Genomic DNA, 115,343 nt, shown 5'->3' on the forward strand with positions numbered 1-115,343 from the left:
ACCGCAAGCGTTATCAACAGGAAGTTCAAAGCCCAAAGGCCTGAGAAACGCGTAATTGCTTCACCGGGATCCGGCCCTAAGTCTCGGGATACGATCCGATAAATCAAATACGCTAGCGGCCCTAGAGACAGTATAAATATTCCCCACCAGCGGGTAATGCCCCACTTATCCGCCGCCATATTAGTAATTCTTCCTTAGGTCCAAGCCCGTATAAAGACTCGCAACCTCATCCGCATAGCCGTTGAACATTAGGGTATCTATGCGTTTAGGACCAAAGAGGCCCCCAGGTAAACGCCGCTCACTCTTCTGACTCCAGCGGGGATGATCAACACTGGGATTTACGTTGGCGTAAAAGCCATATTCATTGGGAGCTAAAGCATTCCACGTTGTATACGGTTCATCCCTCATGAACCTGATCCCAACTATCGACTTAATACTTTTAAAGCCGTATTTCCATGGCGTCACCAAGCGTATCGGGGCGCCGTTTTGATTGGGGAGGATTTTGCCGTAAAGACCAACTGCCGCCAGAGTAAGAGGATGCATAGCCTCGTCAATTCTCAATCCTTCTCTATAAGGCCACTCAATGCTGCTGAATAGTGAGCGCTGCCCCGGCATTTGCTCTGGCCTGACCACCGTCTCAAAAGCGACATACTTCGCATTAGAGTTAGGCTCAAACTTTTTCAGAATAGTCGCCATGGGTATTCCCACCCAAGGAATCACCATAGACCATGCCTCGACACAGCGCAGACGATACACACGCTCTTCCAGCTGACTTTCTTTGACAAGGTCTTCAAGTTGATAGCTTCCAGGCTTTTCGCATTCGCCATCTACTTTGATAGACCATGGCTGAATATCCAACTTCTCCGCATACCTGGATGGATCAGTTTTGTCAGTACCAAACTCATAAAAGTTGTTGTAACGAAGAATGTCTTCGTAGGGAGTTTGCTCTTCAGTAGTATTGAAAGGCCCAGCTTTAATATTTTGAAACTGGGGGGCCACCAACTGTTCCCATGCTTGTCTTGAAGGAGTAACCGCCGCACTCGCAGAACTCGTGCAACCAATGAGTGACCCAGCAGCGGAGCTTGATACCGCCGCAACCGCCACGCCCCTCATAAAACTACGGCGTGACAGGTAGACTTTTTCGTCGGTTATCTCTGATGAGGGAATGTCTGAAGAGGTTTTGATGAGCATTGAAGCGGTCCTTCCAACAAGGTGTAACAACTAAATCATTAATTCACACCAAGGTTAGACCGCAGGGATCAGAAAAAATTCAACTGGCCTGCCGTTTCTTTTTTCTCCAGCGCTGCAGCGCCTGGAATGGACCTGAAACGGTGTACAGCAAAAAACCGCCCAACAGCACTTGCGCAGGGGCCGTGGCAATGACCGCGTAGATCAATACAACAATCAGTATGGCGACAAAAGGCACTCGTCCCTTGAGGTCGAATTCCTTAAAGCTATAAAAGAGAATGTTGCTGACCATCAGCACGCCCGCGCCAGCGACAATCAGCACTGCGCCGTATGACAGCCAAATGGAATGCTCCAGTGTGTGCAGCGTCCAAACCGTTCCTGCAACGACTGCCGCAGCAGAGGGGCTAGGCAGACCAACAAAATACTTTTTATCCACTGACCCTATTTGGGTATTAAATCTGGCCAATCGCAATGCTGCGCCGGCCACATATATAAAAGCAGCGACCCAGCCGATCTTTCCAAGGTCAGACAATGTCCAAGTGAAGGCCACCAGCGCAGGGGCCACCCCAAAAGCCACCATATCAGCCAAACTGTCGTATTCGGCGCCGAACGCGCTTTGCGTGTTAGTCAGGCGCGCCACTCGCCCGTCCAAGCCATCGAGAATCATACAAATGAATATCGCAATAGCGGCATTCTCAAAGTTTCCATGCATTGCGGCGACAATAGCGTAAAAGCCTGAAAACAAGGATCCTGTAGTAAAAAGATTGGGCAACAGGTATACCCCTCTCCGCCGCACCTTGGCCCCACCAACAACTTCTTCTTCAACGACTTCAGCACCAGCAACCGTTTCATCTTTTTTGCGGGAAGCATCAGCCTTGATGTCAGCAAGCTCGACTTCTTTTTTAGAGTTTGAAGAGGTCATATATCACTCAATAATTTCCAATAGAGCAAACAACTATACATGAGAGCAGGATTAGACAACCAGCCCCAAAAAAAACGCGGCATACGCCGCGTTTTCAGGTCTGTGGCATTATCGCCGATTAGTTTTTGGACTTATCTACGATTTTATTCGATGCGATCCAAGGCATCATGCTACGCAGCTTTTCGCCCACTTGCTCGATAGGATGAGCTGCGTTATTACGACGATAAGCGGTCATTGATGGGTAGTTATGAGCGCCTTCAGCGATGAACATTTTGGCGTATTCGCCATCCTGGATGCGTTTCAGCGCATTGCGCATAGCCGCTCTGGACTGATCATTGATAACCTCAGGACCAGTGACATACTCACCATATTCCGCGTTGTTGGAAATGGAGTAGTTCATGTTGGCGATACCGCCTTCGTACATCAGGTCAACAATAAGCTTCAACTCATGCAGACACTCGAAGTACGCCATCTCTGGCGCATAACCTGCTTCCACCAGCGTTTCGAAACCAGCTTTCACCAACTCTACAGCGCCACCGCACAGCACAGCTTGCTCACCAAACAGGTCAGTTTCGGTTTCATCTTTGAAGGTAGTTTCGATGATACCGGTACGCCCCCCACCAACACCGCTAGCATAGGAAAGAGCCAAGTCTTTCGCTGAACCAGAAGCGTCCTGGAAAATAGCGATCAGATCGGGAATACCGCCACCTTTTACGAACTCAGAGCGAACTGTATGCCCTGGAGCCTTGGGGGCGATCATAATGACGTCCAGATCTGCGCGTGGCACGATTTGGTTGTAATGAATACTGAAACCATGAGCAAACGCCAGCGTTGCGCCATTCTTAAGGTTCGGCTCAATTTCAGACTTGTATAGTTTCGACTGGAACTCGTCTGGGGTCAGAATCATTACAACATCTGCGCCAGCGACAGCTTCCGCCACTTCTTTAACTGCAAGTCCTGCGTTTTCAGCTTTGGCCCAGGAACTGGACCCCTTACGCAAACCAACACATACATCAACACCGGAGTCCTTCAGGTTATTAGCATGCGCATGTCCCTGAGAGCCGTAGCCAATAATTGCAACTTTCTTGCCCTGGATGATGGAAAGGTCACAATCTTTATCGTAATAAACTTGCATTTTATTCACCTATTTCTGTGCGCGCTCGCGCCCTTACTCGTTAAACTGATAATGTTTTTTCACCACGCGCAATACCGGAAACCCCGCTGCGCACGACTTCTAACACGCTGCTCTTCCCAATCGCCTGGATAAAAGCATCTAATTTGTCACTATCTCCGGTTAATTGAACGGTATAGACCGTACTGGACACGTCAACAATCTGTCCCCGGAAGATATCAGCCGTTCTCTTTATTTCGGCCCTTAATGCGCCACTCGCTTTCAGCTTGATCAACATCAGCTCGCGTTCAATATGGGCGCCCTCTGTCAGGTCGACCACCTTCACGACTTCCACCAACTTGTTAAGTTGCTTGGTAATCTGCTCAATGACCCGATCAGAGCCAATTGTGGTGACAGTCAGCCTGGAAAGTGTCGGGTCCTCTGTTGGAGCCACCGTCAGCGTTTCAATGTTGTAATTCCGTTGCGAAAACAGTCCTACCACTCGGGACAGCGCGCCAGGCTCATTCTCCAATAGCATTGATATGATTCGACGCATGCCGTTTACACCCTCTCCGTTTTGCTTAGCCACATGTCTTTCATTGCGCCACGCGCCACCTGCATCGGGTAAACGTGCTCATGAGGGTCAACATATATATCGACAAACACCAGACGGTCTTTCATTGCGAAAGCTTTTCTTAAACCTTCCTCTAGTTCTTCCGGCTTACGAATGGTAATCCCGACATGCCCATAAGCTTCCGCCAACGCCATGAAGTCCGGCAAAGACTCCATATAGGACTGCGAATGACGCGCCTCGTAATTCATGTCCTGCCACTGACGAACCATTCCCAAGGAGCGGTTGTTCAGGTTGATAATCTTTATCGGAAGATTGAACTGTTTGCAGGTTGAGAGCTCTTGAATATTCATTTGAATACTGCCCTCACCAGTCACGCACACGACCTCTTCTTCAGGAAAGCTAAGCTTGACGCCCATCGCCGCAGGCAAACCGAACCCCATGGTTCCCAGGCCGCCAGAATTAATCCAGCGATTGGGTTTATTGAAGCGGTAATACTGCGCGGTAAACATCTGGTGCTGGCCAACGTCAGTGGTGACATAGGCATTGCCTTCCGTGATCTTGCACAGCATTTCAATTACTTGCTGCGGCTTGAGCATCTCGCTGTCGTCAGTACGATAGCGTCCACCGTGGTAGGCGCGCCATTCATTAATCTGTTTCCACCATGACGATAGCGCTTCTTTATCTGGACGTGAGTTGTCCTCTTTCACAAACGCAATCATATCGCGCAATACAGAAACGGCTGGTCCGACAATAGGAACATCGACCTGAACGGTTTTTGAGATAGACGCAGGGTCGATATCCACATGGATAATCTTGGCGCCAGGACAGAATTTTTCTGTCGCATTGGTGACGCGATCATCAAATCGCGCGCCGACAGCCACAATCAGGTCGCTATGGTGCATAGCCATGTTAGATTCATAGCTACCGTGCATTCCAAGCCAGCCAAGACTATGCTTGTCATCCGCAGGAAATCCGCCAATGCCCATCAAAGTAGTGGTGACGGGAAAATTCAACTGGTGCGACAGATCAACCAACTCTTTTGAGGCATGCCCCAAAACGATACCGCCGCCTGCATATATGATGGGGCGTTTCGCCGCCAACATCATATCTACAGCTTTTCTAATCTGCCCTGCATGCCCACGGGTAGGCGGACTGTATGAGCGCATTTTTACCTTTTTGGGGTATACGTACTCGTACCTCTCGTTAGGCGTAGTCATATCCTTAGGGATATCCACTACAACCGGCCCAGGACGACCAGTAGAGGCCAGATAGAAGGCTTTTTTCAATACGACGGGGATTTCGCTAGGGTCTCTGACGCTCAGGTTATGCTTCACGACAGGACGAGAAACGCCCATCATGTCAGTTTCCTGAAATGCATCTTCGCCAATCAAAGTGGAGGGAACCTGCCCACACAGCACCACCATGGGAATTGAATCCATGTAGGCGGTTGCAATGCCTGTCACAGTATTGGTGGCGCCAGGACCTGAAGTCACCAGAACAACGCCTGGCTTGCCTGTCGCCCGAGCGTAACCATCCGCCATATGGGCGGCTGCTTGCTCGTGTCTCACCAGGATATGTTTTACTTTATTTTGGCGAAACAGTGCGTCATATATATGAAGCACCGCGCCGCCAGGATATCCGTATATGTATTCGATACCCTCGTCTTGCAGAAAGCGCACGATCATATCGGCGCCGGATAACATTTCTGCCGTCACGTCTTCCTCTCTTAATACGCGCAGAATGCGTCAGCGCGAATTAGGGCTGGTTGCTAATAACTTCCACTCAAATATAGACCCAAAAGGATACATATGGTGGACGCCGCCACACTAGCTGTTTATCGCGAGAGGTTATCTCTTGACTTGCTCACACATGCCTGTTGGGCATTTACTCAAAGACTGCTCCTGGTGTTAGGAGTCTGTGGTCTGCAGATATCGTGTGGTCATGATCGTTCGTAGCTTTGTTGGTTTTGCCGTAAAAGTTACGCCGATGTTCGAGCAATCGACAATTCTGACATCCCATCCGTCTCTGTCAATAGAAAATGCGCAATTCAAGGCTCCCGCGGCTTTACCAACGCTGCGCTTTCATCTATCTTTCCGGTATTATGTACTCTCTGTTGTTTATGAATTTCAGTGGCTTGGAGATCCTTGATTTTATGCGTACAGCCATCTTTTCTATTTTTCTGTTAAGTATCAGCTCTCTGTCCTTTGCCAGCGGCGTGTATAAGTGGACCGATGAGAATGGCGTTATTCACTATTCTGACAAAAAGCCGGATTTTAAAACCAGTGAAGAACTTAACGTTCAAACAGGAACACCAACGAGAGAGCGGCAAGACCTGAATGAGCAATCTCAACAGCTAAGCGACCAGCAAGAACTGGAGAAAATTAAGGCGCAGCAAGCTCAGGAAAACGCTACTGCCGACGCGCAATTGAAAGAAATGTGCAGCCAATTAAAAGAGTACCTGCAAACCATGACGAATAGCGCACGCATTCGCGAAAAGCAGGAAGATGGAAGTTTGCGTTACTTAACACCAGAAGAAATACTGGAAAAGCGTAAAAGCACGCAAAAAAGAATAGACGAAAGATGCGGAGAGCAATAAGCGCTCCGCATTTAATTCCGTCTTTTTATTATCGCCTGAAGACTAATTTTCCACCTTTTACTTCTACCGCAATCACATCCCCACGCTGAAACTCACCATTAAGAATCGATTGTGCTAATGGGTTCTCTACTCGTTGCTGTATCGCCCGTTTCAGCGGGCGGGCTCCATATATAGGATCAAAGCCAACTTCCGCCAGCGTCGCCATAGCTTCGGCGCTCAGCTCAACTTTAAGGTCCTGCTCTTGCAAGCGGCGATTCAAGATTTCCAGCTGTATCAGGGCAATGCCGCGAATCTGTTCAGCGGTCAACGGATGGAAGACGACCACTTCGTCGATTCGGTTAATGAACTCTGGACGGAAATGCCTGCCAACCACTTCCAACACGGCATCTTTTATTTCGTCGTAGTTTTCATCCTGTCCGCCCATCGCCTGAATCAGGTCAGACCCCAGATTAGAAGTCATAACAATGACTGTATTGCGGAAGTCGACAGTACGCCCCTGTCCATCCGTCAGGCGACCATCTTCCAACACTTGCAGCAGAATATTGAATACGTCAGGATGCGCCTTTTCTACTTCGTCCAAAAGCAAGACAGAGTATGGCTTACGTCTGACGGCTTCAGTCAGGTACCCTCCCTCTTCATAGCCCACATAGCCAGGAGGAGCGCCAATTAATCTCGCGACGGAATGCTTCTCCATAAATTCCGACATATCGATGCGCACCATCGCTTCTTCAGTGTCAAACAAGAAGCTCGCCAGGGACTTGCAAAGCTCTGTTTTACCGACTCCTGTCGGCCCCAAAAACAGGAATGAACCGTTCGGGCGATTAGGATCGCTAAGGCCTGCTCTTGAGCGACGCACCGCATTGGCGACCGCAACGACAGCCTCGTCTTGCCCGATAACGCGCTGATGCAATGCTTCTTCCATGCGCAACAGTTTCTCACGCTCGCCCTCAAGCATTTTGGCGACAGGAATACCGGTCCATTTGGAGACTATTTCGGCAATTTCCTCTTCAGAAACCTTATTGCGTAGCAAGCGCATTTCCAGCATTTCGGCTTGGCTCGCCATATCCAGCTGCTTCTCCAGTTCAGGAATCCGCCCATATTGAAGCTCCGACATTCTAGTCAGGTCGCCCTGTCTGCGGGCATTTTCCAAGTCCACTCGGGCTTGCTCCAGCTGGCTCTTGATTTGTTGTGTACCTTGCAGCGCTGCTTTTTCAGAACTCCATACCTCTTCAAGGTCCGCAAATTCCTTTTCCATCTCATCAATTTGCGTATTCAGCTCATCCACACTTTTTTTGGATGCGGCATCTTTCTCTTTTTTCAGCGCTTCTCTCTGCATCTTCAACTGAATCAAGCGGCGTTCCAATCTATCCAGCGGCTCGGGTTTGGAATCTATCTCCATCCGGATCTGACTGGCGGCTTCGTCGACCAAATCTATAGCTTTGTCAGGCAGCTGACGATCTGCAATGTAGCGATGCGACAACTTCGCCGCAGCGATAATGGCGCTGTCAGTGATTTCGACGCCATGGTGCACCTCATAGCGTTCCTTCAAGCCGCGTAATATCGCGATGGTGTCCTCAACATTCGGCTCATCAACCAACACTTTCTGAAAGCGACGCTCCAAAGCAGCATCCTTTTCAATGAACTCCCGGTATTCATCCAATGTAGTGGCTCCAACACAATGCAGCTCGCCGCGGGCCAAAGCAGGCTTTAACATATTGCCCGCATCCATCGCGCCCTCCGCCTTACCCGCGCCAACCATGGTATGGAGCTCATCAATGAATAAGATAATCTGCCCTTCTTGCTTCGCAAGCTCGTTAAGCACCCCCTTCAGGCGCTCCTCAAACTCGCCGCGAAATTTGGCCCCCGCTATCAAAGCCCCCATATCCAGAGCCAGTACACGCTTATTTTTCAGCCCTTCAGGGACTTCACCGTTCACGATACGCTGCGCAAGCCCTTCGACAATTGCGGTTTTACCCACGCCGGGTTCACCGATTAGAACAGGGTTATTTTTGCGGCGGCGCTGCAATACCTGAATCGTTCTGCGGATTTCATCGTCCCTGCCAATAACAGGGTCCAATTTGCCTTCCGTCGCACGGGCGGTAAGGTCGATAGTGAAGCGATCAAGCGCCTGACGGCTCTCTTCCGCACCTTGGTCTTGTACTTTTTCACCGCCACGCATAGTTTCTATCGCCCTCTCCAAACTTTGTTTATCAGCGCCGCACTCTTTTAGCAGCCTTCCTACGACACCCCGGTCGTCTATCGCCGCCAGAAGCACCAACTCACTGGAAATAAACTGATCGCTACGTTTCTGCGCCAGCTTGTCCGCCAGATTCAACAGCCGCCCTAAGTCGTTGGATAAATGAACATCCGCGTCAGAGCCCTGGACTTGTGGCAGCTTATCCAGTTCCTGCGCCAACATGGATTTAAAGCGAACCACGTCAACACCGGCCTGCTGTAGCAGCGGCGCCGTGGAGCCTCCAGACTGGTTCAACAGTGATTGAAACAGGTGTACAGGCTCTATGAAGTTATGATCTTTACCCAAGGCAAGCGACTGGGCTTCTGATATCGCCATCTGTAGACGGCTGGTGAATTTATCAAATCGCATCTGCATTACCCCAAAATTTCGATGTTATCCGCGTGCACTATGACGCGGTTTCAATTACCGAAAATGTGGGGCCAAGCTCTAAAAGCTTCAAGGCTGTGCGCTAAGAAGAGAAAGAAAGTGAGCGGGATATTGACCTATCTCAAGCCTTAATCCTAAGAAGAAGAGTCGAGCCAAATAACTGACGCCATGCGTCCCGTTACGCCATCTCTGCGATAGGAGAAAAACCTGCCTGAATCCGTATAGGTGCAATAGTCGCCGCCAAAGATTTGTGCAACTCCAAGTCTATGCAACCTAAGCCGAGCCAGAGCGTATAAGTCCGCATGCCATTTACCAGCGTTAGACGATGAAGGGATAAAGCAAGTTGCAGACTCTGGTTCTTGTGCGACAAAAGCATCCATCACCTCCTGGCCGACTTCGAAAGCCGCCTGACTGATCGCAGGACCTAGCCAAACCAGCAATTCAGTCCGGTTACTAAAGCATTTGGCTGTATTTTCCAACACCCCAGCGGCCAGCCCCCGCCATCCCGCGTGAGCCGCAGCCACTGCAGAGCCGTCAGCAGCCGCGAATAGAACGGGAAGACAGTCCGCTGTCAGAATGCAACATGCCTGCTGCGACTGAACAGTAAACGCAGCATCCGCAGTAAGTGGCTGGGGAGACCCGATACTATTCAACACGGCCACATCGAGGCCATGCACCTGCTCTAGCCAATGAAAGCGGTCAGCAGGCAACTTCGCCTCCGCCGCTAGAAGACGCCTGTTAGTATCGACTGCATTTGCATCGTCCCCAACATGACCGCCAAGGTTCATGCTGGCGAACTCCCGCTGACTGACTCCGCCCGCTCTCGTCGTGACCAGCGCTCGGACATTGGCAGGAACTGGCCAATCAGGTTGAATCAACTGCAGTCCAGCGGCATCCATCTATGCAGCATCCTCTTCTTCCATATCCAAGCGGTTTAGCAGGCTTTTCATGTCCTCGGGCAAGTCCACCTCCCAACTCAGCACCTCGCCAGTTGTTGGGTGCGATAGCTCAAGCGCTTTCGCATGCAAGGCCTGCCTGCCAAAAGAGCGTAGATATTCGATGGTTTCCGACGCCAATCCTTTCGGAAGACGTGGGCGTCCCCCATACAGCGGGTCGCCTAATATAGAGTGGTTAATATGCGCCATATGCACCCGAATTTGATGCGTTCGCCCGGTTTCCAGTTTCAACCTCAAATGGGTGAAACCCCGCCAGCATCGTATCAGCCTGTAATGAGTCACCGCGTCTTTCCCCCCACGGGTCACCGCCATCTTCTGGCGACTCTGCGGATGCCTGCCAATCGCCGCTTCAACCATCCCTCCGCCAGTTAACTCGCCGTATACGACAGCCTCATACTCCCTTCCCATTTCTCTTGCCTGCAGCTGTTCAACGAGAGAACTGTGCGCAACAAGCGTTTTCGCAATGACCATCAAACCTGTCGTATCTTTGTCCAGCCGATGCACAATGCCTGCGCGGGGAAGTTCCGCCAATGCAGGACAATGATGCAAAACTGCGTTAACAACCGTTCCATCGCTATGGCCCGCAGCAGGATGAACGACGAAGTCCGCTTGTTTATTAATAACCAGGAGGTGCTCGTCTTCGAAAACGATATCCAGCGCAATTGGCTGCGCTTCCCAGTCACCTTGCGCTTCCAGTTCAACATCCAGCTCAACCTGGTCGCCTTCAATTACCTTTTCTTTAGGTTTAACCTGCTTTCCATTGACGCGCAGGGCTCCCTGCTTAATCCAGCTTTGTATCCTGGACCTTGAATATTCAGGCATTAGCTCGCTTGCAGCCATATCCAACCGCTGCTCGCCAAGCTCAGCGGGAACAATCAATGACTGTTGTATGCGATGACTCATAAATTAAATCCGTCGGCTGTGGGGTGTTGTCAAAACTATGGTTGTGGAATAATGGCGCGCCAATATTCACGAAAGCCTTGCTGCGCAAGGCTGCTCTATTCCATGAAATTAGTGAAGTTTAATTCAAATATGCATCGTATTCGCGCCCTTTTTGCCATGCTGGCCTTCCTTCTGCTGACAGCATGCGCCTCCGCCCCACCAAAAGTGTTGAGTGAAAAGGAATACTACGACAAGGCCAAATCCGCTTTGGACTCAGGCAACTTTTTGGAAGCAGCGCGCCACTTGGAAGACCTGGAGACTTACCATCCATTCGGGCGCTATGCAGAGCAAGCTCAGCTCGATTTGATATACGCCCACTATAATTCTCTGAATCCAGAAAGAGCGGAGTCTGCGGCAGAGCGGTTTATCCGTCTTCACCCTGAGAGCCCTCATGTTGATTATGCCTACTACATCAAAGGGTTGGCCGCCTATTATGCAGATTTGGGCTTAGGACCAAGATTTCTCCCCATCGACGTTAATTCCCGTGATCCGGGGCGCGCGAAAGAGGCCTTCAGAGACTTCTCCACCCTTGTCACGAACTTCCCAGACAGCCCCTATGCGGCTGACGCGGAAAAGCGCATGCTAGCGATAAAAGAACGCTTGGCCCAGTATGAAATGCATGTCGCACGTTATTACATTCGTCGCCAGGCTTACGTTGCAGCAGTAGCCCGCACTCAATACGTCGTCGAGAATTATCCTGAGACGCCTGTCGTGCCGGAAGCGTTATCTTTAATGGTAGAGCTTTACAGGTATCTGGGTATGCAGCGTCACGCCGATGACGCCTTAGTGTTGCTCGCCACCAGTTATCCAGATTACAAATCTTTCGACGCCAACATGCGCTTCAATGGCTCTGAGTTCAAAGAAGAAGATCGCAACATCAGCAGCGTCTTCGATTTTGACTTTGGTCTTGGCGACTAAGCCCTGGTTCATATGCAGAAAAGGCCGCATCAGCGGCCTTTTCTTTTTTTGTCTCCAAGAAAACTAACTCATTCCCCCAGCTTCCAGCCAGAAGTTATCGGGTAACGACGATCCCGCCCAAACCCACGCATAGTGATTCTTGCTCCTACAGGAGCCTGACGACGCTTATATTCGTTGATGTCCACCAAACGCACCACTCGATAAACAATCTCTTTATCAAAGCCTTTCGCAACAATACCGTCAGCACTAATGTCATGCTCAACATATAAGGACAATATTTCATCCAGAATTTCGTAGGGAGGTAAGCTGTCTTCATCTTTCTGATCTGGAGCCAGCTCAGCCGATGGTGGGCGCGTGATAACCCTTTCCGGAATAACTGGAGACAACGTATTACGGTACCAGGCAAGGCGAAACACCATAGTTTTAAATACATCCTTCAGGACGTCATAGCCCCCCGCCATATCGCCATACAGCGTCGCATAGCCCACAGCCATTTCGCTTTTATTACCCGTGGTCAACACCAGTGCGCCAGTCTTATTCGAAATCCCCATCAGAATAACACCACGGATTCGCGCCTGGATATTCTCTTCCGTCGTATCGCGACCCAAACCGGCAAACAAGGGGTTTAACGCTCCCATAAACTGATCATAGATAGGCTCAATGGGAACTACATCATACTGAACGCCCAGCGCCTTCGCTTCCGCTTCTGCGTCCTCCAGACTCATCTGGGAGGTGTAGCGGAAAGGCATCATCACCGCTCTCACTCTATCAGCGCCAATCGCATCAACAGCAACCGCCAAGGTAACGGCCGAGTCAATGCCGCCAGACAAACCAATCACGACTGATTTGAACCGGTTCTTATTTACATAATCCCTTACCCCGGTCACCAACGCTTTATAGATGCTCTCCTCCACCGTCATAGCGGGCGCAGAATCGGAGACCTGTCGGCTTTCGCCGTGAATGACGTCATTTAACTCAAGCAGAAAAATCCCTTCCTCAAATTGAGGGGCGCTGAAACAGACTCTTCCATGACGATCAACCGCGAACGAGCCGCCATCAAAAATAAGTTCATCCTGGCCGCCGATCATATTCACATACAGGATCGGGACGCTATTGGTCACTGCGCGAGACTGAACAAGCGTGCGCCTTTGTTGGTGCTTAGCCATATCGTAGGGAGATGCATTGATATTGACGATAAAGTCAGCGCCTGCTGCAGCTGTCGCAGCGATAGGGGCTTCTTCCCACACATCTTCACAGATCGAAATGCCCAGATTGAAGCCTCGCCAGGGCAGAACCACAGTTTCAGAGCCCGGCTCAAAGTATCGTTTCTCGTCAAACACCTGATAATTTGGCAAACATTTCTTACGATACTTCGCCTTAATTTCGCCACCATCAATAAAGGCGGCGCAATTGAACAGCTTGCCCTGCTCCCTCCAAGGAAAGCCAATAACCAGAGCAACATCCTTCACCGAATCCAGAATCCGCTCCAAGGCTTTCTCGACTCTGACTTGCAAGCTAGCCCTCAGCAACAGATCTTCGGGCGGATAGCCGGTCAAAGTTAACTCAGGAAATATCACCAAGTCGGCGCTATATTTTGTCTTCGCCGTCTCAACGGCCTCTATGACTTTATCTACGTTGCCGGGTATATCCCCGACCAAACAGTCGATCTGTGCGAAAGCGACTTTAAGCTGCGTCATTCTGGTTACCATCTGTCACACAAACATTGGGAAAGTTTGCATTATACTGTTTTCATTAAAATTCTGAGCACTATACCGAAATAATTCCAATGCCGGACACTTCTCCGTCAACATCGAATTAAATAGACAGCTCACTTCTTCAAGGATAGTTTTGTTGCAGGCTTCGCGCATGTCTGATTTAAGCACCGATGTAGAACAAACCACCAACCGGCTATTCCGGGTTTATAACCACTATCGGGTGACGGTGGGCATCATTCTGGTGAGCGCCTTATATCTACAAAACCCATCCAGCGTCAGCCAATACCTATCGCCGTTTTACTTTGAAGTCTCTGTCATATGCTATCTGGCGATTCACGTATTTACGGGCTTTTTACTCTTAGCAGGGTTCCGTCCCGAAATACGGCACGCCATGGTGTCGGTTGTTTTAGAACTACTCTTGATCTCAGCAATGCTCTTATTCGGGACCGGCGTTTCAAGCGGCCTGGGAAATATGGTGGTCATCAGCGTCGCCGCCGGCAATATAATTTTACGAGGACAGTTAGGGACGCTGCTGGCGGCCATAGCCAGTCTGGGCGTTGTCTCCCAGGAAATATACCGAATGGTCGCACAATACAGTGACGTAGATAACGTTTTCCGAGCTGGCATTCTAGGTGTCGTGTACTTCGCCACCGCATTGCTCGTTAAAAACCTGTCGATACGCATCGCAACCACTGAAAACCTTGCGCGTAAGCGTGCGCAAAACATTCTGGAGCTTGAGCGCCTCAACCATCAGATCATACAAAGAATGTTAACCGGCATTATCGTCGCGGATGAGAACGGCGGCGTAAGAATGGCCAATCAGGCCGCACAGAGTTTGCTTAACGTCGATGAAACACATGAGTTAACCTCGTTACCCGAGGACTTGCTACTCCGATTACAGGAATGGCAGGAAGATCCAAGCAAGAAAACGACTCCTTTTCGAGGTTCGGCGATCAGAGCGCCAATACAGGCCAATTTCGCAATTTTGCAAAAAGAAGAAGGTCAGGACATCCTCATTTTCCTCGAAGATACAGGCAAAATCGCGCAACAGGCTCAGCAACTCAAATTAGCCTCACTGGGCAGACTCACTGCGGGTATAGCTCATGAAATCAGGAATCCGCTAGGCGCTGCCAGCCACGCCGCACAGTTGTTATTGGAGTCACAGGAGTTAACGCCTCCCGACAAACAAATGGCGGAGATAATTTTGCGACACGCCACCCGCATGAATGGCATCATCGAGAACGTATTAAGCCTGTCACGCAGGAAAATCAGCTCACCACAAATGCTCACTCTGATTCCCTGGCTCACGGACTTTGTGTGCGACTACACCGCCGCCGGCACACGAGACGCAGAAATTGAAATACTACCCTTAAAAGACGACATCCATGGCCGCTTTGACCCCAATCACCTCAATCAGATCCTCAATAATCTCGTGGGCAACGGCTTGCGCTACAGCAAGCTGGAAAGCGCGCGTTCCTGGGTTAAGCTAGTCGTGGGTGAAATTGAAGAGACAGGGCAAGCTTTTATTGACGTAATAGATATTGGTCCGGGCATCAATGAGGAGCAATTAAATCATCTATTTGAGCCTTTTTTCACAACTGACCCCAAAGGGACAGGCTTGGGTTTATACTTATCCAAAGAGCTATGTGAAGCTAATCAAGCGCAATTAGACTATCTCACAAGACAGGAAGGGGGCGGCTGCTTCCGCATCACCTTTCCCCATCCGAAACGAGCTATATAGAACAATCAGTTATGATAAAGAAAGTACTCATCGTTGACGACGAACCCGATATTCGCGCGTTACTGGAAATCACTTTAAGCCGCATGCAAATAGAAACACGGGCGGCTGAAAATATTACGCAAGCCAAGCAATTATTGAGCGAAGAGAGCTTCAGTCTCGTACTGACCGATATGAATATGCCGGATGGCAATGGCATCGACCTTGTCGCCCACATCCAAAAGCAGTCGTCCAATACGCCTGTAGCAGTGATTACAGCTTATGGCAGTATAGATACGGCCATTTCCGCACTAAAAGCCGGCGCCTTTGATTTTGTCTCTAAACCTGTAGATCTTGCTCGTCTGCGCGAGCTGGTTAACAGTGCATTAAAACTTCCAAAAAGTGACACCCCAAAAGCAGCCCCTCAAGTAACCCAACTGCTCGGCGAATCATCCACCATGGATAAACTTCGCGGACAAATCAGAAAGCTCGCACGCAGCCAGGCGCCGATTTATATCAGCGGCGAGTCGGGTAGCGGAAAGGAAATGGTGGCCAAATCGATCCATGAGCAAGGGCCGCGAAGCGAAGGACCCTTTGTGCCAGTCAACTGTGGCGCTATACCCAGCGAGTTAATGGAAAGTGAATTTTTCGGTCATAAGAAAGGGGCATTTACTGGTGCAGTTGAAAATAAAGTAGGGTTATTCCAAGCTGCGAATGGCGGGACGCTTTTTCTTGATGAAGTTGCTGACTTGCCTTTAACCATGCAAGTAAAACTACTGCGAGCGATTCAGGAAAAAGCTGTTCGTCCTGTTGGCGAACAAAAGGAGATTCCTATCGATGTACGCATATTGTCCGCTACTCATAAAGATTTGCACAATGAAGTAGATGAAGGCCGGTTCCGCCAAGACCTTTTTTATCGAATAAATGTCATCGAGCTGAGAGTCCCGAGCTTGCGTCAGCGAAAAGAAGACATTCCGCTTCTCGCCAATCATTTTCTAAAACAACTAGCGGATGAATGCGAAATTCCTGACGCCTCAATTAGCAAAGCGGCGATGCAGAAACTGGAGGCTTATTACTTTCCAGGTAACGTTCGCGAACTCGAAAATATTATGGAGCGCGCCTTTACCCTGTGCGAAGACGATGTCATTAACGAAGAGGACATCCATCTGCCTAAAACAGATACGGAAGGCTCCTCAACAGACGCCATGGAGCTGGATGTGCCGGAGTTCGATGAGAACAAAGTCAACCTTGAACACTTTCTCGAAAACATTGAAAAGCAAGCTATTGAGAAAGCGCTTGAAGAAACACGATGGAATAAAACAGCTGCCGCCAAAAAACTGGGCATCAGCTTTCGCGCCCTACGCTACCGCCTGAAGAAACTGGGGATGGAGTGATCCATCTCCCACGCCATAACTAACCGGGCAAAATCCAGCCTCACTGATCAAACACTAGCCAAAGGCTCAAAAATCTGCATAATACGCCTTCCGATTGGAATCGGTTTAACCACACAGAAGGAACTGAATTATGCACCGCAAGGGATTTACCCTCATTGAGCTTTTGGCTGTTCTCGCCATTATTGGCATAGTCGCTGGCATCGGCTATCCGCAACTCCTCCAATTTATTCAAAACCAGAAAGCGATTACTGCAACTAACCAGTTATTGGGTGTCATAAACTTTACCCGCAATACGGCCGTAAGCTCCAAGCAAGAAGTGACTCTCTGCCCTTCTCCTGACGCTAGAAGCTGTGACGATAACTGGAATAATCCACTCTATGTATTTATTGACGCAAATGACAATAAAGAGATAGATAGCGAGACCGTGTTGCTTAAATACGAGCCGTCTGCCGACTATCAATTAATATGGAGGAGCTGGGGCGGGAATTCGTTTATACGGTTTCAGCCAACCGGATTAACGTATAGACAAAATGGAACATTGGCTTTATGCCACAAAAGCAAAAACACGGCTCTGGCCAGAGGAATAGTCATAAATCGCGGAGGACGGGCAAGAATTTCCAGGGAACTTACTCCAGAGCAGCTTGAATCCTTCAAGTGCAAGTAAAGCAAACGAAGGCGCAACTGCGCCTTCGTTCCAAGTAGGGCAAGAGCTATCTCCAGCAGTCGTCTTCACCAACAGCAGCAGTCCTCGCTCCGGTCGAGTTTAGCTGTAGATTGCCGCACCGATCTCCAACCATCGCTCCTATCGGTTGGGCTTGAATAGTAAAGCTATTCGTCGTAGAGGCGGTAATCCTCAAATTATAATATTTGGTCCCGCCATCCAGAGGCGCCTGGGAAGGATAGAGCGCCGGTAACGGCGCTCCAGTATTCTTTTTGCCTTCCGCTGCGCCACCATAGGTAAACCCTTCGCTATAAAAGCGCTCAAGAGCTGAGGAAAGCCCGATGAGGGCTCCCTGCGCATCAGCTCTTCGCGATTTAGCTACGGACTCCTGATAGCTCGGGTATGCAAAAGCTGCAATGATTCCAATGATTGCTATCACTATAAGCAGCTCAATCAGAGAAAATCCCTCGTTGTTCAGTTTCATCTGCATACCTTTACTCCACTAGCTCTCGCCATCCAAGACGCCCTTCTCTTTCAGAACCTTTGCCGAAGTCGACCAAGTCTTTCACTATATCGCCACCTTCAGTAATTCCGTAACAGAAACCACCAAGACACACAGGCTTACTCGGTTGGGGGTCCCTGGGTTCTGGACCATCAGGGCCTGGGATTCCCGGCCCCTTACCTACAGAGATCACATCTTTACTGTTGATCACACCATCTCCATTTAAGTCAAGTGTGGCGGAATCTGGAGGGAGCCCATCCTTGATCGGCAGCACCATCAGCCAACTGCGTCCAACGCTTTGGCAGCCGTCGCCAGACCCATCCAGCGGCACCAGCGTACTGAAAACAGCCAATCCTCCACGAACATAGACTTTATCAATGACTCTTTCGCCGTCTTCACCATCTATATTGGAACCACCAGGAGTTTTAGCATCCAGGTCCATATACCAGCCATGATAAGGATCTGCCCATGGGTCGGTCACCGCACTGGAGGTAAGTCTCTTCCAATATTTTTTTCCGTCAATCTCAACGACCTCCTGAGTTAGTTTACGACTAGCCAAATCACTCCGGACCATACTGTCCTTTCCATGGTCCCATACCGCATAGAACGTTTGAACATCTGTAATGCTGGGATCCTCAGTAGTCAAATAACGCCCTGTTCCAAATACCACCACCACATTAGGCGCAGCTCCCGTATTGTCTGTTGGATGGAACGTTAAGTTCGGCGCACCAGAAATCGGCTGGATCTTGCCTCCGCTATCCTTCGCAGTAAACAAAGGCTTGGGTGTAGTGCCCGACTTATAAGCCACCTTCCATGAGCTTTTATTCGAAGCAGACACATCAAACGCCCACATATTGCCACGTGTGTCACCGGCATATACGCGATCAGCTACTCTATCACCATCCAAATCAGCAACGGCGACGCCACCGAGACCTCCCGACAACGAACCAGTGCCATCATCAATTTCTATCTCTACGTAGTCGTCGCCAACCGTCCAAGTACCATCTGCGCCATCTTCAATAAACAGAATCATCAATTTGGTTGAGTCATCTGTTGTTGAAGAATCGCTGCCAGCATTGTAACCATTTCCAAATATCAAAGCCCACTTGCCATTATTCATCATGGCCACAACAGGAGGAGATGTGATATATCCCAAGTCAGAGTCATCCTTGTCCGTAAACTCCCACATCACAATGTCGTCGGCTTTGGCGGCAGTGAAGTTGGCTGGATTCGTCACGTCTAGAGCGAAAAGCCCCTTACCTCCGCCGCGTAAACCACCAACGAGTACTGTACGCCATGAGCGTGAGCTACCACCTGCGGGATCAATCCATACATCCGCAGCGATAGGAGTTAAGTCAACATAACTCTTGTGACCGTAATCAGGGTCCGCCAAGTAATGCAAACCAGAATATGCAGCATCAGAAAAGACTTTCGCCGGGATATAGGCCAAGACTTCCTCACCAGCACCACTTCCTGACTCTTTCCCATTAAAGCCATGCAGCATGCCATCGTTTGCGCCGACATAGACAGCAGGAGTTCTCGAAGTCGCCGCGAAAGTCGAATAGGGATCCACCGTCGAAGACGCTGGAGCTCCTGGAGCCACGCCGAAAGGAGCTTTGTCAGGATAACCTTGAGACGGCGCACCTACATATACAGGCGTTGAGCTAATAATATCTCCAAGTCGACTCGACCTGTCTCGCAATGATTTACCTTCATTTGTCGTGTCGCCTCGAATAAAGTCCACCAGAGGCTTGGCCAACGCCCTTTTCTGACTTTCATCCAGACCAGTTAAGTCCTTGCCGTATAGCAAATCAGCTTTCTGAGCCTTAGTCAGGTTTGACCAGCTAGCGTCAGTGTCCGCGCTGAAAACCATCCCTCCGGTATGCCCATCGCTTCCACCGCTATTCGCTCCCGGATCGTTGTCGTAAGTAAGTATCAATCTTGAGGTATAGCTCCTAGAATCCAAATCCGTCTTAGCGGTCCATGCATTACCGAGCACATCCCCTGTTTTCGGATCCAGCCGAACAGCCTTCAAGTCACCTTCCCAAGTCGCAGAACTGAAGGTTGCAGCAAATACAACGCTGTCTGTTTGCAGCGACGAGGTATTGAAAGTCACCCCAGACGAAGCCCCTGTCTTTTTCAATATCGACTTAACAGCGTTACCAATTGCGTCCCCTAAAGCGGAAGGCCGATCCGCGGAGAAGACTTCTCCTCTACCATTTACCGCCGCATGATACAAATCATCAACTTGGCTCTCGTTATCAGTCGTTCCGTCCACTTTCCAAGCAGGAGGGTGTGCGTAGGCATCCTTCACCGTCATATACTTTCCGCCACCTCCTGGAAAGTCCTGTCCGAATACATATTTACCTAGACTTCCCAAGCCGACTGTATAGGTATTCATATGCAAATTCTTATTACAGTCTTCAGGTGACGGCTCTCCAGCCTTAATTGCCTTGCAGGCTTCTGTGTCGATAGGCACCTGCCCAGTTTTCATACTGGTATTTAAATTATCCTTGTAATATTTCATCGCGACATCCGCCAGCGTATTATCCTGGGCAGTCTCATCAGCATAGGGTGCGCCTTCCGCTGTATCGACATCACCGATGCCTGAAATCGCGCCGTTATTAAATCCATCCGTAAACAGTAGCGCAAAGTTCTTCTGGCAAGCGCCCTGAATAATATCAGGGGTATTTTTATACTGACTACCAGCATGGTTCAATGCAGTTCTCAGCGGTGTAGATCCACTGCCGACATCATTATATAGATCCTTCAAAAACTTATTGACGCCAGCCGTTTGGTCCATTTCATTCATAGCTACGGTAGGAGGCGAGCCGCTTGCGGCATCGTTAATGGTAAACATACCTGTCCGTATACCATTAACGCTTTGGAACGCTTTACCAATGGCTCCACGAGTCGCTTGATGCCTACGGCGATAAAAGGAAAACCAGTTTGCAAAATTTTGTTTTTCTTCAAGCACTGTTACGCCAGTTCTGGCGGTGCTTCCATTATTGAATACATCCGAATCAGACCCTGTAATTTTATACTCTTTTAAGCAGGTTCCGTCTGGTGCAATCGCAACTACATTATCCGAAAATACAAATTTTTTGGGGTCAGCAATAAACTGGTCATAATAAGAGTAGGAAATATCTGTAGCACAGCTTCTCTCGGCATACGTTCCGGAAGAGTACTCAGCCTTACCAGATGGAATCAAGGAAGTATTAGTTGTCACAAGAATCTGATCAATGTACCCCCCGTCTTCACGGTGTCTGATTCTCAATGTTGCAGGAGCAGTCAGATCGATTGTTCCAAACTCCTCCCAATCCCAAGAATATGAGTTAGAATGATCATTAAACCATTTGTTCCAATGCTCCCCTGAGGAAGAAAACCAGTTTCCACCATTAGTAGGCATACTAAACTCTGTATATTGATGCCCAACCATATTGATCCAAAATGAATCATCATTACCTGAAGGGAACCAGCGACGAATCCATATCTTCACCTTACCCGTTAAGGTAATATTGACGGCAACCTCACCATTCGATGAAGCAGGGATATTATTAAGCGAGTCAGCTGTAACTGAACGATTCGGAGTTCCAACAAACTCCCCTTTAGATGCGCCTGCAGCAATGTCAGAATAATTAGACAGCCATCCAGCACTATTCAGGTCAGCCCCTTTTTTGAACAGAGTTCCTGCTGAATAGTTGTCTTCCGCTTCAAATATTTGACTTTCCGCTGATGTGATAGGTACTGATGTATAATACTTATAAGTACTTGCTTTAGTTTTTAGATAATAGGTTCCAGGGTAATAAGTATAATGCTTATCATCTGATGTACCACAAGTAGCAAACGTGGACATCTCACATGGCATGTTGCTACGACCTATATAAAACCCCCAACCAGCTCCGTTTGTACTTGTATTGAAATTAGAAAATAGTGGGATCGTTCTTGTTGGAATAAGCGGATCATAGCGAGTAGCAGTAACGCTTGCATTCGGTATGCTATTTATCTTCCCTTCAAATGGAGAGTCCAACTCACCATATAATGGCCAAGGAGTATAGGTCTCATTAGGATCATAATATGCCTTGTTATAGTCTGAACTACGAGCAAAAGCATATGCTTTAATAGGTGGAATCTCTTTCCAACCAGTTAATAGCATTCCGCCACTGCTAGACTGAGAGGTGGCGTAATAATTCGAACTGGATCCATTTGGGAATAGGTAGCCATATGAAGCTGCTCCATATGTATTAACTACACCACCACTTGCAAAGCGCCCATCTGTGCCCAAATACAATAAGCCCCCAGGCGTATCAAACATAGTTTCCCAGTCCATACTCCCTGAGTCGTCAACAATAACCATCAGGTTACTTTTCAACCCCCCTGATAGATAAAGAGGCTCATCAGCCAAGTTCTTTAAGCCCGGGGTATAACCAGCTGAGTATGAGTAGACTGGCGCAACCAGCCAAAAGCCAGCGGCAAGCCAAAAACTTTTCTTGATATACTTTTTCATACCAATCCCTCCAATAACTTACAGCAATTATTAGAATCGCTTACCGTAATAACTTTCGACAATACGTTGCGACACTCCTGACGCACCCGTACTCCGCGCGATAATTTTAAAGCCCACTATTTCGCCCGCTCCCGACTCATGACTGTATGTTTCAATATTCAGTTTTGTTTTCTCATCTGGAGCAGCAACTTTACCAACATGTTGGATGAAGTACTTAGGGGCTTCACTTAGCCCGCTAACTTTAGTCGCACTTTTTACCTTAGTCGCATTAGCCCAGTCAGTCGTAGAGAATGGGTCAGGAACCGTTGTAGAATTCATAGCGTATAGCCCACCGGTATTATCAAACGCTGCAGTGCTCGCCACCCCAGTCTCAATAAAGCTCTCAGCCTCTCGCAGAGTAGCCTCAACCCCTTGCAAAGCTATATTTGAGTCTTGAACTGCACCCGCCATCTTGCCCTGCATAACACTATCGTTCATTGAGGCAAGCCCTAGTATTGTAAGTACAAGGAGCAGTATTAAACTGACGAACAGGGCTGCGCCTGACTGTCTATTGTTAGCTTTCATCTCAATTAACCCTATTTCTTAAAGTACTAACTGACTGAAATGTTGTAGTGAGAGGATTACCTGAGACAGTAAGTACATTATCCTCAGACTCCAGAGTAAAACTCGTTTTCACTGCAACTATACGACCTATTACTAACGCGGCATCCTCGGGCTCAAGAAACCTATCTACTGATTTATCACCGCCGGAGCTGTCCTCCCCCATAAGGAACTGCATATCTGAAATACCTTCCGCTAACTCGTGAGTAACTAGTGTGGTTCCTTCTAATTGAGTAACAAACAACGATGGTCTGCTATTTGCCCCATTAGCCACATAGTAAACTTTAGCTGTATACCTTAATAAGAAAGAATCATTTGAGTAGCTACCATCCAGTTTAGGTGGAGATACATTCCAGTTGGCGCCATGAGTCACCGTGTCTACGCTTCCTCCTGAAATTGGATTATTTGTAATTGCAAACATATCCGCATACTGACAATTAGACACAACGACTATATCATTCTGGTTTATTCCGCATGCTTTAGCGTCTTCTATCTTAAAACTAGCAGATGACTGATTGTACGAAACAACCTTCCCGCCATCACAAGGCGAAGCCCCTTTTATAACAATAGCATCAGTGCCAGCTATAACTTGGCCACTTGCAGTCCCCACAGTCAAGCCAAAGTTGTTTAACTCACTACCACTCGCGATAGAAGATATATTATTATAGGCAACAATTCCTTTACTCGAATCAAAGTCAGGAATGCCTGCTTTATATTTGGACGGCTCAACAATGCTATTAAAATTCACGCCATTTGAGCACCCAGTATAGGCGGCATTCCTTATATCTCTATTCAGCATTTCCATTGCCAAACGCCCACTCTCTTGAACTCTGGCATAGCCATCCTGAAGTTGAAACGCCTGTTTGTTTGAATTAAATATTTGGAATATCCCAATAAGTAATAGTGCACTAAGCGCCAATGCAATCATCACCTCGACGAGTGATAACCCTTTTTGTGCAATCAACCTGCTCATAATGTGTGCCTTTGCATATTAGGGCTGAAAAGTAAGTGAAACCGAGCTCTGCTCACTGGAAGTGTCCGCGTCCGCTCCCTCAGCTTGCTTAACTCGGTCATTCCATGTGACAGTAATAGTAAATAAACCGCCATTGTTGACAATGGTCCCGGCGCCACCAGGCAACTCATCGCCTAGTTCCTGCAGCCACTCGAATTTATCATTGGCTGCCATTTGCGCAGAGGTACAACCCGCCGTTGTGAGGCAAGCCGCATTCTCTGCAGATCCGGTTTCGCTATCATAGCTGCCTGCCGCCACACCAACATTATTAGCTCTTATTCTGTCAGCCATATCATTGGCAAGATATACCGCAACACTTCTAAGGTTCGCATTTGTTGAACTTTTGACAGACATAACCTGAAGGCCAGCAATTCCAAGTAACCCAATCGCCAGGATAACTACCGCAACCAATATCTCTATTAATGTGAAACCCCTCTGTCTGCCTATCATGGGCACACCTCATCGATAATCGTTACACGGCCGGCCGAGGAGACATCAACCTTGCGGCCAGTAGTTATATTTTTATTACCACTACATAACTTAATGCTCGTCGCCCCAGAGGCAAAGCCAGATCCAGAAAAAGAAATCGCAGCAGCGGGACCTATGGCAGTAGTCTCATCTTTAAATGCATCGAAGATCCGAAGCTCTTCACCATCGTCATAGGAGCTACTATTATTCGTATCGATCCAGACTTGATATCCCTGCTGCCATCCTGTCTTCCCGTTGGGCCCCGAAATTCGAACAGTACGACCACGTTTTACCGCTTCGGACCTAGCAAAGTTAAGAGCCCCTACAAGCTCATTCGTGCTTGAGGTAAGTCTATTACTGTCGATGATATACCCCATACTGGGTAGCCCAAATGCAAGCGCGATAGCAAGTATCGTTAAGACAACCATCAACTCAACTAATGTAAAACCTTTCTGCTTCATAGATTCTCATCCTTTTTAAGCACCTTAAAAATAATTTAGATGAATAGCATAGTCATGCGCCGCACGATAAACGGAGCATTTGCGGGATAAACGGTCTCAATGGGAGGGGAAGTGTGAACTGGAGCACAGGCAACTGCTGCGCTCCAGTTTGATCATGATTCGTTAACGGCGGGAATTCTTAGCTCTTTAGGCATCGAGAAAACGATGTTTTCTTCGCGCCCAGCGATCTCAGCCGGAGCTTCGCCGCCAAGTTCTCTTAGCCTTTGCACGACTTGCTGCACCAATACTTCCGGCGCAGAGGCGCCTGCAGTGACGCCGACGCTGGCGGCGCCAGCGAACCAATCTGGTTGGATTTCATGTGCGCCATCAATAAGGTATGCAGGGGTTTGCATACGTTCAGCCAGTTCCCGCAAGCGGTTGGAGTTTGAGCTGTTTACTGAACCGACCACTAGCAACACGTCACATGTTGCCGCTAGCTCTTTGACTGCATCCTGGCGATTTTGCGTCGCGTAGCAAATATCATCTTTACGCGGACCTTTGATTTCAGGGAATTTTTGGCGTAACGCGTCGATTACCCGAGCGGTGTCATCCACAGACAGGGTTGTTTGGGTGACATAGGCGAGATTACCGGGATCATTAACAATAAGTTTGCCAGCATCCTCTTCATCCTCCACCAAGTAGATGGCGCCGCCATTAGCGCTGTCGTACTGCCCCATCGTACCTTCCACTTCAGGGTGTCCTGCATGACCAATCAGGATGCATTCCCGACCATCTCTGGAATAACGCATCACTTCCATATGAACCTTGGTGACTAGTGGACAGGTAGCGTCGAAAACCTTCAGCCCTCTGGCGTCAGCTTCCTGGCGCACTTCCTGAGAAACTCCGTGGGCGCTGAAAATGACCAATGCGCCATCTGGAACTTCATCAAGTTCATCTACAAATACGGCGCCTCTTGTTCTAAGCCCTTCCACCACAAAGCGATTGTGCACCACTTCATGGCGAACATATATCGGAGCGCCAAAGACGTCTAAAGCCCGGTTCACAATCTCAATCGCACGGTCTACCCCAGCACAAAATCCCCGCGGATTCGCTAGCTTAATTTTCATGACCGCCCTCCTGTTCGCCAGCTTGCGCTTCTTTCACCGCCAGAACCTCTACGTCAAAGTCCAGCGTATGTCCTGCAAGCGGATGATTGAAGTCCACAGTCACCATACCGCTTTCGATCTGCTTAATCACGCCGGGTAGTTCCGCTTTGGCGGCGTCAGCAAATGACATCACCATCCCCACTTCCAGACTTTCCTTATCGGGAAAGCTGTCTAACGGAAATTCCTGAACATTATTAGGATTAGGCATGCCAAATCCTTTCTCAGGCAAAACAGAAAAGCTCTTGCGCTCTCCAGCTCGCATTCCTCTTAGCAACTCTTCAAAGCCTGCGGGAAGCGCGCCGTCGCCGTACTCAAATTCGCCCGGCTTGCCAGAGAAAGTTGAATCAACAATTTCTCCACTCTCTAAACGCAGCTCAAAATGCAGAGTGATAAGCGTTCCGGCGCCGACAAACATTTCAGTCATTGCATCATCTCGTTAATTACTTATCTTCCGTCGCACCGGAAGGATTACGGAATACATCAATCGCAATCATAAAAGCGCCAATAGTTATCGCGGTATCGGCAAGATTAAACGCGGGAAAGTTATATCCGTCATAGAAAAAGTGCAGAAAGTCAACGACATAGCCGAGCACAGCCCGGTCATATAGGTTGCCTAGCGCCCCCCCGAGAACCAAACTGAGCGCGCAGGCCATCCAGCGCTCCTCACGGCTCAGCCGCACCAGCCATAACGCTAACACAGCACTCACAACAGCCGCGAGAATGATAAAGAACCAGCGCTGCCAGCCTGACGCGTCAGCCAGAAAGCTGAACGCTGCGCCGGTATTATGCAGCAGCGTAAAGCTGAAGAAAGGTGCGACAGGCACAGACTCGCCCAGAACCATATTGGCGCTCACATACCACTTGGTTCCCAGATCAAGGACAATAACCGCCAAAGTCAGCCACAACCAACGCAGCATTGCCGGATTCACTTTTTGCATCTCGCCTCCGCCTTGACTGACTTCACTGGCCCGCACATCCATTAGGCATATTTCCTTTCTTCTCCTGAGCCATCGATATTTTCGATACAGCGTCCACACAGATCTTCGTGAGATGCGTGCGCGCCAACATCTTCGCGATGATGCCAGCAGCGGCCACATTTCTTGTGTTCGGAACTCTTGATGCCCACACGCAAACCTTCTGTCTCCGTAGCGACAGAATTGGCTTCAGACGCATCTTCCACTCCGAAAACAGATGCTCCGGAAGTAATGAATACAAAGCGCAGCTCTTCACCCAAAGCGCTCAGGTCACGCTGCATTTCAGGAGTAGCAAACAGGGACACTTCCGTTGTCAGTGAACCCTTCACTTTGCCTGCATTACGAGCTTCTTCAAGCGCTTTGTTGACGGAAGTTCTGACCCGCAACAGGCGGCTCCAATACTCGCGCCCCATTTCAGAGCCTTCGGCCAGAGGCTGTAAACCTTCATAGAAAGTTTCAAGGAAGATACTTTCTGAGCGCTTCCCTGGAATATATGACCAAATTTCTTCTGCTGTGAAGCTCAGGATCGGCGCAATCCAACGCACTAACGCCTCAATGACATGATATTGCGCGGTTTGCGCTGATCGACAGCCGCGGCTGTTCAGCTTCATGGTGTATTGACGGTCCTTGATGACGTCAAGATAGAAGCTGCCGAGCTCCACAGAACAGAAGTTATGAACTTTCTGATATACCTGAACGAAGTTGTACAGCTCGTAAGCCTTCTTCAGTTCTTCCTGCAGCAACCAGGCGCGGTCGACAATCCAGCGATCTAACGCCAACAGATCATCCATCGCCACCATGTCTTTGGCCGGATCAAAATCGTTGATATTCGCCAGCAGGAAGCGAGAAGTATTACGAATTCGGCGATAAGAGTCCGCCGTACGCTCCAGGATATTCTTCGACAACACCATCTCAGCGCTGTAATCCGTCGCCGCAACCCACAGCCGTAGAATATCTGCGCCAAGCTTGTTCATAACTTCCTGGGGCTCAATGCCGTTCCCCAAGGACTTGGACATCTTGTGGCCTTTTTCATCCACAGTGAAGCCATGGGTGAGCACCTGCCGATACGGAGCTTTGCCTTTAATCGCCACCGCTGTCTTCAAAGAAGATTGGAACCAGCCTCTATGCTGGTCAGATCCTTCCAGGTACAGGTCCGCAGGGAACTGCCCCAACTCTTCCCGCTGCTCCAGAACAGCGCTATGCGTGACGCCGGAATCAAACCACACATCCAAAGTGTCCGTCACCTTTTCATAGCTCTGCGCGTCAGCGCCCAGCAGGTCTTCCGCATTGATATCCCACCATGCGTCAATGCCTGTTTTCTCAACTTGTTTGGCGACTTCTTCCACCAAACGCGCAGTATCCGGGTGCAGTTCCTGGGTTTCTTTATGCACAAAGAAAGCGATGGGGACACCCCATGTACGTTGGCGGGAGATACACCAGTCCGGGCTCTGCTCAATCATCGCCTCAATGCGGTTTTGTCCCCAGGATGGAACCCAACGCACCTGCTTGATTTCCGCCAATGCCTTATCACGCAACCCTTGTTTATCCATACTGATAAACCACTGCGGCGTGGCGCGGTAGATCAACGGAGTCTTGGTTCTCCAGCAATGCGCATAGCTATGAGTAATTTTTCCGTGGCTTAACAGGCGCCCACGTTCTTTCAATACTTCAATTACATGGTCATCAACCTTGTAAACATGCTCCCCAGCGAATAACTCAACGTTATCCCGGTACACGCCACGGTCGTCCAGCGGATTGATAGTTTCAATGCCGTATTTGTTACAGACAGCGAAGTCTTCCATACCGTGGTCGGGAGCGGTATGGACAACGCCAGTACCTGCATCCAGAGTGACATGATCTCCCAACAACGCAGGAATACTGCGGTTATAGAAGGGATGATGGAAAGTTTTACCTTCAAGGTCCTGACCAGTGCAACGCCCTACGACCTGATAATTTTCAACACCGCAGCGAGACATCACAGACTCAAGCATTTTTTCCGCTACGATCCAACGTTGCGGACGTCCATCAACGCTGCACTGCGTCAGCGCGTATTCAATCTCCGCTCCCAATGATACCGCCAAAGAAGCAGGCAAAGTCCAAGGGGTAGTCGTCCAGATAACAATGGAAACATCCCCTTCGCCAGATGCGTCAGCAAACGCACTCAGTACGTCGTGCTCATTTTCGGCGGGATAGCTGACATCGATGGAGTTAGACGTCTTGTCTTTGTATTCAACCTCTGCTTCCGCTAAGGCGGAGCCGCCAACAACACTCCAGTAGACCGGCTTATATCCTTTCTGAAGATGCCCGCTCGTCGCGATCTTGCCCAGCGCCCGGATGATGTCCGCTTCAGTTTTGAAATCAAGGGTCAAATAAGGTTTGAACCAGTCGCCGAAGACGCCCAGGCGAATAAAATCTTCCCGCTGCTTGGCCACCTGCTCCAGAGCATACTCACGACATTTCTGCCTGAATTCTTTATAGCCGACCTTGTCGCCAGCGCGACCAATCATAGTTTCGACTTTGTGCTCAATGGGCAGACCGTGGCAGTCCCAGCCAGGAACATAGGGCGCGTCGTAACCCGCCACACTCTTTGACTTGACGATGATGTCCTTCAGAATTTTGTTAACCGCATGCCCCAAGTGAATATTACCGTTGGCGTAAGGAGGGCCGTCGTGCAGTATGAACTTTTCACGCCCCTTAAACTCCGTTCTAATCTTCTCGTAGAGCTCAATATCTCCCCAGCGCTTCAGCATATCCGGCTCGCGTTGAGGGAGATTGCCACGCATGGGGAAATCGGTCTGAGGAAGATTAAGGGTGTGCTTATAGTCGCTCATAATTTACCTAATATGCCAAAGTCAGGATTTTGCGCCTGCCATCCACTTACATTTTACTGTTTTCACTTGAAAGTCATCTTACGGCGATCATTTCAATTGCTGCGACCGCCCTACAGCAGGACCTCATCATACTTAATGAACGTATAATTACGGCCGTTCGCCACACATCATGCAGACTTCTCTTCAGCCTGCGCTGCTGATGTTTTGCAGTGGCAGAGATTGCAGTCGCTGTTTAGCGCCTTCAATATCTCTTTGTATCTGCTCCTGTAACTGCTCCAACCCGCTGAACTTGCGTTCATCCCGCAGTTTTTCAAGAAATTGCACATTTATCCGCTGGCCGTATATATCCTCGGCATGCTCAAAAAGATGCACCTCTAAAGCCGGCGTCATTCCCAAACCATCAATGGTAGGACGAACGCCAATATTCGCCACACCGAAACGCACGCGACCTGTAGCCAACGTCGTCTTAACCAGATAAACGCCAGACAGTACGGGCCTTTTGCGGCCTAAAGACACATTGGCCGTTGGCGCATTGAGCTGCCGTCCCAACTTACGTCCGTGCACCACGCACCCTGTAATACTGTACGGCCTTCCAAGCAGGTCCTCCGCCTGTGCAAATTCGCCTTGCATCAGTGTGCCGCGAATTCGCGTACTACTGACACGCTCACCCTCTACTTCTACAGTGGGCGTATTTTCGACACTAAAGCCAGATACCGCGCCAGACTTTTCCAGCAGGCGGAAGTCTCCAGAGCGATCGCAGCCAAAGCGAAAGTCATCGCCAACAACGAGATGCTTAACATGAAGCCCGGTTACCAGAACGTCATCAATGAACTGCTGAGCAGTCAGACCTCGCAGCCGGCGATTAAACTGAAGACACAATAAGTAATCCACATTTAAGGCGGCGATAGCATCTAATTTCTCACGGAACCGCATCAAGCGAGCGGGGGCGTCCAACTTCTCAAAAAACTCTCGTGGTTGAGGCTCAAACACCATGACCACGGCGGGAACGCCCATGCTTTCAGCCCTGGACTGCAACTGACTGATTATGACTTGGTGACCAATGTGCACGCCATCGAAGTTCCCAATAGTCGCCACACAGCCAGAGGCGAATGGTTTTAAGTTGTGCAGTCCCCGAATCAGTTTCATGCGTCTACAGCGGCCATGCAAAAGCGCGATTATAAAGCATGTGGCGTCGGCTGCCCAATCTATGAGGTGTCATTTGACGCAAGGCCTTTATCCACGCATGAAAAATTGACGGGGCCGAACGCCAAACACATAAAGAGAGGCGAAATAACTCAACCCGCCCGCGCAACAAATTCCTAACAACCAAAACGCACGCGTCGCAGTATTCGCCGAAAACCAGAAACCTTCAGCAGGCAATAACGCCATGAGAACAAGCGCCATCACGACATTGGCGCCAATAAGACGCGACAAGAACAGCCTCCAACCAGATTGGTGCTGGAGCACGCCCGCTTTCACCAGTCCGCGCCATAGCAGCCCTGCATTTAGCGCTGCTGACAAAGAAGTCGCCAGAGCCAAGCCTGCGTGCGCCATGGGGTAAATCAATGCGAGATTGAAAACCATATTGGCGATCATCGCTGCAATCCCTATCTTTACTGGCGTCCTGGTGTCTTGGCGCGAGAAATAGCCTGGCGCCAGAACTTTCACCAACATAAAGAAAGTTAAGCCGAGAGAGTACGCCTGCAAGCTTTGAGCGGACATTTGCACATCGAAGTCAGTCAGCGCCCCGTGCTGGAACAACGTAGCAATCATAGGCTGCGCCAGCGTCATTAGAGCCACCGCAGCCGGCAGGCCAATCAGAAGGACTGCGCGAATAGCCCAATCGAGGGTGGCTGAGAAGTCTTTAGCGTTATCTGCTGCATGTTTTCGCGACAGGCTAGGCAAAATCACGGTCGCGATCGCAATTCCAAAAACACCTAAAGGCAGCTCAGATAAGCGATCAGAGTAGTACAGCCAGGAAACACTCCCAGTCACCAGAAAAGACGCCAGTATTGTGTCCAAGAGAAGATTTATTTGGCTTACCGAAACACCAAACATCGCCGGCGTCATTAAGCGCAGAATTCTGCGGACACCCTCGTGCTTTCTATCTATTTTAGGCTTGGGAAGCAACTGTAAGCGAGACAGGAAAGGAAGCTGGAACAGCAATTGCGCCATACCAGCAATTAATACCCCCCAAGCCAGAGCCATTACTGGCTCGTCCATATATGGCGTGATCAGAAACGCCGCACCAATCAATGATAGATTCAGCAGCACAGGGGTAAACGCCGGAACAGCAAAATAGTCATAGCTATTTAATATCGCTCCCGCAAACGCCGTCATTGAAATAAGCAGCAGATAGGGAAATGTCAGACGCAGCATTTCCACTGTAAGCGCAAACTTATCACCATTATCCAGGAAGCCAGGAGCGAACAACGCCGCCAACAACGGAGCCACCAATACAGCTAAAACAGTGATGATTAGCAAAACCACACCCAGCGTACCGGAGACATTGTCCACAAGAGTTTTCACCGCAACTGGCGATTGCTTCGAGCGATATTCAGACAGCACAGGAACAAAAGCTTGTGAAAAAGCGCCTTCTGCAAACAAGCGACGCATAAAATTTGGAATTTTAAACGCCACAAAAAAAGCATCAGCGCCCGCGCCCGCGCCAAAAAAATTGGCGATTACAATATCCCGAGCCAAACCTAACACCCGGGAAAGCATGGTCATCAACCCAACCAAGCTGCTGGATCTCAACAACGACGGAGTAGGCTTTTCTTTATGCGTGTCTGCTGCGCTCACAAATTAGTCATACCTAGGAAAATTGAAAATAGCGTCGAGAGGCGGTCGCCCTCTATCGATAGGCGGCACATCCTATCATGCGAGAGTTAGCGGAAAAATAGATCACTCAGCCGCCAAGCTTGCATTGAATGAAAAACAATCATTTTTTTTGCCATAATCGTTGACAAATGACCACGAAAGCGGCATATTTCCGCGTCATTTATTTCGGCGACACCAACCGACAGCATTCGAATATTGAGGAGTTTCAAGGTGGCGAACAATCCTTCATCCAAGAAGCGCGCCAGACAGCAAGTAAAACGCCGCGCTCATAACATGAGCCTGCGCTCCATGGTACGCACATACATCAAGAAAGTTAGCGCCCAGATCGAGCAAGGCAGCTATGACGGCGCAACCCAGGCATTAACTACTGCAGCGCCGATCATTGACTCCATGGTCAACAAAGGCATTTTCAGCAAGAACAAAGCTGCTCGCACCAAGAGCCGCCTAAACGCCAAAATTAAGGCGCTGAAGGCTAGCTAAGTTCTTCTGAACAATAAAAAACCGGCCTAGGCCGGTTTTTTATTGTTCGCATTTCAGGCACAACTACAACAAAACCAAATTATCCCGATGTATTAACTCTGGCTCATTGATATAACCCAGAATGGATTCAATTTTCTCAGAGGCAACGCCAACAATTCGCACCGCCTCATCTGCATCGTAGTTCACCAATCCTCTGGCGACCTCATTACCCTGCAGATCATAGCAACTCACCATTTCTCCACGCTGAAAGCCGCCATCCACAGACTTAACCCCGACAGGCAGTAAGCTCCGCCCCTGCTGAGTCAGCACTCGAACTGCACCATCATCCAACACCAGGCGCCCCCGGGTTTTGAGATGTCCGGCCAGCCACTGTTTACGCGCAACCCAGCGCTCTTGATCCGGAAGCAGAAGCGTCCCCAACTCATCCCCACTACGCAAACGGGTAAGCACCGAGTCAATGCGTCCGCCCACAATAACTGTCGCAGCCCCCGAGCGACTCGCCAAACGCGAGGCGCGCAGCTTGGTGAACATTCCGCCCCGACCTAAAGCGCCGGAGTTACCAGAAGCCATACTATCTAGGGCTGCGTCATTAGCCTTGGCAACCCCCACCAAGCTAGCATCAGTATTGGAGCGAGGATCCTTATCAAACAAACCTGACTGATCCGTCAAAATAATCAAATGGTCAGCCTCGACCAGATTGGCGACCAGAGCAGCCAACGTATCGTTATCTCCAAAGCGAATCTCATCCGTCACCACCGTGTCATTTTCATTGATAATAGGAGCCACCCCCATATCAATTAAGGTACATAACGCCCCCCGAGCATTCAGGTAGCGCTTGCGGTCGGACAAATCTTCATGAGTCAAAAGGATTTGGGCAGTCTGCATATTATGACGCTTAAATTGCGCCTCCCAGGCCTGAACCAGCCCCATTTGACCCACAGCGGCTGCGGCTTGCAGCTCATCCAGTAATTTCGGGCGCTCCTTCCACCCCAAGCGACTCATCCCTTCCGCCACCGCGCCAGAAGAGACAACGACCACTTCCACGCCATCTTTGCGTAAAGCCGCCAACTGATCCACCCACAGCCCCATTGCGTCCAAGGCCAACCCGCGCCCATCATTTGTCAGCAATGCGCTGCCGATTTTAATCACCCAGCGACGAGTTTCCCGCAGACGCGCTCGCGCCTGCGATTCGTTCAATTGTCCCAGCTGCAGCCTGACCGACATAACTCACACTTCCCCATAGAACCCGTTAAGGCGCATAGAAAACTTCAACATCTTCGTCATCATCATCGTCATCAGATTCCTTCGCTTTCTTTCTCGCCTGGCGACGCTGCTCATTCAGAAACTGAATACGCTCACGAACCTCCTGATCCATCTGCTCACGATTCAAGCGATCCGCTTCTGCCACCTCTGGATCATCACGCTCTTCCTCAGCTCTTCGCTCAATCCAGGTCATAATATCCTGACATAGACGCTGCAAGCCCTCTCCCGCCAAAGCAGAAATCTCATAACTAGGACCGGACCAATCCAAACGCTTCAAAATATCAGCACAAACTGAATCCTTCTCATCCTCCGCCAACAAATCCGTCTTATTGAGCACCAACCACCTATCGCGAGCGGCCAGCGCCGGACTAAACTTTTCCAATTCCGCCACAATTTTTACTGCCGACTCGACTGGGTCTGATTCATCCAGAGGAGAAACATCCACAACATGCAATAAGAGGCGGGTGCGGACCAAATGCTTGAGAAAGCGTATACCCAGCCCTGCGCCATCTGCCGCCCCCTCAATCAGTCCCGGGATATCGGCCACAACAAAACTACGATGCGCCTGTACGCGCACAACGCCAAGATTAGGGACCAGTGTTGTGAAAGGATAGTCCGCTACCTTAGGCTTGGCGGAGGAGATACCGCGAATCAGCGTTGACTTGCCCGCATTGGGTAAACCAAGCAATCCCACATCCGCCAACACTTTTAGCTCTAGTCGAATATTTCTCGACTCTCCCGGCTGTCCCGGCTTGGTTTGACGCGGAGCCTGGTTAACACTGGATTTATAGCGGGTATTACCCAAGCCATGAAAGCCTCCCTGCGCCACCTTAATTTGCTGTCCAACTTCCACCAGGTCGCCAAGCACCTCATCAATATCCGTATCGATAATAGTGGTCCCCACAGGCACTTTCAGCACTAAGTCGGCGCCGCTAGCCCCGGTACAGTTGCCTCCGCGACCGCTTTCCCCGTTCGCAGCCTTAAACTTACGCGTATAACGATAGTCAATGAGTGTATTAATAGACTCGTCCGCCTCCAGAATGACAGACCCGCCATCACCACCATCGCCGCCATCCGGCCCGCCCTTAGGCACATACTTTTCGCGACGAAAGCTCAAACAGCCATTTCCACCTTTACCTGCTTCCACGTAAATTGTGGCCTCATCAACGAATTTCATGCCTTTTCTCCCAACAATTCCAATTTCGCCAGCACTTGAAGCCAGCCATTACCAACATCTTTATAACACAAGGTTTGCGCATGTACGGCGCAAACAAAAAAGCTCCGCATATGCGGAGCTTTTTAACGTTACGGGTCAGTCTTATTCCGCAGCGACAATACTGACTGTTCTGCGGTTTAACGGACCACCAACGTGAAACTTAACAAAGCCATCTTGCTTAGCGAACAAAGTGTGGTCACGACCACAACCTACATTGTCACCTGGATGGAACTCTGTACCACGCTGACGAACCAGAATGTTGCCAGCTTTAACGAATTGACCGCCAAAACGCTTGACGCCAAGTCGTTTGGATTCTGAATCGCGACCGTTACGGCTACTACCCGCCGCCTTCTTGTGAGCCATGCTATTACTCCTCTAGATTAGTTGCCGTATCAGCCGGAAATTCCGGTGATCTTAACTTCAGTAAACCACTGACGGTGCCCCATACGCTTCATATGGTGCTTACGACGTCTGAACTTAATGATGTTGACCTTCTTGTGACGGCCGTGAGCTACAACTTCTGCAGTCACTTTAGCGCCTTCAACAACAGGAGCGCCTACTTTAACATCGTCTCCGTTAGCAACAAGCAGGACTTTGTCGAACTCAACAACACCGCCGGTTTCAACTTCGATTTTTTCCAGCTTAAGACGCTCGCCTTCTTTTACGCGATGTTGCTTACCGCCACTCACGATAACTGCGTACATGAGATAAATCTCCAATCACACGGGTTAAATATGAACTACGCCGCCTGTCTTCTTGATCGTTCATCAGGCTTGCAGGAAGTCCATGCATCACCATTACTTAATACCGGCTTCGCCAGAAAACTGAACGAATAAGCCGCCGCAGCGCCTGTTGCCAGGGGAAACACTTTGGTGACCCTATGACAGGGAATGGTTTTTGCGGGCGCGAGATTATACAAAATGCAGAAAGATTGAGCAACCAAGTTTATAGAGATGCGCACTCTAATTCGAGGCTTGGAGGAAAATCCTGTTTCCGTCGGGCCAACCACCCCATAATTGCCCGCAAAACCTTGACATAACACGGACTTCCCCCCTAGCATTCCTGTCCCGTAGGGTGCCAAACCCAGTGTCGACACTCACGCTCCCATCGGTAATCACTTAATCGGCCGCATTTTATGCGAACCGGCCGGCGATTGCGCCGGACATCCGATAGCGGGCGCATAGCCTCCCGGTGAACATTCAAGCATGCAGGCAGAAACTATTTACGCAGCCGTTAACGAAGACTTTCTGTCCGTAGACGGACTCATCAAAAATCAGCTTTTCTCCAACGTTCCGCTTGTGGAAAAGATTGGTCAGTACATCATCGACTCTGGTGGAAAACGTCTGCGCCCTCTTCTGGTCCTACTGGTCAGCAATGCGCTAAACGCCAACGAAAAGCATTACCTTAAGTTAGCCGCTATCATTGAGTTCCTACACACAGCCACACTATTACATGATGATGTTGTGGATACTTCAGACCTGCGTCGTGGGCGAGACACAGCCAATGCAAAGTGGGGCAACGCCCCCAGCGTTCTAGTCGGAGACTTTCTCTACTCTCGAGCATTTCAGATGATGGTAGAGCTGCGAGACATGGATGTGATGGCGGTACTGGCAAACGCCACGAATGTGATTGCCGAGGGAGAAGTGTTACAGCTTACCAACTGTAAAAATCCCGATATCACTGAAGCACAATATATGGAAGTGATAACCGCCAAAACAGCCATGCTGTTTGAAGCCGCTTCGCATAGTGCAGCAATACTTTGTCAAGCCAATGTGGAAACAACCTCAGATATGAAGGAGTTTGGCCTGGAGCTGGGCATTGCATTCCAGCTAATTGACGATGTTCTGGACTATCAGGGCAACGCAGCGGAAATGGGCAAAAATGTGGGCGATGACTTAGCTGAGGGCAAACCCACACTACCGCTGCTTTACGCACAGCAACAAGGCGACGATGCACAAAGAAAACTGATACGTAAAGCAATCAGAGAAGGCGGCTTAGAGCAACTTGATGCCGTAATGATCGCCGTCAGGGAATCAGGAGCTCTGAACTATACCGTCAAGCTTGCGAAAGAGTATGCCAACCGAGCCGCAGCAAGGCTTGAACGACTAGCTCCTTCGGTATATCGAGACGCATTATTTGCTTTGACTGAAATTGCAGTAAACCGCACCAAATAAGCTCAAACGAGAGCACTAGGACAAGCGAAACAACCCGCTATCGCTGACTGCGCCGTACTGATAAAGTGAGCGGTACGCCATTACAGGACATTAAGCGGATATGCAGCAGCTAAGCGAACTGGATGCGTCCTTCCTCTATCTGGAAACAGAAAACGCCCCCATGCATATCGGCGGCGTATATGTCCTCGACTGCTCAGAACAAAATAGTGGGCTGAGCTTTGAGGCGTTTTACCAACACATCGAATCCCGCTTACCTACCGCCAGACAATTCAGACAACGTCTCGTGGAGGTGCCGCTCAAACTGGACCATCCTTACTGGGTAGACGATCCAGACTTTGATCTAAGCAATCACCTTCGACACGTCCATCTCCCTGCACCCGGCGGAGAGGAGCAATTACTCCAACTCACTTCGGCAATACTTGCAGAACCTTTAAGTCGCGAACGCCCGCTTTGGGAAATAACTCTAGCTGGCGGACACCGGTCAAATAGCGCAAAAAAATGCAGCTCTTGCGCCTTAATCGTCAAAATCCATCATTCAATCATCAATGGCGCGACAGGCGAAGAACTGATGAGCGCCCTGCTCGACTTTTCTCCCGAACCAGCCAAAAGGGCGTCACAACAAGTCTGGAGCCCGAGCCCTTTACCATCCAAGACGCGCTTGATCAGTAATGTCTACGGCTCCGCTCTGAATACTCCATTCAGGCTCGCCAATATGGCTAAAGATGCAGCCGCATCAGCTTTCTATACATTATTGGTCCAGCGTTTACATAGACTGGCGCTTCCACCAGCCCTTTTCAGTGCGCCACCTACATCGTTCAATCGCGCGATTGGACAAGAACGCAGCCTTGCCTACTTCGCATGCGACCTCGATAGGCTTAAGCAGCTAAAAAAGCAGCATGAAGACATTACACTTAACGATGTAGTAATGACACTATGCTCTGAAGTCTTAATACGCTACCTACAAGCCCTGAACGAGGACGTCGAACGTCCGCTAATTGCCGTGTCGCCCATCTCAGTTCGTTCCAAGCGTATTGATAGCCCCACAGGCAGCCAGCTCTCAGCCATGTTAATTTCGCTCGCAACGAACGAGCCCAATCTGGCCATCCGACTCAAGTCTATCCATGACAATGCTACTTCCTCACAAATATATGGCCAGGCGATCTCCGCTGCCCGGTTAACCCAGCTCATCCCCTCGTCCATGCTGGGCCTCTCTGCTCGCATCTACACCGAGTTTCAACTCGCTCAGAGACACAAGCCATTATTCAATATACCGATTACCAATATTCCAGGCCCACAAACCCCTCTTTACTTTAACGGGGCTAAAGTGACCAAACAGCTTGGCAGCGCACCTTTGTTCGATGGGCTTGGCCTTTCTATCGTCGTGGTAAGCTACAACGGCGAGGTAACATTTACGCTAACCAGCAACCCGAAGGTCATTACAAATCCAGCAGATTTGACCAAGCATTTTGAGAACGCAATTACTCAACTGGAGAAAGATTTAGCGCATACAGATTTCGACTCTCTGAAGGCTACGCCAGAATTAACTGAGCAACGCCCTCCGAATATCCTTGCGGCCTTGTTGGGAGATATCACTGCTCTTTTTAGCAACTTATTTTCCGAAGCAAAGAAAACGGATGAAATCGGAGAGAAGGAAAAGGACGTCAACTCGGAGCACTAAGATGCGGCCATACCGAGCTATATGTATGTAGTCTGGTATATTTCAGCCTTCATATCCTTATCCCAGAACTCTCTATCCAAACCAGCCTTACGCTTTAATTGACCAATAAAGTCTTCTGGATTAGGGAGTTGCTCCCAAACAGATGGCAAAAATGTAGCCCGGCGCCCGCGCCATGAAAGTATTAAACCATCCTCCCCCACCTTCAGTTTGCCCGCCAGATCTTGCTCAGAAGTAACTGGCAATAACTGTGGCTGAGTAAGCACAGAGATATGCAATGCGCATAGTGGCCATTCATCCGGCTTCAAAGCAGTAAATCGGGGGTCCTCAAATGCTGCGCTGAAAGCATTATGCGACACATCTTGGACTAAAGAATGGATAGCCTCCAACACACCTATGCATCCGCGTAATTCGCCTTGTTTCAAGACGGTAACAAAAGTAGCCGCCGGCTGACACAACGTATCTGAATACCCAGACAGATCAATAATTCGTCTTTCACCAGAAATAAGCCCCTGCTCAATAGCGAGGGAAGCCACTTCGTATAGCCGCTTCTTTTCTTCGTCAGTGAGATTAATACAGTGCATAGGAAGCATACCCTACAACTCGACGCTTATCGCCAGCGGTATCACCAGAGTTAGCCTGGGCCAAACAAGAAATATGCATTCCTTTACGGCCAGCCAACAGCAGAAGCCCGTTTACACCTTTGCAGCCGCAGGCCTGATCTCCCGTGAGACTATGGTGGAGAGCCAGAATTTCACGAGTTGTCGCGGTATCAATGTCTATAGCCGTCACATAATCATGATAGTGACTCAGATCCGTACTAATGACGAGCAGCGTCTCCTCTCCTCCCCACAAAAGCTCTAGAACTTCTGCGACCGATTCTGCGTCAGCATCGCCTATCACAAGGGGTGTGAGTGCAAAGCTATCAAGGCATCGTTGCAGGAACGGCAGGTGCACTTCCAAGCTATGCTCCTGGACATGCGCCGAATCCAAAGTAATAACCTGAGGGAGCAAGGCAAGCTTCGCCAGATTATCGAGATCGACCACAATGCTGCCAAGGGGTGTAGAAAATACATCAGAGGAAGGGACTGCGATTCCTCGAAAGCCAACGCGGTGGCTTGGTCCCAACAATACAACCTTACTGATCCTTTTAGCTGAATTGCGCAGAGCGCTATAAGCCGTTCCCGCTATTGGACCAGAGTAAATATAGCCTGCATGAGGGGCGATAATCGCCTTGGGGGTATAATCAAAGGAGGTCGACGCCGCGATATAGCGACTCACTGATTCAGAGAGATCTTTCGCGTTGCCGGGGTAGAATAATCCACTAACTGCAGGCTTTCGAACAGACATTTATATCTCCCTTTTGACGCCTCACAACCAATATTGACTTCAAGATTGCGGACAATTAGAGAGGATTACTGAATGTCTATTCTGGACCCACCAGGAAAGTTTGTCACCCCCGAAGTCTTACAGAGCAAGCCTTCGGGGGAAGAAGGCGCTACTTAAAGGCCCAGTGAAGAAATTGTTTCTTCTCTTCAGCCGACGCCTTTTCCCAAAGCACTTTCAATGCCTCAATACGGGAAATGCCAGCGTCTGATGGCAGTGCTGAAACATTATTCTGCACAGCGCTTTGCCCAGGCTGAACAGCTGCAACAGCAGGGCTCGCTGTAACTGTAGCCGCAGCAGCAGACGGTTGAGTAGCTGTAGGCTGAGTAGCAGCTACAACAACTGGCTGATATGCGCCCCCTACAGCAATGGTTCTATTCGCACTGTCGACTAAAGCGATTTTAGGGTTACGCACAAAGACTGCCGCTTCGCGCTTATTATCAGGCTTGTCATAACTAAACGTGTAAACCTGCCCGGGCTTCATATCCACCGTAACTTGAAGACGATCCGTAGCAACCGTATCAACATGTTCAGCATTTCCATCATCGCTTTGTCTTGGCTTAGCCCAGATGCTCGCGTAACGATAAACAAGCGTCCGTTGGCCAGGCAAAATATCGTAGGTTAAATCAATGTTTTCCAAGAGAAAGTTTTTTTGCGAGACGCCGTCGATTTCAAGCAGCTCTATTTCAGCGGGAGCCATGACTTTAGCCACTTGGCCATCGCCCAGGGTTTGACCATCATAGGTTTTAATCGCTCGCGTCGTTCCACACGCACTAATGGCGATTGCTAACGCCACTACAAGCGACGACCGGAGCCAGGACCAAATAACCTTCATATCATCCTCTTTAACTTTTATTTCGTAAGAAGCTTTAGGAGCTTTCATAAAACGGGCTCAATTGTCATACGGCGGAAGGGCTTATGCAACCTCGTAGCGCCACTTATTAAGCTAACAAAATAACGCATAGGCTAACCCATTTGCCTAATTTAGTAAGTTGTGCCACTTTTTAATCAAACGATAACAACACTATATCTATGCAGAAGAGGGACTTTAATATGGATACTACCAACAGAAGAGGTGAAGACGGCTTGACGCCGTTTCGCAGCGACCGCTTCTTCGCTGTCGGCGACAAGTGGTATTTTTCTACACGGGAAGGCTTTGATAGCGGACCTTACGCCGCTAAAGAACGCGCAGAAGAGGGACTGCGCCGCTTCCTGAAAGTCGCCCAGCTCCTGCCTGGCGAAAGCCAAGCCGCCAGAGTGATGCGAGCGCATAGAATCTATTGAGGCGCTAAAACAACGCGGCGCAGTAGATCGTCAGTTGCGTCGCCGCCAACGCCATGACGCCAGCCAGCAGGTCGTCGAGCATGATGCCTTTACCCCCATGAATATGACGATCGCACCATCGAATAGGCCACGGCTTCCAGATATCAAATAGCCGAAAATAAACAAAAGCCAGCAGGATGAACACACTATTCCAGGGTAACAGGAACAACGCTATCCACTGCCCGACAAACTCGTCCCACACAATAGCCTTGTGGTCGTGCACTCCCCAGTCGCTAGCGGTTCTACCACACAAGTAAACGCCCAAGATCGATGACACAAAGATAACCGACAATTGCAGCCATGGCCCCAAGTGCGCCAATGAGGCCATGTAAATGAGCACCGCCAACGCGGAGCCAAAGGTTCCTGGCGCCCAGGGAGCCAAGCCAGACCCTAAACCAGCCGCTAGCAAATGGGTCGGCGACTTCAGCGTCGCAATAACGGACGGTGTAAAGGAGGATTCAGCGCGCGTAGTCAAAGTCACGATACAGAGTTCTCTTTAAAGTGGTCATATCCGCCCCTCGGAGCCAGCTTTACCTCTTCTCCATGCCTTCGCAATGCGACCCCCAACTCCCTTCGCAAGCTTCCGATACGGCTCAACGCCACATCAGCGGATAATGATTGAATAAGTTCACGCGCAGATTGTGGCGCAGTAAAGCAGAGTTCATAGTCATCCCCGCCCTGAAGGGCGAAGCCCAATGCGTCTTCTTTTGGGAAAGTCGCCAGTAAAGCGGAGGACAGTGGTATCTCACCTTCTTCTATCAGCGCGCCGCAATTTGAGGCGGAACAGATATGTGACAAGTCCGCTACCAGCCCGTCGGAAATATCAATGGCCGCGGTCGCAATTCCCTGCAACTCCCTTCCCAGCCTTATACGAGGCTGCGGACTTTCATAGCGCTGGTATAGCTCGCGCTCCAAAGGCGTTAAAGAGGCATGCGGCCGCCCTAATAAAGACAAAGCGGCGGCGGCGTCACCGAGAGCCCCGGAAACCCAGACATCCTCTCCGGGCGAGGCTCCGTGACGATATAGGCAATGATCTTGAACACGCCCAAACACCGTTACAGTGACAGTAAGAGGGCCTTTCGTCGTATCCCCACCAATGAGAGGAATCTTCCAAGCCAAGGCGGACTCAAACAACCGAGAGCCAAACCCCTGCAGCCAGTCCTCATTGATAATCGGCAGAGTTAACGCCAGCGTAAACCCGACAGGCTCAGCGCCCATCGCCGCTAAGTCACTAACGCTGGAGCCAAGGCTGCGGGCGGCGACCATTTTCGCAGATGCATCCACCGGAAAGTGGGCGCCAGATACGCAGGTATCAGTAGAAATTACGAGACGACCACTCAGAGGAGCTAAAACGGCGCAATCATCCCCAATTCCGGTCTCAATCCGCCGCTCAGCACCTGGGAAGTTCGCGAAAGGCGCATGAAAGTAGCGCGATATTAGTTCGAACTCACCCATTAGCCGCTCTACCTGACGTATCCGCTCAATTTACTTTTTCTTGTTTTTGGCGGCGGCCACTTCCGCCTGACGCAATTGCGGGGCCAGCTTATCCAGAACACTGTTGACGAACTTATGCCCATCCGTTCCGCCAAACTGCTTGGCCAGTTCAACGGCTTCATTTATCACCACGCGATAGGGCACTTCGATACGCGAGCGCAACTCGAAAGCTCCCATACGGATCAAGCTCAATTCTACCGGGTCCACATCCGTCAGTTTGCGGTCAACGAATGGCTGTAATAGCGCATCAAGCTCACTCACACTGGAGGGGACGCCATATAAAACCGCCTTGAACAAATCCCTGTCCACTTGTTGCAGATCGTTATCCACAGTGAATTCCGCTTCGATCTGAGAAATGGAGGCGCCGGCGACGCGCCATTGGTAAAGCGCCTGCAGCGCCAGTTTACGGGCGGCGCGGCGCTTCTCCATCGCCTTGGACATGGGGCGCCCTGAAGACGGTTGTTCGCTCACTTATTCACCTACCTGCTGAAGTAGTCCGACCATTTCCAACGCTGACAGCGCGGCTTCCGCCCCTTTGTTGCCGGCTTTGGTGCCTGAGCGCTCGATGGCTTGCTCAATGCTGTCCACCGTCAGTACACCGAATGCGACAGGAATGCCCGCCTGCAGGGAAACCTGCCCCAACCCTTTGGCGCACTCACCTGCGACATACTCAAAATGAGGCGTACCGCCACGGATCACCGCGCCCAAAGCAATTACCGCATCCGGTTTGGTGCGTGCGGCAACTTGCTGAGCCAGCAAAGGAATTTCAAAAGCGCCAGGCGCTCTATAAACAGTGATTTGACTTTCCGCAACGCCATGACGACGCAAAGCGTCCAGTGCGCCTTCCAGCAAGCTCTCCACTACAAAGCTGTTAAATCTCCCTACGACAATGGCGTATTTCGCGGACGCCCCTTGCAAGAAATCGCCTTCTACCACTTTGACCGTCATATCTTCTCTCCAAACTTAACTCTAATTCGTTGACTCGGCTTCGCCACAAAAGGGAACATATTCCACAACTTCGAGGTCAAAACCGGACAACGCGCTGAACTTCATCGGCGCGCTCATGACGCGCATTTTACCGACGCCGAGGTCCCTTAATATCTGGGACCCCGTACCTATAGTCAGATACGCTCCGGAAACCGGAGAAACATTGCCCGACCGCTTTTTCTTGGGCTTAAAGAAATCATGGACTCTTTCGCTGATATCCTGCTCGCCACTTTCGCTGTCCAACAGAATCACCACTCCCTCGCCTTCTTCAGCCACCTTCGCCAGCGCTTTACCAATGGGCCAGCTCTCAGAACCCGGGCGTATGGCGCCAAACAAATCTTTCAATACGTCGGCGAAGTGAACCCGAACCAGCACAGGCTTATCAGGGCTTGGTTCACCCATCACCAGCGCCAAATGGATATTTTCCTGAATCGTGTCTTTATATGTCACCAACTTGAAGGCGCCGTATTCTGTCGGCAGCTCGTTTTCCTCCAGACGCTCAATGGTCTGCTCTGTTGTGGCGCGATAATGTATCAGGTCAGCGATAGTTCCGATTTTGAGACCGTGCTCGCGAGCGAACGCTTCCAGCTCCGGGCGACGCGCCATAGTGCCGTCTTCATTCATGATCTCGACGATTACTGCTGCGGGTTCGCATCCGGCCAAACGCGCCAAATCACAGCCCGCTTCAGTATGACCCGCACGACTCAGCACGCCACCAGGCTGGGCGGTGAGAGGAAAGATATGGCCTGGCTGCACCAAATCCGTCGGTTTGGTGTTACGTCCTACGGCGACACGAATTGTATGCGCGCGATCTGCAGCGGAAATACCGGTAGTTACGCCCTCCGCCGCTTCGATGGACACAGTGAACGCTGTAGCGAATTGCGCATTATTGGCGTTCACCATGGGATTCAAGCCAAGATACTGGCAACGTTCCCGGGTCATGGGGAGACAAATCAAACCCCGAGCGTGCTTCGCCATGAAGTTGATGTCTTCCGGACGCACCATCTCCGCAGCCATGATAAGATCGCCTTCGTTCTCGCGATCCTCATCATCCATCAAAATAACCATTTTGCCTTGACGGATGTCCTGAATCAGTTCTTCTACGCTGTTAAGCTGCATACTCAGCCTCAAATATCGTACTCACATCTGCTTTCAGCGCATGCGGCTTTTATGATTTATAAAAGCCATGTTGCGCCAGAAATTCTTTACTTATTGTAGACGTCTTCGCGTCGCTCTTTTCAGCGGAAGCGCAAAACAGTAGTCGCTCGGTATAACGGGCAAGGAGGTCCACTTCCAAGTGCACCAGGCTTCCGGTCTTCAGCCCCCCCAGCGTTGTCGCATGCGCCGTGTGGGGCACAATATTCAGACTCATTTCAGACCCGGCGATATCATTAACCGTCAGGCTAACGCCATCGACAGTGATAGACCCTTTTGCGGCGATATAGCGCAACAAATCTTCCGGCGCTCGGATTGATAAGCGTAGAGAGCGCGCATCTTCCTGTTTTGAAATCAGTTCACCAACGCCATCGACATGTCCCGACACCAGATGACCACCCAGGCGCGCGCTCAACTGCATGGCCTTTTCCAAATTCACCTTTACGCCTGAACGCCATGCGGCAATAGACGTATGCGCGGACGTTTCCCGCGACACATCTGCGCGGAAGCCTTTGCCTCTCATTGACGTCACCGTCAGGCACACTCCGTTTACCGCGATGCTATCGCCCAGACGAACGTCCTCCATGAAAGCTCCGGTGGCGCCGATTTCCAGCACCCAATCGCCGCTCTGTTGGCGGATCGCGTTCACTACGCCCACTTCTTCTACCAGTCCGGTAAACATGTCACTCCTTCCTCCAGATCATGCGCACATCGTCGCCGACCTGACGGACTTCGTTTAACTTCAAAGATATAACCTGATCCATTTGATCGAAACACGGCAAAGCGAATGCTGAACGCCCCTCCCCCATTAACTTGGGAGCGATATAAGTCCAAATCTCATCCGCAAGCCCTTGTGCGACAAAAGCGCCCGCCAGGTTGGCGCCCGCTTCAACCAACACTTCATTGCACTCTCTGGTCGCCAAAGCAGAGAGCAAAGCGGTAAGATCGACTCGCCCATTCTCGCCCGTGAGCTTCAGCACCTCAAAGTCAGCCTCACAATTCTGCCGTTGCTTGAGCCAACTTTCAGGAACGTCAGTGCATGTAACCAGTAATATCTTTCCTGGCAGTTTGAGCATTTTGCTATCGGCTGGAAATCGCAATAGGGAGTCCAACACCACCCGCAAAGGTTGCCTCAACTTACCATTACAGGCCCGTTCCAGCTCCTGACTACGGACATTCAGCGAGGGATCATCCGCGATCACTGTGCCGATCCCCGTAATGATTGCAGAGCTGCGGGCGCGCAGTTTTTGCACGTCTTCTCTCGCCGCGCCACCAGTAATCCATTTACTGACGCCATTAAGCAACGCCGACCTTCCATCCAGGCTGCTTGCGACTTTTACCCGCACCCAGGGACGACCCGCGCGCATACGCTGAAAGAAGCCAATATTAAGCTCATCCGCTTCCGCAGCCATACATCCGGCATGGGCTTCAATACCTGCATTTCGCAGTAGAGCCAGTCCTTTGCCGGCAACGCTTGGATTAGGATCTTCCATGGCCGCGACGACCCGCCGCACGCCAGCCTTAACCAGCGCTTCAGCGCAAGGCGGCGTACGCCCATGGTGACTGCATGGCTCCAGCGTCACATAACAGTCAGCGCCTCTTGCAGAGTCGCCAGCTGTCCGCAATGCATTGACCTCCGCGTGCCCTTCACCGGCGCGTTCATGCCAACCTTCGCCGACAATCTCGCCATTTTTCACCAAGACACAGCCCACTCTGGGATTAGGATCTGTGGTGTATAAACCACGCTCGGCCAATCGCAGCGCGCGCGCCATGAATGCATAGTCTTGCGAGGAAATAGCCATTACTTGGAAGTGACGTCGTCTTTATTAGACGCTTTTTCCGACATCATGGGTGTGGCTGCATCTCTGGAGAGTTTGTCAATCTCAGCGCGAAACTCATCCAAGTCCTGGAACCTGCGATAGACCGAAGCAAAACGGACGAAAGCGACCTGATCCAGTTCACGCAGCTCCGCCATAACTTCTTCCCCAATGACTCTGGAGTTCAGTTCCCGTTCTCCGGTGGCGCGCAGACGGAATTTAATACGGTCTACAGCCGCTTCTATTTCCTCCATGCTCACCGGGCGCTTTTCCAATGCTTTCAGGAAGCCCGCCCGCAGCTTATCTTCGTCAAAAGGCTCACGGGTGCCGTCTTGTTTCACGACTCTGGGCATCACCAACTCCGCCGCTTCGTAGGTAGTAAAGCGTTCAGAGCAAGAGACGCACTCGCGGCGGCGGCGCACCTGGCTGCCATCGGCGACCAAGCGGGAGTCAATTACCTTTGTGTCCGCAGCGCTGCAAAACGGGCAATGCATATATCACCAAAATCCTGTGTCCAGAAAAGCAAATGCTCCCCGCAGGGAGCGCTTTATTTATCCTTTGTATACCGGGAAACGTTTGCACAGCTCCAGTACTTGCTGCTTAACGCGCTGGATAGTCTCTTCGTTTTCGATATCGTCCAGAACGTCGCAGATCCAGCCAGTCAGCTCTTTGGCTTCCGCTTCGCCCATGCCGCGACGGGTGATGGCAGGCGTACCGATGCGTAAGCCGCTGGTGACGAATGGAGAGCGAGGATCATTAGGCACCGCGTTTTTATTCACTGTGATGTTGGCGCGCCCCAATGCCGCGTCAGCATCTTTCCCGGTGATATCTTTCTTGATCAGGTCAACCAGGAACAAATGGTCGTCCGTACCGCCGGAAACAATGTCATATCCGCGCTGAATAAAAGTGTCCGCCATAACTTGGGCGTTTTTAACTACTTGCGCCTGATATTGCTTGAATTCATCAGTCATCGCTTCTTTGAAGCAAACCGCTTTCGCAGCAATGACATGCATCAAAGGGCCGCCCTGGCTCTCAGGGAAGACAGCAAAGTTCAGTTTCTTTTCCAGCTCTTCGTTGGCTTTGGCGAGAATCAGACCGCCGCGGGGACCGCCTAATGTTTTGTGAGTCGTGGTCGTAGTGACGTCGGCGATCTGCACTGGGCTGGGATATACGCCCGCAGCCACTAAACCGGCGATGTGGGCCATGTCGACAAACAAGTATGCGCCGATTTCGTCCGCGATAGCGCGGAAGCGCCCCCAATCAATCACTCGGGAATAGGCGGAGAAGCCCGCCACGATCATCTTGGGCTTATTCTCACGCGCCAACTTGGTGACTTCGTCGTAGTCAATCTCACCGGTTTCTGGATTCAAGCCGTACTGCACTGCTTTGTAGATACGGCCAGAGAAGCTGACGGAGGCGCCGTGAGTCAGGTGACCGCCGTGGGCCAGGCTCATACCGAGGATCACATCGCCAGGTTTACACAGGGCCATGTATACCGCTGCGTTCGCCTGAGAGCCAGAGTGAGGCTGCACGTTGGCGTAATCTGCGCCGAACAGCGCTTTAGCGCGGTCGATAGCCAGTTGCTCAACCACGTCGACATATTCACAACCGCCGTAATAGCGCTTGTTGGGATAACCTTCCGCATACTTGTTGGTAAGCGCGGAGCCCTGGGCTTCCATAACGCGTGGACTGGTGTAGTTTTCAGATGCAATCAGTTCTATGTGCTCTTCCTGACGCTGGGTTTCACCTTGCATGGCGGTCCAAAGATCAGGATCAAAACTTGCAATGGTCATGTCACGCGTAAACATCTGTCGCCTCTATCTCTAGGAAGTGAGTACCGTAGTTTCGTGAAGTCAGCGTACGGCGGTGAGAAAAGCCGCTATTTTAATCGATTATCCCCTGCTCTTCACCCCATTTTGCTGCGCGTCGGAGAAGGCGGGGCAAAGCTCTGGCAAAACCGCCGCCCGTTTGCCAAAGACAACGATTTCAGCTAACTTAAACGGCCATTCACAGTACCATTCCATTCGCCCAGACGCTTGCGGCCGGACTTTACGCCAATGTCCAGACAGGCCCGCGCAGTTTCCAGCCGTCACTCGTTAGGACAGATGGAGTCTCAGAATTATTTCCATAAACGGCTTAACGCGGGCGAACGCTTTCGTTTTCACTATCAAATCAAAGATATAGGTTTCAATCTCATGGCACAGTACGTGTACACCATGAATCGGGTGGGCAAAGTGGTCCCCCCGAAGCGAGAAATTCTTAAGGACATCTCTCTCAGCTTCTTCCCTGGCGCCAAAATCGGCGTTCTGGGTCTGAACGGCTCAGGTAAGTCCACTTTATTGCGCATTATGGCTGGCGTGGACACCGACATTATCGGCGAAGCCCGTCCGCAGCCTGGCATTAATGTCGGCTACCTGCCGCAGGAACCTCAGCTGGATGAAAGCAAAGATGTTCGCGGCAACGTCGAAGAAGCCGTAGCAGAAATCAAAAACGCAATGACGCGCCTGGATGAAGTATACGCAGCCTATGCGGAGCCTGACGCCGACTTTGACGCCCTGGCCGCAGAGCAGGCCAAGCTGGAAGCGCTGTTGCAGACTACAGACGGCCATAATCTTGAGCGCACGCTGGAAGTCGCCGCCGACGCGCTGCGCCTTCCCCCCTGGGACGCCCAGGTAAGCACCCTGTCCGGAGGCGAGCGCCGCCGCGTTGCTCTGTGCAAGCTGCTGCTATCCAAGCCAGACATGCTGCTGCTGGACGAACCTACCAACCATTTGGACGCAGAAAGCGTCGCCTGGCTGGAACGCTTCCTTCATGAATATCCCGGCACCGTCGTAGCGATTACCCACGACCGATACTTCCTCGACAATGTCGCCGGCTGGATACTGGAGCTGGACCGCGGTCGCGGCATTCCTTTCGAGGGCAACTACAGCCAGTGGCTGGAAGCCAAAGAAAAACGCCTTGAGCAGGAAGAGAGAACTGAAGCCGCTCGCCAGAAGACCATCAAGTCAGAGCTGGACTGGGTGCGCAGCAACCCCAAAGGCCGCCACGCCAAGAGTAAAGCGCGTCTGGCCCGCTTTGAAGAGCTGTCGTCTCAAGACTTCCAGTCCCGTAACGAAACCAACGAGATTTACATTCCGCCCGGACCACGTTTGGGGGATATCGTCATTGAAGTCAATGACGTCAAGAAACGCTTCGGCGACAAACTACTGTTCGATAACCTTAACTTCAATGTGCCCCCAGGCAGCATTGTCGGCGTCATCGGCGGCAACGGAGCGGGTAAATCCACATTATTCAAGCTGATCGCAGGTATGGAGCAACCAGAGTCTGGCGCTATCCGCCTTGGCGACACCGTGCAGCTTTCCTACGTTGGACAAATGCGGGAACTGGACGACAGCAAAACCGTATGGGAAGAAGTCAGCGACGGTCAGGATATGATTGAAGTGGGTTCTTATCGCACACCTTCCCGCGCCTACCTGTCCCGCTTCAACTTCCGCGGGGGCGAACAGCAAAAGCGGGTCAAGGAACTGTCTGGCGGTGAACGCAACCGCCTATTCCTGGCCAAGCTGCTAAAACAAGGCGGCAACGTATTGCTGCTGGACGAACCTACCAACGATCTGGACGTTGAGACCTTACGAGCGCTTGAGGAAGCCTTACTGGCGTTCCCTGGCTGCGCCATTGTCATCTCGCACGATCGCTGGTTCCTTGACCGAATCGCCACCCACATCCTGGCTTTCGAAGGCGACAGTGAAGTGGTTTGGTTCGAAGGCAACTTCTCCGAATACGACGAAGACTACAAGAAACGCGTCGGCGAAAGCGCCGCCGTGCCCCAGCGCATGAAATACAAGCGCCTGGCCTGATAGCCTTTCTTTCCGGACGGGGTCAACGCCCCGTCCGCCTCTCTCAACGTGAAGTTCTCCCATGTAGCGACTATAGTTTAGGTATCGCTACAGGGAATAAAAACTATGTCGCCCACGACTTCTTCCGATCGCCGCCGTTTTCAGCGTATATCATTCGATGCGGAGGTGACCATTCAACAAAGCAACCGCAGCTGGATCAGTCAGTTATTGGATATCTCTTTTCGCGGCGCACTGGTGCATGAGCCTGCAGACTGGGGTGATGCTGACGCCAACGCTCCGTTTGAGCTTCGCGTCAACCTGGGAGCGGAGCATTTAATCAGTTTCAACGGGCATTTGCGCCACGCAGAAAAAGGCCATCTTGGCTTTTCCTGCGAGCACATGGATCTGGATAGCGCCTCCACGCTGAGACGCCTGGTGGAATTGAATCTGGGAAGTTCCGATCTGTTGGAAAGAGAACTCGCCGCACTGATTGAAACAGTGTAACGCCCCTCGCGTTACAGCAGCTCCAGCGCCTCCTGCAGACGGGAAACGCCAATCACCTGCATGCCTTCAGGGGCTTTCTTGGGTGCGTTTGATTTGGGAACAATCGCCTTGGTGAAGCCGTGCTTGGCCGCCTCGACAATACGCTCCTGCCCACTGCTGACGGGCCGGATCTCTCCTGACAGACCCACCTCGCCAAACACCACCCAATCACTTGGCGCCGCTCGGTCCTTGAAGCTTGAGGATATCGCCATCAATACTGCCAAATCCGCACTGGTTTCGGCGATTTTCACACCGCCCACCACGTTAATGAACACATCCTGATCCCCCACGTGTAAGCCCCCGTGGCGATGCAAGACCGCCAATAGCAGAGCCAGACGCTGGGGGTCTGAACCTATCGCCAAACGTCTGGGGGCCGCGCCGAAGCCTTGATCCACCAACGCCTGAATTTCCACCAGCAGTGGTCGGGTGCCTTCCCAGGCGACGGTCACAATACTGCCCGCAGCGGTGTGTCCCTCGCGATTAAGAAAAATAGCACTGGGATTTTTAACGTCCTTTAGCCCCGTCTCCATCATGGCGAAAACGCCTAACTCATTCACGGCTCCAAAACGATTCTTGATCGCGCGCAACGTCCGGAAACGGCTATCTTCGTTACCTTCCAGCATGATAGAGGCGTCGATCATATGCTCAAGCACTTTGGGCCCCGCCAAAGAGCCGTCTTTCGTGACATGGCCGACGATCAACAAGGCGACGCCGGACTGCTTGGCGTAACGGGTAAGCGCCGCAGCGGCTTCGCGCACCTGCGCCACACTGCCGGGCGCGGATTGCAGCTCCGCCATATGCATGACCTGAATACTATCAATCACAAGAATATTCGGCTGCTGCTCGCGCGCGGTATCGAGAACGCTTTCGACGTCCGTCTCCGACATCACCTGCATACCGTGACTGTTAAGCTGCAGCCGGCGTGCGCGCATGGCGATCTGTTGAATGGACTCTTCCCCGGTCACATAGAGGATTTTGTGTCGCTCCGCCAGTCGACAGGTCGTCTGCAGCAACAGCGTACTTTTGCCTGCGCCGGGATGACCACCGATCAGCACAACCGATCCGGGAACAATACCGCCTCCGAGCACACGGTCAAACTCGGGACTCAGAGTGGATGTGCGGGGAAGATCGACCAGTTCGACCTCTTCCAGAGACTGTAATTGCGCCCGCTGCCCAGTAAATCCGCTGCGGGCTGCGCTCTTGACAGGCACCCGGCTTTCACGGAATTCGCTGATCGTATTCCAGGCTCCGCATTGAATACACTGCCCCATCCATTTGCGGTAATCCGCGCCACATTCCGTGCAGACGTAACTGGTCTGTTTCTTCGCCATTCCTACAAATACTCCATTAACGCCAATCGTAATCAGGCATTCTGATGATAAGGCGCGCTCAACTCATGGACGGCGTCGATAAAGACTTTCGCGTGCTCTGGATCTACATCCGGCGTGATCCCGTGCCCCAGATTGAAGACATGCCCCTCGCCAGAACCAAAGCTCGCCAGAATTCGTGAAACCTGATCCCGAATCGCAGCAGGAGGCGCATATAGTGCAGCCGGGTCCATATTGCCCTGCAAAGCAACCCGGTCGCCCACTCGCCTTCTGGCCTCGCTGATTTCCGTCGTCCAGTCGAGTCCTAGCGCGTCGGCGCCTGCATCTGCAATATGCTCCAGCCATTGGCCGCCATTTTTGGTGAACAGAATCACCGGTACAGGACGCCCCTCCGCCTCACGCTGCAGCTTCGACACGATCTTTTTCATATAAGCCAGGGAAAATTCAAGGTATCCCGCAGCAGTCAGAGCGCCGCCCCAGGTATCAAAAATCTGCACAGCCTGCGCACCCGCACGAATTTGCGCATTCAGGTAATCTGCTACGGAATCAGCCAGTTTATCCAGCAACAAATGCAACAATTCCGGTTGTCCGTATGCGAGCTTCTTGATTTCACGGAAGTCCTTGCTTGAACCGCCTTCCACCATATAAGTAGCCAGAGTCCAAGGGCTGCCGGAAAAGCCGATCAGGGGAACGCGACCGTTCAACTCCCGGCGAATGGTGCGTACGGCGTTCATGACATAGCCGAGATCTGTGTCCGCGTCTGGCATATGCAGCGCGTTGACGTCCGCTTCCGTTCTTACCGTCTTTTTGAAACGGGGGCCTTCTCCAGTTTCGAAGTACAGGCCCAGCCCCATCGCGTCAGGAATAGTGAGGATGTCAGAGAAAAGAATCGCCGCATCAAGCTCAAAACGCTCCAGTGGCTGAAGCGTGACTTCACAGGCGAATTCCGCATTTTTACACAGGTCCATGAAGCTGCCTGCACGAGCCCTGGAAGCCCGATATTCAGGCAAGTAACGTCCGGCCTGGCGCATCATCCACACCGGCGTCACGTCCACCGGCTGTCTCATCAATGCGCGTAAAAATCGATCATTCTTCAGTTCTGACATGACGTCTCCAGGGTTCCAGAATTTGAGAGCAGCACATATACCACGTTCGCCCCCAACAAAAAAGGCATGGAAAACCATGCCTTTTTATACGTCTGAAGCTTTTTGATTGTTAATCAATCACTTCACAGCGTCATACTTCCAGATAATCGAGAATGCCTTCTCCCGCCTGTCTGCCTTCCCAGATAGCGGTGACCACCAGGTCGGAGCCGCGCACCATGTCTCCGCCGGAGAACACTTTCGGGTTAGTCGTCTGGAATTTGTATTGCTGCTGTTCCGGCGCAATGACTCGTCCGCCGTTATCGACATCAATGCCAAACTCCTGGAACCAGGGTGAAGGGCTGGGACGGAAACCAAATGCGATCAGCACCGCGTCCGCCGGCAGAATCTCTTCGCTTCCCGCCACCACTTCAGGACGACGACGACCATTTTCGTCCGGTTCACCCAAGCGAGTTTGCACCACTTTCACGCCCTCTACCCGCTCATCGCCGATGATGGCGACGGGCTGACGGTTGAACAGGAACTTGACGCCCTCTTCTTTCGCGTTGGCGACTTCCTTACGTGAACCAGGCATGTTGGCTTCGTCGCGACGGTAAGCGCAGGTTACTGATTTAGCCTTCTGACGAATCGCCGTCCGGTTACAGTCCATTGCGGTATCGCCACCGCCGAGGACCACCACCCGCTTGCCCTGCATGTCGACAAAGTCTTCCGGCGCTTTTTCATAACCCAGACAACGGTTGACGTTGGATATCAGATACGGCAGCGCGTCATAAACGCCAGGCAATTCCTCGCCAGGGAAACCGCCTTTCATATAGTTGTAGGTTCCCATTCCCAGGAAGACGGCGTCGAATTCATTCAACAAATCCGCAAACGCCACATCTTTCCCTACATCCGTGTTCAGACGGAACTCGATGCCCATCTCTTCAAACAGTTTGCGGCGGCGCACCATAACCTCTTTTTCCAGTTTGAACTCTGGAATACCGAAGGTCAGCAACCCGCCAATTTCCGGGTAGCGGTCGAACACGACAGGCTTCACGCCATTGCGGATCAGTACGTCCGCGCATCCTAAACCGGCGGGACCCGCGCCGATAATGGCGACCCGTTTATCGGTCATGGCCACCTTGGACATATCCGGCTTCCAGCCCAGAGCCAGCGCCGTATCCGTAATATATTTCTCGGTCGAACCGATCGTCACGGCGCCGAAGCCATCATTCAGAGTACAGGCGCCTTCGCATAGTCTGTCCTGCGGGCACACCCGACCACAGACTTCAGGGAGCGTGTTGGTCTGATGGCTGAGCTCGACCGCCGCCATGATGTTGCCTTCCGACGCCAACTTTAGCCAATTGGGAATGTAGTTATGCACTGGGCATTTCCATTCGCAATAGGGGTTGCCGCACTCCAGACAACGGTGCGCCTGGTTTTTGACTTCCTCTTCCTTAAAGGGCTTGTAGATTTCTCTAAACTGCTTCTTACGACGCCCAACCGGAACCTTTTCAGGATCTTGCCGTCCCACATCGAGGAACTGAAAGTTATTGCTCAGTCTCTCCGCCATTGCGTCTAAACCTCTAAACTGTATACAAAAAATCTGTTTCTGGACCCGGCGCGGCGCGTACGCCCGAGGCGTAGTCTCGCCACCCTCTTACGCCGGGAACTCCGAATAAACTTAAACAGCTCCGATTTATTACTCAGGCCTTGCCCGCGTGCTGTCCATCAACGAGGCAAGGCTGGCGGCTTTGGGTTTCACCAGCCAGAAGCGCCCTACATAGTCATCGAAGTTATCCAGCATGTTTTCCGCCCAGGCGCTGCTGGTTTCCCGAACGTGCTCGTCAATCACGTCGCGCAGATAGTTGCGGTAAGCTTCCATCGCTTCGCTGGTAATACGGTGAATCTCCACCAGCTCATGGTTATAGCGGTCGACGAAGCGATTCTCCAGGTCAAGAACATAAGCAAAGCCGCCGGTCATGCCCGCACCGAAGTTGTAGCCGGTTTTCCCCAGCACAGCCACCATGCCGCCCGTCATATATTCACAGCAGTGGTCGCCCACGCCTTCCACCACCGCATAGGCGCCGGAGTTACGCACGCCAAAGCGTTCGCCCGCCACGCCCGCGGCGAAAAGCTTGCCGCCAGTGGCGCCATACAGGCAGGTGTTACCGATGATGGAAGTTTCCTGCGATGCAAAAGAGCTGTTCTGGGGAGGACGTATGGTCAACTTACCGCCAGTCATGCCTTTGCCCACGTAATCGTTGGCGTCGCCTTCAAGATACATGTGCAGACCACCAGCGTTCCACACGCCGAAGCTTTGCCCAGCGGTACCGGTCAAACGGAATACCAGCGGGTTTTCCGCCATGCCCTGATTGCCGTGTCGCTTGGCGATCTCGCCAGACAAACGAGCTCCGATAGAGCGATCACAGTTGGTGACGCGAAACTCAAACTCACCACCACTCTTGGCTTCGATGGTTGGCAGCGCAGCCTGCACCATTTCTTCCGCCAAACGGCCTTTGTCGTATGGGGCATTTCGAGCGGACTGACAGGTATGCGGTTTGTCCGCAGGAATCGCGTCGTTGCTCAGCATCGGCGTCAAATCCAGGTTACGCTGCTTGGCCGTCGCCCCCGGTAAAATCTCCAGCAGGTCCGTGCGACCAACCAGTTCTTCCAGAGAACGAACGCCCAGCTTGGCCATCCATTCACGGGTCTCGGTCGCAACAAATTTGAAGTAGTTGATCGCCATTTCCACCGTGCCCTGGAAATGCTTATCGCGCAGATCTTTATTCTGCGTCGCAACACCGGTGGCGCAGTTGTTCAAGTGACAGATACGCAGATACTTACAGCCCAACGCCACCATTGGCCCAGTGCCGAAGCCGAAGCTCTCCGCGCCAAGAATGGCCGCTTTCACCACATCCAGACCGGTCTTCAGACCACCGTCCGTCTGCAGGCGCACGTTGCCGCGCAGATCATTCGCACGCAACGCCTGATGCGCTTCTGATAAACCCAATTCCCAAGGAGAACCGGCGTACTTGATAGAGGTCAGCGGACTGGCGCCCGTGCCGCCGTCGTACCCCGAAATCGTGATCAAGTCAGCGTAGGCCTTGGCCACACCTGCGGCGATAGTGCCAACGCCCGGTTCAGACACCAGCTTGACCGACACCAGCGCCTCAGGATTCACCTGTTTCAAATCGAAAATCAGCTGCGCTAAATCTTCGATTGAGTAGATATCATGATGCGGCGGCGGAGAAATCAGCGTCACGCCTGGGACGGCATAACGCAGGCGCGCGATCAACTGGTTAACCTTACCGCCAGGAAGCTGCCCGCCTTCGCCTGGCTTCGCGCCTTGCGCCACTTTAATCTGCAGCACATCCGCGCTGACCAGATAGTGCGGCGTCACGCCAAAGCGACCTGAAGCCACCTGCTTGATCTTGGAGCGCTTCTCCGTCCCATAACGAGCAGGATCTTCACCGCCTTCGCCTGAGTTGGAGCGACCGCCCAAGCGGTTCATCGCGACCGCCAGCGCTTCATGCGCCTCTGGAGACAGCGCGCCAATGGACATGGCGGCGGAGTCAAACCGGGGAAGAATGTTTTCCAGCGGTTCGACTTCGTCTATCGAAATCGGCTTGACCTTATCAGAGATTTTAAAGAGGTCGCGCAGCGTCATCGGCGCTCGGCCGTTTACATAGGAGGCATATTCCTGATAAACGCCATAGTCGCCTTCGCGCACCGCCTTCTGCAGCGCGCCGACTACATCCGGGTTATAGGCGTGATATTCGCCGCCATGGACGAACTTCAGCAGACCGCCCTGCAATATCGGCTTGCGTTTGGCCCAGGCCATTTTAGCCAGCTCCGCCTGCTCCGCCTGGAAGTCATAAAATGAGGCTCCCTGGATGCGGCTGGGAACGCCGCAGAAGCACAAATCAACAATATCATCCGCCAGCCCCACGGCCTCGAATAACTGCGCGCCGCGATAAGAGGCGATTGTTGATATCCCCATCTTGGAGAGTATTTTCAACAGGCCTTTGTTAATGCCTTTCCGATAGTTATTTTTGGCTTCGATAGGATCGATCAATACTTCGCCGGTATTAATCAGGTCATTAAGCACTTGATAAGACAGGTATGGATAAACCGCAGTGGCGCCGAAACCAAACAACACTGCGAAATGATGCGGATCTCTCGCCCAAGCGGTTTCCACGATGATATTGGCGTCGCAACGCAGACCTTTGTTCACCAAACGGTGATGCACCGCGCCTGTCGCCATAAAGGCGTTGATTGGCAGCTCGCCCTGATTAATGCAGTTGTCGCTCAGTATCACCAGCACTCTGCCGTTACGCGCGGCGTTTTCCGCCTGGTCCGCCACGGCTTCAATCGCTTGCTTGAGGCCTAACTCTGGACGGTACGACAACTTGATTTTCTCGACAGAGAAACCTTCACGCTGCAGGTTGGCGATTCGGAAGAACTTGGCTGGCGACAACACCGGCGTACTCAGAATAATCCGGTTAGCATGCTGAGCCGTTTCCTGGAATACATTGCGTTCCGCGCCCAAACAGGTCTCCAGAGACATGACGATGGTTTCCCGCAACGGATCGATCGGCGGGTTGGTCACCTGGGCAAATTTCTGGCGGAAATAGTCCGCAACGGAACGGATGCGAGTGGACAACACCGCCATCGGCGCATCGTCCCCCATTGAACCCACCGCCTCCTGGCCGGATTCAGCCAGAGGACGTAGTACCTGATCGCGCTCTTCAAAGGAAATCATGAACATTTTCATGTATTCATGCAGGTTTTCCTTTTCCATCAGCGTGAATTCAGGCGTCTGCTGATTAAGTTTGGTTTCCACACGCAGTGCGTTTTCACGCAGCCACTTCTTGTAGGGGTGCGCCGATTTCAGACGGTTATCCACATCCTGAGTATGCAGCACTTCGCCGGTATGGGTGTCCACCGCCAAAATCTGACCCGGGCCAACACGGCCCTTGGCGACGACATCCTCAGACTTATAGCCATAAGTGCCCACTTCCGAGGCCAGCGTTATATAGCCGTTTTTGGTGATAACCCAGCGCGCAGGACGCAGTCCATTGCGATCCAGCAGACACACCGCGTAGCGACCGTCAGTCAATACCACGCCGGCAGGACCATCCCAAGGCTCCATGTGCATGGAGTTGTATTCATAAAATGCGCGCAAATCCGGGTCCATGGTGTCCACGTTCTGCCATGCAGGCGGGATCATCATACGCACGGCGCGGAATAGATTAACGCCACCCGCCAGCAAGACTTCCAGCATGTTGTCCATGGAAGAGGAATCTGAGCCAGTGCGATTCACAATCGGCTGCAGCGCTTCCAGGTCAGGCAGGTGTGGGGATTTAAATTTGCTTGCGCGAGCCATCGCCCAGTTACGGTTGCCGTCGATAGTGTTGATCTCACCATTGTGAGCCAGATACCGGAAAGGCTGCGCCAACGGCCAACGCGGCGCCGTATTAGTGGAAAAGCGCTGGTGGAACACGCAAATAGCGGTTTCCAGGCGCGAATCGCCAAGGTCCAGATAAAAGTTTGGCAGGTCGACGGGCATCATCAACCCTTTATAAGAAAGCACTTGGCTGGACAAGCTACAGATATAGAACTCTTTATCTTCCGCCAAGGCGTTCTCGGCCATCCTGCGGGCAATATACAGTTTGACCGCAAACTCGTGCTCATTAATGCCCTTCGGGGCTTCAACGAATATTTGTTCTATAACGGGAAGGCAATCCAGAGCCATAGGCCCCAGGCATTCCGTATTCGTAGGAACCAGGCGCCACCCGACGGTTTTCACGCCTTGTTCGGCCAGCGCGGACTCCAAGCGCTCACGGGCGGCTTTCGCCATGGCTTCGTCCTGATTCAGGAACAGCATGCCCACCGCATAATTCGCGCCCAACTCAATATTAAAGCTTTCTTTGGCTATCGCCCTAAGAAAGGAATCAGGCTTTTGTATCAGTAACCCACAACCGTCGCCGGTTTTGCCATCCGCAGCGATACCACCTCGATGAGTCATGCATGTGAGGGACTCAATAGCGGTGCGCAGCAGATCATGGCTGGCTTGCCCGTTCATATGGGCGATCAAACCAAAACCACAGTTATCTTTGAACTCACCTGGTTGATACAGACCTGTCTTCATATGCTTTCTCTCACTTAAATCCTTACGAATCAAAAGCTTGCCTGAAAGAAATCAAAACCAAGCAGCTTTTGATAGGCAAAAATGGGCCGCCCATAATACACACGGACAAGCCTTAGCTCAAATCTAAAGAGATTTGTTAATTAGTAAAAATACCTAAAGGTTTGTGCTTATAACAGAGGTAAGAGAGAAAAAGTCTCGATCCTTATTTGACCAAGCCCTGCAAACCGGAAATGCTGCGCACCCACGCCCCCTGCTCAACCAACGGCTGAGGAAGCTGGGCAAGCGCTTCTTTGGCTTGCTCGATAGAAGGGTAAACGCCGCGCAATACGACGAACCAGTCTTTCCCTTGATACAGCGATTTGACGTAGAAATCCTGGGTGTCTCCCTCCCGTCGCAGGAAGGTCTGCACCGACTCTTTGTGTAGACTGCCCAACAGCTGGATCGTCCAGGCTGAGGACGCTTGTGACTGCAGCCACTCGTTGGTGCGGAAGTAGTGATCCAGGTCATCCACAACTTCAGCAGTTGGGACGTTTTTTTCCACTGTTTTGGTTTTAGGGGGGTCTGCCTTCGCAACAGTTTGAGTGGAAGATGCTGACTGACCCGCCACTGGAGCCGGCTTTTTATTAGCAACAACCGGCGGCGCGTGATCAGAAGTCGTGGTCTCGACCACCTCATCCGGCTTCGCTACCGGCGCTTTTTCAGATGTTTCAGCAGCCACCGTCTTTTGATTCACATCTTTCTCGACTTTCTGAGCCGGAGCCGTTGCACTTTCTGTTTGCGCATCACTTATCGAATCGCGCGGTGACAGCTCATCGGACGTATCAGCAACCGACTCGACGGGTATTTCAGGTTGAGGAGAAATCGTTTCCACTTCCGGTTCTGGCGCGGGGAGCTTTATTGTTACCCGGGAAGAATCCGCAGAGGCGTCTTCCACCTTGGGCGTCGCCTCATAACGCCACGCAATAAAGCCGACGCCCCCCATAAAAATCGCCAACAAAAAGCCGGAAACCAGCTGATACAGCTTCGTGGAAGGATTAAAACTTTTGGGCTTCGCCGCCTCCGCGGAAAGAAGAAGAGATCCCGCCAAGCGATCAATTCGCCCCGGTATCCCCTTACTTAGCTGGTATAGTTTCCCCACTACCGCAGGTGGTATTTCTCCCTCACCGCCACTCCACCCGGCCGCGCGAAGCTTTTCATTTAAATAACGGGATGTATCGCTAAGATCCAAGGGCGGAATACCAACATACTGAACAGAAGTCCCACGCGCGCCACAGGCGCGGGCAAGCTGCTGAGTGATCTGCAGCTGTCCTACCAGTAATAATCCGAAGGCTCCGGACTGTTCGGGATTAAAGCGAGTGACCAGCAGCTCAAGTGATTCATCTGACAGTTCATGAGCGTCGTCAATGATGAAAAGCGTACGCAGCCCTGATGCGAAACTCCGTTCGCAGCTTTGCATTATTTCCGCCAACAGCACCTTAGTGGACAGGTTGCTTTCCACTGTCGGCAACGCAAGCCCCGTCGCCAGTTGAATAACGAGCGCTTCCGCCCCTTCCAACAGACCGGGCTTCAGTAGCACGATTCTGAGGGCTTCGCCTTCCAATTCAATCAAACGCTTTAGAAGCAAAGACTTACCGCCGCCTTTCGGAGCGGTCAGAGCCACTATACGTTCTGAAAAATGAATCAGGTGACGCAGGTTTTCAACAACCTCACCATAACGCCCTACTTGCAGCAGATCAGCGCGACGACCATCAAAAGGGTCGCCGTCTACGCCATAGACTTCTCGCCATGCGTCTAACGCAAACGCTGGCTCCTGCTGTACGACTGTTTCTTGCATCAAATTTCGAACAACTAATGAGTGGTGAAAAGCGCCAGAGTTTCCTGCAGCATGTCCGCAGGGAAGTCAGCAGTCACATCAGCCCGCCCCAACGATTCCAACAGCACCAGGCGCAACTGTCCATCCAGCACTTTCTTATCGATCGCCATGTAACGGATGAAGTCATCTTTCGTCATACTGACAGGGGGACGGACCGGCAAATCCGCTCGGCTAATCAGTTTCGTAATCCTCTCACAGTCCTGCTCGCTCAGCCTTCCCATACGACGGGACAAATCCGCCGCCATCAACATCCCTACAGCCACCGCCTCGCCATGCAACCACTCTTTGTAGTGCGTATACGCTTCAATGGCGTGGCCGAAGGTATGACCGAGATTCAAAATGGCGCGCAGCCCTTGCTCCGTCTCATCCGCAGCGACCACTTCCGCTTTGATTTCGCAGGAGCGCTTAACAGCGTAGGTTATGGCGGCCGAATCAAGCTCTTTAATCAGATCAATATTTGCTTCCAACCAACTGAAAAACGCCTGATCGTAAATAAGACCGTACTTAATAACTTCCGCCAAGCCTGCCGACACTTCCGACGCAGGAAGGGTTTTCAGCGTGTCCGTATCTATTACCACTGCTTTCGGCTGATAAAAAGCGCCAATCATATTTTTGCCCAGCGGATGATTCACGCCGGTTTTGCCGCCAACCGATGAGTCCACCTGCGATAACAGCGTGGTCGGGACCTGAATAAAGTCCACTCCCCGCTGATAGCATGCGGCGGCGAAACCAGTCATGTCGCCAACTACGCCGCCACCAAGGGCGATAAGCGTCGTAGTGCGGTTATGCTTTTGGGTTAGCAGGTGGTCAAAGATGTTATTCAGTGAGTCCAAATTCTTGAACTGCTCACCATCTTCCAGAATGGTTTTATCAACTTGAAAGCCTTCAAGACTGGCTTCAAGCTGCTCCAAATAAAGAGGAGCAATGGTTTCATTGGTGACGATCATCACCTGCTTGTGTCTAATGGCGTCCGCAAAATAACTGGATGCCTTCATCAAGCCTGCTCCGATATAGATTGGGTAGCTACGGTCGCCTAATTCGACCTGAAGGGTTTCCATAGTCATCTGTTTCATCGCTCGACGGTTTCCTCACGTGATGCCCGAAGTGTTTTCACTATATCCCGCACGACTCCTTTGGGACGCTTAGTATCGGTACTGATAATCAGGTCGGCTATGGATCTGTATATGGGCTCGCGCACTGACATGAGTTTCTTCAGCACACTGAGAGGATCTTCGCTACGCAGCAAAGGTCTTTTACGGTCTTTACGGGTGCGCTGATATTGTTGCTCTACAGAGGTATGGAGATAAACGATGAAGCCATATTCTTTCAATGCGCGCTGATTATCAGGATCTACAACGACGCCACCGCCAGTCGCAATAACCACCGCATCACGTTGCGAAAGGTCGGCGATAACGCTCTTTTCACGCCCTCGAAAACCAACCTCGCCTTCCACATCGAATATCCAGGGAATATCAGCGCCGCAACGGGCCTCGATTTCACGATCAGAGTCTACAAACTCAAATTGCAGCTCTTTCGCAAGCAACTTGCCGATTGTAGTTTTACCGGTCCCCATGGGGCCCACCAGAACGACATTCTTCTTCGCTTTCACCCGAACAGTCCATATTGATACGCCACGGTAGCGGAGCATATCACGCCAGTCCCTCGCCCCTCCACTTTTGCTGGTGCACAGGCACAAAAAAGCCGCCTTAAGGCGGCTTTAAGATCAAGTCGACTAGATTCAATTATCAATCAGGCCATTTGTGATTAGCTTAGGCGTGATAAACACTAGCAACTCTGAGCGCTCATTCACATTTTCAGTCTTTCTAAACAACCTACCAAGATAGGGAATATCCCCCAAGAAAGGAGTCTTTGTAACAGTAGAAGACTGCTCAGATGTAAAAATTCCACCCAAAACTATTGTTTCGCCGTTGCCAACCAAAACCTGGGTTTCTATCTCATTTGTGTCGATACTTGGAATATTAGCAGTTACAACACCCCGCGAATCCTGGTTAATAACCAAGTCCATAATAATTTTATCATCCGGCGTAATCTGCGGAGTTACTTCTAACGACAGCACAGCCTTTTTGAAAGATACAGAGGTTGCCCCACTAGATGACGCCTCCTGATAAGGAATTTCTTCACCAGACTCGATCCTGGCGGTTTGACGGTCCGCTGTTACAATTTTAGGCTGTGCGACAATTTCACCTTTACCATCTGACTCGAATGCAGAAAGCTCCAACTGCAACAATGTAGAACCCTTGCTAAATCCAATAGCCAAGCCACTGGTATTAGTTCTAGTAACTCCCAAATCGATACCTAATGCATTAGGAAATGTAGCCAAAGTTGGGGCGTCAGGGAGTGAGTCATTCCCATTAATGATGTTATTGATCCGCTCTGTGTTATAACGATTGATTTCGTTGTGAGCCTCAATGTTCGAATCCATTCCGCCACCAATAATGATCTGACCAGAGTCATCGTTGCCAGCGACACGAGTCCCCCCCCACTGAACACCCAACTCCTCGACCGCGTCGGATCTAGCTCGAACAATTCTTGCCTCGATAAGCACCTGACTGACAGGGATATCCCATGTCTGGATTAGCCTACGAACTTGACTAATCTTCTCCGCTGTCTCACGAATACTAATTGTATTCGTTCTTTCGTCAGAAGAAATGAACCCTCTGGCAGAAATTAGGTCTTTATCTTCTTTCAATAAGTCAACAATATCTTTTGCCTTCGCATAATTAATCTGCACAACCTCTAAGCGAACAGGGGCCAACTCCTTGACCTGCTTGCTAGCTTCAAGCTCAAGCTTTTCGCGTGCAGCAATCTCCTCTGCAGGTGCAACTAAGAGAACATTACCAACTTTCCGCTGGTCAAGGCCTTTCGTTTTTAAAATCAACTCCAATGCCTGATCCCATGGAACATTCTGCAACCTTAACGTAATACGCCCACCAACGGTGTCACTAGCAACCAAGTTTAACCCAGTAAAATCTGCTATTAACTGAAGAACGGAACGCACCTCAATATCTTGGAAGTTAAGTGATAGTTTTTCACCAGTATAAGGAAATTTCTCCTTCCGACGCTGCTCTGACTCTTCTTCAGTTAAGGGCTCTACGGCTAGCGTAAACTGGTTATCCGCTTGGTAAGCCAAGTAGTCATAATCCCCTGTTGGCTTAATAATTAAAACCGTATCACCCCCTTCCATGTAAGAGTCCACAATTCTCACCGGTGTAGCAAAATCAGTAACGTCTAGTCTTCTCTGCAGGTTTGCAGGCAAAGTCACCCCAGAGAACTGGAGCCTAATATTGCCTGCCTCCTCCGACATATCCACACTTACTTTTGCGTTAGTAAGAGTAACTAAGACTCGGCCATCACCTTTCTCTCCCCTCAAAAAATCAATCTCAGATATTGAGGGCTTACCAGAGAAACTATTCTGTACTGGCTTCGCAGCAGAGTTAGAGGCAGGAGCAGACAGACTTTGAGAATCTGATTTTGCTGTATTTGCGCCAGTAGTCGCCGCAGTACCCAACTGCAAAACCAGAGTATTACCGTTAATTCCAGTTGTGTAGGGGACTAACTCAAGCAGGTTTACAATAACACGTGTCCGCCCTGTGGCTTCCAACACGGTAACGCTTTGCGTATTGCCTTTTGATAGCTGGTGATTTCTTTCTGACAATCCATTCGTGACTCCTTCCAGATCCAATGCAATCCGGGCAGGTTGCTCAATTGTGTACCCTTTGGGTTCTGGAGGGACGGAGTCGAAGTGCAATTTGACCTCAGTCCTGTCCCCAGGAAGGGCGGCGAAATCAATACCAGTCAAACTGGTAGCTTCGCTCAAACCGCTTATGCCTAGCGCTAGTAACGACAACCAGACTTTAAAAATGCGCGCTGTCATTGTTTTCTCCACAAGATTCTCAAATGGCCTAAGGTATACCTTCATTAATTTACTTCCTTCAACCCGAGGGTCCTCGGCCGTTCAAACCAACCGCCCTGCCCATCAGAAACTATTTCTACAATATCAACACCAGTGTCAGATATTGAAACAACTCTTCCGTGATTCTTCCCCATATATTGTCCTTTTCTTACTCGGTGAATACCTCCTTGCCCATCATTCACCAAAGCATACAGGGTAGTTTCGCCGTCTTTATTTATTGTTCCAACCATACTCATGGAACCAATAGGGAAGCTCTCAAGCAACTCAGGAGGTCTATCAAAGTCGGGCTTCACGTTACTCTTAGGCTTATCTTCAATCTGCGCCAGCTTCAACTCCTGAGGAGGAGCAAAAGGAGACCTACGATTTGCCGTACTGTAGGAAAATGCTTGATATGCTTTTGGCTCAGGCAGTGGCTCGATACGCTTCTTGGGCCTCGCTTTTACCTCTTTAACAAAGGCCTGCAAATCGTCAAATCCGGCATTCGACGAACACCCTCCTACTCCCCCAAAAAGCACAACTAAAGCGGTAGTAAATATAATCCTCTTCATTATTTAGCCCCGCCAGCATTATAACGATAAGTTTTAGCCTGAATATCCATAGACAAGGCCTCACCTTCTTTACCACTCTTAATGGTAAAGTCATGAAGAGTAACAATCCTGGATAGGCCTGCAACACCACTTACAAAAGAGGCCAAATCGTGATATCCGCCTTGCACTTTAATATCAATCGGCAGCTCTACATAGAACTCTTTGGAAACCTCAGGCCTTAAGTCAATAGAGGAAAGTTCCAAACCGCTTAAGGATCCTATTGACGAGATATCCTCCAAAAGCCCTGGCACTTCGGTATCACTTGGCAATTGCTTAAGCAAGTCGCCGAATGTTTTTTCCATCTCGACCATTTGGGCTTTATATTCTTCCAAGTTAGAAACTTGAGCAGCTTTCCCTTCAAACTGCTTCCTTAAATCCACTTCCTCTGTTTGCTTGGTTTCTAAGTCTAAGTTTAGGTCTTTTATATCAAACCAATATACGGCGCCCAGAACTATCCCTACGACAATAATGCAACAAATAAACTTAATAGGCGCCGGCCATGAACCAGCATTATTGAAGTCCAGGTCGTTTAAATCAAAACCCTTCATACTCTCAAGAGAGTCAGCAAAGCTCATATTAAGCTCCTCCCTTCTTACTATCTTCTTTTGGAGCTTCCTGCTTCACTGTCATATTAAAAGCACTCTTAGCTTCATCGTCCCTAAGCGCCTTAACTGAAGTCAAGTTTGGCTCTTTAAACCAGTCTGATTCATCGAGTCTACGCATCAAACTAGAGATTCGGCTGTTCGATTCGCCTACGCCTTTTATCTCTAGCGTTTCTCCCTTCTTAACAAGATTGGTAAAGTAAACTCCATCAGGGTTTGTTTTGACCAGCTCATCAAAAACGCGCACAATAATAGGCCGCTTACCTTGAAGGTCCTGAATAACCTTCATACGCTCGATCAAGGCATCACGTTTCTTCTTGAGCTCTCGTATCTCTTTTATCTGCTTCTCTAGTTGAGCAATTTCATTTCGGACGAAGTTATTACGCTGAACCTGATATTCGATGGAGCCCTCAACGTAACGGTGCCAAAGAAAGCCCGCACCAGCGCTAATAATCAACATACCCAGCAGCACTGTAATAAATTGCTTCTGTCGCTCAGCTCGGAGCTCTTCCCGCCAGGGACGGAGGTTAATACGCGCCATTAGTCAAAACTCCTCATTGCCAATCCGCACGCGATCATGAGGGAGGGAGCGTCATTACTTAATGCTGACGCATTAACCTTTGACGACACTGTCATGTCTGCAAATGGGTTCGCCACCAGCGTTGTGGTCCCGACCCGCTCCTGAACCAATTCAGCGACACCAGGAATTGAGGCGGTTCCCCCCGCCAAAATGATGTAATCAACTTCGTTGAATTGAGTGGACGAGAAGAAGAATTGCAGCGACCTGGCCACCTGCTGTACAACCGCTTCTTTAAAAGGATGCAAAACTTCCTGTTCGTAGTCATCAGGTAAGCCGCCTTGTTTTTTGGCTAACCCTGCTTCCTCTTGCGACAAGCCATATCGGCGCTGTATTTCTTCCGTTAACTGCTTGCCGCCAAATAACTGCTCGCGCGTATAGATAGTCTTGCCGTCAGACAGCACACTCAGTGTGGTCATTGTCGCGCCGATATCGACAACAGCCACGGTTTGAGACTCATCACCCGTACCAAGCTGCGCTTCTATAAGCCCCATAGCTCGTTCCATGGCGTACGCTTCGACGTCCACTACTTTCGTGGTGAGACCGCCGATTTCCAGAGCATCTTCACGAAGCTCAACATTCTCCCGTCTACATGCAGCCAGGAGAACGTCCATCATTTCCGCGTTGACTTCGTTTGGCCCCACTACCTCAAAGTCCAGAGCGACTTCGTCTAGTGGATAGGGGATGTACTGGTCCGCTTCGATTTGAATTTGTGACTCCAGATCCTGCTCTCGAATTGAAGAGCTCATCTGAATGACTTTGGTGATAACCGCTGAACCTGCGACTGCAACCGCAGCCTGCTTGGTGTTGACTCGAGCTTTGCTTACAACTCTTGAGATCACTTCACCTACTGCTTCGGCATCATTGATATTCTTTTCAACGACTGCGTTCGGCGGCAAAGGCTCCACGGCATAACTATCCACTCGATATCGACTGCCCTGCTGACTGAGTTCAATCAGCTTGACCGATGTAGAACTGATATCAAGCCCTAAAACCGGCTGTTTCTTCTTTCCAAATAGTCCAAACACAAAGTTGCCTTCTTATCGCACTACGGTTAAAAGGTTAAAGTCTGCTCTGAAAGCATAGCCAACATTCGAAGATTACTAAAATCTCCAGCGCAAAAAGCGTATAATCTGACTGTGTTATCCAAACCTAAAGAAATTTCTTAAATAATAGACATAGATTGTAAAGATGTCAGGAAAAACATGCGAAATTTTGTGAGGCTCTTACGATTTTTAAGTTGGATGTTCGCGGCGGGCCTCGCCGCCGGTATCGTTATTGCATCCAGCTTCTATCTTTTCTTATCACCCAACCTGCCGGATGTGGAGCAGTTAAGGTCCGTCCAACTCCAGACTCCACTGCGAATCTATACCCGCGACCAGCAACTGTTAGGTGAATTTGGCGAAAAGCGAAGAACGCCTGTTTCCTACAATCAAATACCTACCAATCTTGTCAACGCCTTCCTTGCTGCGGAAGACTCCGCTTTCTTCGAACACCAAGGCGTTAATGTAAAAAGCTTGGCGCGCGCTTCTTTGCAACTTGCCAGTACTGGTCGCATTCAGTCCGGCGGCAGCACGATTACAATGCAAGTCGCAAAAAACTTCTTTCTCAGCCAGGAACGCACTTTCGACCGAAAATTCAATGAGATACTTTTGGCTTTAAAGATTGAGCGCGAACTTGGAAAACCGGAAATCCTTGAACTTTACCTAAACAAAATCTATCTGGGGAATAGGGCATATGGCATAGAAGCCGCAGCAAATGCTTATTATGGGAAGAGCATCAAAGAACTGACACTTGCTCAGGCGGCGATGATCGCAGGCCTTCCAAAAGCGCCATCCAAATATAACCCTATCGCCTCACCGGATCGGGCGCTGATCCGCAGAAACTGGATACTAGGCCGTATGCAGGAGCTGGGGATGATTTCTCCAGAGCAGCAGGCCGAGGCGAGAAAAGCGCCAGTTACAGCCAGTTATCACGGAGCCCAACCTGAAGCGGATGCGCCTTACGTAGCGGAGATGGCTCGCCAGGAAATCGTCAACCGGTTTGGCGTCGACGCCTATACCGATGGTTACAATGTCATTCTGACGATAGATAGCAAGTTGCAGAAAGAAGCGGACGCAGCCTTGAAGCGGGGGCTCGTTGAGTATAGCGAGCGTCATGGTTACAAAGGTCCCGCCGGACACATTGATGCGCCAGAGGGAGAAGACGCACTTAATATTGTTGCGGAGCACTTAAAAGAATTCCCCTCTGTTGGAGAGCTCAAGCCCGCATGGGTTGTCGCCGTCACAGAGAAGAAAGCGACTCTCCTAATGTCTTCTGGCGACACCGCCACACTACTCTGGGAAGGTATGGCATGGGCGCGCAAGTATGTTCATGTTAATGAACGCGGCGGCTCTCCCAAAAAAGCGGAGGATATATTCAAGCAAGGCGATGTTATTTATGTGAAGTCGCACGAAGACAAACTGTTCCTCAGCCAAATCCCCAACGTTCAAGGCGCCGTAGTTTCACTAGCGCCGGAGGACGGAGCCATTTTGGCGCTTACTGGCGGCTTTGATTTCTTCTTGAGCAAATTCAACCGCGCGACTCAAGCATTGAGACAACCCGGCTCAAACTTCAAACCCTTTGTTTATCTGGCGGCGCTGGAGAATGGCGCCACAGCTTCGACTACAATAAATGACGCCCCCGTTGTTTTCGAAGACGCCAATCTGGAGGACTCGTGGCGGCCGCAAAACTCATCACTGAACTTTAACGGCCCAATGAGATTGAGAAAGGCGCTTTATCAGTCCCGCAACCTTGTTTCTATACGCCTTCTACAAAAGATAGGCATTGATACTACCGTCAACTTCCTCTCACAAGCTGGATTTGAAGAAAGCCGCATTCCTCGCAACCTATCACTTGCTTTGGGCTCGGTTGAGTACACGCCAATGAATGTCGTGTCAGGCTACGCCGCCATTGCCAACGGCGGGTACAAAGTAAGCCCTTACCTTATAGATAAAGTCATCGACTATAACGGCAAAGTGGTTTATCAAAGCAATCCTGCTGTGGCGTGCAGCAAATGTGACAACAATCGCAAGACTGCCCCCGGTAATGACCAACATCAGGCTAATATTGCCCCCCCTATTGCCGACCCGAGATCAGTTTACATTTTGAACAGCATTCTGCAGGACGTTATTAAACGCGGCACAGGAACTAAAGCCATGTCCCTTGGCAGAAACGACCTGGCAGGCAAAACCGGTACAACCAATGATCAGGTCGACGCATGGTTCTCCGGCTACAACGCCAATATCGCGACAACTGTTTGGGTAGGCTTTGACCAGCCTTCGACATTGGGCCGTCGTGAATATGGTAGTCGCGCAGCGCTCCCCATATGGATTGACTTCATGGAGGATGCTCTTAAGGACATGCCGGAAGCGCAACTTAAACAGCCCCCTGGCATAGTCACGGTAAAAATTGACCCAGATACTGGGGAGCGCGCCGCACCCGGACAGGAAAATGCGATTTTCGAAATGTTTAAAGCGGAAACAGTACCGCAGGTGGTACGACAGGACTCTCCCACCTATGACGGCGGAAGCAGTGGCTCCAGCGATACACCGCTAATGGAGATGATCTTTAATTAGCGCGCAAGTTCTTGAATAGACGCCAACTCTAATTAGGACGGGACACAGTCACAAAAAAGCCGCGCAAATGCGCGGCTTTTTATTCATCAACTCAAATCACACGATTTTAATATCATCAATTGAGTTCAATGGGTAGTGCTCGGGGTAAGGCAAACGAGCCACACCTGAGTCAACCGCCGCTCTGGCGACAGCCGCACATACTTCGGTCAACAGACGAACGTCCATCGGTTTGGGGATAATATAGTTCTTACCAAACTCAAACTTTTCGCCGCCATAAGCGTCAACAACATCCTGTGGCACAGGTTGTTTGGCCAGTTCACGGATAGCGTTCACTGCTGCGACTTTCATCTCTTCATTGATAGCAGTCGCACGAACATCAAGAGCGCCACGGAAAATGAAGGGGAAGCCCAGTACGTTATTAACCTGGTTCGGATAATCAGAACGTCCTGTCGCCATAATCAAGTCATCACGAGCCGCCAACGCCAGCTCAGGCTTGATTTCAGGATCAGGATTAGAGCAAGCGAAAATCACCGGATTCGGAGCCATGCTCTTCAACATATCCACTGAAAGCAGATCCGGCCCTGAGAGCCCCACAAATACGTCAGCGCCCTCGCAAGCGTCAGCCAGGGTACGCTTATCTGTATCCAGAGCAAACATAGCCTTATATTGGTTAAGGTCATCACGGCCACTATGAATAACGCCTTTACGGTCAATCATATAGATATTTTCCGATTTCGCGCCGCAGCTAATTAAAAGCTTCATACAGGCCACCGCCGCAGCGCCCGCGCCCAGACACACAATCTTGGCTTCGCCAATTTGTTTGCCTTGCAGCTCCAGCGCATTCAGCATGCCCGCCGCCGTAACAATGGCCGTGCCATGCTGGTCGTCATGGAATACTGGAATAGAGCACTGCTCAATAAGCACTCTCTCAATCTCAAAGCACTCCGGCGCTTTGATGTCTTCAAGGTTAATGCCCCCAAAGGTATCCGCAATACGAGCGACTGTGTCGATAAACGCCTGTGGGCTCTCCGCTTTGACTTCGATATCAAAAACGTCGATCCCGGCAAAACGTTTGAACAGTACGCCTTTGCCTTCCATGACCGGCTTACTGGCCAAAGGCCCCAAGTTACCCAGCCCAAGAATGGCCGTCCCATCAGATATCACTGCGACCAAATTCCCCTTATTGGTGTAGCGATATGCATTTTCCGCATCTTTGGCGATTTCGCGAACAGGCTCAGCTACGCCCGGGCTATAAGCCAGGGACAGATCACGAGAAGTCGCCGTAGGTTTGGTAATCTCAACACTCAACTTACCCGGGCGCGGTTGTGCATGATACTCCAGCGCCGCTTTTTTCAACTCGTCTGACATTGCTTTTATCCTACTCTCTAATGATGGGATTACCGTCGCCTCCAAAGGCTAAACGAACCTCCACTTTTTTATATATTTTATATTGCCCGAAAGAACCGGAGGCACATTATTACTTGTTTAATTTCTGCGCTCAAGGGAAACCACGGCGGTTTCAGCGACTTAAGCTAAACTTGGGGCGATGCTGGTCTAGAAAATAAAAAAGGCGCCAGAGGCGCCTTTTTTATTATTGGGTGTTCTGCGATTAGCTGGAACGACCCATGCGACCACCGAAACGCTTTTTAAAGCGATCGATACGTCCGCCAGTATCCAGAACCTTCTGCTTACCAGTATAGAAAGGGTGGCAGCTGGAGCATACGTCAATGTGAATATTTTCACACAGAGTAGACTTGGTCTTGATAACATTACCGCAACTGCAGGTTGCAGTAATTTCTTTATATTCCGGGTGAATACCTTGCTTCATAACCTTACCTCGCTTAAAAACTGCCGCTACCCGAACCCTGAACTTGTCGGGCACCGCAATGTTAGGCAAACTAGCGCACAACCAATTTGGCCTGTGGAAAAGACGCGTGATCATACCAGATTGTGAACAATTCACAAGCATTAGATTCCTATAATCTGAAATGTCAACCTCTTTCGTAGTAAGCGTAGCGTTGCCAGTCCCTCTCCGCCGGCAATTTGACTATCTTCCGTCACAGCCCTCAGACCAAAGGGAAAACTACCCACCGGGCACGCGAGTACAAGTACCTTTTGGACGCAGGAGCCTGACTGGCGTCGTCCTTACCACACCCAGCGAGTCGGAACTGCCAGTGTCACGACTCAAGCCCGTTGCAAAAATACTTGATCGTGCGCCATTGATTCCGCCCGTCATCCTCCAGCTATGTCAGTGGGTCGCCGATTATTATCATGCCCCGATAGGCGAGGTTGCGTTCGCCGCTCTCCCTCCGCCGCTGCGCACGGCAAGTATTGATGCAGATATCATCAATTCATTGCAGGAGACTTACTGGACGGTATCTTCGCTGGGTCTCACTGCAGGCAATGCAGATCACCTGATACGAGGCGCCAAACAAAAGCAGTTGTGGAACGTGCTCTCACAAAAAAAGTCCATGCTCCAAAACGATATCACCGCCCAAGGGTACTCTCTCACCCAATTGCGCGCCCTTAACGAAAAAGGGCTGATTCAGTCCCATTCTTATATTCCTGGGAATAACGCCGCCACAACTCAGGTTGTTGCGCCGCCGCTCAACCAAGAGCAACAGGAAGCTCTCAACACGATCACCTCTAATCCAGGCAGCTTCCGCACTATATTATTGAACGGAGTCACCGGCAGCGGAAAAACAGAAGTCTATTTGGCCTGGATCGCATCCGCTCTTACCCAACATCCCGACAGCCAGTTTCTTGCTCTTGCGCCAGAGATATCACTCACGCCTCAGCTGAGACAACGTTTCGCTTCTCGCTTTGGCGACAAGGTGGCCGCATACCACAGCGCTCTCACGGATAAAGAACGCATGCGTGTTTGGATAAATGTTCTGGAAGGGCGTACACAGATTGTCATTGGAACTCGTTCTGCGGTGTTTCTACCCTTCAATGATCTGGCAGGGATTATTGTGGATGAAGAGCACGACAGCTCATTTAAGCAGCAGGACGGCGCTCGTTATAACGCGAGAGACCTCGCCATTTTGCGCGCCAAGGAGCATAACTGCCCTATCGTACTGGGCTCCGCCACCCCCTCGCTGGAATCTCTTATGAATGCCCGCGGTGGGCGTTATGAGTCTATTTTATTGCGACAACGAGCTGTCAACGCCAGCACACCGAGCATCAGACTGCTGGATATTAAGAGCCGCCCTCTGCATGGGGGGATATCCCCTCCTTTATTAGAGGAGATAAAACAACACTTGGCTGAGCAGCGCCAAGTCATGCTGTTCATCAATCGCCGAGGGTTCTCTCCCACATTAATGTGCGTCGAATGCGGGTGGCTGGCGGAGTGCCGAAACTGCGACGCTCGCCTGACCTATCACATGAAAGCCGCTCAACTCCGCTGCCATCATTGTGACAGCACATATTCTCTCCCTACCTGCTGTCCAAAGTGCAAACAAGACTCTCTCAAAGCAGTCGGCGCCGGCACGGAGCGCACCGAGGAGTTCTTGGAAACGACATTTCCCGATACGCCCGTCATCCGTATCGATCGCGACACGACCCAAACCAAGGGCAGCCTGCAGGATAAGCTTCATCAAATTCGCAGCAACGAGCCCTGTATTATTGTCGGCACTCAAATGTTGGCGAAGGGACATGATTTTCCCAACCTGGCATTGGTTGGAATAATTAACGCTGACAGTGGATTATTCAGCAGCGACTTCAGAGCGGCGGAAAAAACGGCGCAGTTGCTACTGCAAGTGGCCGGAAGAGCAGGACGCTCCACGGTGGAAGGCAAAGTCGTTATTCAGACCTTATTTCCAAGCCACCCCTTACTTCAAGCTATCGCCGCCCAGGACTACAACGCTATTTGTGAAGAAGAGCTGCACATTCGCGAAGCAGGGAGGCTCCCACCTTATACAAGCATGGCCCTGATTAGGGCGGAGGCCCCTACCCTGGAAGCCGCACTCGGCGGGCTCTGGACACTTAAAGAATCTCTAACGGAGCTGCTGAAATTTAACAGCAATCTGCAGATAGAGGCGCACGGCCCCTTCCCTAGTGTGATGCAGCGAAAACAAAACCGCTTCCATGCAATCCTGTGGCTATTTGCTCCTCAAAAAGCAGAGTTGCGCCAGTTTCTGAAGCATTGGCTACGATATAGTGAAGGCATCGCAACCCCCTCAAGCTTTAAATGGCTGATTGACGTTGATCCGCTGGAAACCCTCTAGCATGCGGTTGCGAGTTGATTCTACGACATGGATAATGGCGAGCTTGACGAAGGTTGCGCCGAGAGAGCGGCTATCTCAGGATTATGCGCTGGAAAGCAAAACCTGCCTTTGTCGAACCTTTCACTGTAATAACCGACTGATAAAATCTTAGGTAAATGAGTAAGAAAGCCGCTACAAAGCAACCTGAAAAGAAAATTTCACCTTGGGTCTGGTTTATCAACCTGGGTTTGGCCGCCGCCTTCCTGTATTTTCTGTTCTACTTGAACTCCGTGCCTGCAACCAAGTTAAACACAGGAATCCCCTCTTCCGCGACGGCGCAGACATCCAAGCCCAACTCATCCGCCAATGTCGCCAAGACAGAAACCAAAGAATCGGATGAGCCGCGTTTCAAGTTCTACGACATGCTTCCGGAAACGGAAGTCGTGGCCCCCAAAGTGGAGGCCTATACGCCTAAAAAGTCCAATGAGGCGATCATCTATATGCTGCAAACGGGCTCATTCAGAGAGTTTGACGATGCGGAAAAACAGCGGGCGACCATTGGCTTTCAGGGTCTAAAAGCCCAAGTAGAAGAAGTTAAGCTTTCCAGCGAGAATGTTTGGTATCGAGTGCAGGTTGGCCCATTTTCGTCACGCTCAAAGATGAACAGCGCCATGGACCGCTTGGTCGCCATTAACATTCAACCTCTGGTGAAGAAGCAAAAGCGGGAGAATTAATCCCGCTTCCTATCCCCATTGCGCCGTGCTACTCCGGCAATAGGCGCATCGCCTTGGCTACGACTATTTTCTACTCTCCCACTTCCTTGAAATAGCCATCATCGGCTCCATATACCTTTCCTTACGGTTATTCATTCAATCGCCTGGAGAAAGGCATGACCACCATTGTTTCAGTCCGTAGAGACGGTAAGGTCGCCATGGGCGGCGACGGCCAGGTATCCCTGGGCAATACAGTTATGAAGGGGAACGCCCGCAAAGTGCGCCGCCTCTACCACAATAAAGTCATCGCCGGTTTCGCTGGCGGCACTGCTGACGCATTTACATTGTTTGAACGTTTTGAAGCCCAGCTGGAAAAGCATCAGGGCAATCTCGTCAGAGCCGCCGTTGAACTCGCTAAAGACTGGCGAACCGATCGCGCCTTGCGCCGCCTGGAAGCTCTGCTGGCGGTCGCAGACAGCAAAGCTTCATTGATCATTACCGGCAACGGCGACGTAATAGAGCCGGAGAATAGCTTGATCGCAATTGGTTCAGGCGGCCCCTATGCTCAGGCTGCGGCGCGCGCGCTACTCGAAAATACAGAGCTTGAAGCGACTGATATCGTTAAGAAGAGCCTGGAAATAGCGGGGGACATCTGCGTTTTCACCAACCAGAACCTGACGCTGGAAGAAATTGACGGGACTCAGACTCCCCCCACTGTGTAAGAGAAGGTTTAAACAATGTCGTCCATGACTCCCCGTGAAATAGTTCAGGAGCTAGACAAGCACATCATAGGACAAGACTCCGCCAAACGTGCGGTTGCAATCGCACTGCGCAATCGCTGGCGGCGTATGCAGATTGATGAAAGTCTGCGTGACGAAGTCACTCCCAAAAATATCCTGATGATCGGCCCTACCGGCGTAGGGAAAACTGAAATCGCCCGGCGTCTGGCCAAACTGGCTGATGCGCCGTTTATTAAAGTAGAAGCCACTAAGTTTACAGAGGTGGGCTATGTCGGCCGTGACGTGGAGTCCATCATCCGTGACTTAGCGGATATGGCCATCAAGCTTCTACGCGAGAAAGAAATGGCGAAGGTGGAGAACCGCGCGCTGGACGCCGCCGAAGAGCGCATTCTGGACGCCCTGCTTCCTCCCGCACGCTCATTCAACAGTGATGCGCCAGTTGAGAAGGAGTCAGCCGCCCGTCAGGTATTTCGCAAGAAGCTGCGCGAGGGCACACTGGATGACAAGGAAATAGACATCGAGATCAAGGCCACGCCGGTTGGCGTAGAGATCATGGCGCCTCCCGGCATGGAGGAGATGACCAGCCAGTTGCAAAGCATGTTCTCCAACATGAGCGGCGACCGTAAGCGCACCAAGCGCATGAAAGTGGCGGAAGCCATGAAAAAGGTCAAAGATGAGGAAGCCGCCAAGCTGGTCAACGAGGAAGAAATCAAGCAACGCGCCCTGCGTGCGGTTGAGGAGAACGGAATTGTCTTCATTGATGAAATCGATAAAGTCGCCAAACGCTCCGAAACCAGCTCCGCCGACGTATCCCGGGAAGGCGTGCAGAGAGACCTGTTGCCGCTGATCGAAGGCTGCACCGTCAGCACTAAGTTCGGCATGCTGAAAACGGACCATATCCTTTTCATCGCTTCAGGCGCGTTCCATCTCGCCAAGCCTTCCGACCTGATTCCAGAGCTTCAGGGGCGTCTGCCAATTCGCGTTGAACTGGATGCACTGTCGCCCAGCGACTTCCAACGCATTCTGACCGAACCGAATGCTTCACTCACTGAACAGTATGTCGCTCTGATGAAAACCGAAGGCGTGGACATCAGCTTCAGTGAAGGGGCCATCCAGCGCATCGCAGAGATTGCCTGGAAGGTGAATGAGAAGACTGAGAATATCGGCGCCAGAAGGCTGCACACAGTTATGGAAAAGCTGCTTGAAGAAGTCTCTTTCGCGGCTGGCGATAAGATCAGAGACAACTTTGAGGTCACCGCTGAATATGTCGATAAATGCCTGGGGGAACTGTCGGAAGACGAAGATCTCAGCCGATATATTCTTTAAATTTCCATAGGAAACAGTATAAATGTCTGCATCCCAGGCTCCTATTCCACGCCAAATCCAACTCCATCAACGCTCGGCCACACTTGAGCTGAGCTATGGCGAAACAGAAACCTATGTGTTGGAAGCGGAATTTTTACGTGTGCTCTCGCCTTCTGCGGAAGTGCGAGGGCATGGGGGTAAGGGGGCGGTGCTGCAGACCGGCAAACGCCTTGTGCGCATTGATGGCGTAGAGGCCGCAGGCAATTATGCATTAAAGCTGACATTCAGCGACGGCCATGATAGCGGCATTTACTCTTGGCCGTATCTATATGACTTGTGCCAAAACAAAGAGCGCTACTGGGAAGGCTATCTCGCCCAACTAGATGCCGCCAACGCTTCAAGAGAATAACCCCGAGGCCCCTCTTCATACCGTCAGACAAATAGCGCTCTTCTATTTATCTGCAAAAGAAAAAACCCTTCGTCCAAATGGGGTTTGATAGGAGGGGGAAATCGGACGAAGGGTAAAACCTCAAATTATGTTCTTAGCGCTTTGCAATAAATCAGCCACCCCTTCAAGGCTATTGCCGATTCGGCTTAAGTAGCTGACATTGCTGCGCTTTTCATTCGCCACATAGACTGGCAGCATTTCACCATAAAGGCTCGTACTGATAGTCCTCTGCTCATCTTCGAGAATATCTCTGCGAATAGTGACGCCGTAGGGCGCAAACTGCTCCGACAATGCGTCATATCTGTGCAGCAGATCCTGCCTGGTCATCTGGTATGCGTGTTCGCAGACAATACGGCGCGACTGGAAACTGAAGACATTAGAGAAAAACAGTTTAGCGTCATAGCGGGCCGGCTCAAACAGCACAATGTCCGCATCGGGGTACTCGCTTTCGTACATCGCCATGCCAGCGCGCATACGGGAGTAAACCATGGTTCTATAGGTCTGCGACCAGATGTTCGGCATCCCTTTGTTGAGCAAGGCGCCCTGCGCCATGGTTCCGGCCTCCACCGCCTGCTGGACGTCTATAGGCACGACCGGGTTTATCGCCAGCACCAAGTCCGCGCCATCCTCCAGTGCAACGGAAGCGTGCATTCCTTTCCGTAAGATACCGTCGACATAGTGACGACCGTCAATCTCCACAGGCGTATAAATACCCGGAGCAGCGACGCTGGCCTGTACTGCTTTGGAGATTGGAACGTGATCAAAACCGGGCGAGCCGAAGCGAACGGCATCGCTGCTTTCGAGATCCGCCGCGATCAAATATAAACGGCGACTGAGTTTTCTGAAGTCATTGGTGCGTCCCAGTAGGCTGTAGGAACGCTCAAGGTATTCATGTAAACCCTCGTTTTCAAATAAGCCGGAGGGGGCCGCCTGCGCAAGAATCGTCATGGCTTCCAGCAGGCTTTGGTCGCGAGGGTTTTCAATGAATTTTGCGCAGGCTTCCATAACCAGTCCAGGGATGGAAACAGCGCGACGTAGATATTCACGTAAGGCGGGTCGATAAAATACGCCAGGGTGAAAAGGGTGCACATCCGCTTCGTTTTTGACAAATATTCGGCACATCTGCGCCGTGGTCATCTGATTGGCCAAATTCGCTGCGACGAATGCGCCTGCGCTAACGCCGACATAGACGTACAAGTCGTTGAAATCCAGTCCATCTAATGCCTCGTCCAGAGCCCGCAAAGCGCCAATTTCATAGATGCCGCCCAGCGCGCCGCCGCCTCCCAATACCAGCCCAATCTTGGGGCCAGCCTTATTTTTCTCAGGGATTGCCGCCATTAGTTCTCCAACCTTTTAATTTCAGCTCATGCTTGATAGTGCGCGTAATCACTGCGCAGATGGCTTTTCTTGTTATGTGACTTAATTCAAACGCTAGCAGACGGAATTAGAATATTCATACTAAATAAACGTCATCACGAAAAGCCTCACATGGCGTTATAACGACGCATTTTCCTTTATTCTATCGACACTTTGACGCGTTTAACGCCCAGGCTCATTAAAGCGCCTTTCAGAGTGGTTCGTCACTGAGACTTTGGTTTAGCCGATTAGTTTTGCCGCACCGGACGTGTAAGATGCTCAAACCCGACCTCTTTCAGCGCAAACTCCAGTGTACTTTTTATCACTTGAGGACTATCCATTATCAACAGCCTGCGTAACAGGTCTTCCGCCCAGCGCAGTGAGATCGAGCGCAGTACGGATTTTACTTTCGGCAGGTTCACCGCATTCATAGACAGCACATCATATCCCATCGCCGTCAGCAAAATGGCGCCGCCGGGATCCCCCGCCAGTTCTCCGCATATGCTCGCCTGTTTTCCGACGGCATGGGCGTCGCAGGCAATCTTATACAGCGCCTGTAATACGGAGGGATGGAAAGAGTGATATAAAGACGCAACGCGCGGATTATTGCGATCCACCGCCAACATATACTGAGTCAGGTCATTGCTGCCTACGGAAATAAAGTCCACCCGCTCAGCAATTTCTTTGACCTGAAAAATTGCGCTGGGCACTTCAATCATTACACCTACTGGCGGCATGCGCACATTAGCGCCTTCTTCTCTGACCTCGTGGTAGACACGATAGATCAGATGCAACGCTTCCTCTATCTCCGAGATATTAGAAATCATGGGAAGCATGATACGCAGATTATCCAGGCCTTCGCTGGCTTTCAGCATCGCCCGCACCTGCACCAGGAAAATTTCCGGGTGATCCAGCGTCACGCGAATGCCGCGCCAGCCCAGGAAAGGATTCTCTTCACTGATAGGAAAATAACTCAACGCCTTATCGCCACCCACATCCAGCGTACGCATGGTGACCATGCTGGGCGCAAAAGCCTCTAACTGCTCGCGGTAGCAATCCCGCTGTTCCTGCTCACTGGGAAAGCGGTCGTTGATCATAAAGGGGACTTCCGTGCGATAAAGCCCAACCCCTTCTGCGCCATGATTCAAAGAGCGCACGACATCCGTCATCAAGCCTGTGTTGACCCATAATGTCATGTGATGACCGTCTTTGGTGACGCAGGGAAGATCGCGCAGCTCCTCCAGGCCCTTCGAAATTTGCTGCTCTTCCTCAACGATTGAGTTGTAATAGCTCAACAGCTCTGGAGATGGATGGCTGTATATCTCGCCATTGTAACCATCAATAATGATGTCTCTGTCATCCAGCTTATTGATAGGCATATCTATAACGCCCATCACACACGGCAACCCCATCGCTCTGGCGAGAATCGCAACGTGGGAGTTACCTGAACCCTGCACTGACACCAATCCCAACAACTTCTCGCGAGGCACCTCGCCCAACATGGATGGCGTCAGCTCTTCACTGACCAGGATGGTGTTTTCCGGATAGTCGCGCTGCTCATCAATATGCTGTTTTTGCAGATAAGCCAGAACTCTCTGCCCCAGGTCTTTAATATCGACCGCTCGCTCCCGCAGGTAAGCGTCGTTGATCGCCTCGAAGTGGCGCACGTATTCCTGCACGACGACTTTAAGACTGCCCTGAGCCCAGTTACCTTCGCGAATGAAGTTCTTCACTTCGCCACTCAGCGCATTGTCATCCAGCATGCCCAGATAAACGTCAAATAAAGCCTGCTCCTCCGGCCGCAACTGCGTAGACAGACGCTCGCCCACCTCTTTGATATCTTGCCGCACCGCCGCAACCGCAGCGTCAAACAGCGACATCTCTGCGTCAATATCGGTGCAGGGCTTTTCCGGTACGGCTTTCAGGTCAGCGTGAGGAAACTTGACGACGCATTTACCGATGGCGACGCCTGATGCGCCAGCGACGCCTTTAAAACAAATGTCCCGGGCTTTCTGTCCGGTAAAGTTTAATCCGGAGATGATTCCCGTCGCTTCCCCATGGGCGATAACTGCGGCGAGCTGAGCGGAGATAGTTACCAGGAAAGCTTCTTCACTCTCATCAAACAGACGACTGGCCTGCTGCTGAACAACCAATACGCCAAGTACTTTACGGTGATGAATAATAGGAACGCCGAGAAAGGACTTATACTTTTCTTCGCCGGTTTCAGGGAAATAACGATAACGGGGGTGGGCTGGCGCATTATGCAGATTAAGAGGTTCTTCACGCACCCCCACCAACCCAACCAGACCCTCTGAGTGCCCCAGCTTAACCTTACCAATGGACTCGGGATTAAGCCCCTGGGTGGCCATCAAAATATAGTGATTGGTCTCTGGATCAAGCAGATAGATGGAGCACACTTCCGTGTCCATCGATTCATGTACGCGTTTGACAATAAGCTCCAACGCCTCTCCCAGATTCGGAGCGGCGTTAACCTCTTGTACAATACTACGCAATACACTCAGCATAGGCGGGACGCTTCAACTTTCCTCACGCTTGAACAAGACCGGAGCGAACTCCCTCATCGCCCGTCGATACACCTCTCGTTTGAAGGATACTACCTGCCCGAGGGGATACCAATAGCTGACCCAGCGCCAGCCGTCAAATTCAGGTTTGTCCGTGTAATTCGTGCAGATCTCCGATTCATCCGCCAATAACTGCAGCATGAACCACTTTTGCTTTTGCCCCACACACACGGGATGAGAGTCATAGCGAATCATTTTCTTCGGCAGGCGGTAACGCAGCCAGCCGCGGGTGCCAGCGACAATCTCAACAGCCTCAGGCGGCAGCCCTACCTCTTCTTTTAGCTCTCTGAACAGAGCCTCTTCAGGCGATTCGTCTTTCTTAATGCCGCCTTGGGGAAACTGCCAGGAGTCTTGTCCAATACGTCTGGCCCAGAACACTTCACCGCGAGGGTTGCACAGTATGATGCCGACGTTGGGACGGTAACCTTCAGCGTCTATCACGAACTGCCATCCTTATAATTTTTTTCAACATTGTTCCACAATTGAACAGCTGTATACAAATTAGCTTTACTTTAAGGGCTTTTAGCTAACTCTTCTAATAATATATTAGGATTTAGTCAATAAATAACAGAATGTCACCCCAGACGCCCGTCACGCCTCGTTTCCGCTACAGTTGGCCGCTACGGATTGATTTCCTTTATAGTGTACAATTCCCACGCCCATCACAGAGGAGTTTAAGCATTGGCTCTAGCTATTTTTGATCTGGACAATACTCTCATCGCCGGCGACAGCGACCACGCCTGGGGCGATTTTCTGGTGCACAGAGGAATTGTCGATCAGGAAGACTTCAAACGCGTAAATGACGAGTTCTATCAGGATTACCTGAAAGGTCAGCTGGATATCTTCAAATACCTAGGATTCGCCCTAAGCCCTCTGACTCAGCATCCGCTGGAGCAATTGCATCAGTGGCGAAAAGAATTTGTCGAAGAGTCGATTCGCCCTCTCCTGCTTCCCAAAGCGCTTGAGCTGCTCCGCAGCCACCGCGACAAAGGCGATTACCTGCTTATCATCACCGCCACCAATCGCTTCGTCACTCAACCTATCGCCGACTTGCTGGAAGTCGATGAGCTGATCGCCACCGAGCCTGAGTTCATCAACAACCGTTATACAGGCAAAGTCAGCGGCACACCAAGCTATCAGGCCGGGAAAGTGACGCGTCTGCGTGAGTGGCTGCAACACAACCCTTTTGATCTGTCAGACGCCTACTTCTATAGTGATTCCCACAACGACATTCCCCTTCTGGAGCATGTCGGTAATCCTGTTGTGGTCGATGGTGATGAGCATCTGCTGCAAACTGCTCGCGAGCGCGGCTGGGAAATCATGAGTCTGCGCCCATGAGAATGGGCGGACGTCATATTGCGATCCAGCTGCTCTTGCTGTGCGTCGCGTTAGCTGCCTGCGATAAAAGCGCGGAACGGAATTTATCCAGTGAATCGCCAGCGCCTCAGCAGCCCGCCACGCCACTCCCCGCAAAGGAGCAGGTTGACGCCAAAGTGACGGACGCAGCAGTGGTGTCGCCACTTTGGAACGCGGCAACGGAAAAACATGACGCCGCCCTGCATGCGATAGAAAAGCTGAATCGCGGCCTACAAGAATTTATCAGTACGCCAACTCCAGAGACTCTCAACGAAGCCAGGGAAAATTGGTTGCAAGCGCATACGGTATTACAAGAGCTTAAAGTGTGGAGCCAGTTACCAGCGGCGAAAAACTACCTCAAGCACAAAGCGCCTGGAGCGCCATATAACCGCGCTTCGCTTTTAGACGCCGCGCCGCTGCTGGGCGGTTACCTTGACGAAGTGCCCGGCTATCCGAAAAGTGGACTGACCTATGCAGAAGACCTTGAAATCGACAACGCAACGTTGAGTGAGCAGCATCAGTTTGCGGACGATTACTATCTGGTTTACGGAATGCATCCGATTGAGTTCATGCTCTGGTCGCATAACGATCCAGCGCAACAGTCCGCTCGCTTTATCGTGAACGCCGACGCTCCTGATACAGAGCGCCGACGTGAGCTTCTGCGCTTGCAAGGCGAGCGCCTGGTGCAAGACATGACGGAATTCTCCGCCGCCTGGCGGCCGCCTTCCGGGAGCATCTTCCTGAAAGGAAAAAGCATGAGCCAGATGGAAGCAGTGCGAGAAGCCAACCCCTGGCTTATCGCACTGATCGACTTTATTGACCGTGAAGTGGTCGGTGCCTTGAAACCTAAGGACGGCGAACCCGGCTGGCGATTTCAGGAGCACTTGGAGTTCAGTCAGGACGCGGCCCATTTTTGGCACGGACGAATGAGGGCCATGCAGCCTTTTCTGACAGAGCCGGCGCTGTTTACAGACGCCCAGACTCGCAGCAGTCTTAAGGAGCTTCGACTTAAACTGGAGGGCTGCCTGACGGCATTGAGCGCCACCGCCGAGGATAACGAAGAACAGATCGCCATCTGCGAAAATCAGGCGCTGCAACTTCGGGAGCAAATCATTATCCGGTTCGCCGGGAACTAAGACTGCATTCTCATGGCCGGATAACTCCGGCCATCACTCCTTCCAGGCAACCTTTACAAAGTCGGCGTAACGCGCAGCAGCATGGCCTTGATGTAGTCCGTCTCAGGTATCGCCGGGAGAATCGGATGATCCGCGCCCTGCCCGCCTTGGAATATCAATTGCGCCGTACGATCGACTTCTCGCGCCGATGCTCGCAGGATATCTCTCAGGCGCTCAGAAGAAAGATGCATGGAACAAGAAGCTGACATCAGCATGCCGCCAGGAGCCGTCAATCGCAGCGCCATCTGATTCAAACGCTGATAAGCCCGCTCGCCTTGCTTTTGATCTTTGCGACGAGGTATCAGCGCAGGCGGATCGACAATCACCACATCAAACTTTTCTTTTTCCTGACACAGATTTTCCAATGCATTGAAAGCATCTTCACGGATAAAACGGCATGGCGGATTTTCCATCTGCAGGCGGCAGTTTCGCTGGGCCCATTCCAATGCGCTTTCAGATGAGTCGACGAAGGTGACTGATTCCGCGCCATTGGCCAGGGTCTGCACACCCCAGCCGCCCACGTAACTGAACAAGTCCAGCACGCGCTTGCCTTTCACCCAGGGAAACAGAGCGGCGCGATTGGGACGATGATCATAGAACCATCCCGTTTTTTGGCCGCCCTGGGCAGGCGCAGACATGGTTACGCCGTTTTCAATCACTTCCAGCGTTTCAATCTCATCTCCAAAACACTGGGTATAGCGCTCCAGTCCTTCCACTTCACGCATCTTGCCGTCATTTTTCAGGATCACAGTGCGAGCGGAAAAATTATTTTTGAGGATATCGACGACATCGTCCTTGAACTGCTCCATTCCCGCTGTGGAGATTTGTGCTACAAAGTCAGCGCCGAAACGGTCAATCACCAAACCTGACAGCCCATCGCTGTCACCAAATACCATCCGATAATGCGGGGTTCCGAACAACTGGCTACGCCATTCGTCCGCCGCCTGCATCCGCTTTTTCAACAAAGAGCGAGAGAGAAACAATTTGGGGCTGCGGCTGACTATGCGTGCGCAAATCAATGCATGAGGATTAGCAAAGGCCGCCGCCAGCGGTTTTCCCTTTGCGTTTTCGATAACGACAGGTTGCCCCGCCGCCAATTCAGTCAGTGGCGTTTTCTGAATATCGATTTCGTTGCTGTATACCCACAAATGCCCGCTACGAAGCCGCTTGTCGGCATTTTCCCGTAAACGCAGTACGCCCGCATCCATATTCGCCCCTCTTTAGTTGCTGCGCCGCTGGCGCTGGTGATTCGATAAAACGGCGCGGATTATAACTGATAAAGCCCTCTCAAAGCCGCTTAATATCGGTCAAGCTCGCCATCATCAACACCCCGGACTTTATCAGTTGGACTAAACTTAAATTTGCGGCGTCGCATCCGCTGTATTCACATAGGAGTCCTCATGAGCACCGAACTCAACGAAGAGCAAATCCAGCATATTCTGCAGGGAATAAAAATACCGCCGCAGCCGCAAATACTGGTGGATATTCAAATGGAACAGGTGATGCCCGACCCGGATATCAGCCGTATCGCCCAGCTTATCAGTCAGGATGTGGGGCTCGCCGGCACAGTGTTGAAGTTCGTTAATTCCCCCATGTTCGGCCTGTCCAACAAGATTGCGTCTATCGCCCAGGCGGTTTCTCTTTTAGGACTAAAAAGCGTGGTCAACATCATCAACGGCATTTCCATCAAGGGCGAGATGTCCGATGAGCATATCGTGGAGCTCACTCGCTTCTGGGATACCGCTAACGATATTTCCAGCATCTCAGCCAATATCGCCAAGAAAATCGGTTACCAGTCCCCGGATGAGGCTTATCTGTTGGGGCTGTTTCATAACTGCGGCATTCCTCTGATGATTCAGCGTTTCCCCAACTATCTACAGGTGGTTGAAGAAGCATACAGTCACGCGGATATACGCATCACTGAAACCGAGAACGAGCGCCTGAACACTAATCATGCAGTAGTCGGCTACTACACCGCCAAATCCTGGAATCTGCCCAAACACCTCTGCGAAGCCATTGCAGAGCATCACAGCGCAGAGAGGATCTTTGGCGACCGGGAAAGCCGCAATCCGGAGAAAAAAACCATATTGGCGGTACTGAAGATATCCGAACACATCTGCGGAAATTTTCACGTGCTGGGCAGGCAATCAGTGGACCATGAATGGAACCGTATCCAAAAAGATGTACTGGAGTTCGTCGGGTTAACCAACTACGACGTGGATGAGATGAAAGAGTCGTTTTCAGAAATGGGCGTCAGCGTCAGCAACTACCGCTAAGCATTCTAGAATCAAGCAGCGCCCGGGGCATCCCGGACGCATGCAATGTGTATCAAGCCGGCGAATCAGCCTTCTTCCGCTTCACACTGTGCTGTGTAAGCTTCGGCATCCATCATGCCTTCCAGCTCTTTAACGTCGGCGATCTTGATTTTGAAGAGCCAGCCATCGTTGTAAGGGTCGCTGTTGACCAGCTCTGGAGACTCTTGCAGCGCCTCATTGACTTCCACCACTTCCCCGGTGACCGGCGAGTAGATGTCAGATGCGGCCTTGACGGACTCTACGACACCAGCGTTGTCGCCTGCGCCCAGTTCCGCTCCGACCTCAGGCAGCTCGACAAACACGATGTCACCCAATAAATCCTGAGCGTGATCGGTAATGCCTACAGTCACCACGCCGTTGTCTTCCAACAACACCCATTCGTGAGTGGGGCTGTATTTCAGTTCACTTGGAACGCTGCTCATCTTTTGACCCTTCTTTGTCAATTCATTAGGTTAATATTCGGGTATTTTATACGGACATACTTAGGTTTGCGTTATTAAAATCCTTTTATCGTCATTTCTGGATTGTAGACGATAGAAAAAAATTTACGATACTGGGCAAAACCCGCTCGAAATCCTCGAACTCATGCGACCCGCCGGGTTGCACCCAGAGCGCGCAGGCGGAGAACTTCAGCGCCGCCTCACGGTAGTTCAAAGTGGCGTCGCCGGTCTGCAGTAAGGTATAAACACGCTCTCCTGAAACCGGAGGAGGAGAATCCAGCGCCAGCAACTCATCCATGTGGTGAGGCTCCAGCAAGTACTCTTCGCCCGTGTAGAGATTTTTATTCAACCCCAGATATCCTTCCAGCAGATCATAGGGTCTGACCGCGGGATTAATCAATGCCGCGGAAACACCATATTTATGGTGCAGATAAGCCGCGTAGTAGCCCCCCAGCGAGCTGCCGATGACTCCCAGAGGCCTATCGTTTCCTGCGAAATACTCTCTCTCCAATCGCTCCATCGCCGCTAAAGGCGAATAATGCAGATCGGGAATAGCAAGCTCTATGTTCGGATGATTTTTGGAAAGCCATTGTTGGGCGCACTGCGCTTTAAAAGACTGCGGGGAGCTGTTAAAGCCATGTATATAAAGAATACAGGAATGATTCATCAATACTCGCAAACTAAAGGAAAGTCGTCATGACGGCGGTAAGAGCCCACGCTCAATAGCCTTTACTGGAGAGGTCCACCTCGAACTCAATATGACTGGCCCGCACGACGGAAGTGTCCACCCGTCCATCAGGATACAGCTTCAACCAACGATATCCCGGCGCCAGATTGTCCACCGCGAAATCCTCGCTGTAAGGCTTGAATTGCACGCAGGTGGACGGCGTCGCCAGAAGCCGCACACCATTGCGCATCTGGTCATATTCCTGGTGAATGTGCCCCCAAAGTATCAGCCGGACATGATCGTAGGCGTCGATCACAGAGAAGAAATCATCCCGATTATGCAACCCAATGGTGTCCAGCCAAGCGCAGTTCACATCGACAGGGTGATGATGGAAGCAGATGATCACGTGTTTGTCCTGATCTTTCTCCAGCTCCGCTTTCAATAACTGCAACTCTTTTTTGGCCAACTTGCCATATACCTTGCGTCGAACAGAGGAGTCGAGAAAGATCAGTTTCCAGGGACCGAAAATTTTCACCTTGGCCAGACACTCGGGATTTCGCACCGCTTTGGCCATGACGCCCGGGTCATCGTGATTACCGGAAAACCAGTAAATCGGGCACTGAAACGGCAGCATTTTCTCGTGGAAGCACTCATACGCCTCCGTTGACCCATCCTGTGCAATATCGCCGGTGGCGAGCACAAAATCCGGGCTCTCGTGATTGGCGCGCACAAGCGACAACACCGCGTCCAGACTACGCCGGGTGTTCATGCCCAATAGAGTGCCGTCCGGTTCCCGCCGCAGATGGGAATCAGTTACCTGAATAACGGTTAACGCTTGGTTGTTGTCTGACGCCACCTCATCATCCGCCGCAGTCTGAGTGAGTTGTTACGGGAAAATCCTTTTGCTTACTTATAAAAAATATATGCCGGATATGGACATTTTCCAGTTAGTCAGTCACATAATCATTGAAATTTGTGTTATTTCACAACAATCAGACACTTTTGGCCCGTCACCGGCTGTTTACTCGTCCCTGAATCAGCCGGCTAACATTGAGCCGGAGGGATTATAAGTCTCTCAGCTCTTCCGTCGAATGGCCATGGTGAAGACAATAATTCAGCCACTCGGAAAGAAACTGGTTTAGCTGCAGTTTTTCATCAGGCAAATGCATTTTGCCGTTAGGATAATCGTTCACCGCCTCTACTCGCGCATGATTCACCGCGCTGATGACTTCCGCCATACGCGCGTCGTGATATATCCGAACGGTTAACTGAGGATTATTCACCCATCGACCGATTGCGTGAACCTGTTCCAAAAACAAGAGGTTAGTATAACGACTGGCTTCCAGTACCTTTATACGGATTAACCCCAGATAGGCTGCATGATTATGCAGCGAATAGGTGACCTCCGAGCCGGCTTCCCTATCGGCGACGAGCTTGCTCAGACGAAAGTAGTTCGCTTCGCAGATAGCTCCGAATTGGGCGATGTCTGGCACGTACCGTTGTTTCACGCATTCTCCTTCGTAATTGAAGTCTTAAATCATCATCTCATAAAAACTCACGCCACTCCGCCAGCAATTGCTCGCGGTTCAATTGCAGCCACTGTAACGCAATGATTCCCGCTGCATCCTTGATACGCCCGCTTTCCACCCATGCATAAGCCTGCTCGCGGCTCACCACGTGCACGCGAATATCCTCTCCTTCATGGGGCAATCCATACAGCCCCTCAACCCCTTCCGCATTCACCAAGCCACAAAACAGATCAATGGATTCCGAGCTTCCGCCGGGAGACGGCAGATAGTGGCGAATTTTACGCAGAGCCTTCACTTCCAGTCCCGCCTCTTCCTGAGCTTCCCGACACGCAACGCTTTCAGGCGTTTCGCCTTCCTCATTGATTCCCGCCACCAGCTCCATCAACCAGGGCGATGAACCTTCATACAAAGCGCCAATACGAAACTGCTCACACAGCACCACCTGATCACGCACCGGGTCATAAGGAAGCATACAGGTGGCGCCGCCGCGCACAAACAGCTCCCGGCGAATCGGCTCGGACCAGGCGCCCGCGAACAACTTGTGCCTGAGTTCGAGTTTCTGGATAGAAAAGAATCCCTGATAGCCAGTCTGCCTGGAAATCACTTCCACATCGTCCTTACCAAATTGACTGTCCGCTGGCAGTTTCTGGGTATCCTGCTTCACCTTTCACCTCTCGCTCATAGTATCCGGATTTCGTATCGCCTTTTCCGACGCGGGTTTTCGCTCAGATAAGCGCAATCATTTCATGTTAAACCATTTTCGATTGCAATGGCTTTACGGCTTCTTATCTGGACTTAAGGCCGCCAAGATTTGAGTTCAAAGCGAGTTAGCAGTGTAGACCATGCCGCGCCACCTCACCTGAGCGCTATTGCGCGGAGCCTATAAATAACCGAAGATACCGCCCCATGTAATCACCGTATACATACGTAATGATTTATTTCCACACTTCGTGATCTAATGAGACGCATTCTGCGTTAAACTGTGCGGCATTTTTAATTCATACGAATTTTCAAGTGTTTACTCCACACAACCCGGACTGTTAAAGAGGGGTGCCCGACGTTATGTTCCGACCAAGCAAATTGCTTATCTCAATCGGGGCGCTATGCCTTAGCGCCTCCACTCAAGCCATGGATCTCGCCACCGCCTACAATAAAGCCCTGCAATATGATTCTGAGCTGGCGGCCGCTCTGGCGGGAAGGAATGCGGAAGCAGAAAGTGTCATCCAAACCCGTGCGGGATTGATGCCCAGCGTCGGCGCCGGCGCCAGCGTCGCCCACCATGACGTGGACACTCGGCTCACCCCGGATGACAGTTACGTCAGCCAGGGCGGCGAAGTCACATTGACCCAACCGTTATTGAAGCTAGACACATACTACAGTTATCAAGCCAGCAAATACTCCCGTAACCGCGCCGATGAAGACCTGCGCAGCGCAGAGCAGGATTTACTGTTCCGCACCGCTGACGCCTATTTCGGCGTACTACGCGCCTGGGACAACCTGACTACCGCCAAACGCGCGGAAGAAGCTTTTCAGCGCCAGTGGGAGCAAGCGAAAGAGCGCTTTGAAGTTGGATTGATCGCCATCACTGAGGTGCATGAGTCCAAAGCGACCTATGACTCAGGCAAAGTCTCGCGCATCAACGCTCAAGGACAGCTGGACGTTGCATTAGAAAGCCTGCAGCGCATCACCGGAGACTACACCGATACCGTACAGGTGCTCAGCGAAAGCCTACCTGTTGTGCAGGTATCGCCTGACTCTGCGGTGAAATGGGAAGAAACTGCGTTCGCCAACAACCCTCAGGTTTTGGCGGCCAGTTGGAGCGTGCAAAGCGCGCAAAGCAGCGTTTCCGCCCAAAAAGCCGGTCATTACCCGACCCTCGACGCTAAAGCGAGCTATGGCTTTAGTGAGTCCGATGGCCGTGGCGCAGCGGATGAACGCAGCAATGATTTGTCAGTATCTTTAAATCTTTCCGTTCCAATCTATACCGGCGGAGCGACCCAGTCCGGCGTGCGTCAAGCAAGCTATCGTCTGGAACAAGCGGAGCAGTCGTTGAATACCGCTCAGCGTAATATTCGTCTGCAACTGCGCAGTCTTTATCGGACGCTGCAGACCAATATTGAGTCGATCCAAGCTCGTAAACAGGAAATCATTTCTTCCGAGAGTGCGCTGCAGGCAACTCGCGCCGGCTATGATGTGGGTACGCGCAATATCGTCGAAGTTCTGGATTCAGAACGCCGCTATTACGCATCCCTCAGCAACTACGCCAACGCGCGTTACGACTTCGTTCTGAACACGCTGTCGTTCAAGCAAACCGCTGGCGTCTTGTCGGTCAACGACATCAATGAGCTGAACAAGTGGTTGGCGGAGCCAGTCAACGTATTGACCCGTTAACCCTCTGCAAGCATTAAAAAAGCCGCACTAAGTTGCGGCTTTTTAGTTTACCTGATGATCAACGCTGAGGCGCTTGCTGTAGAACGCCTTCCAGCAGTCGATCCAGGGCCCCACGATTATCATTGACGACTTTAGACGCCGCCTCGCCCATACGGAGCCTAGCTGCATCATCGTCACACAGCGCTAATAAAACGTCTCCCAGCGTTCCCCGCTCAACAAACCGCAGACCTTGCGCCTGCTCCAGTTGCGCGCAGATATCGGCAAAATTGAACACGGCCGGCCCCATCAATACAGGTTTACCCACTGCCGCGGGCTCCAAGGGGTTATGCCCTCCCGTATCGACCAGGCTTCCGCCGACAAAAGCCAAGTCGGCGGCGGCGTAAAAGCGCAGCAGCTCCCCCATGGTGTCGCCGAGTAAAACCTGCGTCTCCGGGGTTACTGTTGCATTACTGCTGCGCCTGACCATACGTAGCCCCGCCCGCAGGATATCCTCGCCCACTTTATCGAAGCGCTCAGGATGTCTGGGAACAATCACCAGGAGCGCATCAGGACGATACGCCAACAGTTGTTGATGCGCCGCCAGAATCACAGCGTCTTCGCCTTCATGAGTGCTTCCGGCCACCCAGACGAAGCGTTTGGGTCCACCCCAAGCGTCTCTAAGCGCCAGGCTCTGCGCACGCAGCTCTTCGCTCACGCTGATATCGAATTTAATGCTTCCGGTGACGCTGAGACGCTCCTGAGGTAAGCCCAAGGCCACAAAACGACCGCCATCCACAGCATTTTGCGCCGCCACCCAGGACAGCTTCTGCAGCATCGGTCGAGTAATGGCGGAGACTTTGCCATACCCCTTGGCGGAGCGCTCGGAAAGCCGCGCATTGGCCACCATTGAGGGAACGCCTTGCGCCGCGCACAGAGCTATCCAGTTGGGCCATAGCTCCGTTTCCATAATAATCAGAGCGCAGGGGTTCAGGCGGCGCAAAAAACGCATAATAGGACCGGGAAGATCATAAGGCGCGTAGACATGAAATACGCGATCGCCAAATAACGCCTTCACCCGCTCCGAGCCAGTGGGCGTCATGGTGGTCACGACAATAGGACGTTCCGGATGCTCCTTCAGAAGACGATTCACCAACAGCGCCGCCGCAACCGTTTCACCAACAGAGACACTATGAACCCAGAGCGGTCGCTGTGCGAACGCCGGCGCCTTGAACCATCCTAAACGCTCCCGCCAACGTAACCGATAAGCGGGCGCCGCGCGACCTCGCCAGTACAGACGGGCTAGAATTAGAGGAAGAATCAAGTAGTAAATGAGTGTGTAAAGGAATCTCGCCATATCGCCGCTCTTTCAAACCGGAGGCGAGTTTAGCACAGCGCCGGAAGAGCGATCAGGCTTTTAAATCTTGTTCATGATGCTCGCGGCGGGTTTGGGTTCGGTCTGACGAACGGCTATAATGGCGCGCATTTTTCGTAATGGAGCCACCGAATGGCAGAAACTCTAGAGACAGATGTCGTCATTATCGGCGGGGGAATCGCTGGGCTATGGCTGAACTATCGGCTGCGCAAAGCGGGCTATAGCACGCTGCTATTGGAGAAGAAAACCCTGGGCGGCGGACAAAGCGTTCGTTCACAGGGCATTATTCATGGCGGAGCCAAATACACCCTCAATGGGGCGCTAACTACCGCCGCTAACGCCATTTCGGAAATGCCGGATCGCTGGCGCGCCTGCCTGAAAGGCGAGGGAGACGTAGACCTCAGCTCTGCCCGCGTGCTCTCCGAGTATCACTACATGTGGTCCCGCGATCGCCTTGTTTCCAAGCTAACGGCGTTCTTCGCCAGTAAGGCCGTGCGCGGCAAAGTTTCTGGAGACGCCTCCACAGAACGTCCCGCTGCATTCAATACGCCAGACTTCCATGGCAACTTCTACGCACTGAATGAATTAGTGCTGGACGTCCCCACAGTGATCAATGCGCTGATCTCCCCATTCAGCGATGGCATTCTCCAGTATGACTGCACCCAGCCCGGCACATTAGTGCAGGATCAAGGGGAAATCGTGGAGATGCACCTGGTAGGCAAAAACAAGCGTGTGCGCGTCAAGGCCAAGCGCTTCATCCTCGCAGCGGGAGAAGGCAATGAAAGCGTCCTGCACGGAGCCCAGCTGCATCGCCCCGCCATGCAACGCAGACCCCTGCACATGGTGATCGTGCGCCATCAGTATCCGCACCCGGTTTATGCACATTGCATTGGCGCCGGCTCCAAGCCGTTGCTGACCATCACTACCCACTACATGAAGGACGGCCAGCCCGTCTGGTACTTGGGCGGCAATCTGGCGGAAACTGGGGTCGAGCTCGACCGCGAAACGCAGATCAATTCCGCCAAAACCCTGGTGAAAGATCTTCTCCCCTGGATTGACCTCGGCGAATCCCGCTGGTCCAGCTTCCTGATCCATCGCGCAGAGCCTCAGCAAAAAGGCATGTTGCGACCAGATACGGCGTTCGTTCACAGTGAAAAAAATGTTATGACCTGCTGGCCAACCAAACTGGCGCTAACGCCTAATCTGGTCGACACCGTCATGGCGCAGCTGCAGGCGGACGGCGTCGAGCCTGGAACGGCAAGCGACCTGGGAGCGTTGAGTTTCCTTCCCCGCCCCGGCATCAGCGCGCCAGTGTGGCAGGAGATGCTGTCATGAAATACCGTCCGCTTGGCGACACCGGCATCGAAGTCAGCCTGCTAGGTTTAGGCACGGTTAAACTGGGACGCGATCAAGGAGTAAAATACCCCACCGCCTTCAAAATTCCCGATGATCAGCAAGCTCTGGCGTTAATCGGTTTGGCGGAAGACTTGGGGGTAAACCTGATCGATACGGCGCCAGCCTACGGCTCCAGCGAGACCCGCCTGGGCCGACTACTGCAAGGTCGCCGCCAGCGCTGGGTGATTTGCAGCAAAGTGGGTGAAGAATTCGTTGACGGACAGTCCTATTTCAACTTCACGCCGGAACATACCCGAATGAGCGTCGAGCGTAGCCTGCAACGGCTGCGCACCGACTATATCGACATCGTGCTAATTCATTCCGATGGCGACGACATGGCGATTCTGCAGAAAGAAGGCACGCTGCAAGCCCTGGCGGAACTAAAGGCCAAAGGAATGATTCGCGCCATTGGGCTCTCCGGCAAGACGGTGGAGGGCGGCATTGCCGCTCTGCAACAAGGCGATGTCGCCATGGTCACTTACAATCTGGAGCATCAGGAAGAAAAGCCCGTACTGGACTATGCGCAAGCGCATCAAAAGGGCGTTTTGATCAAAAAGGCGCTGGCCAGCGGCCATATCTGCGTCGGCCCCCATGAAGATCCCTTGCGGAAAAGCATGGAGTTCGTATTCGCCCATCCCGGCGTATCCAGCGCTATTATCGGCACCATCAATCCTGAGCACTTCAAAGAGAACGTCCGCGCGCTACCTGTGTAACGATAGCGCGCGTCGTCGCCAATCGAATTTCCTTACCCCTGGGCCAGCAGGCTGCGCAAATCGATAATCGCCGCATTAGCTCTGGAGATGAAAGACGCCATGGTCAGCGAGTGGTTGGCGAGTACGCCAAAGCCGCTGCCGTTCAGAATGACCGGGCTCCACACAGATTCCTGAGTCGCCTCCAGCTCCACGATAATTTGACGCAGGCTGACAACCGCGTTCTTATCTCTCAGCACGTCGCCGAAGTCCACTTCAATGGCTTTGAGTATGTGAATCAACGCCCAAGCAGTGCCGCGCGCCTCATAAAAGACATCGTCGATCTCCAGCCAGGAAGTCTTCAACTCCACTTCACCCTGCCCCGGTGTGGACTGCTTCGCCGACTTGTCGCCAGCCAGCGCCATATCCAACTGCCGTTTGCCGACGCTTTCACTCAAGCGTTGCGACAAGCTGCCAAGACGCGTTTCCACATCAGACAGCCAGTTGCGCAGGTTATCCGCACGGGCGTAAAACTGAGCGTCAGGCTTGTTTGGATCAGACAAACGGTTCAGATAACTGCGCAGCGCTTTCAATCCGCGGCGGTATTCATCCTCAGTAGAAGGAATCACCCAGGAGCGGCTGTCAAAGTTAAACTGAGGCTCCGCCACCGTCAGGTCGCGGTCTTCCGTCGACTGACTTTGAGAACGGCTGATATCTTTACGCAAGGCGCGGCTCAGGTCTCTGACTTGCACCAGCACGCCATATTCCCAATGGGAAATGTTGTCCAACCATAGGCCGGGAGGGAATACGTCGTTGGAAATATAACCGCCGGGCTTTTCCAGTAAGGTATCGACCAGGGTGATAAGCGTCGCCGTAGTCGTACTGCCGACGACCAGCGGGCGGTTCTGATCCGTCACCACGCTCCTGGCTTTGGGGCCCACCTCAAATAGCTCTGGTTCAGAGCTCCAGTACCAACCCACAAATAATGCGGCGACTAAATATACGCCCAGAGCGCCGCCAATCAATTTAGCCAAAAAAACACCTCCCACGTAATCGCCGAGTTCTTCTCCGCGTTCATTAAAAAAGTCTTTTATCGCCTGCCACATAGATATTGCCGCTCCTCGCAATCTTCAAGCTCCGCCGCTCACGGCGCCGCCATATGTGGCGGGCTCTCCTGAGGCCGAAAGAGATAATATCCCATTGCGCCGTCCACCCCGAGCTGCACCAGACTGTCCCAGTCGTCCTGGGACTCGACGCCCACACCAATGACTTTAATGGCCTGTGAGTGCGCAATCTGCACGATGGAGCGCAAATAAAACTGATGCCCCTGATCTTTGTGAATATTTTTCACCAGACCGGGGTCGATTTTGATCATGTCCACCGGACAACTTTTCAAATATCCGAACGGCATACCGGTGGATCCGAATCGGCTGATGACGATACGGAAAGCCAGTTCATTACGCAACTGTAACAGACGATCAAACCCCGCCCAGGCCGCCTGCAAGGCGTGCTCGGAAACCTCCAGCAGCAAGCGCGGACATTGCGCGGAAAAACGATGCAATATCGCGCTAGCCAGATCAGCGAACTCAGCCGACTGCATACTGGATACCGCCAGACTGACGCAAAATGCAGCATCCTCATGATGCTCCGTCAGCCTTGTCAGCGCATCTTCCAGCACTTGCGCATCCACTTTCAGCGCCAGATTAAAGCGGTCCGCCATAGGAAGAAATTCCGCCGCCGCCAGCACTCTGCCCTCCATGTTCATGCGCACCAGCGCCTGATGGAACAGGAAGCTCCGAGAGTCGTCGCTCAGAACAGGCTGAAAGTGTAAATAAAACCCTTTGTCCGCCAGCGTCGACAACAAGAGGGATTGCCACTCCGTCGCCGTAAGCGGCTTCTGACCCGCTTCTCGCCCGCTGCTGCGCCCTTTGCGCCACGCATTCGTGCAGGATTTTTGCGCCACCCGCATCGCGAAGTCCGCCACCGACAACACCTGCGCCAAGGGAGTACGCCCCTCTGTATTGACTAACCCGATGTGCAGACGATTGGAGCCGCCCCAATTCTTAATCAACGGCAGCGATGTCAATCTTTCCAGCAAGCGCTCCGCCACAGCTTCCGCACGACTGTCCGTCAGACCACTGAGAAATACGGTGAAGCAACCGCCGCCACGGCGGCCCACATAACTGCCGATATGCGACAGGCATTCGTCATGGATGACTTCCGCCATCTGCTTGAGCAGCGCATCCCCCTGCTCTCTTCCAAACTGATCGTTGTACTCAGACAAACCTGACAGCTGCGCCAACAGCAGCGCGCCGACACTGTCACCATCATCTCCCGCCAGAGCCGCCTGTAAGCGATTATCAAAGGACTGTCGGTTCAGCACGCCAGTGACGGAATCCAACAACGCCAGTTTGCGCAGCGACTCAATGGTGGCCACCTGCTCTTCGAATGAGCGTCGCAAATGGTCCGCCATGCTGTTTACCGCCAACGTGACTTTCGCCAATTCCCGAGTGCCCGGAATCGGCAGTGAGACATCGAAATGCTTATCTTCAATTCGATGCGCAGCTTGCTCCAGCCGCTGCAAAGGGCGCAGCAGACTGCTCAACAGTAAATGGAAAGCCGCAAATGCAAAGACGGTGACGACCGCAAACCAGGCCAGTTGATTACGCAGCGTCGCCCATAGTTCTCGATAGGCGATGCCCGGATCGCTTTGCACCATCAAACGCCCAACCGGGCGCCAACCAGCGATCACTTCCGCCTCACCTACCGGCGCCTGCAGATCGAGCCAGCGCACAAACCATTTGGGCACGCCTTCCAGATCCTTGGAGCTGGTTCGCGCCACGACCGAGCGTCCTTCTTGATCTAAAATACGAATACCCTGATAAGCGCCTGAGTCAAAGATGGCGTCCACCATGGAAGACGCAACCACCCAATCCTGCGGGTCCGCCACATGAGAAACGGATAAACCCAACGAGGTGGCGGAGTCTCTGGCGTGAGACTGTAGCTGATCCTGCAGGTACAACTTCTTCTGCCACAAATTAAGGCCGAACACGCCCCCTAACAAAATTAACAGCATCGTGGAGATCAGGCCCAGCATCAGCACTTTGATCGATCGTTTGTCACGCAATGCTTTATTATTATCAATCATGGCGACTCCGTCGGATTTGATCACAGATTCAGCGCTTTCCGCTCAAACCACCCGCAGTTGACGCTTAAAGGTTTGCGCTACTACACAAATGCACAAGAATTTACATACACATACAGTTTACGACTATATTTAAATAAAATTGCCAAACTATACTGAAACTTATATCAATACGTCCTGGCTTGAATTTTGTACTTGTAAATCAGGCGCATAGAAGAAAGAAAAACTGGTTGCAACCACTAATGGAAGCGGATTTACCCTCTCTATGACCATAGAAAGTCAACGGGACAAACTCAAGCAGCACTTCGCCGGTCGCGTAACGACGCAGGCGCGCATTGTCCTGGAAGCATGGCAACAGCTGAAGCAAAGGAACTGGCAGGACAAACAGTGGTTTTCCGATTTCCAACTTGCAACCGATAAATTAGGTCGTTACGCAGCCCGTTTCGACATGACGGATCATCTGTGTATCGCACAGTCGATCAACACCAGCCTCAAGAGCATCAGCCTGCGTAAAACCCCTGTTACTACCGCAGATATTCTCGCAGTGGAGCAGCAGGTCATGCAGCTGGCGACCGTCACCCAGCGCAAAACCGATCGCAAAGACAGCAGCGCCAACCGAACCTATCTACGATCACCGATCTATCTGGCCCTGAATCAGAAAGATCTGGCGCAGCGCATCGCTCAACAAATGCAGTTTTTTGGTTTTCGCGGCGAATTGTATTCAACTCACGACACCCTGCAGGCGGCAACCCAGAAAAACAAACCTGAAACCATGATTGTCGACGTGGACTTTGGCGGCGAGAAAAACGCCGGCATCGAGCTGATCAAGCGTATCCAGGGCAATCATGAGACGCCTATTCCGGTCATGTTCATCTGCCCTCGCGAGGGCGACATCAAGACTCGCCTCGAAGCAGCGCGTTGCGGAGGCGAAGAGTTTGTAGAGCGCACCCTGGACGCGGCGCAGCTTATCGAGAAAGTGGAGACTTACACTCGCTCCAGCGCCCATGATCCCTACCGCATCATGGTGGTGGACGACTCCAGAGCCCAGGCCGCGTTTATGGAAAGCACCCTGCGCAAAGCGGGCATGACCGCCAAGATCATCACCGACCCGATGCAGGTTTTAATTGCCTTGGAAGAGTTCTCCCCAGAAATCATCATCATGGACATGTACATGCCGGGTTGCACTGGAACTGAGCTGGCCAAAGTGATTCGGCAGCAGGACAAGTTCGTCAGCGTCCCTATTATTTATCTGTCCGCGGAAGACGACATCAACAAGCAGTTGCACGCGATGAGCCTCGGCGGTGACGATTTCCTGGTGAAACCGATCAATCCTCGACACCTGATCGCCACTATTCACAACCGCGGGCGGCGCGCGCGCACCTTGCACGCCATGATGATCCGCGACAGCCTGACTGGACTCTATAACCATACCCATACGCTGAATCTGCTCAGCATGGAGATCAACAAGGCCAATCAGACAGGCGAGCCTCTCAGCTTCGCCATGATGGACATTGATTACTTCAAGCGCATCAACGACACCCATGGCCACCCCGTTGGCGACAGAGTGTTGAAGAGCATGTCGCTATTCCTCAAGCAGCGGCTGCGCAAGACCGACCATATTGGCCGTTACGGTGGAGAAGAGTTCGCCGTCGTGCTCCCTAATACCGATGAGTGCGACGCCAAGAATATGATGAACGACATTCGCGAACGTTTCGGAGAACTGATGCACCCCACCGAGGAGGACACATTCAAAGTGACGTTCAGCTGCGGTATCGCCGCCTATCAGGCTGGCAACACCCAGCAGGTGCTGGCGCAAAAGGCGGATAAAGCGTTGTATGAAGCCAAACACGCGGGCCGAAACTGCGTGAAGGTGTTCAGATAGGTTCAGAGGCCCGGAATTGGCCGGTTTCCAGCCATCGTGGAAACCGCCTACAACAATGCGCTTATTGTGTTTTAAACCGAAGTATCAAAAATAGTTCACAGGACCGGGTTAAATTGCCACTGTCGCCGTTATCATGACGGTGACGTAAAAGCTCCCGCCAAGTCTGCGAAACGCCCTGTTTTTTCTGGGAAAATCGCACCTATTCCCACAGCTCCAGCGCTACTACCAAAGTATGACCGCAAACTGCGGCAATCTGCTTGAATATAGTAGACAAAAGAGTCAAACTTCCGAAATCTTGCTTTAATTACACCTTAAATATCCGACATATAAGGACAAGACGCCATGGCAAGCATTCTAGTGTTGCACGGCCCTAATTTGAACTTATTGGGAACGCGCGAACCGGAAATTTATGGCGCAGAAACCTTGGACGATATTAATTTCCGCCTGACGGAAATCGCCAGGCAGGCAGGCCACCATCTGCTGACGCTGCAAAGCAATGCAGAGTACGAACTGATTGATCGCATCCATGAAGCCAAGAAAGAAGGCGTGGACTTCATCATTATCAATCCAGCGGCCTTTACCCATACCAGCGTGGCGCTACGCGACGCCCTTCTTGGTGTCGGCATTCCTTTTATTGAGACGCATTTGTCCAATGTGCACGCCCGCGAGGCGTTCCGCCACCATTCCTATTTCTCCGATGTCGCCGTCGGTGTGATATGCGGATTCGGCAGCCAGAGTTACGAACTCGCTTTACAGGCCGCCTTTTCAAAGATTACCGGAAAATAAATTACGAGAGCCTATGATGGATATCAGAAAAGTAAAAAAACTTATTGAACTGATTGAAGAATCAGACATCGCCGAAATCGAAATTAAAGAAGGCGATGATTCCGTACGCATCAGCCGCCGTCTGGCCGGCGCCGAGCCTGTGTACGTCACTTCTGCGGCAGTAGAAGCGCGCCCTGCGGCGGCCCCCTTGGCTGCGACCGCTCCTGCTGCGGAAGCAGACGCCGGACCACAATATAACGGCCATCTGGTCAAGTCCCCCATGGTTGGCACCTTCTACCGTGCGCCATCGCCCTCCGCGCCAGTGTTCGCTGAAGTTGGACAAACCGTCAAAGCCGGCGACGTACTGTGCATTGTCGAAGCAATGAAGATGATGAACCAGATTGAAGCGGACAAGTCCGGCACAGTTGAAGCCATTCTGGTGGAAAATGGACAACCGGTGGAGTTTGACCAGCCGCTGTTCTCGATTGTTTAAGAGTCCCTATCCGGACTCTTCCCGCCCAGCGGGACATCCTGATCATTCCGGCGCAAGCCGGACGGCAATGTTTTTTTAGGGTACTCCTACCATGTTGGAAAAAGTGCTTATCGCCAACCGAGGCGAAATTGCGTTACGCATCCTGCGCGCCTGCAAAGAGTTAGGCATTAATACCGTAGCGGTGCACTCAAGCGTGGATCGCGACCTGATGCATGTACGGCTGGCGGACGAGTCAGTCTGTATCGGCCCGAACAGCCCCACAGACAGCTACCTGAACATCCCCGCCATTATCAGCGCAGCGGAAGTAACGGACAGCGTGGGCATTCACCCAGGCTACGGTTTTCTGGCGGAAAACGCCGATTTCGCCGAGCAGGTGGAAAAAAGCGGCTTCGTCTTTATCGGTCCCAAGCCAGACACCATCCGCCTGATGGGCAACAAAGTTTCCGCCATCCAGGCCATGCGTAAAGCGGGCGTGCCGACAGTACCGGGCTCTGACGGCCCCATCACTGAAGACAAAGAACGTACGCTGGAAGTCGCTCGTAAAATCGGCTACCCAGTCATCATCAAGGCCGCTTCCGGTGGTGGCGGACGCGGTATGCAGGTGGTCAACAGCGAAGCTGCGCTGCTTAACGCCATCCAATTGACGCAAAGCGAAGCCAAGGCCGCTTTTGGCGACCCCACTGTTTATTTGGAAAAGTTCCTCGACCGTCCCCGCCACATTGAAGTACAGGTGCTGGCTGACGGACAGGGCAACGTTATCCACCTGGGCGACCGCGACTGCTCCCTGCAGCGCCGCCACCAGAAAGTTCTGGAGGAAGCCCCAGCGCCGGACGTTGATCCTGAAGCCCGCGCCGCCACACTGAACTCCTGTGTGCAGGCTTGTCTGGACATCGGTTACCGTGGCGCAGGTACATTCGAGTTCCTGTACCAGGACGGGCGTTTTTACTTCATTGAGATGAACACGCGCGTTCAGGTTGAGCATCCTGTATCAGAGATGATCACTGGCGTAGATATCGTGAAAGAGCAGTTACGCATCGCCGCTGGCATGCCTCTGTCCATCAAGCAGGAAGACATCCAGTTCCGCGGTCACGCCATCGAGTGTCGCATCAACGCGGAAGATCCACGCACCTTCGCTCCCAGTCCCGGGACCGTCACGCATTACCACGCGCCAGGCGGCAACGGCGTGCGTGTTGACTCCCATTTATATAGCGGATATAAGGTTCCCCCTTATTACGACTCACTGATCGGCAAGGTGATTTGCTGGGGCTCCAACCGCAACAACGCACTGGATCGCATGAACAATGCTCTGGACGAAATGCTGGTGGAAGGCATCAAAACCAATATTCCTCTGCACCGCCGGTTAGTGACCGACGCAGGCGTACGCCGTATGGAGTACACCATTCACTATCTGGAAAAGCTGTTAAAAGCTTGATTTGAGGAACACAGGTGTCCTGGTTACAAGTAAAAGTCTTAACTGATGAAGCCGGGGCGGCCGCTCTGGAGCAGATTTTCGAGGGCCTTGGCGCCCTCTCCGTCACCATGCTCGACGCCGCCGACGATCCCGTCCTTGAGCCTGACCTTGGAACCACGCCCCTGTGGCGCAACACTCAGGTCGTCGCGCTTTTCAGCGCGGACACCAGCGCAGAAATGGTCCGTGAGCAATTGGAGCGTAATCAGATTGCGGCGGCGGACATTGAGTGCGAAGTCATTGAAGACCGCGACTGGGAAAGGGAGTGGATGACCCACTTCCACCCCATGCGCTTTGGCTCCCGGCTTTGGATTTGTCCAAGCTGGGGAGAGCCCGAAGATCCAAACGGCGTCAACCTATTGCTCGACCCCGGATTGGCTTTTGGAACCGGTACTCACCCCACAACCGCGCTTTGCCTCACATGGCTGGATAGCCAGAAGCTGCAAGGCAAGCAGGTTATCGACTTTGGCTGCGGCTCCGGCGTACTCGCCATCGCCGCCTTATTGTTGGGAGCGGATCACGCCACCGGCACGGATATCGACCCTCAGGCTCTGGAGGCCAGTCGCGACAACGCCGAGCGCAATAGCGTCAGCGAAGGTCTGACTCTGCACTTCCCAGAAAAAATGCCGGAGATGCAGGCGGAAGTCGTTATCGCCAATATCCTGGCGAATCCCCTGATAAGTCTGGCGCCCAAACTGGCGGCGCTTACCCTGCCCGGCGGCTCCATCGCTCTGTCCGGCATACTGAAAGATCAGGAAGAAGCTGTGGCGGAAGCGTACCGCAATTACTTCGAACTGGACCCCACCGAGTACAAAGAGGACTGGGTCCTGATCAGTGGTAGACGCCTGCCTTATTGATCGCCAATCCGGCGTCTTTTTCAAGGCGCCGGTTAGCCACTCCCGCGATAGACAGCCCCCCTCCGCTAGGCGACAATGGAGCGCAAAGTTGCTCTTGCAAATAGGGAACAATTCATTCATTTTTAAACAACTTTGTGAATGTGCGACGATCTCGGCGCCCCATTTGCAGGAACACCCCTAACATAGAGTTGGTCTACATTTAACTACTGACGCAGTTTTTTTCCAGGAGGCGTTTTGCTCACTCGCTGCCCACATTGCGCTGCAAGTTTCAGGGTTACTGATAAACAGCTGCAAGCCGCCCATGGCAAAGTAAGATGCGGCGCTTGTATGAAGGTATTCAACGCAGCGGAGCATTTAATGTCTGACAGCGCTCCAGCGCATGTGGACCCGACTCCCGTTAAAGCGCCGCCTCCCAGACCAGCCCGACAAGCGACAGCAGCAGCTCCCGCGCCTAAAGCAGCGGCGAAGCCCAAAGTTGAGCCCAGCGTAAAAGAAAGCGCAGTAAAAGCCTCTTCTTCAATTATCACTCCGCTCACAGCGATGGACCCAGACGACGATCTTGGCGATCTGACTGACGCGTTAGTCGCCGCCGGGGACGACGATGATGAATTCCTATTTCAGGATAATCCGGAAGAGGACAAAGATGACGAAGGCTACTCCGGCGGCATGTTCGACCAGAGTGAGTTGAGCGACAGCTTCAGGGAGCTTGATCGAGGCGGCCCCAGCGCTAAACGCGAATTTGAAACGCCGGATGAGCCGGAAGAAGAGGAAGCCACTGACGAAAGCTGGGCCGAACAGATGCTGCGTGAGCTGGAGCGTCCCGGACAAGCTGCGCCCCCTCCTCCGCCCGTTCAGGAAACAAAGCAGGACGTTAAAAAAGCAGCGCCTAAAGAGGCGTTGAAAGTCGAGCCTCCGCCGCCGCCCAAACCAGAGCCCGTTCCGGCGCCTGCTGCGCCGGAACCAGAACCGGAATACGAAAGCTATCCTGAGTTTGAAGCGCCCATGCACGCGGAGCCTCCCTCCCAGTTCCATGGGTTACGCGCAGAACCGATCAGTATCGATCACGCATATGAGCAGAAAGCGTCACCCGGAGTATTAAGTAAAATCATGTGGACCTTCGCCAACCTGCTGTTGGTGGTGTTCCTGGTTTCACAGTTGGCGTGGTTCCATTTCGATAAGCTGGCCCGCTACGACCAACTGCGCCCCTGGTACGCCAAGGCATGCGAAGTTATCGGCTGCACCCTGCCTTCTTTATATGACGTGGGCCAGATTCGTAGTCAGAACCTGGTGGTGCGCAGTCACCCATTGGTTAACAAGGCGCTGATCATTGACGCCATCATCACCAATCAAGCCAGCTTTGCGCAGCCCTTCCCAAATATTTCGCTGAACTTTTCAGACATTAATAACAACGTCATTGCGCATCGCATCTTTGCGCCGCTGGAGTACCTGTCCGGCGAAGCCAAGGACATGACGCAAATGCCGCCGGGCGCGCCTGTGCATATCACCCTGGAAATCCTCGACCCAGGTAAACAGGCGGTCAATTACACACTCGACTTCATCTCTGCATTATCCGGCCCGGCGCCCACCCAATAGAAAAGCGCCGGAAGCTACACGCCACTGTGACAAAGCTGATGTAAACAAGCGCGATTTGGACTTGACTCAGTGGCCAAGTTCTAGAAATAGGCCATTTAACCTATACGCCTCGTCGTTATGATTAACGAATGATCAACATATTGAGATTTGGGATAAAAAATACTCTATTTTTAAAATTTCAAGTCTTTCCCGTCATTAATCATCTGAGTATCATAGGCACCCCTATCCAGGGCGAACACTTTTTAGTCATTTCTTATGACCAGAGCGGAAGCGGCCGTGAAAATTGGACCCTATGAGTTGCGTAACAATTTGATACTGGCCCCGATGGCTGGAGTGACCGACCGCCCCTTCAGGCTGCTGTGCCGTAGTCTGGGCGCAGGCCTCGCAGTATCGGAAATGATGGCTGCGAATCCGGATCTGCGAGATACCCGAAAATCCAGATTACGTATGGATCACGACGGCGAAGGCGAGCCCATTGCAGTGCAAATCGCTGGCGCTGAGCCAGAGATGTTGGCCGAAGCGGCGAGATACAACGTCGAACATGGCGCGCAAATCATCGATATCAACATGGGTTGTCCCGCTAAAAAGGTCTGTAACAAAGCGGCGGGCTCCGCTTTGTTAAGAGATGAAGCCCTGGTGAAAGATATATTGACGGCTGTGGTAAGCGCTGTCTCTGTGCCGGTGACATTGAAAATACGCACCGGATGGAGCCGGCAGAGCCGGAACGGGGTGACTGTCGCCCGCATTGCGGAAGATTGCGGCATACAATCGCTCGCTGTGCACGGCAGAACCCGCGAGTGCAAATACGAGGGAACGGCGGAGTACGACACTATAGCTGAAATCAAACAAAGCGTTTCCATTCCGGTGGTTGCCAACGGCGATATTACCTGTGTTGAGCAAGCCAGGCATGTGCTGGATTACACCGGCGTCGACGCTTTGATGATCGGCAGAGGAGCCCAGGGGCGTCCCTGGATTTTCCGTGAAATCGAACACTTTATCGCTACCGGAGAGCGCTTACCGGAACCGCCAATGGATGAGATTAAGCAGATACTCATCGGTCATATTAAAGCGTTACACGAGTTTTATGGTGACTACCAAGGCGTCCGCATCGCACGCAAGCATGCGGGCTGGTATCTGCAAACCGCAAATATTGGGGCCATTTTCAAGTCACAATTTAATCGTTTAAACGATGCTCAAGCGCAGCTGGATGAACTCCATCACTTTTTTGAGCATCTGAGTATTGAAGGAGAGGAAAAAGCCGCATGACTACAGAATCTATCGTTACAACAGAAACCGGTTCTGGAGCTAATAATTTACTGACCGTGGAGCAGTCGGCCACTCAAACCATGACTTTGCGCGATAGCGTTGATCAAGCGCTGGCGAACTACTTCGCGCAACTGGACGGAGCTCCCGTCAAAGACGTCTATCAAATGGTGCTTTCCGAAGTTGAAGCTCCCCTGCTTGAGCAGGTGCTGAAATACACCCGCAACAACCAAACCAAGGCTTCTGTCCTGCTGGGCTTGAACCGCGGCACGCTGCGCAAGAAGCTGAAGCAGTACGATCTGCTGTAATCGCTGAATCACACATCTTTTAAAAGAGGGCTCGCCGACATTTCTCATCCAACTCTGAAATGTCCGGTACAAGAGCCCTCTTTTGTTTTTTGCGCAACAGGCTAAGCTTTTTTACGCTAGGGTCTGTTGGCGTTTCGGTAACTGACCCTGATAATTCTGCACTAAGGCAAGAGATCAACTTATCATGTCCAGCCCAGATAATGTGAAGATCAAACGAGCGCTCATCAGCGTTTCCGATAAATCCGGCATCGTCGAATTCGCCAAATCCCTGGCTGATCTCGGCGTGGAAATCCTGTCCACCGGCGGTACGTATAAATTATTGCAGCAGGAATCCGTCCCGGTGCGTGAAGTCTCTGACTACACCGGCTTCCCGGAAATGATGGACGGGCGGGTGAAAACGCTGCACCCCAAAGTACATGGCGGCATTCTGGGCCGTCGCGGTCAGGACGACGCCGTCATGGCGGAGCACGACATCGCGCAAATCGATCTGGTGGTCGTCAATCTCTATCCTTTTGAAGCCACCATCGCCCGCCCCAATTGCTCACTGGTGGATGCGATTGAAAATATCGACATCGGCGGTCCGACAATGGTGCGTTCTGCGGCGAAAAACCATAAAGATGTAGCGATTGTGGTTAATCCTTCCGATTACGACGGCATTGTCGCCGAGTTGCAGGCAAATGGCGGCGCGCTGGCTTTCTCTCGTCGTTTTGATCTCGCCGTCAAAGCGTTTGAACACACTTCCGCCTACGATGGCGCCATCGCCAATTATCTCGGCCTGAAGGTTCAGACTGAAGAAAGCGCTTATCCGCGCACGCTTAACCAGCAGTTCATTAAAAAGCAGGATCTCCGTTACGGTGAGAACCCTCACCAAAGCGCCGCCTTTTATGTTGAAGCAAACGCCCGAGAGGCCTCTGTCTCCACCGCCACGCAATTGCAGGGCAAGGAACTGTCCTATAACAATATCGCCGATACAGACGCGGCGCTGGAGTGCGTGAAGCCATTCGCCGACGCCGCCTGCGTTATCGTCAAACACGCCAATCCATGCGGCGTCGCCATTGGCGTAGACATCAAACAAGCCTACGAACTGGCCTATGCGACGGACCCCACCTCTGCTTTCGGCGGCATCATCGCCTTTAATCGCGAGCTGGACGCCGACACGGCGCAGGCGATTATTTCCCGTCAGTTCGTGGAAGTGATCATCGCGCCTAAAGTCAGCGAAGGCGCACGCGCCGCGCTGTCCGCCAAGACCAATGTCCGCGTGCTGGAATGCGGAGAATTCCAGGGCGAACGCCTCAGCGCGTTCGACTTCAAGCGCGTCACTGGCGGCTTGCTGGTGCAGGACCGCGATCTGGGCATGGTGAATATGGATGCGCTGAAAATGGTGACGGATCGCGCGCCGACGGAACAGGAGCTGAACGACCTGTTGTTCGCCTGGGAAGTCGCCAAGTTCGTGAAGTCCAACGCAATTGTTTACGCCAAGAGCGGACGCACTATCGGCATCGGCGCCGGCCAGATGAGCCGTGTCTACAGCGCCAAGATCGCCGGCATCAAAGCAGCGGATGAGAACCTGGAAGTCAAAGGTTCGGTCATGGCTTCAGACGCTTTCTTCCCTTTCAGGGATAGTGTTGACGCAGCGGCGGCGGCCGGCATTACGGCGATCATCCAGCCCGGCGGCTCAATGCGTGACCAGGAAGTGATCGACGCGGCCAATGAACACGGCATCGCCATGGTGTTCACCGGCATGCGCCATTTCCGACACTAATTCCGCACCAGCGGCTACCAGCGTCCGAGTAGCCGCCAAACCCCAATTACCGCGGAGCGTCAGGCTCCGCTCGCAAATGTGGAGCAAACAGATGAATGTTTTGGTCATCGGCAGCGGCGGCCGGGAACACGCCCTGGCCTGGAAAGCGGCGCAGGCGGATTATGTAAACACCGTATTTGTCGCGCCCGGCAACGCCGGTACAGCTCTGGAGCCCAAACTGGAAAACGTGGCGATTGATGTGCTCGACTTCGATGCGCTGATCGCCTTCGCGAAAGACAACCAGGTAGAGCTCACTATCGTCGGCCCGGAAGCCCCATTGGTGGCGGGCGTTGTAAACCGCTTCCAGGCGAAAGGTTTGCGAATCTTCGGCCCCTCTCAGGGCGCCGCGCAACTGGAAGGCTCGAAGGCTTTCACGAAAGATTTTCTGGCTCGCCACAACATTCCTACCGCCGCCTATCAGAGCTTCACTGAGATTGAGCCAGCCCTCGCCTACCTGCGCGAACAAGGCGCTCCGATTGTAGTGAAAGCAGACGGACTTGCCGCAGGCAAAGGCGTTATCGTTGCGATGACGCTGGAAGAAGCGGAAGACGCCGTGCGTGATATGCTTGCTGACGCCAAGTTCGGCGACGCGGGGCACCGCGTGGTGATTGAAGAGTTTCTGGAAGGCGAAGAAGCCAGCTTCATCGTGCTGGTGGACGGCAAGAACGTGTTGCCCATGGCCACCAGCCAGGATCACAAACGCGTAGGCGATGGCGACACCGGTCCCAACACTGGCGGCATGGGCGCTTACTCCCCTGCCCCGGTTGTTACCGATAGCGTCCATGAGCGCATCATGCGCGAAGTGATTTATCCCACCGTGCAAGGCATGGCGCAGGAAGGCAACGACTATGTGGGCTTCCTGTACGCTGGCTTGATGATCAGCGCTGACGGCGCACCGAAGGTCATTGAGTACAACTGCCGTTTCGGCGACCCGGAAACCCAACCCATCATGATGCGCATGCAGTCGGATCTGGTTGAGCTATGCATCGCCGCCACACAAGGCGAGCTGGACAGCAAAACATCGGACTGGGACGCGCGCGCCGCCGTGGGCGTAGTATTAGCCGCCGGCGGATATCCGGACAGCTATGCTAAAGGCGCCGTTATTTCCGGGCTGGAAAACGCAGACCGGGCTGACGCCAAGGTGTTCCACGCCGGCACGACCATGCAAGACGGCCATGTGGTCACTCAGGGCGGACGCGTTCTGTGCGCTACCGCGTTGGGCGCGGACGTCACCGAAGCGCAACAAAAAGCCTATGAGCAGGTCGCCCGCATCGACTGGCAGGATATGTACTACCGCAAAGATATCGCGTACCGCGCTATCGCCCGGGAACAGGCGAGTAAAAACGCCTGATTCTGCTTTTTTCGGCGGCGGTAATTCGCCGCCGAATCCCACCTTTTATAAATCCGTCGCGATTTCCGACACTTAACGCCTCCTCCCCCCTGCGTTCGCATATCCACGCGGCCGCCTGCTCATTTTTCGCGCCCGTGAGCCTTGGATATATTGAGTAAGCTGACCTATTCTTTTGAGACCGACTGAGAGATTTCAGGGCTTATAAGGACTAAGATGGATGCCGAAGAATACAAGGAACAGCGGACGTCTGCGCCAGCCGCAGGCCCACGCCGGGCCCAGGTCTGACAAAGTCCTTCCCAGCGGACGGCGCGCTGTAAAAGGTCCTTTTCTCGCCGTTCCTCATGAAGCCCGTTTTCAATATATCCTCGACGATATTCCCGAATTGATCTGCCGCTGGAAGCCGGATGGCGCCATCACTTATGTGAACTCGCAATACTGCAGTTACTTTGGATCTTCCAGAAACGCATTGATTGGAAAATCGATCTTCACCCTGTCGCCGGCTGCAGAACGCAATGTGATTCATGAACAAATGCGCCGGATAACGCAATCCTCCCCCGTCAGTCAGCAAGAACGCAAAGTGATCGACGGAAATGGAGCCCAGCGCTGGTTGCTATGGACGGATCGCGGAATATTTGACTCACAAGGACGGCTGCTGGAGTTCCAATCCATCGGTCGCGATATCACGGACAGCCGGGAAACCAATGAACAAATCGGCTCCATGGCCAGTCTGGCGACCTTGAGCCCTCACCCCATCATGCGCGCGACCCGCGACGGAGCCATTATCTACGTCAATTACGCAGCGGCGGAATTTCTCAAGTTATGGGGAACCGCTATTGGCGACCACATTCCTTCAACCTGGGCTGCCACACTGAAAAAAGTGATGGACTCAGGAAAGACAGCGATGCTGGAGTTAGAGCGCAACGGCCGGCATTTTCTACTGACTCTCTCCTGTGACCGCTCAGCGTCTTCTCAAGAAAAAGTCGCCAACCTCTATGTCACCGACATCAGTAAGCAGAAGCAAAATGAGGATGCATTGCGTCGCAGCGAAAACCGCCTCGGCGCCCTCGTGTCAGCCGAAGCGGACAGTATTCTGGTGATCGACGATGCAGGCGTCATCCGCTTCGCCAACCCGGCGGCGGAGCGTATTTTCGGTAAGCCCAAAGAGATGCTGATCGGCCAGTCATTCGGCGCTCCCTGCCTAATTGGCGACTATGCGGAAGTGGAGTTTCCCAGAGGCGGCAAGCGCATCGCGGAAATGCGCGCGCAACCGGTGCCCTGGAACGACATCCAGGCCCATCTGATCACGTTGCACGACGTGACGGACCACCGCAAGCGCGAACATTTGCTGCAGCGACGCAACCGCACGTTGGCGGTGCTCACCGCCTGCGACCATCACTTGGTGAGAGAGAGCGATGAGCGACGTTTAATTGATTCTTTCTGTCGTCAGCTGGTTGGCGTCGGCCGCCACCAAACCGCCTGGTTCGGGTGGGTGGACGACGGTCGTCTGGATACCTCCAGCAAAGTCATTCTGGCTGGAGACGAGACGCCGTTCACGCTAATGAAAGAGCGCCATCGTCTGGCCCTGGATGAGAATGATCCAGTGATCCGGGCGCTTCGCGAAGACTGCTCCGTAACGCAACACGATCTGTCAGAGCTCTACGGGCTTCCGCCAAACTCGAACAGCCAGCCTTTGAGTCAGTGTATGATCGCCTTACCCGTGGGCAAGTCCCCCGAGACGCTGGGGATCATGGTCATTTATTCGGAGTACGCGGAGGCTTTCGACCACGAAGAGATAGAGTTGCTTGAGCAGCTCGCGGATGACCTTTACTACGGCGTAGTCTCCCTGCGCACCCGGCATGCCCGGGAAAAAGCGGAGGAATCGCTGCGCTTGCGCGATCGCGCCGTGGAGTCGACCCCCAATGGCATACTGATTCTCAATGCGCGCCGCCCCGACTTGCCGCTGGTCTACGTCAACCCCGCCTTCGAACGCATTACGGGGTATAGCAGCGGTGAGGTGGTAGGAAAAGGACCGTTTTTTCTGCAAAGCGACATTGATGAAGACCGCCGCAGAGAGTCCCTGCACTTTTTGATTCGCAATCGGGAGGAAGGCTGCGTTCTATTGCGCAACCAGCGTAAGGACGGATCGCAGTTCTGGAATGAGCTGCACATCGCTCCGGTTTACGATGACCGTCGCATGCTCACCCATTTTGTCGCCGTGATCAACGATGTCACTGAGAGCCGACATTATCAGGAACAATTGGAATACCAAGCCTCCCACGACGATCTGACCGGCCTGCCCAATCGCAACATGATGCGCGACCGTCTGGGTCAAGAGCTGTGGCGCGCCGCCCGCAACAAACACAAAGTGGCGATCGTGTTTCTGGATATTGATCAGTTCAAGTTGATCAATGACAGCCTCGGCCATAACGCCGGCGACGCCATGTTGAAGGTGATCGCCAAACGGCTCACTGGCATGGCCCGCGCCAGCGACACTGTCGTGCGCTACGGCGGCGACGAGTTCGTCATCATTCTTCCGGATATCTCACCGCCGGAGAAAGTCGCCAGTTTCATTTCCCGCCTGATGGACGTGATCGCGCAGCCCATCCAACTGGATCATCGCGACATTCGGGTTTCCGCCAGCATCGGCGTCAGCATCTACCCTCAGGATGGCGACCACCCCGAAGTCCTGATTAAAAATGCGGATATCGCCATGTATCTGGCCAAAGAAGAGGGTCGCAACCGCTTCCACTTCTTTACCGAAGACCTCAACAAAACCGCGATGGAGCGTCTGGATCTGGAAGTGCGGCTGCGCGCCGCCCTGGAAAAACAGCAGTTTCATCTGGAGTACCAACCGCAAGTGGATCTGCGCAGCGGCGTCATCACTGGCGTCGAAGCGCTGTTGCGCTGGCATGAACCGGAGCTGGGCGACATTCCTCCCGGTAAATTCATTCCCATTGCGGAGGAAACAGGGCTTATCGGCGCCATTGGCGAGTGGGTCCTGCACGCTGCCTGCGTCCAGGCGAAAGCCTGGACTGATCTGGTCCCGCATCCGTTGACCATGTCCATCAACCTGTCAGCGAAACAACTGACCATGGCGCGTTTTGACAGCGCCTTGCACAGCATTCTCACCGACACCGGCGTGGACTGCCGCCATATCGAAATCGAGTTGACGGAAAGCGCCATCATGCGCAACGTGGACGAAATGCGCGAGCGTCTGAACCTTTTGAAGGAACAGAGACTCAAACTGGCGGTGGACGACTTCGGCGTGGGTTATTCCAGCTTCAGCCATCTGCGCAGTTTCTCCTTTGACCGGCTCAAGCTTGATATCACGTTCGTGCGCGACATCACTACCGATCCCAATACCGCTTCCATCGCCCGCACAGTCATGTCCATGGCCAGAAGCATGCATATGCAAGTGGTGGCGGAAGGCATCGAAACGGAAGCTCAGTTGCGCTATCTGCAACGACTGGGGTGTGACGTCGGCCAAGGCTTTTTCCTGGGACGACCGGCGTGTGCGCAGAACATCGAAGCGCTGCTCGCCAGCCCCCGTATTCGCTCCGTGCGTCCTCCCCCCTCCACCGCCGCCCGCAACCTGCTGGTGCTGGATGACGAAATGAACGTGGGCAGCGCCATCAAACGACTGTTGCGCCATCAGTTCAACGTGTTCCACGCCACCACATCGCGGCAGGCGTTCGACATCATGGCGCGCACGCCGATTCAGGTGGTTATCTCTGATCAGCGCATGCCGGACATGTCGGGGACGGAGTTTTTGAATCGGGTGAAAGAGCTGCACCCTAACGCAATCCGCCTGATCCTCACCGGTTATGTGGATATGGAGACCATCACAGAAGCCGTGAACAAAGGCTGGATATTCAAGTTCCTGACCAAGCCCTGGCAGGATGACAAGCTGCTGCAGGTCGTGACGGAGGCCTTCGAGCAGTATGAGAAAGAGCACCAGACGCGACTGCTGGACACAACGAGCGGAGTCAGCGATGCAGC

General features: G+C 52.0%; 99 protein-coding genes and 1 pseudogene (3 of these 100 only partly in view). 36 read left to right on the forward strand and 64 right to left on the reverse strand.

All coding sequences use genetic code 11. From position 1 onward, the window contains the following. From ACQYWX_RS25860 to ACQYWX_RS25885, 6 genes are all read right to left on the reverse strand, one after another. A protein-coding gene (locus ACQYWX_RS25860) for a sulfite oxidase heme-binding subunit YedZ (protein WP_431686856.1) crosses the window boundary here: on the reverse strand, window positions 1–179 show its beginning. 436 nt of this gene lie to the left of the window's left edge; only the first 179 of its 615 coding nucleotides appear in the window; the start codon lies at window positions 177–179; its stop codon lies off the left edge, out of view. Window position 180: 1 nt separating this feature from the next. After that, window positions 181–1,191 carry a protein-methionine-sulfoxide reductase catalytic subunit MsrP gene (gene msrP / locus ACQYWX_RS25865; protein WP_431686857.1) on the reverse strand — a complete coding sequence of 337 codons (1,011 nt, stop codon included), beginning with the start codon at window positions 1,189–1,191 and terminating at the stop codon, window positions 181–183. 79 nt (window positions 1,192–1,270) lie between these two features. Continuing rightward, the gene (gene pssA / locus ACQYWX_RS25870; protein ID WP_431686858.1) at window positions 1,271–2,110 is read right to left on the reverse strand and encodes a CDP-diacylglycerol--serine O-phosphatidyltransferase; all 840 of its coding nucleotides are present in this window, start codon (window positions 2,108–2,110) and stop codon (window positions 1,271–1,273) included. A gap of 118 nt (window positions 2,111–2,228) precedes the next feature. Beyond that, window positions 2,229–3,245, reverse strand: a complete 1,017-nt coding sequence (ilvC, locus tag ACQYWX_RS25875; RefSeq protein WP_431686859.1) for a ketol-acid reductoisomerase — start codon at window positions 3,243–3,245, stop codon at window positions 2,229–2,231. A 40-nt stretch (window positions 3,246–3,285) separates the two neighbouring features. Further along, window positions 3,286–3,777 carry an acetolactate synthase small subunit gene (ilvN, locus tag ACQYWX_RS25880; RefSeq protein ID WP_216739944.1) on the reverse strand — a complete coding sequence of 164 codons (492 nt, stop codon included), beginning with the start codon at window positions 3,775–3,777 and terminating at the stop codon, window positions 3,286–3,288. A gap of 5 nt (window positions 3,778–3,782) precedes the next feature. Then, window positions 3,783–5,498, reverse strand: coding sequence for an acetolactate synthase 3 large subunit (locus ACQYWX_RS25885; protein ID WP_216739945.1), 1,716 nt, complete (start codon window positions 5,496–5,498; stop codon window positions 3,783–3,785). Between the two features lie 449 nt (window positions 5,499–5,947). On the opposite strand from ACQYWX_RS25885, the gene ACQYWX_RS25890 reads away from it, so the two are divergent. Beyond that, window positions 5,948–6,391: a DUF4124 domain-containing protein gene (locus ACQYWX_RS25890; RefSeq protein WP_431686860.1), complete on the forward strand. Its 444-nt coding sequence runs from the start codon at window positions 5,948–5,950 to the stop codon at window positions 6,389–6,391. Window positions 6,392–6,419: 28 nt separating this feature from the next. On the opposite strand, the gene clpB is transcribed toward ACQYWX_RS25890, so the two are convergent. The 3 genes from clpB to rluD form a co-directional block, all read right to left on the reverse strand. Beyond that, window positions 6,420–8,996 (reverse strand): ATP-dependent chaperone ClpB, encoded by a 2,577-nt coding sequence (gene clpB / locus ACQYWX_RS25895; protein ID WP_431686861.1) that lies wholly within the window; start codon window positions 8,994–8,996, stop codon window positions 6,420–6,422. Window positions 8,997–9,148: 152 nt separating this feature from the next. Then, a complete protein-coding gene (pgeF, locus tag ACQYWX_RS25900) occupies window positions 9,149–9,913 on the reverse strand; it encodes a peptidoglycan editing factor PgeF (protein WP_216739924.1) in 765 nt (254 codons plus the stop codon). After that, the gene (rluD, locus tag ACQYWX_RS25905) at window positions 9,914–10,873 is read right to left on the reverse strand and encodes a 23S rRNA pseudouridine(1911/1915/1917) synthase RluD (RefSeq protein WP_431686862.1); all 960 of its coding nucleotides are present in this window, start codon (window positions 10,871–10,873) and stop codon (window positions 9,914–9,916) included. 51 nt (window positions 10,874–10,924) lie between these two features. Between rluD and ACQYWX_RS25910 the strand changes: the two genes are divergently transcribed. Next, a complete protein-coding gene (locus ACQYWX_RS25910) occupies window positions 10,925–11,830 on the forward strand; it encodes an outer membrane protein assembly factor BamD (protein ID WP_431686863.1) in 906 nt (301 codons plus the stop codon). 68 nt (window positions 11,831–11,898) lie between these two features. Here ACQYWX_RS25910 and ACQYWX_RS25915 read toward each other — a convergent pair whose 3' ends face one another. Continuing rightward, a complete protein-coding gene (locus ACQYWX_RS25915; RefSeq protein ID WP_431686864.1) occupies window positions 11,899–13,527 on the reverse strand; it encodes an NAD+ synthase in 1,629 nt (542 codons plus the stop codon). 169 nt (window positions 13,528–13,696) lie between these two features. Between ACQYWX_RS25915 and ACQYWX_RS25920 the strand changes: the two genes are divergently transcribed. From ACQYWX_RS25920 to ACQYWX_RS25930, 3 genes are all read left to right on the forward strand, one after another. Further along, window positions 13,697–15,286, forward strand: a complete 1,590-nt coding sequence (locus tag ACQYWX_RS25920; protein WP_279506341.1) for a sensor histidine kinase — start codon at window positions 13,697–13,699, stop codon at window positions 15,284–15,286. An 11-nt stretch (window positions 15,287–15,297) separates the two neighbouring features. Continuing rightward, complete coding sequence (locus tag ACQYWX_RS25925) at window positions 15,298–16,656, forward strand: sigma-54-dependent transcriptional regulator (protein ID WP_279506340.1); 1,359 nt, start codon at window positions 15,298–15,300, stop codon at window positions 16,654–16,656. A 130-nt stretch (window positions 16,657–16,786) separates the two neighbouring features. Continuing rightward, complete coding sequence (locus ACQYWX_RS25930; protein ID WP_216739929.1) at window positions 16,787–17,320, forward strand: GspH/FimT family pseudopilin; 534 nt, start codon at window positions 16,787–16,789, stop codon at window positions 17,318–17,320. Between the two features lie 46 nt (window positions 17,321–17,366). Here ACQYWX_RS25930 and ACQYWX_RS25935 read toward each other — a convergent pair whose 3' ends face one another. The 12 genes from ACQYWX_RS25935 to murJ all read right to left on the reverse strand — a co-directional run bounded on the left by ACQYWX_RS25935 (window position 17,367) and on the right by murJ (window position 32,619). Continuing rightward, window positions 17,367–17,807: a type IV pilin protein gene (locus ACQYWX_RS25935; protein ID WP_431686865.1), complete on the reverse strand. Its 441-nt coding sequence runs from the start codon at window positions 17,805–17,807 to the stop codon at window positions 17,367–17,369. Window positions 17,808–17,811: 4 nt separating this feature from the next. Beyond that, window positions 17,812–22,326, reverse strand: coding sequence for a pilus assembly protein (locus ACQYWX_RS25940; RefSeq protein ID WP_431686866.1), 4,515 nt, complete (start codon window positions 22,324–22,326; stop codon window positions 17,812–17,814). A gap of 30 nt (window positions 22,327–22,356) precedes the next feature. Continuing rightward, window positions 22,357–22,890, reverse strand: a complete 534-nt coding sequence (locus tag ACQYWX_RS25945) for a pilus assembly PilX family protein (protein ID WP_431686867.1) — start codon at window positions 22,888–22,890, stop codon at window positions 22,357–22,359. 1 nt (window position 22,891) lies between these two features. Continuing rightward, a complete protein-coding gene (locus ACQYWX_RS25950; protein ID WP_431686868.1) occupies window positions 22,892–23,899 on the reverse strand; it encodes a PilW family protein in 1,008 nt (335 codons plus the stop codon). Window positions 23,900–23,917: 18 nt separating this feature from the next. Continuing rightward, the gene (gene pilV / locus ACQYWX_RS25955; RefSeq protein ID WP_431686869.1) at window positions 23,918–24,388 is read right to left on the reverse strand and encodes a type IV pilus modification protein PilV; all 471 of its coding nucleotides are present in this window, start codon (window positions 24,386–24,388) and stop codon (window positions 23,918–23,920) included. Beyond that, window positions 24,385–24,867, reverse strand: coding sequence for a GspH/FimT family pseudopilin (locus ACQYWX_RS25960; RefSeq protein WP_431686870.1), 483 nt, complete (start codon window positions 24,865–24,867; stop codon window positions 24,385–24,387). Before ACQYWX_RS25960 ends, pilV begins: the two co-directional genes overlap by 4 nt. 152 nt (window positions 24,868–25,019) lie before the next feature. Next, the gene (gene ispH / locus ACQYWX_RS25965) at window positions 25,020–25,973 is read right to left on the reverse strand and encodes a 4-hydroxy-3-methylbut-2-enyl diphosphate reductase (protein WP_216739934.1); all 954 of its coding nucleotides are present in this window, start codon (window positions 25,971–25,973) and stop codon (window positions 25,020–25,022) included. Beyond that, the gene (gene fkpB / locus ACQYWX_RS25970; protein ID WP_431686871.1) at window positions 25,963–26,436 is read right to left on the reverse strand and encodes an FKBP-type peptidyl-prolyl cis-trans isomerase; all 474 of its coding nucleotides are present in this window, start codon (window positions 26,434–26,436) and stop codon (window positions 25,963–25,965) included. Before fkpB ends, ispH begins: the two co-directional genes overlap by 11 nt. Before the next feature lie 16 nt (window positions 26,437–26,452). Beyond that, window positions 26,453–26,992 carry a signal peptidase II gene (gene lspA / locus ACQYWX_RS25975; protein ID WP_431686872.1) on the reverse strand — a complete coding sequence of 180 codons (540 nt, stop codon included), beginning with the start codon at window positions 26,990–26,992 and terminating at the stop codon, window positions 26,453–26,455. Then, window positions 26,992–29,817 (reverse strand): isoleucine--tRNA ligase, encoded by a 2,826-nt coding sequence (gene ileS / locus ACQYWX_RS25980; RefSeq protein WP_431686873.1) that lies wholly within the window; start codon window positions 29,815–29,817, stop codon window positions 26,992–26,994. Before ileS ends, lspA begins: the two co-directional genes overlap by 1 nt. A 183-nt stretch (window positions 29,818–30,000) precedes the next feature. Beyond that, window positions 30,001–30,963, reverse strand: a complete 963-nt coding sequence (gene ribF, locus ACQYWX_RS25985) for a bifunctional riboflavin kinase/FAD synthetase (protein WP_431686874.1) — start codon at window positions 30,961–30,963, stop codon at window positions 30,001–30,003. A gap of 87 nt (window positions 30,964–31,050) precedes the next feature. Further along, window positions 31,051–32,619 (reverse strand): murein biosynthesis integral membrane protein MurJ, encoded by a 1,569-nt coding sequence (gene murJ / locus ACQYWX_RS25990; RefSeq protein WP_279506319.1) that lies wholly within the window; start codon window positions 32,617–32,619, stop codon window positions 31,051–31,053. A gap of 249 nt (window positions 32,620–32,868) precedes the next feature. On the opposite strand from murJ, the gene rpsT reads away from it, so the two are divergent. Beyond that, window positions 32,869–33,138 carry a 30S ribosomal protein S20 gene (rpsT, locus tag ACQYWX_RS25995; RefSeq protein WP_011399647.1) on the forward strand — a complete coding sequence of 90 codons (270 nt, stop codon included), beginning with the start codon at window positions 32,869–32,871 and terminating at the stop codon, window positions 33,136–33,138. A gap of 63 nt (window positions 33,139–33,201) precedes the next feature. On the opposite strand, the gene proB is transcribed toward rpsT, so the two are convergent. The 4 genes from proB to rplU all read right to left on the reverse strand — a co-directional run bounded on the left by proB (window position 33,202) and on the right by rplU (window position 36,321). After that, complete coding sequence (gene proB, locus ACQYWX_RS26000) at window positions 33,202–34,362, reverse strand: glutamate 5-kinase (RefSeq protein WP_431686875.1); 1,161 nt, start codon at window positions 34,360–34,362, stop codon at window positions 33,202–33,204. Window positions 34,363–34,387: 25 nt separating this feature from the next. Further along, complete coding sequence (gene cgtA, locus ACQYWX_RS26005) at window positions 34,388–35,578, reverse strand: Obg family GTPase CgtA (RefSeq protein WP_431686876.1); 1,191 nt, start codon at window positions 35,576–35,578, stop codon at window positions 34,388–34,390. A gap of 141 nt (window positions 35,579–35,719) precedes the next feature. Further along, a complete protein-coding gene (gene rpmA, locus ACQYWX_RS26010; protein WP_216739941.1) occupies window positions 35,720–35,980 on the reverse strand; it encodes a 50S ribosomal protein L27 in 261 nt (86 codons plus the stop codon). Window positions 35,981–36,009: 29 nt separating this feature from the next. Further along, the gene (rplU, locus tag ACQYWX_RS26015) at window positions 36,010–36,321 is read right to left on the reverse strand and encodes a 50S ribosomal protein L21 (protein ID WP_127973434.1); all 312 of its coding nucleotides are present in this window, start codon (window positions 36,319–36,321) and stop codon (window positions 36,010–36,012) included. 501 nt (window positions 36,322–36,822) lie between these two features. Here rplU and ACQYWX_RS26020 point away from each other — a divergent pair. Together ACQYWX_RS26020 and ACQYWX_RS26025 are read left to right on the forward strand one after the other, a co-directional pair. Then, on the forward strand, window positions 36,823–37,791 hold the full coding sequence (locus tag ACQYWX_RS26020) for a polyprenyl synthetase family protein (RefSeq protein WP_431686877.1): 969 nt from the start codon (window positions 36,823–36,825) through the stop codon (window positions 37,789–37,791). Window positions 37,792–37,891: 100 nt separating this feature from the next. After that, window positions 37,892–39,469: a WS/DGAT/MGAT family O-acyltransferase gene (locus ACQYWX_RS26025; RefSeq protein WP_431686878.1), complete on the forward strand. Its 1,578-nt coding sequence runs from the start codon at window positions 37,892–37,894 to the stop codon at window positions 39,467–39,469. Between the two features lie 17 nt (window positions 39,470–39,486). On the opposite strand, the gene amrA is transcribed toward ACQYWX_RS26025, so the two are convergent. The 3 genes from amrA to ACQYWX_RS26040 form a co-directional block, all read right to left on the reverse strand. Further along, on the reverse strand, window positions 39,487–40,050 hold the full coding sequence (gene amrA / locus ACQYWX_RS26030) for an AmmeMemoRadiSam system protein A (protein WP_431686879.1): 564 nt from the start codon (window positions 40,048–40,050) through the stop codon (window positions 39,487–39,489). Continuing rightward, on the reverse strand, window positions 40,037–40,816 hold the full coding sequence (gene amrB / locus ACQYWX_RS26035; protein ID WP_431686880.1) for an AmmeMemoRadiSam system protein B: 780 nt from the start codon (window positions 40,814–40,816) through the stop codon (window positions 40,037–40,039). Before amrB ends, amrA begins: the two co-directional genes overlap by 14 nt. A 148-nt stretch (window positions 40,817–40,964) precedes the next feature. After that, entirely contained in the window at window positions 40,965–41,735 is a 771-nt protein-coding gene (locus ACQYWX_RS26040) for a YccT family protein (protein ID WP_431686881.1), read from the reverse strand. 170 nt (window positions 41,736–41,905) lie between these two features. Here ACQYWX_RS26040 and ACQYWX_RS26045 point away from each other — a divergent pair, with 170 nt between their 5' ends. Further along, window positions 41,906–42,136 carry a DUF6316 family protein gene (locus ACQYWX_RS26045; protein WP_127973440.1) on the forward strand — a complete coding sequence of 77 codons (231 nt, stop codon included), beginning with the start codon at window positions 41,906–41,908 and terminating at the stop codon, window positions 42,134–42,136. Window positions 42,137–42,140: 4 nt separating this feature from the next. On the opposite strand, the gene ACQYWX_RS26050 is transcribed toward ACQYWX_RS26045, so the two are convergent. From ACQYWX_RS26050 to glyA, 9 genes are read right to left on the reverse strand one after another with little or no spacing between them, the layout of a single operon-like run. Further along, on the reverse strand, window positions 42,141–42,656 hold the full coding sequence (locus ACQYWX_RS26050) for a phosphatidylglycerophosphatase A family protein (RefSeq protein ID WP_431686882.1): 516 nt from the start codon (window positions 42,654–42,656) through the stop codon (window positions 42,141–42,143). Continuing rightward, window positions 42,653–43,630, reverse strand: a complete 978-nt coding sequence (thiL, locus tag ACQYWX_RS26055; RefSeq protein ID WP_431686883.1) for a thiamine-phosphate kinase — start codon at window positions 43,628–43,630, stop codon at window positions 42,653–42,655. The genes ACQYWX_RS26050 and thiL overlap by 4 nt, the downstream gene beginning before the upstream one ends. Window positions 43,631–43,660: 30 nt before the next feature. Further along, complete coding sequence (nusB, locus tag ACQYWX_RS26060; protein ID WP_431689536.1) at window positions 43,661–44,110, reverse strand: transcription antitermination factor NusB; 450 nt, start codon at window positions 44,108–44,110, stop codon at window positions 43,661–43,663. A 30-nt stretch (window positions 44,111–44,140) separates the two neighbouring features. Further along, window positions 44,141–44,617, reverse strand: a complete 477-nt coding sequence (gene ribH / locus ACQYWX_RS26065; RefSeq protein WP_127973443.1) for a 6,7-dimethyl-8-ribityllumazine synthase — start codon at window positions 44,615–44,617, stop codon at window positions 44,141–44,143. A gap of 21 nt (window positions 44,618–44,638) precedes the next feature. Then, entirely contained in the window at window positions 44,639–45,775 is a 1,137-nt protein-coding gene (ribBA, locus tag ACQYWX_RS26070; RefSeq protein ID WP_431686884.1) for a bifunctional 3,4-dihydroxy-2-butanone-4-phosphate synthase/GTP cyclohydrolase II, read from the reverse strand. 49 nt (window positions 45,776–45,824) lie between these two features. Next, entirely contained in the window at window positions 45,825–46,493 is a 669-nt protein-coding gene (locus ACQYWX_RS26075) for a riboflavin synthase (protein ID WP_431686885.1), read from the reverse strand. A gap of 1 nt (window position 46,494) precedes the next feature. Then, on the reverse strand, window positions 46,495–47,583 hold the full coding sequence (ribD, locus tag ACQYWX_RS26080; RefSeq protein ID WP_431686886.1) for a bifunctional diaminohydroxyphosphoribosylaminopyrimidine deaminase/5-amino-6-(5-phosphoribosylamino)uracil reductase RibD: 1,089 nt from the start codon (window positions 47,581–47,583) through the stop codon (window positions 46,495–46,497). Between the two features lie 29 nt (window positions 47,584–47,612). Further along, entirely contained in the window at window positions 47,613–48,122 is a 510-nt protein-coding gene (nrdR, locus tag ACQYWX_RS26085; protein ID WP_216738689.1) for a transcriptional regulator NrdR, read from the reverse strand. 57 nt (window positions 48,123–48,179) lie between these two features. Next, window positions 48,180–49,436, reverse strand: a complete 1,257-nt coding sequence (glyA, locus tag ACQYWX_RS26090) for a serine hydroxymethyltransferase (protein ID WP_431686887.1) — start codon at window positions 49,434–49,436, stop codon at window positions 48,180–48,182. A gap of 387 nt (window positions 49,437–49,823) precedes the next feature. Between glyA and ettA the strand changes: the two genes are divergently transcribed. Both ettA and ACQYWX_RS26100 read left to right on the forward strand, forming a co-directional pair. Next, the gene (ettA, locus tag ACQYWX_RS26095) at window positions 49,824–51,485 is read left to right on the forward strand and encodes an energy-dependent translational throttle protein EttA (RefSeq protein ID WP_216738687.1); all 1,662 of its coding nucleotides are present in this window, start codon (window positions 49,824–49,826) and stop codon (window positions 51,483–51,485) included. Window positions 51,486–51,590: 105 nt separating this feature from the next. After that, complete coding sequence (locus tag ACQYWX_RS26100) at window positions 51,591–51,968, forward strand: PilZ domain-containing protein (RefSeq protein WP_127973450.1); 378 nt, start codon at window positions 51,591–51,593, stop codon at window positions 51,966–51,968. Between the two features lie 11 nt (window positions 51,969–51,979). Here the strand turns inward: ACQYWX_RS26100 and radA are convergent, their stop codons facing one another. The 12 genes from radA to ACQYWX_RS26160 form a co-directional block, all read right to left on the reverse strand. After that, a complete protein-coding gene (gene radA, locus ACQYWX_RS26105; protein WP_431686888.1) occupies window positions 51,980–53,338 on the reverse strand; it encodes a DNA repair protein RadA in 1,359 nt (452 codons plus the stop codon). A gap of 32 nt (window positions 53,339–53,370) precedes the next feature. Next, the gene (hemE, locus tag ACQYWX_RS26110) at window positions 53,371–54,441 is read right to left on the reverse strand and encodes a uroporphyrinogen decarboxylase (protein ID WP_216738685.1); all 1,071 of its coding nucleotides are present in this window, start codon (window positions 54,439–54,441) and stop codon (window positions 53,371–53,373) included. Between the two features lie 130 nt (window positions 54,442–54,571). Continuing rightward, a complete protein-coding gene (locus ACQYWX_RS26115) occupies window positions 54,572–55,990 on the reverse strand; it encodes an FAD-dependent oxidoreductase (protein ID WP_011399673.1) in 1,419 nt (472 codons plus the stop codon). 129 nt (window positions 55,991–56,119) lie between these two features. Beyond that, window positions 56,120–60,571, reverse strand: a complete 4,452-nt coding sequence (gltB, locus tag ACQYWX_RS26120) for a glutamate synthase large subunit (RefSeq protein WP_431686889.1) — start codon at window positions 60,569–60,571, stop codon at window positions 56,120–56,122. A 202-nt stretch (window positions 60,572–60,773) separates the two neighbouring features. After that, entirely contained in the window at window positions 60,774–62,405 is a 1,632-nt protein-coding gene (locus ACQYWX_RS26125; protein ID WP_431686890.1) for an AAA family ATPase, read from the reverse strand. Between the two features lie 14 nt (window positions 62,406–62,419). Beyond that, window positions 62,420–63,502, reverse strand: coding sequence for a 3-dehydroquinate synthase (aroB, locus tag ACQYWX_RS26130; RefSeq protein ID WP_431689537.1), 1,083 nt, complete (start codon window positions 63,500–63,502; stop codon window positions 62,420–62,422). Between the two features lie 11 nt (window positions 63,503–63,513). Next, window positions 63,514–64,092, reverse strand: a complete 579-nt coding sequence (gene aroK, locus ACQYWX_RS26135) for a shikimate kinase AroK (RefSeq protein ID WP_431686891.1) — start codon at window positions 64,090–64,092, stop codon at window positions 63,514–63,516. A 90-nt stretch (window positions 64,093–64,182) separates the two neighbouring features. Beyond that, a complete protein-coding gene (pilQ, locus tag ACQYWX_RS26140; RefSeq protein WP_431686892.1) occupies window positions 64,183–66,339 on the reverse strand; it encodes a type IV pilus secretin PilQ in 2,157 nt (718 codons plus the stop codon). A gap of 44 nt (window positions 66,340–66,383) precedes the next feature. Further along, window positions 66,384–66,926 (reverse strand): pilus assembly protein PilP, encoded by a 543-nt coding sequence (locus tag ACQYWX_RS26145; protein ID WP_216738680.1) that lies wholly within the window; start codon window positions 66,924–66,926, stop codon window positions 66,384–66,386. Further along, on the reverse strand, window positions 66,926–67,540 hold the full coding sequence (locus ACQYWX_RS26150) for a type 4a pilus biogenesis protein PilO (RefSeq protein WP_216738679.1): 615 nt from the start codon (window positions 67,538–67,540) through the stop codon (window positions 66,926–66,928). The genes ACQYWX_RS26145 and ACQYWX_RS26150 overlap by 1 nt, the downstream gene beginning before the upstream one ends. Window position 67,541: 1 nt before the next feature. Beyond that, window positions 67,542–68,108 carry a PilN domain-containing protein gene (locus tag ACQYWX_RS26155; protein ID WP_216738678.1) on the reverse strand — a complete coding sequence of 189 codons (567 nt, stop codon included), beginning with the start codon at window positions 68,106–68,108 and terminating at the stop codon, window positions 67,542–67,544. Next, window positions 68,108–69,172 (reverse strand): pilus assembly protein PilM, encoded by a 1,065-nt coding sequence (locus ACQYWX_RS26160; protein WP_216738677.1) that lies wholly within the window; start codon window positions 69,170–69,172, stop codon window positions 68,108–68,110. Before ACQYWX_RS26160 ends, ACQYWX_RS26155 begins: the two co-directional genes overlap by 1 nt. A 177-nt stretch (window positions 69,173–69,349) precedes the next feature. Here ACQYWX_RS26160 and ACQYWX_RS26165 point away from each other — a divergent pair, with 177 nt between their 5' ends. Next, a complete protein-coding gene (locus tag ACQYWX_RS26165) occupies window positions 69,350–71,761 on the forward strand; it encodes a penicillin-binding protein 1A (protein WP_431686893.1) in 2,412 nt (803 codons plus the stop codon). A gap of 96 nt (window positions 71,762–71,857) precedes the next feature. Here ACQYWX_RS26165 and ACQYWX_RS26170 read toward each other — a convergent pair whose 3' ends face one another. Both ACQYWX_RS26170 and rpmE read right to left on the reverse strand, forming a co-directional pair. Continuing rightward, complete coding sequence (locus tag ACQYWX_RS26170; protein ID WP_216738675.1) at window positions 71,858–73,129, reverse strand: malic enzyme-like NAD(P)-binding protein; 1,272 nt, start codon at window positions 73,127–73,129, stop codon at window positions 71,858–71,860. 241 nt (window positions 73,130–73,370) lie between these two features. Next, window positions 73,371–73,589: a 50S ribosomal protein L31 gene (gene rpmE, locus ACQYWX_RS26175; RefSeq protein ID WP_127973462.1), complete on the reverse strand. Its 219-nt coding sequence runs from the start codon at window positions 73,587–73,589 to the stop codon at window positions 73,371–73,373. Between the two features lie 160 nt (window positions 73,590–73,749). On the opposite strand from rpmE, the gene ACQYWX_RS26180 reads away from it, so the two are divergent. The 5 genes from ACQYWX_RS26180 (at window position 73,750) to ACQYWX_RS26200 (ending at window position 79,133) form a co-directional block, all read left to right on the forward strand. After that, window positions 73,750–75,987 carry a primosomal protein N' gene (locus ACQYWX_RS26180; protein ID WP_431686894.1) on the forward strand — a complete coding sequence of 746 codons (2,238 nt, stop codon included), beginning with the start codon at window positions 73,750–73,752 and terminating at the stop codon, window positions 75,985–75,987. A 155-nt stretch (window positions 75,988–76,142) separates the two neighbouring features. After that, complete coding sequence (locus tag ACQYWX_RS26185; RefSeq protein WP_431686895.1) at window positions 76,143–76,700, forward strand: SPOR domain-containing protein; 558 nt, start codon at window positions 76,143–76,145, stop codon at window positions 76,698–76,700. A 155-nt stretch (window positions 76,701–76,855) separates the two neighbouring features. After that, window positions 76,856–77,401 carry an ATP-dependent protease subunit HslV gene (gene hslV, locus ACQYWX_RS26190; RefSeq protein ID WP_127973465.1) on the forward strand — a complete coding sequence of 182 codons (546 nt, stop codon included), beginning with the start codon at window positions 76,856–76,858 and terminating at the stop codon, window positions 77,399–77,401. 15 nt (window positions 77,402–77,416) lie between these two features. Beyond that, window positions 77,417–78,745, forward strand: coding sequence for an HslU--HslV peptidase ATPase subunit (gene hslU / locus ACQYWX_RS26195; protein ID WP_216738672.1), 1,329 nt, complete (start codon window positions 77,417–77,419; stop codon window positions 78,743–78,745). Window positions 78,746–78,767: 22 nt separating this feature from the next. Further along, complete coding sequence (locus ACQYWX_RS26200; protein ID WP_431686896.1) at window positions 78,768–79,133, forward strand: gamma-butyrobetaine hydroxylase-like domain-containing protein; 366 nt, start codon at window positions 78,768–78,770, stop codon at window positions 79,131–79,133. A gap of 120 nt (window positions 79,134–79,253) precedes the next feature. Here ACQYWX_RS26200 and ACQYWX_RS26205 read toward each other — a convergent pair whose 3' ends face one another. From ACQYWX_RS26205 to rppH, 3 genes are all read right to left on the reverse strand, one after another. Beyond that, on the reverse strand, window positions 79,254–80,510 hold the full coding sequence (locus ACQYWX_RS26205) for a patatin-like phospholipase family protein (protein ID WP_216738670.1): 1,257 nt from the start codon (window positions 80,508–80,510) through the stop codon (window positions 79,254–79,256). Window positions 80,511–80,776: 266 nt separating this feature from the next. Next, window positions 80,777–83,053 (reverse strand): phosphoenolpyruvate--protein phosphotransferase, encoded by a 2,277-nt coding sequence (gene ptsP, locus ACQYWX_RS26210; protein WP_279506266.1) that lies wholly within the window; start codon window positions 83,051–83,053, stop codon window positions 80,777–80,779. A gap of 12 nt (window positions 83,054–83,065) precedes the next feature. After that, window positions 83,066–83,551, reverse strand: coding sequence for an RNA pyrophosphohydrolase (rppH, locus tag ACQYWX_RS26215; protein WP_216738669.1), 486 nt, complete (start codon window positions 83,549–83,551; stop codon window positions 83,066–83,068). A 240-nt stretch (window positions 83,552–83,791) separates the two neighbouring features. Here rppH and ACQYWX_RS26220 point away from each other — a divergent pair, with 240 nt between their 5' ends. Continuing rightward, window positions 83,792–84,448 (forward strand): HAD family hydrolase, encoded by a 657-nt coding sequence (locus ACQYWX_RS26220; RefSeq protein WP_431686898.1) that lies wholly within the window; start codon window positions 83,792–83,794, stop codon window positions 84,446–84,448. Then, window positions 84,445–85,602 carry an imelysin family protein gene (locus ACQYWX_RS26225; RefSeq protein WP_431686899.1) on the forward strand — a complete coding sequence of 386 codons (1,158 nt, stop codon included), beginning with the start codon at window positions 84,445–84,447 and terminating at the stop codon, window positions 85,600–85,602. The genes ACQYWX_RS26220 and ACQYWX_RS26225 overlap by 4 nt, the downstream gene beginning before the upstream one ends. 53 nt (window positions 85,603–85,655) lie before the next feature. Here ACQYWX_RS26225 and ACQYWX_RS26230 read toward each other — a convergent pair whose 3' ends face one another. Further along, on the reverse strand, window positions 85,656–86,849 hold the full coding sequence (locus tag ACQYWX_RS26230) for a class I SAM-dependent rRNA methyltransferase (protein WP_431686900.1): 1,194 nt from the start codon (window positions 86,847–86,849) through the stop codon (window positions 85,656–85,658). 192 nt (window positions 86,850–87,041) lie between these two features. On the opposite strand from ACQYWX_RS26230, the gene ACQYWX_RS26235 reads away from it, so the two are divergent. Next, complete coding sequence (locus ACQYWX_RS26235) at window positions 87,042–87,917, forward strand: HDOD domain-containing protein (RefSeq protein WP_431686901.1); 876 nt, start codon at window positions 87,042–87,044, stop codon at window positions 87,915–87,917. Window positions 87,918–87,982: 65 nt separating this feature from the next. Here ACQYWX_RS26235 and gcvH read toward each other — a convergent pair whose 3' ends face one another. The 5 genes from gcvH to nudF form a co-directional block, all read right to left on the reverse strand. Continuing rightward, window positions 87,983–88,378, reverse strand: coding sequence for a glycine cleavage system protein GcvH (gene gcvH, locus ACQYWX_RS26240; protein WP_216738664.1), 396 nt, complete (start codon window positions 88,376–88,378; stop codon window positions 87,983–87,985). A gap of 91 nt (window positions 88,379–88,469) precedes the next feature. Further along, window positions 88,470–89,063 carry a YqiA/YcfP family alpha/beta fold hydrolase gene (locus tag ACQYWX_RS26245; protein ID WP_431686902.1) on the reverse strand — a complete coding sequence of 198 codons (594 nt, stop codon included), beginning with the start codon at window positions 89,061–89,063 and terminating at the stop codon, window positions 88,470–88,472. Window positions 89,064–89,115: 52 nt separating this feature from the next. Further along, window positions 89,116–89,919, reverse strand: coding sequence for a 3',5'-cyclic-AMP phosphodiesterase (cpdA, locus tag ACQYWX_RS26250; RefSeq protein WP_431686903.1), 804 nt, complete (start codon window positions 89,917–89,919; stop codon window positions 89,116–89,118). A gap of 208 nt (window positions 89,920–90,127) precedes the next feature. Continuing rightward, a complete protein-coding gene (locus tag ACQYWX_RS26255; protein ID WP_216738661.1) occupies window positions 90,128–90,571 on the reverse strand; it encodes a DUF1249 domain-containing protein in 444 nt (147 codons plus the stop codon). Between the two features lie 37 nt (window positions 90,572–90,608). Next, a complete protein-coding gene (gene nudF / locus ACQYWX_RS26260; protein ID WP_216738660.1) occupies window positions 90,609–91,256 on the reverse strand; it encodes an ADP-ribose diphosphatase in 648 nt (215 codons plus the stop codon). 398 nt (window positions 91,257–91,654) lie between these two features. On the opposite strand from nudF, the gene ACQYWX_RS26265 reads away from it, so the two are divergent. Then, window positions 91,655–92,983 (forward strand): TolC family outer membrane protein, encoded by a 1,329-nt coding sequence (locus ACQYWX_RS26265; RefSeq protein ID WP_216738659.1) that lies wholly within the window; start codon window positions 91,655–91,657, stop codon window positions 92,981–92,983. Between the two features lie 58 nt (window positions 92,984–93,041). Here the strand turns inward: ACQYWX_RS26265 and waaA are convergent, their stop codons facing one another. After that, complete coding sequence (gene waaA, locus ACQYWX_RS26270) at window positions 93,042–94,316, reverse strand: lipid IV(A) 3-deoxy-D-manno-octulosonic acid transferase (RefSeq protein ID WP_431686904.1); 1,275 nt, start codon at window positions 94,314–94,316, stop codon at window positions 93,042–93,044. A 150-nt stretch (window positions 94,317–94,466) separates the two neighbouring features. Between waaA and ACQYWX_RS26275 the strand changes: the two genes are divergently transcribed. Both ACQYWX_RS26275 and ACQYWX_RS26280 read left to right on the forward strand, forming a co-directional pair. After that, window positions 94,467–95,669, forward strand: coding sequence for an NAD(P)/FAD-dependent oxidoreductase (locus ACQYWX_RS26275; RefSeq protein WP_431686905.1), 1,203 nt, complete (start codon window positions 94,467–94,469; stop codon window positions 95,667–95,669). Further along, complete coding sequence (locus ACQYWX_RS26280; RefSeq protein WP_431686906.1) at window positions 95,666–96,442, forward strand: aldo/keto reductase; 777 nt, start codon at window positions 95,666–95,668, stop codon at window positions 96,440–96,442. Before ACQYWX_RS26275 ends, ACQYWX_RS26280 begins: the two co-directional genes overlap by 4 nt. Window positions 96,443–96,474: 32 nt before the next feature. On the opposite strand, the gene ACQYWX_RS26285 is transcribed toward ACQYWX_RS26280, so the two are convergent. Both ACQYWX_RS26285 and ACQYWX_RS26290 read right to left on the reverse strand, forming a co-directional pair. Further along, window positions 96,475–97,524 (reverse strand): DUF2333 family protein, encoded by a 1,050-nt coding sequence (locus ACQYWX_RS26285; protein ID WP_431686907.1) that lies wholly within the window; start codon window positions 97,522–97,524, stop codon window positions 96,475–96,477. Window positions 97,525–97,562: 38 nt separating this feature from the next. After that, on the reverse strand, window positions 97,563–99,566 hold the full coding sequence (locus ACQYWX_RS26290) for an EAL domain-containing protein (protein ID WP_431686908.1): 2,004 nt from the start codon (window positions 99,564–99,566) through the stop codon (window positions 97,563–97,565). 262 nt (window positions 99,567–99,828) lie between these two features. Here ACQYWX_RS26290 and ACQYWX_RS26295 point away from each other — a divergent pair, with 262 nt between their 5' ends. Next, complete coding sequence (locus tag ACQYWX_RS26295) at window positions 99,829–101,445, forward strand: GGDEF domain-containing response regulator (protein WP_216738653.1); 1,617 nt, start codon at window positions 99,829–99,831, stop codon at window positions 101,443–101,445. 342 nt (window positions 101,446–101,787) lie between these two features. After that, window positions 101,788–102,231 carry a type II 3-dehydroquinate dehydratase gene (aroQ, locus tag ACQYWX_RS26300; protein ID WP_127973487.1) on the forward strand — a complete coding sequence of 148 codons (444 nt, stop codon included), beginning with the start codon at window positions 101,788–101,790 and terminating at the stop codon, window positions 102,229–102,231. Between the two features lie 16 nt (window positions 102,232–102,247). Continuing rightward, window positions 102,248–102,703 (forward strand): acetyl-CoA carboxylase biotin carboxyl carrier protein, encoded by a 456-nt coding sequence (gene accB, locus ACQYWX_RS26305; RefSeq protein ID WP_216738698.1) that lies wholly within the window; start codon window positions 102,248–102,250, stop codon window positions 102,701–102,703. 91 nt (window positions 102,704–102,794) lie between these two features. Next, entirely contained in the window at window positions 102,795–104,135 is a 1,341-nt protein-coding gene (gene accC / locus ACQYWX_RS26310) for an acetyl-CoA carboxylase biotin carboxylase subunit (protein ID WP_127973488.1), read from the forward strand. Between the two features lie 14 nt (window positions 104,136–104,149). Continuing rightward, on the forward strand, window positions 104,150–105,028 hold the full coding sequence (prmA, locus tag ACQYWX_RS26315; RefSeq protein ID WP_431686909.1) for a 50S ribosomal protein L11 methyltransferase: 879 nt from the start codon (window positions 104,150–104,152) through the stop codon (window positions 105,026–105,028). Window positions 105,029–105,262: 234 nt separating this feature from the next. Further along, window positions 105,263–105,325 (forward strand): annotated as a pseudogene (locus tag ACQYWX_RS26320) (MJ0042-type zinc finger domain-containing protein); the annotation flags it as partial. A gap of 60 nt (window positions 105,326–105,385) precedes the next feature. Further along, entirely contained in the window at window positions 105,386–106,621 is a 1,236-nt protein-coding gene (locus ACQYWX_RS26325) for a DUF3426 domain-containing protein (RefSeq protein ID WP_253938539.1), read from the forward strand. 255 nt (window positions 106,622–106,876) lie between these two features. Then, window positions 106,877–107,887, forward strand: coding sequence for a tRNA dihydrouridine synthase DusB (gene dusB, locus ACQYWX_RS26330; RefSeq protein ID WP_216738650.1), 1,011 nt, complete (start codon window positions 106,877–106,879; stop codon window positions 107,885–107,887). Further along, window positions 107,884–108,192, forward strand: a complete 309-nt coding sequence (gene fis / locus ACQYWX_RS26335; protein WP_127973491.1) for a DNA-binding transcriptional regulator Fis — start codon at window positions 107,884–107,886, stop codon at window positions 108,190–108,192. The genes dusB and fis overlap by 4 nt, the downstream gene beginning before the upstream one ends. 184 nt (window positions 108,193–108,376) lie before the next feature. After that, on the forward strand, window positions 108,377–109,954 hold the full coding sequence (gene purH / locus ACQYWX_RS26340; RefSeq protein WP_279506242.1) for a bifunctional phosphoribosylaminoimidazolecarboxamide formyltransferase/IMP cyclohydrolase: 1,578 nt from the start codon (window positions 108,377–108,379) through the stop codon (window positions 109,952–109,954). Window positions 109,955–110,045: 91 nt separating this feature from the next. Further along, the gene (purD, locus tag ACQYWX_RS26345; RefSeq protein ID WP_431686910.1) at window positions 110,046–111,344 is read left to right on the forward strand and encodes a phosphoribosylamine--glycine ligase; all 1,299 of its coding nucleotides are present in this window, start codon (window positions 110,046–110,048) and stop codon (window positions 111,342–111,344) included. Between the two features lie 217 nt (window positions 111,345–111,561). Beyond that, window positions 111,562–115,343, forward strand: the 5' portion of a protein-coding gene (locus ACQYWX_RS26350; protein ID WP_431686911.1) for an EAL domain-containing protein. The gene runs 10 nt beyond the window's last position; 3,782 of the gene's 3,792 nt are visible here — the first part of the coding sequence; the start codon lies at window positions 111,562–111,564; the stop codon falls past the right edge of the window. Next, window positions 115,337–115,343, forward strand: the 5' end (the start) of a protein-coding gene (locus ACQYWX_RS26355; protein WP_431686912.1) for a circadian clock KaiB family protein. It continues 275 nt past the right edge of the window; only the first 7 of its 282 coding nucleotides appear in the window; its start codon is at window positions 115,337–115,339; the stop codon falls past the right edge of the window. The genes ACQYWX_RS26350 and ACQYWX_RS26355 overlap by 17 nt, the downstream gene beginning before the upstream one ends.

It is taken from the genome of Hahella sp. NBU794 (assembly GCF_050749805.1).
In the GTDB taxonomy this organism is placed as follows: domain Bacteria; phylum Pseudomonadota; class Gammaproteobacteria; order Pseudomonadales; family Oleiphilaceae; genus Hahella.

Excerpts from the sequence above, each read along its gene's own strand:
- ACQYWX_RS26025 (WP_431686878.1), top strand. The coding sequence starts at position 37,892 with ATGCAGCAGCTAAGCGAACTGGATGCGTCCTTCCTCTATCTGGAAACA.
- ACQYWX_RS25960 (WP_431686870.1), bottom strand. The coding sequence starts at position 24,867 with ATGAAGCAGAAAGGTTTTACATTAGTTGAGTTGATGGTTGTCTTAACG.
- ACQYWX_RS25910 (WP_431686863.1), top strand. The coding sequence starts at position 10,925 with ATGGCGCGCCAATATTCACGAAAGCCTTGCTGCGCAAGGCTGCTCTAT.
- aroQ (WP_127973487.1), top strand. The coding sequence starts at position 101,788 with ATGGCAAGCATTCTAGTGTTGCACGGCCCTAATTTGAACTTATTGGGA.
- radA (WP_431686888.1), bottom strand. The coding sequence starts at position 53,338 with ATGGCGAAGAAACAGACCAGTTACGTCTGCACGGAATGTGGCGCGGAT.
- fkpB (WP_431686871.1), bottom strand. The coding sequence starts at position 26,436 with ATGACTGAAATGTTTGTCGGCGCCGGAACGCTTATCACTCTGCATTTT.
- ACQYWX_RS26020 (WP_431686877.1), top strand. The coding sequence starts at position 36,823 with ATGCAGGCAGAAACTATTTACGCAGCCGTTAACGAAGACTTTCTGTCC.
- ACQYWX_RS26040 (WP_431686881.1), bottom strand. The coding sequence starts at position 41,735 with ATGAAAGCTCCTAAAGCTTCTTACGAAATAAAAGTTAAAGAGGATGAT.
- glyA (WP_431686887.1), bottom strand. The coding sequence starts at position 49,436 with ATGTTTACGCGTGACATGACCATTGCAAGTTTTGATCCTGATCTTTGG.
- rpmE (WP_127973462.1), bottom strand. The coding sequence starts at position 73,589 with ATGAAGCAAGGTATTCACCCGGAATATAAAGAAATTACTGCAACCTGC.
- ACQYWX_RS26115 (WP_011399673.1), bottom strand. The coding sequence starts at position 55,990 with ATGGCGGAGAGACTGAGCAATAACTTTCAGTTCCTCGATGTGGGACGG.
- purD (WP_431686910.1), top strand. The coding sequence starts at position 110,046 with ATGAATGTTTTGGTCATCGGCAGCGGCGGCCGGGAACACGCCCTGGCC.
- ribBA (WP_431686884.1), bottom strand. The coding sequence starts at position 45,775 with ATGCAGCTTAACAGCGTAGAAGAACTGATTCAGGACATCCGTCAAGGC.
- ACQYWX_RS26235 (WP_431686901.1), top strand. The coding sequence starts at position 87,042 with ATGAGCACCGAACTCAACGAAGAGCAAATCCAGCATATTCTGCAGGGA.
- ACQYWX_RS26290 (WP_431686908.1), bottom strand. The coding sequence starts at position 99,566 with ATGATTGATAATAATAAAGCATTGCGTGACAAACGATCGATCAAAGTG.
- ACQYWX_RS26245 (WP_431686902.1), bottom strand. The coding sequence starts at position 89,063 with ATGAATCATTCCTGTATTCTTTATATACATGGCTTTAACAGCTCCCCG.
- ACQYWX_RS25925 (WP_279506340.1), top strand. The coding sequence starts at position 15,298 with ATGATAAAGAAAGTACTCATCGTTGACGACGAACCCGATATTCGCGCG.
- clpB (WP_431686861.1), bottom strand. The coding sequence starts at position 8,996 with ATGCGATTTGATAAATTCACCAGCCGTCTACAGATGGCGATATCAGAA.
- gcvH (WP_216738664.1), bottom strand. The coding sequence starts at position 88,378 with ATGAGCAGCGTTCCAAGTGAACTGAAATACAGCCCCACTCACGAATGG.
- ACQYWX_RS26045 (WP_127973440.1), top strand. The coding sequence starts at position 41,906 with ATGGATACTACCAACAGAAGAGGTGAAGACGGCTTGACGCCGTTTCGC.
- accC (WP_127973488.1), top strand. The coding sequence starts at position 102,795 with ATGTTGGAAAAAGTGCTTATCGCCAACCGAGGCGAAATTGCGTTACGC.
- ettA (WP_216738687.1), top strand. The coding sequence starts at position 49,824 with ATGGCACAGTACGTGTACACCATGAATCGGGTGGGCAAAGTGGTCCCC.
- ACQYWX_RS25945 (WP_431686867.1), bottom strand. The coding sequence starts at position 22,890 with ATGAAAGCTAACAATAGACAGTCAGGCGCAGCCCTGTTCGTCAGTTTA.
- ileS (WP_431686873.1), bottom strand. The coding sequence starts at position 29,817 with ATGAGCGACTATAAGCACACCCTTAATCTTCCTCAGACCGATTTCCCC.
- hslV (WP_127973465.1), top strand. The coding sequence starts at position 76,856 with ATGACCACCATTGTTTCAGTCCGTAGAGACGGTAAGGTCGCCATGGGC.
- ACQYWX_RS26075 (WP_431686885.1), bottom strand. The coding sequence starts at position 46,493 with ATGTTTACCGGACTGGTAGAAGAAGTGGGCGTAGTGAACGCGATCCGC.
- ACQYWX_RS26230 (WP_431686900.1), bottom strand. The coding sequence starts at position 86,849 with ATGGATGCGGGCGTACTGCGTTTACGGGAAAATGCCGACAAGCGGCTT.
- ilvN (WP_216739944.1), bottom strand. The coding sequence starts at position 3,777 with ATGCGTCGAATCATATCAATGCTATTGGAGAATGAGCCTGGCGCGCTG.
- ACQYWX_RS25950 (WP_431686868.1), bottom strand. The coding sequence starts at position 23,899 with ATGAGCAGGTTGATTGCACAAAAAGGGTTATCACTCGTCGAGGTGATG.
- ribH (WP_127973443.1), bottom strand. The coding sequence starts at position 44,617 with ATGACGGTCAAAGTGGTAGAAGGCGATTTCTTGCAAGGGGCGTCCGCG.
- ACQYWX_RS26155 (WP_216738678.1), bottom strand. The coding sequence starts at position 68,108 with ATGGCGCGTATTAACCTCCGTCCCTGGCGGGAAGAGCTCCGAGCTGAG.
- fis (WP_127973491.1), top strand. The coding sequence starts at position 107,884 with ATGACTACAGAATCTATCGTTACAACAGAAACCGGTTCTGGAGCTAAT.
- ACQYWX_RS26325 (WP_253938539.1), top strand. The coding sequence starts at position 105,386 with ATGTCTGACAGCGCTCCAGCGCATGTGGACCCGACTCCCGTTAAAGCG.
- ACQYWX_RS25885 (WP_216739945.1), bottom strand. The coding sequence starts at position 5,498 with ATGTTATCCGGCGCCGATATGATCGTGCGCTTTCTGCAAGACGAGGGT.
- rpmA (WP_216739941.1), bottom strand. The coding sequence starts at position 35,980 with ATGGCTCACAAGAAGGCGGCGGGTAGTAGCCGTAACGGTCGCGATTCA.
- aroK (WP_431686891.1), bottom strand. The coding sequence starts at position 64,092 with ATGCTCCGCTACCGTGGCGTATCAATATGGACTGTTCGGGTGAAAGCG.
- ilvC (WP_431686859.1), bottom strand. The coding sequence starts at position 3,245 with ATGCAAGTTTATTACGATAAAGATTGTGACCTTTCCATCATCCAGGGC.
- ispH (WP_216739934.1), bottom strand. The coding sequence starts at position 25,973 with ATGAAAATTAAGCTAGCGAATCCGCGGGGATTTTGTGCTGGGGTAGAC.
- ptsP (WP_279506266.1), bottom strand. The coding sequence starts at position 83,053 with ATGCTGAGTGTATTGCGTAGTATTGTACAAGAGGTTAACGCCGCTCCG.
- ACQYWX_RS26200 (WP_431686896.1), top strand. The coding sequence starts at position 78,768 with ATGTCTGCATCCCAGGCTCCTATTCCACGCCAAATCCAACTCCATCAA.
- ACQYWX_RS26150 (WP_216738679.1), bottom strand. The coding sequence starts at position 67,540 with ATGAGCTTTGCTGACTCTCTTGAGAGTATGAAGGGTTTTGATTTAAAC.
- waaA (WP_431686904.1), bottom strand. The coding sequence starts at position 94,316 with ATGGCGAGATTCCTTTACACACTCATTTACTACTTGATTCTTCCTCTA.
- ACQYWX_RS26165 (WP_431686893.1), top strand. The coding sequence starts at position 69,350 with ATGCGAAATTTTGTGAGGCTCTTACGATTTTTAAGTTGGATGTTCGCG.
- ACQYWX_RS26205 (WP_216738670.1), bottom strand. The coding sequence starts at position 80,510 with ATGGCGGCAATCCCTGAGAAAAATAAGGCTGGCCCCAAGATTGGGCTG.
- thiL (WP_431686883.1), bottom strand. The coding sequence starts at position 43,630 with ATGGGTGAGTTCGAACTAATATCGCGCTACTTTCATGCGCCTTTCGCG.
- ACQYWX_RS25935 (WP_431686865.1), bottom strand. The coding sequence starts at position 17,807 with ATGCAGATGAAACTGAACAACGAGGGATTTTCTCTGATTGAGCTGCTT.
- ACQYWX_RS25940 (WP_431686866.1), bottom strand. The coding sequence starts at position 22,326 with ATGAAAAAGTATATCAAGAAAAGTTTTTGGCTTGCCGCTGGCTTTTGG.
- ribF (WP_431686874.1), bottom strand. The coding sequence starts at position 30,963 with ATGAAACTGATTCGGGGACTGCACAACTTAAAACCATTCGCCTCTGGC.
- pilV (WP_431686869.1), bottom strand. The coding sequence starts at position 24,388 with ATGATAGGCAGACAGAGGGGTTTCACATTAATAGAGATATTGGTTGCG.
- nusB (WP_431689536.1), bottom strand. The coding sequence starts at position 44,110 with ATGTCCAAGGCGATGGAGAAGCGCCGCGCCGCCCGTAAACTGGCGCTG.
- ACQYWX_RS26145 (WP_216738680.1), bottom strand. The coding sequence starts at position 66,926 with ATGAAGAGGATTATATTTACTACCGCTTTAGTTGTGCTTTTTGGGGGA.
- amrB (WP_431686880.1), bottom strand. The coding sequence starts at position 40,816 with ATGTCTGTTCGAAAGCCTGCAGTTAGTGGATTATTCTACCCCGGCAAC.
- hemE (WP_216738685.1), bottom strand. The coding sequence starts at position 54,441 with ATGTCAGAACTGAAGAATGATCGATTTTTACGCGCATTGATGAGACAG.
- nrdR (WP_216738689.1), bottom strand. The coding sequence starts at position 48,122 with ATGCATTGCCCGTTTTGCAGCGCTGCGGACACAAAGGTAATTGACTCC.
- gltB (WP_431686889.1), bottom strand. The coding sequence starts at position 60,571 with ATGAAGACAGGTCTGTATCAACCAGGTGAGTTCAAAGATAACTGTGGT.
- pgeF (WP_216739924.1), bottom strand. The coding sequence starts at position 9,913 with ATGGATGCCGCTGGACTGCAGTTGATTCAACCTGATTGGCCAGTTCCT.
- ACQYWX_RS26185 (WP_431686895.1), top strand. The coding sequence starts at position 76,143 with ATGAGTAAGAAAGCCGCTACAAAGCAACCTGAAAAGAAAATTTCACCT.
- accB (WP_216738698.1), top strand. The coding sequence starts at position 102,248 with ATGGATATCAGAAAAGTAAAAAAACTTATTGAACTGATTGAAGAATCA.
- purH (WP_279506242.1), top strand. The coding sequence starts at position 108,377 with ATGTCCAGCCCAGATAATGTGAAGATCAAACGAGCGCTCATCAGCGTT.
- msrP (WP_431686857.1), bottom strand. The coding sequence starts at position 1,191 with ATGCTCATCAAAACCTCTTCAGACATTCCCTCATCAGAGATAACCGAC.
- ribD (WP_431686886.1), bottom strand. The coding sequence starts at position 47,583 with ATGGCGCGCGCGCTGCGATTGGCCGAGCGTGGTTTATACACCACAGAT.
- pilQ (WP_431686892.1), bottom strand. The coding sequence starts at position 66,339 with ATGACAGCGCGCATTTTTAAAGTCTGGTTGTCGTTACTAGCGCTAGGC.
- rluD (WP_431686862.1), bottom strand. The coding sequence starts at position 10,873 with ATGAGTCATCGCATACAACAGTCATTGATTGTTCCCGCTGAGCTTGGC.
- ACQYWX_RS26225 (WP_431686899.1), top strand. The coding sequence starts at position 84,445 with ATGAGAATGGGCGGACGTCATATTGCGATCCAGCTGCTCTTGCTGTGC.
- ACQYWX_RS26275 (WP_431686905.1), top strand. The coding sequence starts at position 94,467 with ATGGCAGAAACTCTAGAGACAGATGTCGTCATTATCGGCGGGGGAATC.
- pssA (WP_431686858.1), bottom strand. The coding sequence starts at position 2,110 with ATGACCTCTTCAAACTCTAAAAAAGAAGTCGAGCTTGCTGACATCAAG.
- cgtA (WP_431686876.1), bottom strand. The coding sequence starts at position 35,578 with ATGAAATTCGTTGATGAGGCCACAATTTACGTGGAAGCAGGTAAAGGT.
- ACQYWX_RS26285 (WP_431686907.1), bottom strand. The coding sequence starts at position 97,524 with ATGTGGCAGGCGATAAAAGACTTTTTTAATGAACGCGGAGAAGAACTC.
- ACQYWX_RS26180 (WP_431686894.1), top strand. The coding sequence starts at position 73,750 with ATGTCAACCTCTTTCGTAGTAAGCGTAGCGTTGCCAGTCCCTCTCCGC.
- ACQYWX_RS26280 (WP_431686906.1), top strand. The coding sequence starts at position 95,666 with ATGAAATACCGTCCGCTTGGCGACACCGGCATCGAAGTCAGCCTGCTA.
- ACQYWX_RS26170 (WP_216738675.1), bottom strand. The coding sequence starts at position 73,129 with ATGTCAGACGAGTTGAAAAAAGCGGCGCTGGAGTATCATGCACAACCG.
- dusB (WP_216738650.1), top strand. The coding sequence starts at position 106,877 with ATGACCAGAGCGGAAGCGGCCGTGAAAATTGGACCCTATGAGTTGCGT.
- hslU (WP_216738672.1), top strand. The coding sequence starts at position 77,417 with ATGTCGTCCATGACTCCCCGTGAAATAGTTCAGGAGCTAGACAAGCAC.
- aroB (WP_431689537.1), bottom strand. The coding sequence starts at position 63,502 with ATGGAAACCCTTCAGGTCGAATTAGGCGACCGTAGCTACCCAATCTAT.
- ACQYWX_RS26265 (WP_216738659.1), top strand. The coding sequence starts at position 91,655 with ATGTTCCGACCAAGCAAATTGCTTATCTCAATCGGGGCGCTATGCCTT.
- ACQYWX_RS25920 (WP_279506341.1), top strand. The coding sequence starts at position 13,697 with ATGTCTGATTTAAGCACCGATGTAGAACAAACCACCAACCGGCTATTC.
- ACQYWX_RS26100 (WP_127973450.1), top strand. The coding sequence starts at position 51,591 with ATGTCGCCCACGACTTCTTCCGATCGCCGCCGTTTTCAGCGTATATCA.
- ACQYWX_RS25890 (WP_431686860.1), top strand. The coding sequence starts at position 5,948 with ATGCGTACAGCCATCTTTTCTATTTTTCTGTTAAGTATCAGCTCTCTG.
- lspA (WP_431686872.1), bottom strand. The coding sequence starts at position 26,992 with ATGGATGTGCGGGCCAGTGAAGTCAGTCAAGGCGGAGGCGAGATGCAA.
- rplU (WP_127973434.1), bottom strand. The coding sequence starts at position 36,321 with ATGTACGCAGTTATCGTGAGTGGCGGTAAGCAACATCGCGTAAAAGAA.
- ACQYWX_RS26125 (WP_431686890.1), bottom strand. The coding sequence starts at position 62,405 with ATGCAAGAAACAGTCGTACAGCAGGAGCCAGCGTTTGCGTTAGACGCA.
- ACQYWX_RS25930 (WP_216739929.1), top strand. The coding sequence starts at position 16,787 with ATGCACCGCAAGGGATTTACCCTCATTGAGCTTTTGGCTGTTCTCGCC.
- amrA (WP_431686879.1), bottom strand. The coding sequence starts at position 40,050 with ATGCACTGTATTAATCTCACTGACGAAGAAAAGAAGCGGCTATACGAA.
- ACQYWX_RS26295 (WP_216738653.1), top strand. The coding sequence starts at position 99,829 with ATGACCATAGAAAGTCAACGGGACAAACTCAAGCAGCACTTCGCCGGT.
- proB (WP_431686875.1), bottom strand. The coding sequence starts at position 34,362 with ATGTCGGTCAGGCTGCAGCTGGGACAATTGAACGAATCGCAGGCGCGA.
- ACQYWX_RS25915 (WP_431686864.1), bottom strand. The coding sequence starts at position 13,527 with ATGACGCAGCTTAAAGTCGCTTTCGCACAGATCGACTGTTTGGTCGGG.